Below are 115,343 nucleotides of genomic sequence, written 5' to 3' on the forward strand. Positions count from 1 at the left end.
GAAGAATGGTTAAAGATAGGTTTAAAACCATGGGGAATTTCTCGAGATGCACCATATTTTGGATTTAAAATTCCCAAATTTTCTGATAAATATTTTTATGTCTGGCTTGATGCTCCTATCGGTTATATAAGTGCTTTTAAAAATCTTTGCTTTAAAAATAAAAAATTAAATTTTCATGAATTTTGGAATGAAAAATCGAATTATGAGTTATACCATTTTATTGGTAAAGATATTATTTATTTTCATACTTTATTTTGGCCCTCAATATTAGAAGCTGTTTCTTTAAGAAAACCTAATGGTATATTTGTACACGGTTATCTTACAATGAATGGATTGAAATTATCAAAATCACGTGGCTCTTTAATTACAGCTAGTGATTGGATCAAGCATCTTGATTCAGATAGTTTACGTTATTATTATGCTAGTAAATTATCTAATAATATTAATGATATTGAAATGAATTTAGAAGATTTTCTTTATAAAATTAATAGTGATATTGTAAATAAATTAGTAAATTTAGCATCAAGAAATGCTAGTTTTATTAATAAATATTTTAATGGATATTTATCTAATGAATTGCATAATAATAAATTATATCAGTATTTTATTGACGTTAGTGGTAAAATAGAAAATTTTTTAGAAAATCGTGAATTTAGTTGTGTAATAAGAGAATCTATGAAATTAATAGATATGGCTAATCAATACATTAATGAAAAAAAACCATGGAAAATTGAAATAAAAGAAAAAAATATGAAGGAATTACAAAACATTTGTACTATGGGAATTAATTTATTTAGATTGGTCATGATTTTTTTAAAACCTATATTACCTGATTTAGCGATCAAAACAGAATCGTTTTTAATGTCTGATTTAACCTGGAAAAATATTAAAAATCCTCTTTTATCTCATAAAATAAATAAATTTACACAACTATACAAACGTATTAGTTCTGAGAAAATTTCTCAATTAATGAATTTGTATAAATAAAAAAGATATTTTTTTGTATTTAATATAGTAAGAATTATATATTTATTTTTTGAATAAAAATATTTTAATAGAACGAAAATGAACAGTTTTCTTTTGAAAAAAAATCATTTTTCCATGTAATCGTCCATGTTTCTTTGTGTATATTATTCATATTGACAACAAAGACTCCTAATGCACTAACAAAAATATTATTGTAAAATAATAGCGGAATTTGATTACGTAACCAAGGAGGAATATTTTTTTCTTGCCAAATTTTTTTTATTTTTCTTTTTTTATTTCTTCCTAAAATTAATATATTATCTTCATATTGAAAGCGAATATTAATTAATTGATTATTTTTAGGTTTCGGAAGAGCAACTCCATTCTTATCTTGTACTAAATAGCCTAAAGTATTAGGAAGAGTTAGACGATAATTAACATCATGCCAGAATAAAAATTGATTTTTAAGACTTGGTTGTGTTTTAATAAAATAAAGTGAATCCTTATAGCGTCTAATTTCATTTGTTTTTAAAATTATTTTAGGATTTGCATCTTTTCGACTAAAAAGCATTTGGTAATAAATACATTGAATGTTCTTATATGATGGCATTTTTATTGTTTTTAAGGAAATCCAATGTCTAATTAGAGCCGTAGCAAGTTCTTTTTGCATGTTTTTTAATGTTTTAACATTTAATGAGCCATCAAATTTTATATAATTATTGATTTTTTCATGAAGTAAGTTTTTTAAAAGTGCTGTTTCTTCTTGACATATATTCATAGCACGTAAACAATTATTTAGAAAAAAAGGCCATTTTTTTTCTAAGACAGGAATAATTTTTTTTCTTATAAAATTGCGATCATAATTAATATTTGAATTGCTAAAATCTTCAATCCATTTTAAGTTTTTATGATAAGCCCACGATGATAAAGTTTTTTTTGTTGTATTTAAAAATGGTCGTATTATTGTTTTAGAACCTAATATGGTCTTAAAAGACATACCAGAAAGTCCAGTAGGGCCGCTACCTCTTTTCAAAGATAAAAAAAATGTTTCACATTGATCATTCATGTGATGACCTGTAAGTAGTATTTCATTCAAAAATAAGTGTTTATAAATAATAGTATACCGTTTTATTCTTAATTTTTCTTCAAGATTTTTTTCATTTTTATCAACGTGAATATTTTCAATAATGAGTGGAATTTTATGTATTAAACAAGTATTTTTACAATGTTGTACCCATTCCTTTGAATGAAAAGTAAGATTATGATTAATATGAATAGCACGTATTTTAATTTGAGGTACTTTTTTTTTTATTTTTAAAAATTGATGAAGCAGTACTGTGGAGTCTAATCCTCCACTATAAGATATTAAAAATGATTTGTTTTTATATTTATTAATAATTGTTTCAATCAAATAAAAGCACCTATTATAAAAATTATGTTTTAATTTTTTTATACGTTCGAGTGGACTTGAACCACTAACTTCTACCATGTCATGGTAGTGCTCTAACCAATTGAGCTACGAACGTAAACAATTTAAAAAAAGAATATTATTATATGTATATTTTTATAATTTAAATTATATATTATTATTGATATAATATACAAATTTTTTTATTTATAACAAAATAAAATTTATTTTCCATATTTTTATTAATATATATATAGATTAAATTAATTTAATAATATTATTTTAAGGAAATATTATGTTTACAGGTATTGTAAATGGAATTGGTACTGTTCTATCTATAAAAAAGAAAAAAAAAAGTAATAGTTACATGGTTCAAATCCCGTTTAATTTATCTAAAGATTTAAAAATAGGTGCTTCAGTAGCTCATAATGGATGTTGTTTAACCATAAGATTAATTGATAATAATTATATAGTATGTGATGCAATAGAAGAAACTTTAAAAAATACTAATTTAGCAATATTAAATGTTGGAGATAAGGTTAATATTGAAAGATCTGTAAAATATGGGGATGAAATTGGTGGACATATAATATCTGGTCACATTATTAATACAATTCAGGTTTCTAAAGTATTAAATTTTGATAATAATTATGTTTTATGGTTAAAAGTTAATAATATGAAATTAATGAAATATATTTTTTATAAAGGATTTATTTGCATTGATGGAATAAGCTTAACTGTTGGAGACATTATTAAGGATGAATTCTCTGTTCACATTATACCTCAAACTTTATTATCTACTACAATAAAAGACAAAAAAAATGGTAGTATACTGAATCTAGAGATTGATTTTTATACAAAAACAATCGTAGATACAACAGAACGTTTAATTCAAAAAAGAATATAAAATATACTATTTGTTTTTTAAAAATTTAATTTTTTAAAAGTTTTTTATAACAAAATTATATAAAAATACTTGATTCTAGGCATTGCAATGAAACATTATTTTTTATTTTTTATTTCTAATATATTAATTGAAAATTTTATTTTAGTAAAATTTTTAGGTTTATGTCCTTTTTTAGGGGCTTCGAGTAAAATAGAAACAGCTATTGGTATAAGTTTTTCAACTACTTTTGTTGTGGTAGTATCATCAGTATTATTATGGTTTGTTAATTTTTTTATTTTATTACCTCTCAATTTGGTTTATTTGAGAATCATTGCTTATATGTTAATTATTTCAGTGAGTGTGCAGTTTTTAGAAATAATATTGCGCAGCACCAGTCCTATTTTATACCGTTTACTAGGAATTTTTCTTCCTTTAATTACCACTAATTGTACGGTTTTGGCCATTCCACTATTTAGTTTATATTTAAATTATACGCTTATAGAATCTATTCTATATAGTATAAGTGCATCATGTGGATTTACTTTAGTAATGATTATTTTTTCTTGTATTCGCGAGCGTGTGGTATTATCTGATATTCCTCGTTCTTTTCAAGGTGCTCCTATTATTTTAATCACTGTGAGTCTAATTTCTGTTGGATTTATGGGATTTAAAGGTTTAGTGAGATTTTAATGATATTTACAATTCTTATTTTTAGTATATTATCTTTTTTTCTAGGAATAATATTAGGTTTTACTAGTTATAAGTTTCAATCAAAAAAAGACCCTGTTGTAGAAATAATTAATGAATTGCTACCTCAAAGTCAGTGCGCACAATGTGGATATTCTGGTTGTTATCCTTATGCTGAAGCAATAGTTTGTCATTCTGAAAAAATTAATAAATGTATTCCAGGTGGAACTGATCTTATATATAAGATTTCTCGAATATTAAACGTTGAAACGTCTTCAAACGATTCATTAATTAAAAAAAAAACATTTAATACTACTGTATTGATTGATGAAGAAAACTGTGTTGGATGTTCAAAATGTGCTATTTTTTGTCCAGTAGATGCAATAGTTGGTGCTCCTAACTTTATGCATACAGTTTTACAAGAATTTTGTACTGGTTGCAATATTTGTTTATCACATTGCCCAACTAATTGTATTAAAATAAAAAAAAGAGATATATGAAAAATATAATTTTAATAAAATTAAAAATGTTTTGTATAAAATTTTGGAAAAATACTGTTGTTAATTTTTTTAATATAAAAAAAAATATGATTTTAAAGGTGGTTTAAAATGTTTGATTATAAATCAAAAATCTAGTAATTATTTTCCGACATCTTTGCCGCTTCCTAAAAGATTTTTTATTTTTATTGATAGTAATATTTATAATACAAAATTACGTATTAAGATAAATGAAAAGGTATTACGTGGACAACCTTTAGTTTTTGGCGATCTTTTTAATGTTCCTATTCATTCACCTACTTCAGGCTATATAGAAGATATTTTTCTTTATTCAAGTCCTCTTAACAAGAATAAAAAAAATATTAAAATTGTGATTTTATCTGATTATTTAGATCAATGGATAAAATTAAAACCTATTAAAAATTATAAAAAATATACTTCTGAACAATTAATTAAAATTATTTATCAATCGGGTGTGGTTGGTCTTGGAGGTAGTCAGTTTTCATCTTCTAGAAAGTTGATATTAAGTATAAATAAAGTACATACTTTAGTGGTGAATGCAGTTGAAAGCGAACCGTATATAACAGCAGATAACTGTTTAATAAATAATTACATGCATGAAGTTTTAAAGGGTTGTGAAATTATATCTTGGATATCTAATATTAAAATAGTTTTAATTGCTATTCAAGAAGATAAATCTGAAGCAATCGCAAAAATTCATAACTTAATCAAAAATAAATCATTATTTAAAATTTGTATTCTTAAAACAAAATATCCTGGAGGTAGTAGTAAAGTACTTATCAAATCTTTAATAGGAAAAGAAATTCCTTATAATAAACATTCTATAGATCTAGGGTATCTTGTTTTTAATGTTGCAACAATATATGCAATAAAAAGAGCAATTATAAATGGAGAGCCGTTAACTGAGCGTATTATTACTTTTTTAGGTGATGCAAATTTTTTATCTGGAAATTTTTGGACTAGAATTGGTACTCCGATTAAACATTTTTTAACTGATTATAAAAATAAAATGTATATTGATGCTCATGTGCGTTTTGGTGGTTTGTTTATGGGAAAAACAATTAACGATTTAAATTTTTCTATATTAAAGAGCACAAATTGTATTTCAATTCAGTTTAAAACAAAAGAAGATAAAAATCTTATTGAACAGAGTTGTATTCGATGTGGCAGTTGCTCTGATGTCTGCCCAGTAAATTTACTTCCTCAGCAACTGTATTGGTATAGTAAAAACAATGATCATGAAAAAACAAAAAAACATCATATATTAGACTGTATAGAATGCAAAGCATGTGAAAAAGTATGTCCTAGTTATATTCCTTTAGTTAAGTATTTCAAAAAAGAAAAAAATATTGTAAAAAATATTCAATTAGAAGACGTTCGTAAAAAAATATCATTTTTACGTTTTAAACGACGAGAAAAAAGATTATTGAATCGTAAAATTATGATTGATTTAAAAGATGTGAAAAGTACTAATATGATTAGTATTAAAGATAAAAAAATAAATAATATTAAAAAAAATATAAGAAAAGAAAAAGTACAAGCAGCAATAGAACGAATGAAGTTTAAAAAGTAAATTTTTTTATCAAAAAAGTATTTTAATCATATGTTAAATAAGAAAAAAAAATGAATTTTCCTTATATATACCATGTTTATAGTGTTAGAAAAATAATGTTTTTAGTTATTATTGCTTGTATTCCAGGAATTTTAGCTAAATGTTATTTTTTTGGTGTTGGTACATTAATACAAATTATCTTTTCTATAATAGTTGCTGTAGTTTTAGAAATGATTGTTTTAAAGATCCGTTTAAAAAAAATAAAAATGCATTTGTTGGATAATTCAGTAATTTTAACTTCAATTTTGTTTGGAGTGAGTGTACCTTCTTTATTACCTTGGTGGATTACTGTTTTTGGAATATTTTTTTCTGTTCTTGTTGGTAAACATTTATATGGTGGACTTGGTCAAAATATATTCAATCCAGCTATGGTTGGTTATGCAGTATTGTTAATATCTTTTCCTATTCATATGAATAATTGGAATGAAATGAGTTCGGATATATCTTATGTAAAAGACATGAAGCAATCTTTCAATGTTATTTTTTCTAATAAAAGTACACTGAATAATTCAAATATTTTTATTGATAATTTTACAGAAGCTACTCCTTTAAACAATTTTAAGATTAAATCTCATTTTCAAAATAATGATTATACAGAAGAAAAGATAGTACATCATAAGAAAATTTCTTTTCGAAAAAGTTCAATATATATTAATATAAGTTTTTTTCTAGGTGGAATATTTTTATTATTTCAAAGAATTATTTGTTGGCGTATTTCTATAGTATTTTTGTTTTTTTTAGGTTTTTTATCGAGTGTTACTTATTTTTATTCACAAGATTTGTTTATGTCGCCATTGATTCATCTTTTTTCTGGAGGGACGATGATATGTGCTTTTTTTATTTCTACAGATCCAGTTACTACTGCTTGTACTAATTTGGGCAAAATAATATTTAGTGTTATTATGAGTTTTTTAGTTTGGATTATTCGTAATTATAGCGAATATCCAGATGGAATCGCTTTTGCAGTATTATTATCAAATATGTTAGTACCATTAATTGATCATTATATAAAAACATCTGGATACGGTCATAATAATACATGAAAACAAGAAAAAAAATATTAAAAAATGCTTTCTTGATTAGTCTATTTTCTACGGTATGTGTAGCTGGCACAGTATTAATAAATAGTATAACAAAAAATAAAATAATTTACCAAAAAGAACAAGAAAAAAAAATTTTGTTACAACAAGTTATTCCTAAACAAATATGTCAGAGATTTACAAAAAAATTATACAAAATAAAAAACAAATTTTTAGGAAATAATAAAACACACAATTTATGGTTATTATTTAGTATTAAAAATAATAAACCAGAAGCAGCAATTGTTGAAACGACTGCTCCTGATGGTTACTCTGGTTCTATTAATATGTTGGTTGCTGCATATTTTGATGGAAAAATTATTGGTGTAAGAGTCATCTCGCATAAAGAAACTCCAGGAATTGGAGATAAAATTGAATTATCTGTGTCGAATTGGATTAAAATTTTTACTAATATGCGTGTATCTTCTATAGCAGATAAGAATTTTTTATTAAAGAAATATGGAGGAAAAATTGATCAATTTACAGGTGCTACAATAACGCCGCAATCTGTTACTAATTCTGTTAAAAGAACAGTAGTTTTTATTAAAACTATACCATCTATTTTTCATTTTTTTAATGAACACGTTTATGACAATTAAAAATTTTTTAAATAATAGACTATGGAAAAATAATTCTTCTTTAGTTCAATTATTAGGATTATGTCCGGTTTTGGCAATGACAACGAATGCTACTAATGCTATCGGTTTAGGAATTACAACTACTTTAGTGTTAACACTTACTAATACAGTTATTTCTATTTTTAAAAAAAATATACCTAAAGATATAAGAATTCCTATTTATATGATGATAGTTTCTTCTATTGTTACATCTATAGAAATGTTGATTCATGCTTATGCATTTGATTTATATCAGGCACTAGGTGTTTTCATTCCATTAATAGTAACTAATTGTATTATTATAGGTAGAGCTGATTGCATTGCATATAAAAATTCTATATTAGTATCTTTTTTAGATGGATTTTTAATTGGTTTAGGTTCAACGCTTTCTATGTTTTTAATCGGTTCTATAAGAGAAATATTAGGTAATGGAACATTATTTTTTGGTTTTAATAAAATAATTTATTGTATAGATAGTTCTTTTTTTATCAAAATTTTTGATAAAAATTTTACAACGTTTTTAGCTATTGCTCCTCCAGGTGGTTTTTTTATATTAGGATGTGTAATTGCTATTAAAAATTTTATAGATTTAAAAAATAAAAAAAGTACTATTTTAACTCATGTAAAATGTTCTTGCATAAATAAAATAAAAAAATAATTGAATTATGAACAAAGAAAAACGTTACAAAATTTTATCATTGTTTCACACTCATAATTCAAATCCGCAAATAGAATTAATTTTTTCTTCTGATTTTGAATTATTATTATCTGTAATTCTTTCGTCCAAGTCTACTGATGCGATTGTTAATAAAACTACTAAAAAATTATTTAAAATAGCAAACACTCCTGAACGTATTTTATGTTTAGGTTTAGCGAATCTTAAAAGTTATATTAAAAACATTGGATTGTATAATATTAAAGCATTAAATATTATTCGGACTTCTTTTTTAATTTTATATAAATACAATGGAAAAATTCCAAACAATCGAATCGAATTAGAGTCTTTACCAGGTGTAGGAAGAAAAACAGCTAACATTATTTTAAATGTATTATTTAATAAAAATACTATTGCTGTAGATACTCATGTATTTAGAGTTGCAAATCGCACTAATTTTGCTACAGGTAAAAATGTAAAAGAAGTGGAAAATAAATTAATGAAAGTAGTTCCTAATTTTTTTAAATTTAAAATTCATTCTTGGTTTGTATTACATGGTCGCTATGTTTGTACTGCACGTAAAGTAAAATGTAATATATGTTTAATAGCTCAGCTATGTGAATTTAATAAAAAAAATTTTTTATAGGTATATAAGTGATTATTGTAGAAGTAGTTTTACCGTTTTCTATTCGACAACGTTTTAAATATTTCATGTCTGATATAATGTATCCTATTATTGGTGGAAGAATAGTCGTTCCTTTTCGATCTAAAGATATTGTAGGTATTGTTGTTTCATTTTATGAGATAGAAGATATAAGACAATTAAATTTTAAATTTGTTAAATCATTAATTGATACTCAATCTTTGTATACTAATATTTTATTAGATATTATTTTTTGGATAAATAGGAATTATCAATGTTTTATTGGAAATTTATTTTTTTCTATTTTGCCAAGATTATTGCGTAATAAATATTTACCAAAAGATACATATATTTATGAGTGGATTATAACTAAAAAAGGTCAAGAAACAGATTGTAAGAGTGTTTTAAAAAAAACAAAAAAACTCAGCACTTTAATTTTTTTAAAACAGAAAAATATTTTAAGCTCTGAATTAAAAAGATACAACATATGTAAAAATATTTTAAAAAATTTAGAAATAGAGGGGCTATGTAGAAAAAGTCTTTATTTTAAACCTTTATTAAAACATACATATATTTGTAAAAGTAAAAAAAAATTTTTTTTAAATAAAAAAATTTTAGATTGTATTAATAATATTATGATAAAAAAACAATTTTCATCTTGGTTGTTAACTAAAATTAGCCTATACGAAAAAGTGAAATTTTATTTAGGATTAATTGATTTTGTATTAAATAATAATATGCAAATTTTAATTATAGTTCCTTATTTTAAGGATATAAAAATAATTTTTGTATTTTTAAATAAATTTTTTAATATTACTATTGATAGCATGCATTCAAAATTAACTAATATGCAATATTTAAATAATTGGATGCGAATAAAAAAAGGTGAAAATTCTATTGTCATAGGTACTAAAAAAAGTATATTTTTACCTTTTTTGAAGTTAGGATTGATCATTATTCTTGAAGAGCATGATTTAAATTATAAAAAAACAGATCACTGTAGATACAACGTGAGAGATATAGGAATACTAAGAGCATATAAGGAAAATATACCTGTTGTTTTAGATTCAGATACTCCTTCATTAAAAACATTACATAATATTTTTTTAAAAAAATGTTTTTATATAGAAATTAAGAAACGTAATAATATTAGGCATTTTAATGATGATATTATTGATTTAAAAAAAGAAAAAATAAAATTTAGTTTATCTAGTTCATTAATTCATGAAGTGAATAATAATTTTAAAAAAAAGCAGGTATTATTTATTTTAAATAATTTTAGTTTATCTTTTTTAGTATTAATTTGTAATTGTTGTAAATTTGTATTGACATGTGTTAATTGTAATAATTATTTTGAAGTTAACCAATATCATAATATTTTGTTTTGTAGATTTTGTTTAATTAAAATAAAACAACCATTATTTTGTTATCATTGTAAATCTTTATCTTTAATAATAAAAAATATAGGAATAGAGAACGTTAAAAACAAAATACAAGAAATTTTTCCTAAAAAACCATTGTTTTTTTTATTAAATAAAAAAAAAATTAATAAAAATGTAATTGATAAAAAATCTTTTGAATTTTTTAGTTCTAACCCATATATTATTTTTTCAACAGAAGATATTGTTCATAATTATTATTTTCCTTATGTTAAACTAATTAGTTTAACGTGTATTGATAATTATTTTTTTTCTTTTCAGTTTCGTGCTATAGAATATTTTGCTCAATTTTATATGAATTTAAGAAAATTATCTAAAAAGAATACAAAATCATTGAAGATATTGATACAAACATCATTTTCTAATGATTTAAATTTAAAAGAATTATATAATAATGGATATTTTTCTTTTGCTAATAAAATTTTATCAATTAGAAAAAAATTTTTATTACCTCCTTGGAGTGTTCAAAGTATAATTTATTCTGAAAGTATCGATCCTAAAAGAAATATGATTTTTTTGAATTTGATGTTCAGCATTTTAAAAAAAAAATCTAAAAAATATAATTGTTTTTTATGGTATGTAGGTCCTCATCCTTCTTGTTTTTTAAAAAATAAAAAACATGTTCATCAATTATTAATTCAATGTTCTTCACATATATATCTTAATAATTTATTAAATGAGTGCATTGATTTAATTAATTATTTTTCTATTGCTAAAAAAGTGAAATGGTTTATAGATATAGAGCCAATTTAAAAAAATTATATAGAATATATTATAAAAAATAATTCTATCTTTTCTGCATTGAAGTTCTTATAAAATTATCATAAAATACTTTAAAAATAAAATATAAAAAATAACACTACAAGAAAAACATTTTTTTTTAAATTAAAAAAAAAAATAAATATTAAAAATGAGGTTTTTAATGAGTAAATTTAATTTAATTAACGAATTACGAAATCGAGGTTTAATATCTCATGTTACAAATGAAGACAACTTAAATAAACTCATTAAAAATCATTCTATTGCCGTTTATTGCGGTTTTGATCCTACAGAAGAAAGTTTACATATCGGTCATCTTTTACCTTTAATTACTTTGAAAAGATTTCAGATGGCAGGTCATAAACCTATAGTATTAATAGGAGGAGCTACAAGTTTAATTGGAGATCCAAGTTTTAAAATAAAAGAAAGAGTATTTCATGATATTAATAATATTAATATATGGACAGATAAAATTAGTAATCAAATTTCCTATTTTTTAAATATTAAAGATCAAGAACATCCTGTTTTATTATTAAATAATAACACTTGGTTTTATAATATGAATATCTTATCGTTTTTACGCGATATAGGAAAATATTTTTCAATTAATGCTATGATAAATCGATCAGCAGTTAAACAGCGTATTAAGAGACCTGATCAAGGAATTTCATTTACAGAATTTTCTTATAATTTATTGCAAGCATATGATTTTTTTATTTTAAACAAAAATCACCAAGTACAATTGCAAATTGGGGGCTCTGATCAGTGGGGTAATATTTCTTCAGGAATGAATTTAATACATCGAAAATTAAAGAAAGAAGTATATGGTTTAACAGTACCTCTTCTTATCCAGTCTAATGGAATTAAATTTGGAAAAACAGAATCAGGTACTGTTTGGTTAGATGCGGATAAAACTAGTCCATATAAATTTTATCAATTTTGGATAAATATAGATGATTCTAATGTTTATAATTTTTTAAGAATGTTTACTTTTATTAGTTTAGCAGAAATAGAAAAAAGAGAAAAACAAAAAAATATTAATAATCAAATTATACATGATAAATCCTTTCTTGCTAAAAATATTACTCGTTTTGTACATGGAGAAGAAAAATTATTAGCAGTAGAAAGAATTACAGAATTTCTTTTTTTAAAAAATATTAATCATATTCAAGAATCTGATTTACAACAACTAAAACAAGATGGCATACCATCAATTCATATAGATCATATGCATGATTTACAAGAAGCACTAGTTTTATCTGCATTATCTAAATCTAAAACGCAGGCAAAATATATGATAACTTCTAATGCTATATCTATTAACACTAAAAAAATTAATAAAAATCATATATTTAATAACAATGATAAATTATTTGGAAAATTTACTTTATTATCTAGAGGGAAAAAAAAACACTGTCTGCTTTGTTGGTAGTCTAGTTGTTAATAGAAAAACTTTCACCACAACCACAAAATGTTTCTAATTTAGCGTTATAAAATTTGAATATTTTATTAATATTGTTTTCTATAAAATCTATTTTCAATCCTTCTAAAAATGATATTTCTTTAGAAGAAATATATATAAGAATACTTTTATAAAAGAATATTATTTCTTTTATATCGTTGTTTTTATTTAGATCTGAATGTTTAATTAATTTCATAGTGTATCGAAATCCTGCACATCCTGACTTTTTTATACCTAATTTTATGCCTTTGTTATTAGGATCTTTATTAATTAAAAACAAAATTTGTTTGACAGCGCTGTCAGTTATTGAAATTTTTTTCCATACATTTTTATTTGAAAAACAAGTATCGATATCAATTTTGTTCATGCCATTCTCTCTTTGAAAATATATGTATCATCATAAAAAATATTTGTTACATATTAAAGAATATTCTTTTTATTAATTATTTTTATAAATTTTAATGCTATAATTATTTCATATTTTAAAGAAATAAAAAATTTTTTTATAAAAATATTGAGGTAAAACAATTATATGCAAAATCCAAAAGAAAAAATGGATTTATCGCAGTCTATTTTATCACTGATATTTATTATTTCTATGGGTGTGATAAGTTTTTTAGTAATACATCCATTTATATTAGGATTTTCTTGGGCTAGTATGATTGTAATTGCGACTTGGCCTTTAATGTTAAAAATACAAAAATTTTTAGGTGGTAAACGTTGTTTTGCAGTGGCAATAATGATTATTATTTTGCTTCTTTTATTTATTATTCCAGTATTTTTTTTAGTTAATAGTTTAATTTCAACAAGTATTCCTCTTATTCATTGGTTTAGTTCAAATAATTTAGAATTTCCAGAATTAGTTTGGCTTCAAGATATTCCTCTTATTGGTAAAAAAATGTTTATAAGTTATCAAGATTTATTATCTGGTGATGGAGGCGAATTAATTCGTGAAGTGCGACCTTATATGGGACGTACAACTGAATTTATTATCCTTCAAGCTAAGAATTGTGGTCTTTTTGTTGTACATTTAATGTTAATGCTCTTATTTAGTATATTGTTGTACTGGAATGGTGAAAAAATCAGTAAATCCATTCGTCATTTTGCATGTCGTCTTAGTAAAAAAAATGGAGATCCAATTATTTTTTTAGCTGTTCAAGCTGTAAGAGCTGTCGCTTTAGGTGTAGCAGTCACTGCTCTAATTCAAGCTATATTGTCTGGTATAGGATTATTAATTTCTGGTGTTCCTTACTGGGGATTGTTAATGATAATAATTGTTTTTTCTTGTTTAGTGCAATTAGGACCACTACCTATTTTAATACCTTCTATTATATGGCTTTATTGGAATAATGATACTACTTGGGGGACAATATTATTAATTTGGAGTTGTCTTGTATTCGTACTAGATCATATACTTAGACCATTTTTTATACGAATGGGAGCAGATTTACCGATTTTATTAATTTTATCTGGAGTGATTGGTGGTTTATTAGCTTTTGGAATAATTGGTTTATTTATTGGTCCGGTTGTATTAGTAATATTTTATCGTTTAATAATATCATGGATGTACGGTACTTCTATTGCATCTATTTTAGAAAATACATCATTAAAATAAATTTTTGTTGATAGAAACATAATGCATAGAATAAATACTTTTAATTCAACATAATCTAAATTATGATAATATAAATATTATTTAATCATATTTAATAATTAATCAAAAAAAAATAATATTTCTTTTAAAAATTTAGTTTCCATTTTATTTCCTAGTTAAAATTTTATCATTTTATTTAAAGTATACTATTAAAATTTCTACTTTCAAACATTATGAAATTTTTTCTATATAGGTATTTTAAAAAATATTACAGAGAAACTTGTACCTAATTAGTTTTTTGTAATTGTTATCACATCTTGCCATTCTTTCCAGAACAAAAAATTCATTTAGAGAAAAAAATGAAAAAAACAGATGAACTACGTACAATACGAATTGATCCATTAGTAACTCCATTTGAATTAGCAAAGCAATATTCTATTACTTCAGATATCATGGATAATGTTATTACAACAAGACAAAATATTGCTCGTATTATGACTGGAGAAGATTTACGATTACTTGTTGTAATAGGACCATGTTCAGTTCATGATCCTATTGCTGCAGTAGAGTATGCACATCGATTATATGAACTACGTGTGAAATATAAAGATCGTCTTGAAATTATAATGCGTACATATTTTGAAAAACCAAGAACAGTTGTTGGTTGGAAAGGATTAATTTCAGATCCTGATTTAAATGGTAGTTTTCGAGTTAATCATGGATTAGCGGTTGCTCGTAAGTTATTATTAGATATAAATACATTAGGTATGCCTGCAGCAACAGAATTTCTTGATATGGTTATAGGCCAATTTATTGCGGATCTAATTAGTTGGGGAGCCATTGGAGCCAGAACAACTGAAAGTCAAATTCATAGAGAAATGGCATCTGCTCTTTCTTGTCCAGTCGGTTTTAAAAATGGTACTGATGGAAATATACGAATTGCAATTGATGCTATTCGTGCAGCACAAGTTAGACATTTATTTTTAGCGCCTAATAAAAATGGACAAATGACAATCAATCATACTAGTGGTAATCCTTATGGACATATTATTATGAGAGGTGGTCGTTCACCTAATTATCATGCAGACGATATTAATTCAGCAGTAAAACATTTACGTGAATTTGGTTTATCAGAATATTTAATGATTGATTTTAGTCATGGTAATTGTTTAAAAGAACATCTTCGTCAAAAGAATGTTGCTAAATCTGTTTCTAATCAAATTGCTAATGGTTCTCAAGCTATATTTGGTGTTATGATTGAAAGTTTTTTAGAAGAAGGTTTTCAACAAGTCATTAATAATAAACCATTAATATATGGAAAATCAATTACTGATGCTTGTTTAAATTGGAAAGATAGTACTTTGATTATTAAACAATTAGCAGATGCTGTAGACACTCGTTTTTAATTTATATGCTAGTCAAAAAAAATTTGGCTAGCACCTTTTGGTGAATATAAAACTTTTTATTATTTTAGATAAGATAATATCTTATCTAAAAGTTGACACTACGTACAATTATTTTTTTTTGAGATAATAAACAATTGATATTTTGAATTGAGGATTTAAAGAATGCCTCTAATAAGATTTTGTGATGGAAGTCAACAGGTGTACGAGCATTCTGTTCCATTGATAGAGATTATTAAACGTAAAAAACCTAGTATTATAAAATCTATTATTGCAATTTCTGTTGATAATCGTTTTTCAAATTTAAATACTTTAATCACCAAAGATTCTACTATAAAATTTATTAGTAGAAAAGATAATCAAGCATTAAACGTTATTCGATATTCTTGTGCACAACTTTTAAGTTATGCTATAAAAAATATATGGCCTCTTGCTCAAATTGCTGAAAGTAATATTTCAGGAAATGGATTTTATTGTGATTTAGATGCAGAAGAAAATATTTTAAAAAAAGATCTTTTATTATTAGAAAATAAGATGAATCAATTTATACAAAAAGAATATTATATTTTTAATAAAATAGTTTCTTTTTCTCAAGCACTTGAAATTTTTGAAAAATGTTCTGAAAAATATAAAATATCTTTAATTCATAAAATTTTTAGTCAAAAAAATAATGTTTCTTTATATTATCATGAAAATTATGTAGATATTGATATAGGAATGCAAGCTTTTAATATAAAATTTTGTAAATATTTTAAATTACAAAAAATTGGAGGAGTTTATTGGCAAGGTAATAAAAAAAATAAGATGCTACAGCGTGTTTATGGTACTGCTTGGTCTAATAAAATAGAATTAGAAAAACATTTAAATTATTTAAATGAATTAGAAAAAAGAGATCATAGAAAGATTGGAAAAATTCTTGAATTATATCATATGCAAGAAGAATCTCCAGGTATGATTTTTTGGCATCACAATGGTTGGATTTTATTTAATGAATTAGAAAATTTTGTTCGAGAAAAATTAAACGAATATAAATATAAAGAAGTTAAAACACCATTATTAATAGATAAATTAATATGGAGAGAAAGTGGGCATTGGGACAATTATAAAAATGCAATTTTTACAACATTATCAGAACATCGAGAATATTGTATCAAACCTATGAATTGTCCTGGACACGTTCAGATTTTTAACAATAAATTAAAATCTTATCGAGATTTACCTATTCGTATGGCAGAATTTGGAAGTTGTCATCGTAATGAACCATCAGGTGCTTTACACGGTCTTATGAGAGTACGAAATTTTACTCAAGATGATGCTCATATATTTTGTACTCCCGAACAAGTACGTCCTGAAATTAATAATTGTATTAAAATGATATATGATATGTATAGTATATTTAATTTTAAAAAAATATTAGTTAAACTTTCCACTCGTCCAGAAAAACGTATTGGATCTGACTCTATGTGGGATAAATCAGAAAAAGATTTGTCTGATATGCTAATAGAAAATCATTTATCATTTGAATATCAATTAGGTGAAGGTGCATTTTATGGACCTAAAATTGAGTTTATTTTACAAGATTCTTTAGATAGAAACTGGCAATGTGGGACTATTCAACTTGATTTTTATTTACCGTTACGTTTAAAATCATTTTATATTGATGAAAATAACGAACGTAAAGTGCCTATCATTATTCATCGAGCTATATTAGGTTCAATAGAGCGTTTTATTGGTATATTAATTGAAGAATCTTCAGGTAATTTACCAACATGGTTGTCTCCAATACAAGTAGTAATTATTAGTATTTCTGATAATAGTACAAATTATGTAAAACAATTATTTAAAAAAATTTCTGATGCTAATATTCGTGTAGAATCTGATTTAAGAAATGAAAAAATAGGTTTTAAAGTTCGGACACATATATTACGTCGAATTCCATACATATTAATTTGTGGTACACAAGAAATACAATCTAACAAAATTTCTGTTAGAAGTAGAAATGGTCATAATTTTGGAATGATTGACATTGATATTTTTATTAAAAAGTTACAAAAAGAAATTGTCGAGCGTAACTTTTATCAAATGGAGGAATAAAGTATTAAAGGTGGAAAACGAATTCAATTAACACGTCCTAATCGAATTAATGGCGAAATACGAGCTGTTAAAGTTCGTCTCACAGACGTTGAAGGTAATCAGATTGGTATAGTTCATTTAAGAGAAGCTTTAGAAAAATCTGAAGAATTAGGGTTAGATTTAGTAGAAATAAGTCCTAATGCTGAACCTCCAGTTTGTCGTATTATGGATTATGGAAAATTTCTTTATGAAAAAAGTAAATCTTCTAAAGAGCAGAAAAAAAAACAAAAAGTGATTCAGATAAAAGAAATAAAATTTCGGCCTGGAACAGACGAAGGCGATTATCAAGTTAAATTACGTAATTTAATACGATTTTTAGAAGACGGTGACAAAGCAAAAATCACTTTGCGATTTCGTGGTCGCGAAATGGCGCATCAAAAAATAGGTGTAGATGTTTTAAATCGAGTAAAAAATGATTTAATTGACTTGGCAGTTGTTGAATCATTTCCATCTAAAATTGAAGGTCGTCAAATGATTATGATTTTAGCACCAAAGAAAAAATAGTAATTTTTGACTAGATGTTTTAAATATAAATATATGATTTATTTTCAATAATTTCTTATATTTTTCTTTTTATAATTTAAATGAAATATTTTATGCTAAAAATTAAAACTTTAAAAAGTGCAGCTAAACGTTTTAAAAAAACTGCATCTGGTAAATTTAAGCGTAAACAAGCAAATTTACGTCATATTTTAACTAAAAAAACAACAAGTAAAAAACGTCATCTTCGTCCTAAGATTTTAGTATCGACAGGAGATATAGATAGAGTTAAATCTTTTTTACCGTATGCGTAAATTCATTTTATTAAGATTTTACGAACAGGAGAGCATCAATGGCTCGTGTAAAACGTGGTGTAGTCGCTCATGCTCGTCACAAAAAAATTTTAAAACAAGCAAAAGGTTATTATGGAGCGCGTTCTCGTATTTATAGAGTTGCGTATCAAGCAGTAATTAAAGCTGGTCAGTATGCTTATCGTGATAGACGTCAAAGAAAAAGACAATTCCGACAGTTATGGATTTCACGTATAAATGCTGCAGTTCGTCAAAGTCAAATGTCTTATAGTAATTTTATGTTTGGTTTAAAAAAAGCTTCAATTAACATTGATCGAAAAGTATTATCTGACATTGCTATATTTGATATATTTTCATTTAATGCATTAATTGAAAAGGCAAAGGAAGCTTTATTATAAATAATGTATTTTAATGATATTAAGAGGAGGAATTAGAATTTCCTCCTTTCTATTATTAATAATTATTAAAATAAATATTTTATAGTTTTACAAATTACTTAATGCATTTTATTTTAACCATATATTTTTAAAAAATGAGCTTCCTTTATGGGAGCTTTTTTAGTATTTTAAATATATAATTAAAAAATAAATTATATAAGAACATAAAATGTTAAATTTAAACAAATTATTTAGTACTATTACAACAGATATAAACAATACTAATACGTCTAATCAATTAAATGCAATTCGTATTAAGTATTTAGGTAAAAAAGGAATTTTAAACTCTTATATAAGAAACATAAAATATTTTTCTTTTGAAGAAAAAAAAAAATACAGTATGATGATTAATCATATAAAAAAAAACATTATTAGTGAAATTAATAAAAAAGATAAAGAATTAAATTTAATCATGTTAAATCAACGCATTCAAAAAGAAAAAATTGATATTTCTCTTCCTGGACGTCGTGTGCATCAGGGTTCTTTACATCCTATTACACATACTATTAATTCTGTTAATAATTTTTTTTTAAAGCTAGGTTTCCAAGCAATAAATAGTCCTGAAATAGAAGATGAATATCATAATTTTGATGCTTTAAATATTCCTAAAAATCATCCAGCACGTGATACTCATGATACTTTTTGGCTTGATAGCAATCGTTTATTAAGAACTCAAACTTCAAGTATGCAAATTAGAATTATGAAAAAAGAAAAGCCTCCAATTAGATTTATTTTTCCTGGAAAAGTTTATCGTAATGATTATGATGTTACACATACACCTATGTTTCATCAAATTGAAGGTTTAATAGTTGATAAAAATATTAACTTTTCACATTTAAAATGGATTATATATAATTTTTTATATGATTTTTTTGGTAAAAAAATTGTTATTAAATTTCGTCCATCATATTTTCCTTTTACTGTACCTTCTGCAGAAGTAGATATTATTAATGATGATGGAAAATCATTAGAAATATTAGGATGTGGAATGGTGCATCCTCAAGTTTTAAAAAACGTAAATATTGATTCTAGTTTATATTCTGCTTGTGCTTTTGGAATAGGTATTGAAAGAATTACTATGTTGCGTTATGGAGTTTCTGATCTTCGATCTTTTTTTGAAAATGATATAAGATTTTTAAAACAATTTAAATATAATTAGTGAGAAGATCAAATGAAATTTAGTGAAAAGTGGTTGCTTGAATGGATAAATCCAAAAGTAGATCGTAGTGTTTTATATGATCAAATTTCCAGTTCAGGTATAGAAGTAGAATCTATAGAAAAATTCCAACCTATATTTAGTGGTGTGGTGGTTGGTCAAATTGTACAATGTATTCTTCATCCTAAATTTAATAATTTAAAAATATTAAAAGTAGATATCGGTAATGAAAAATTATTAAATATTATATGTGGAGCATCTAACTGTCGTAATAATATTAAAGTTGCACTTGCTCTTGTTGGAGCGATTTTACCTCAAAATATTAAAATTGATCGAAAATTTTTTAAAGGAGAATTCTCAGAAGGAATGCTATGTTCTTTTTTTGAATTAGGTTTATTTGACAGTGTTAAAAGTAATAGAATTATTGAATTTTCTAAAGAAGTACCTTTAGGTGTTGATGTGAATGATTATTTAATATTAAAAGACAATATTGTTCAAGTATCTGTTACCTCAAATCGTCCAGATGGTTTAAGTATTTTAGGAATAGCACGTAATATTGCAGCTATAAATAACTTAAAAATAGCGCCTTTAAAAAATAAATTAATTTCTATAGATACACAAAAAAAGATTGATATTGATATTAAAAACAAAAAAATATCTATTGATTATATTGGAAGAATTATTCAAAATGTTAATGTAAATATTGATACTCCTTTTTGGATGAAAAAAAAATTATTTCTATCTAATAGTTTATCTGAAAATATTATTACAAATATTATACATTATGTATTGATTGAGCTTGGACAACCATTAAATGCATTAGATGCAGATGACATTAATGATCGTATTATTATAAGAATGGCAGATAATCAAGAAAAAATAATTTTAAAAGATAACATTCAAGTAAATTTAAATGAAGAAATATTAGTTTTTTCTGATAAATATAAAATATTGTCTATTCCTGGTAATATAAATTCTTATAGTTCGGAAATCAATAAAAATACTAAAAACATATTTTTGAGTACATTTTTAATTGATAAAAAAATGATTATTAATATACTTAAGAAAATAAATTCTAACAAGGTATTAGAATATTACAGATATGGTATTGATCCTTGCTTGCAAAATTATGCTGTTGAATATGCAACAGATTTAATTATAAAGATATGTGGTGGTAAACCCGGTCCTATTAGTAATAAAAAAAATAATGTTTCATTGTTATCGTCAATTAATAATTCAATACGATTACATCATGAGACATTGAATCAAATTACTGGTAAAATTATTCAAAAAGATTTTATTATGAATATTTTACATAATCTAGAATATAAATTAGTTTTTGAAAAAAAATATTGGGATGTGATTCCTCCTAGTTGGCGATTTGATATACTTATTGAAGAAGATGTAATAAGTGATATACTTAGAATATATGGTTATAACAATATTTCCTTAAGTCCTTTACAAGGATCAATAAATTTTACTAAAAAAAGTGAATTAACTAATTTGTTTTTAGATAAATCTGCTATTATATTAATTAATAAAGGTTATTATGAAGTTATAACTTATGGATTTGTTGATCCAATCATACAAGATATCATGTTTCCAAATAATAAAAAAATATTATTATCTAATCCTATTTCTCAAGATATGTCATGTATGCGCTCATCATTATGGCCTGGTTTACTTAAAACCGTTTCTTACAATAAAAATCGTCAACAAAAGAACGTTCGTTTTTTTGAAAGAGGTCTTTGTTTTTCAGTTGATAAAAAATCTAATCTTGGAGTTCAACAAAAGATGTTTTTATCAGGAGTAATTAGCGGTGATTATATTAAAGAAAATTGGTATTCTCATGAAATAAGAAAAGTAGATTTTTATGATTTAAAAGGTGACTTAGAATCTGTATTAGAACAAATATGTGGATTAGAAGACATAGATTTTAGACCTTCAAAGATTCATGGGCTACATCCAGAACAAAGTGCATCTATATATTTTAAGAATAATTTTATTGGTAGCATTGGTGCTGTAGACCCAAGATTAGAAAAGGAGTTAAACGTAAATAGTGCGACATTTTTATTCGAAATATTATTAAATCATTTTTCATATGTTAAGCCATCAAAAATTCAAGAAGTTTCAAAATTTCCTTCTATTAGAAGAGATATTGCAATATTAATATCAGACGATATTGCGGTATCTGATATTATTAATGCATGTAAAAAATTTTTTGTTAAAACAGTAGTAGAGATTAATATTTTTGATCTATATTCTTGTGAAGAATTTTTTAATAAAAAAAGTTTAGGTATTAGTTTTGTTTTTCAAAATAGAAAAAGAACTTTACAAGAAAATGAAATTAATTTAATGATGAATGATTGCATAGGAGCATTAAAGAAAATATTTCAAGTTATTTTAAGGAAATAAATTTATGGTGCTTACAAAAGCTGCAATTTCAGAAAATTTATTTGAAAAATTACAATTAACTAAAAAAGATTCAAAAAAATTTGTAGAATTTTTTTTTGAAGAAGTAAGAAAATCATTAGAAAAAGGAGAAAATGTTAAATTGTCTGGATTTGGAAATTTTGAATTAAAAGATAAAAAAGAACGTCCTGGCAGAAATCCCCGAACAGGAGAAGCTGTTCTTATAACAGCTAGACGAGTAGTCACTTTCAAAGCTGGTCAAAAATTAAAAAGTAGAATTAAGAGTTATTTGTCAAATAAAAAACAATAATATTTATTTTATGTTATAAAAATTTTTTTCTTTTTTTTGATAAGAAGTAAGATATGCAACTTTCTGATTTTTCTTTTGTTTTACCAAAATCACTTATATCTTTTTACCCTTGTTTTGTTCGAAGTCAATGTCGTTTAATGATGATAAATGGACAAAATGGAAAAATATCTCACAAACGTTTTTCTGATATTATTGATAAAATTGATTCTAATGATTTAATTATTTTAAACGATACTGAAGTTATCCCAGCTCGATTTTTTGGATATAACAAAAATGGTAGACAAATTGAATTTTTAGTTGAACGAATAATAGATTTTAACAGAATTTTAGTAAAAATTAAAAATTCTAAAAATATTAATATTGGCAGTGAGATTTTTTTTGGAAAAAATCACGAAATTAAAAGTTCTATAGTTAATTATAGAGATACTTTTTTTGAAATTTTATTCCATAGCAATATTACTTCCTCTATTGAAATTATTTATAAAATTGGACATATTCCTCTACCTCCTTATATTAAAAGATTTGCATCTGAATTAGATTCAGAATTATATCAAACTGTATATAAAAAGAAAATAGGTTCTATTGCAGCTCCTACTGCTGGATTGCATTTTGATTTGCCGTTATTAGATTGTCTTTATAAAAAAGGAGTAGATATAGATTATGTAACATTACATATAGGTTCTGGAACTTTTGAACCTATTAGAACGTCTAATATTAAAGAGCATATTATGCATTCTGAATTAGTTGAAGTTTCTTCTGTGTTAATTGAAAAAATTCAATTATGTAAAAAAAAAGGTGGGCGTGTTATTGCAGTTGGGACTAGTACGCTTCGTGCTTTAGAGAGTGTATATCATTCTTCTCAATGGCATGATAAAAAAAATTTTACAGGTAATACTGATATTTTTATATATCCTGGTTATAAACATAATGTTGTCGATGCATTAATTACTAATTTTCATGTACCTGAATCTACTCTGATTATGTTAGTATCTTCTTTTTTAGGATATAAAAATACTATGTATGCTTATGATGAAGCTATAAGAAACAAATATAATTTTTTTAGTTATGGTGATGCCATGTACATAACGTATAACACGCATGCACCATATGAAAAAGTTATAAAGTAATATTTGAAAAATAAAAATATTATGGAGAAAAAATGAATTTTCAAGTTTTTCATTACGATGGTAATGCTAGATATGGTGGATTTATTTTTGATAAGGATATAATAGAAACGCCTATTTTTATGCCAGTTGGTACTTATGGTACAGTAAAAAGCCTTAGTATAGAAGAAATTAAAGAAACAGGTAGTGAAATTATTTTAGCGAACGCTTTTCATTTACATTTGAGACCTGGACAAGAGATTATTAAATTACATGGAACTTTACATGATTTTATGAATTGGTCTGGACCTATTCTAACTGATTCTGGAGGATTTCAAGTTTTTAGTCTTTCAAAATTTTGCAAAGTTGATAAGGAAGGAGTTTTGTTTAAAAATCATATTAATGGTAAAAATTTTTTTTTAACTCCGGAAATTTCCATGAAAATTCAGTTAGATTTAGGTTCTAATATTGTTATGATCTTTGATCAATGTATTGCATATACTCGTCATTGGGAACAAACAAAAAATGCAATGGAAAGATCTTTGTATTGGGCAAAAAAAAGTCGTTTATATTTTGATTTATACAAAAACAAAAATTTATTATTTGGTATTGTTCATGGAGGAGTATATCCATCTTTACGAGACATCTCACTTCAAGAATTAATGAAAATAGATTTTGATGGATATGCATTAGGTGGTTTAGCTGTTGGAGAATCTAAAAAAGAATTACATAAAATGTTAGAACATATTTGTCCTCAAATGCCAAAAAATAAACCTAGATATTTAATGGGAGTAGGTAAACCAGAAGATTTAGTAGAAGGAGTAAGTCGTGGTATAGATATGTTTGATTGTGTAATGCCCACTAGGAATGCTAGAAATGGATATTTATTTGTTACTAATGGTGTAATTAAAATTAGAAACAAAAAATATCAAAAAGATTTGTCTGTATTAGATCAGACTTGTACTTGTTATACTTGTAAACATTATACAAGATCTTATTTACATCACTTAGATTCTTGTAATGAAATATTAGGAGCCCGTTTAAATACAATACATAATTTACATTATTACCAAAAGTTAATGTTTAATATAAGAAATGCAATAAAAAATAATACATTTGATCAATTTGTTTTGAATTTTTATAATCAAAAACAAACTATATAAAATATAAGGAAAATAATATATGAATTTTTTTATTCAAAGCGCTCATGCTGCAGTAAATCAGTCATCAGAAGGCAATTCATATTCTCTTATATTCATGCTTGTAATATTTTTATTAATTTTTTATTTTATGCTCTTTCGCCCTCAACAAAAGAAAGATAAAGAACATAAAAACCTTATGGATTCTCTAAGTCAAGGAGATGAAGTCATAACAACTAGCGGCTTATTAGGAAGAATAAATAAAATCACAAAAAATGGATATATTGCACTTCAATTAAATGATAATACAGAAGTATTTATAAAAAAAGATTTTATAGCATCATCATTACCAAAAGGTACTCTAAAATCTTTATAATTATTTCTTTTTTTTTAATATAAATAAGAAAAATTAGTAATTTTATAAAACATTTCTTCTAATTTTTTTAGTAAAATTAATCTATTTTTTCGTGTTTCTGAATTAATATCATATATTTGTACTTTACTGAAGAAGTTATTTATAGGTTGTTCAAATTCTTTTATTTCTAATAGAATTTCCTTATATTTTTTTTCTTTAAACAGTTTTTTTGTACATATATTAAAATTATTCATTTGATTTAATAACATTTTTTCTTCTATTTTTTTAATTAATTTTATATTGATATCTCCAGTAATTTTTACTTTTTCTTTTTTTAAAACATTAGATATTCTTTTTACAGATAATATTATTGATTGTGAATAATCTAATTTTTGAAAAAAAGCGATAGATTTTATTTTTTTATCAATATCTATTGGTTGCGTTGGTTTAAATGATAGTACTGATTTTATAATTTTTATATCATATCCTTTTTTTTCATACCAATGGATTAGTCTTGTAATAAAAAATTTGATTATTTTATCATATAAAAATAAATTATTAGTATGGTTTTTATTATATACGTCAAGACTTTTGTTAATTAAATCTTTTAAATCTAACGGTATATTTTTCATTATAATAATACGCAGAATTCCTATAGCTAATCGTCTTAAAGCAAACGGATCTTTTTCTGAGTTAGGTGTTTTACCAATAAAAAACATACCTGATAAAGTGTCTATTTTATCAGCAATAGATAATGAACAACCTATCATAGTAGATGGGATTTGATCACCTGAAAAAGATGGTAAATATTGTTCTTTAAGTGCAATAGCAATATCTTTTTTTTCTTTATCTGCTAAAGCATAATACATGCCTGCGATACCTTGTAATTCTGGAAATTCACAGACTATATTAGTTACTAGATCACATTTAGATAAATATGCTGCTCTAATTGAATTTTTTTTATCTATTAGACTATATTTTGCGATCCATTCTATTAAAACTTGAAGACGGAGTGTTTTTTCATATAACGAACCTAAGTTGTTTTGAAATAAAACTTTTTTTAGAGACAAAATATAATCTGCTAATTTTATTTTTTTATCATTTTGAAAAAAGAATGCAGCATCTGAAAGTCGTGCATGCATAACTTTTTCATATCCTATAACAATTTCATTGTACTTTTTTGAATTAATATTTGAAATAAAAATAAAATATGGAAGAAGCTCATTTTTTAAATTATATATTGGAAAACATTTTTGTTGATTTTCTATAACATATACTAGTATTTTTTTTGGTATTTTAAGAAATTGTTCTTCAAAATTAGCTAGAAGTGCTGTAGGAGACTCGACTAAAGCAGTGACTTCTTCAATTAAATGATTATTTTTTTTTATAAAACCATTTTTTTGCTCTGCAAGTATGTCGATTTGTTTAACAATTTCTTTTTTACGAATTTCATATTTTGCTATAATGTTATGTTTATATAAAAGAATGCAAGGGTATTGTTTGGCATGTCTAATTTTTATCTTATTTTCTTTTGAAGAAATATGATTGTGAAGGAAATTGTTGGAGAAGAGATTAAATATTTTTCCTTTTATTATTTGATTGTCTAATAAAATTAAAATATTACGAATAGGACGAGAAAATCTTTGATTTTCTGATTCCCATCTCATAGGTTTTTCTATGATAATTTTTTTAAGTGCTGTTTCAATGATTTTAGGTATTAATATCTCTATATTCTCTTGTTTTATTTTTTTTCGAAAATATAAAAATTCACCTTTTTTAGTCTTCATACGATCAGCTTGATCAAGATTAATTCCACAATGTTTTGCCCAGCCATGAGCAGCTTTTGTAGGTAAACCATTTTTATCATAAGAATCTATTATTAATGGACCTTTTTTATCTATTTCAATTGTCTTATCAGATGTATCGATATCTATAATTTTTAATGCTAGTCTTCTAGGAGTAGAAAAATGTTCAATATTTTTATATGAAATATTAAGTGATTTTAATTGTTTAGTAAAATTGTCATGAAAAGATAAAGATATTGTATTTAGAATTTTAGCAGGTAGTTCTTCAGTTCCAATTTCTACTAATAATATTTTTTTAGTCATGTCAGTCTCTTTTTTCTTGACATAGTGGAAAACCTATTTTTTTTCTTATATTAAAGTGTTTTTGAGCAATTTGCGTTGTTAGCTTACGTACACGTAAAATATAATTTTGACGTTCATTCAAAGATACTGCTTTTCTTGCATCTAATAAATTAAATATATGATTAGCTTGTAGTGTTTTTTCATATGCCACGAGCAATAGTGGTGGTTTTAAATTTATTAATTTTTGTGCTTCTAATTCGTATCTTTTAAAAGAATTGAATAAAAAATCAATATCAGCATATTGAAAATTATATTTTGATTGTTCTATTTCGTTTTGTTTAAAAATATCACCATAAGTTATGATTTTATTTTTGTTTTTATTCCAAATAAGATCATATACATTTATTTTTTTTTGTATATGCATAGCAATTCTTTCTAGTCCATATGTTATTTCAATAGTAACAGGATCACATTCTAATCCACCCACTTGTTGAAAATAAGTAAATTGAGTGATTTCCATCCCATTTAACCAAACTTCCCAACCAATTCCCCAAGCACCTAATGTAGGATTTTCCCAATTATCTTCTACAAAACGTATATCATGTACTGTTTTATCTATATTTAATAAATTTAATGAATTTAGATAGATTGTTTGGATGTTTTTTGGAGGAGGTTTTATAACAACTTGAAATTGATAATAGTGTTGTAAACGATTAGGGTTTTCTGCATATCTGCCATCGGCAGGACGACGACAAGGTTGTACATATGCTGCTCTTATTGGTTCAGGCCCAATAGTACCTAAAAAAGTTATATTATGAAATGTACCAGCGCCTATTGGAAGGTCTAGTGGTTGAAAAATAGTACATTCTTGTTGCATCCAGTATTGTTGTAAAATTTTAATTAGATTATAAAAAGTATTATGATAATTTTTCATTTCATATCCAGAAGGGGGGATAATAGAAGATATATTTTATGTTTGTTATAATTATATGTAATAATAAGTGTATGTATTTTTTGTATTAATGATTCGTTCATATTAATAATTTTTTATATATTTACGTTATTTAAATAATTAAAAAATAGATATAAAATCTTATTCATTGTAAAAAATAAAATAATTATGATAAAACTTAGTCAAGAAGCTTATTTAGCACATAGTGCATTGTTAGAAAAAAAAATAGAAAACTCTATTTTAAGAGAATACAATGATATAAATGAAAAAGAAAGAGAATTATTAATTGCTGAACATATATGTAAAATTATGCTTCTACTTAACTTGAATTTAAGCGATGATAGTTTAAAAGATACACCAGCTCGTATATCAAAAATGTATAGCTATGAAATTTTTTCAGGATTGGATTATAAAAATTTTCCAAAAATTACATTTATAGATAATAAAATGAAGATGAATGAAATAATTATAATTAAAAATATAGTATTGATTAGTACTTGCGAACATCATTTTATTACTATGAATGGACAAGCTACAGTTGCATATATTCCTAAAAATAAAATTATAGGATTATCTAAAATAAATAGAATTGTACAATTTTATGCTAAAAGACCTCAAATACAAGAGCGTTTAACGAAACAAATATTAACTGTATTACAAGTTTTATTAGAAACCAATGATGTTGCAGTTGTTGTTAGTATGGAGCATTTTTGTGTTAAAGCACGTGGAGTTTGTGATGTAAACAGTAGTACTATGACTTCTTGTTTAGAAGGTTTATTTAAATCTAATAAAAATATTCGCAATGAATTTTTTTATAAAAAAAATATTTGTGAATGAATTAAATATATTTCATTTATTTTTATTGATTAAAAAAGACTTTCTCAGTATTATATTGTTTTTAAGATTGATTTGAAATTATATTAAAAAAAATAAATTTTTTTAATATTTTATATATGCTTATTATATAATTCTTTTTTAGTTTTTTTATTTAGATCTATTCAAATATTTTTAATAACATTACAATAGAAAATCTTATTACAGGAAAAAATAAAAAAATGAAGTATATTGGTGCGCATATTAGTTCTTCTGGAGGCTTAGAAAAAGCAGTTTTTCGTGCTTTTCAAATAAAAGCAACAGCTTTTTCTTTTTTTACTAGAAATCAACGGCAATGGATTTCTCCTCCATTAGATCAAGAAACAATATATACTTTTAAACAAGCTTGCATTAAATATAAATTTAAACCTCATCAAATTTTACCTCATAGTAGTTATTTAATTAATTTAGGTCATCCTATTAATAATTTACTAGAAAAGTCACGAATTTCTTTTATTAATGAAATGCTGCGTTGCAGTGAATTAGGTTTAATGTTTTTAAATTTTCATCCTGGTAGTCATTTAAATAAAATCACTGAGCATGACTGTTTGTTAAGAATTTCTGAGTCTATTAATATAGCGTTAGATAAAACTAAAAACATAATTGCAGTAATAGAAAATACTGCAGGACAGGGAACAAATGTCGGATATTGCTTTGAACATTTATCTGAGATTATTAAACATATTAACGATAAATCTAGAGTAGGTGTATGTATTGATACATGTCATTTATTTGCTTCAGGATATGATTTACGAACTCAAAAAGATTGTGAAAATACCTTTGAGCAATTTAATAATATAATAGGGTTTAAATATCTAAGAGGTATGCATTTAAATGATTCTAAAAGAAAAATTAATAGCCGAGTTGATCGTCATGAAAATTTAGGATTAGGTGAAATAGGAAATTTATCTTTTAAATGGATCGTAAGAAATAATAATTTTTGTAATATTCCTATTATTTTAGAAACAGTTGATTCTACTCTGTGGGAAAAAGAAATTTCTTGGTTAAGATTACAACAACAATTGTGATTAAATAAATTCGTTTTTTATATAAAGAGAGAAAATTATGTTAATAGTTTATGCTGATTTAAGAAAAGAAAAAGGAAAAAGTATTAGTAGAAGATTACGTGTTAAAAATAAATTTCCAGGCGTTTTATATGGAGTCAATCAAGATAATACTTTACTTACGTTAGATCATAATTTTATTTTTAACTTACAGAAAAAAGTAGATTTTTATAAAAAATCTTTATTATTAGTCATTAAAGATCAAAAATATAAAGTAAAAGTTCAAGCTGTTCAACATCATTCATTTAAATTAAAATTATTACATATTGATTTTTTACATGTTGAGTAACTTAAACTAATATAATTTTTTAGTATTTAACATTGATTTAAAGCAATTTTTTTATTATATATTAAACAATATAGAAAATAATATTTTTTTGAAAACTAACATTGTAGGGTGAAACTGTATAGCAATTAAGCTTATGATGCCAGAAGAAACAGTTATTATAGCTAGCCATCCGGTATTTTTTTGATTTAAGATGAAAGAAGTGGGTACATGATTTTTCCTCATTTTCCACCATTTTGATACCAACCATATTCCCAGCCAGATTAAAATGGAAATTATTAATAAAAACCATTTAAAATAGTCATTTTCAGGGTTTTGAGGTATTTTTATAGTTATACCGGTAACTATTCCAGGAAAAAAATATACTGGAGGCCATAATATACATCCAATAATACTCGGGAAAAAAAACTTATTTAATGGTAATTTTAGCATTCCAGAAATCATAGGTATTAAAGGTCGTGTTGGGCCTATAAATCTTCCAATAATAATGGTAATAATACTATGTTTATGTAACAAAGATTTTGTTTTATTAAACAATTTTTGGTTTCGTTTTAAAAATTTAAAATTACATAGCCAATTTTTAAAATATAATCCAATATAGTATGAGATCCAATCCCCTAGTAAACATCCTATTGTACCGGATATCCAAGCGGGATAAAATGATAGTCTTCCATCACCTATAAATGTACCTAGTGTAGTCATTAAAATAATACCAGGCAATAATAATCCCACTAAGGCAAGAGATTCTAAAAAAGAAACTATACCTACTACTAACAGTGAATAAGTTAAAGATTGCGTAATGAAGCTTGTTAACCAAGATTCCATAAATTCTCATTATTTAGATTTTGTGATTTGAAAAAGTATTTTTTATAAATATTTTATACTTTATATAATTTTTAAAATAACCTCAAGAAAAATTTTTTAATTTTATTTAAAATAAAACAATCAATATTTTTTATTAAACATATAATAAAAAAATTAAACTAATTAACACTTAAAATAAAACAAAAAAAGAAGAATTACAATGAAAATATGGATTTTTATAATTTTATATATTTTTAGTAGTATATCTTATGTTTCATCTAAAGAATTAGAAATAGATAATATTTCAGCTGTTATAAATGATGAAATTATATTAAATAGTGATATTAATAAGATTCTTATTTTATTTAAAAAAGAAGGTGTAGATTCCAGAATACCACTAAAAATTAATTTTTTAAGAGAAAAAGTGATTCAAAAATTAATTTTAGATGAATTAATATTACAAGAAGCAAATAGAATGAACGTTATCGTTACTGAAGAACAAATCAATGACATGATTAAACAGATAGCTTTAAAAAAAAATATTACTATTGATGAATTAAAAAATAACATTTTGTTTCATAGTAATTTTACTTATAAAAATTACATCAATAATATTGAAAAAATTTTAAAAATTAGAATGGTTCAAGATTATGAATTAAATAAACGTATTAATATTTCTGAAAAAGAAATAAATGTTGTTTTTAACAAATTAGTTGATGATAATAAAAAATTAAAAAAGATAAATTTAAGTTATATTTTATTGCCTATTTTAAAAGAAAATTCTGATATTTTAATCAATAACAAAAAAAAAATAGCAGAGAGTATTATAAAAAAACTCACGAAAGGTTACAATTTTGAAAAAATGTATCAAGAATGTAAAAAAAATAATAGTTTGTTTTTAGTTAAAAAAATGTTTTGGATGAATTTGCAAGATATAAAAAATGTTTTTTCTGATTTTGTTGAAATTTCAGAAAAAGGACAAATTTTAGGGCCTTTTTTAAGTGATAAAGGATTTTATATTTTTAAAGTTAACGATATTCACAACAATAAAGAAAATATTATAACTGAATTTTATATACAGCATTGTTTAATAAAACCTTCGATTATTAAAACTGATTTAGAATCAAAAAATAATATTTTAGAAATATATAAAAATATTAAGAGTGGAGTTTATAGTTTTGATTATGCTGTTAAAAATTTATCTCAAGATGTTTATTCATCTAATAAGAATGGTGATATTGGATGGATTTCTAAAGAATTTTTTAATGATGATTTTAATAAAGTATTAATGTGTTTGAAAAAAAATGAAATAAGTAAGCCTATTAAATCTAATTCTGGATGGCATATAGTAAAATTGTTAGACAAACGTCAAATAGATACATTTTATCGTGTTAAAAAAAAAGAAGCGTATAATATTTTATTTCTTCAAAAAACGGCATTAGAAAAACAGCAGTGGATAAAAGATCTTAAAAATGTTTCTTATATAAAAATTATAAGACCATAGTATATATTTTTTTATTGATAAAAATTATAAAAATAATAAGTATTAATTTATGAATATAAAAATTTTAAAAAAATATTTTCCTTTAAAAAGATACGGACAGAATTTTCTCATCAATAACAGTATTATAAATAATATTATTGAAAAAATAAATCCAAATATAGAACAAACATTAGTAGAGATTGGTCCAGGATTGGCTGCTTTAACTAAACCAATGTGCCAAATTTTAGAAGAATTAATTGTTATTGAAATAGATTCAAATTTGTTATTTTTATTGAAACAAGAATTGTTTTATTCAAAATTAATAGTTTTTTTTCAAGATGCTTTAACTTTTGATTATACAAAACTATTTTATAAAAAAAATCAATTAATTCGTATTTTTGGGAATTTACCATATAACATTTCTACATCTTTGATTCTTTTTTTATTTAAGCATATTGCAGTGATTAAAGATATGAATTTTATGTTACAGAAAGAAGTTGCTGAAAGATTAACTGCTTCACCTGGAAGTAAATCTTATGGTCGTTTAAGTATTATAGCTCAATATTATTGTAGTATTAAAATATTGTTAAATGTTACACCTGAAAATTTTTGGCCAGTACCCAAAGTTCATTCTATGTTTGTTAATTTGACTCCTCATCATCATTATCCTTATTTTGTTTATGATGTCAATTTTTTAAGTCTTGTAACAAATAAAGCTTTTCAAAACAGAAGAAAAATATTACGACATAGTTTAAAAGATTTATTTTCCGAAATAATTTTAATAAAATTAGATATTAATCCTAGATTAAGAGCTGAAAATATTTCTATATTTCAATATTGTCAATTAGCTAACTATTTATATAAAAAAATTTTAAAAAAATAATTTAAATCGTTTTATAAAGTATTTAATTTTTATTTTAAGAGAAAAAATCTATATGAGTACTTATTTTATTAGTGATATTCATGGTTGCTATAAAGAACTTAAGCTTCTTTTAAAAAAATCAGGTTTTAATAGTCAAAAAGATTTTTTATGGATTGCAGGTGATCTGGTATCAAGAGGACCTGATTCTTTAAAAGTATTAAGATATCTTTATTCTTTTAAAAGTAGAGTAAAAATAGTACTTGGCAATCATGATATAAATTTAATTGCAATTTTTTCTGGTATAAAGAAAAACAAAAAAGAAAATTTTTTTGATGAATTACTTGTGTCTAAAGATAGTTCTGAATTAATCAATTGGTTAAGATGTCAATCTTTATTAAAAATTGATAAAAATCGTAAAATTATTATGGTACATGCGGGTATTAGTCCACAATTAGATATTGATACTTTACAAAATTATGCATTGAATATTGAAGAATTTTTATCTAATGATAATTATGCTTTATTTCTTGAAGCTATGTATAGTAATAGTATAGTTTTTTGGGAATCAAAATTAAATAGATTAGATCGATTAAGATATAGTATAAATGTACTGACAAGAATGAGGTATTGTTATCCTGATGGTCGATTAAATATGTTTTATAAACAATCTCCTAATTTTATTAAATATCCTTTGCAACCATGGTTTTTAAATCAACAAAAAAGTCCAAAAAATTACTCTATTTTTTTTGGACATTGGTCTTCTTTAAAAGGTACTCCTATTCCTCAAGAATTTTTTTCATTAGATGGTGGTTGCTGCTGGGGCGGAGAATTAAAAATGTTACGATGGGAAGATAAAAAATGGTTTGTGCAGTCTTTTCTCATTAAATAATATAATTTTTTTAAAATTTTTTCAATTTATCTAGATAAAATTTCAAAACAATAATTGTAAAGATGATAACGGTCTTTGCGAAATTTTTTTTTAAATAGTATTTTCCAATCGGGATATAATTGATAATTAGGAAAATAAGTATCACCAGAAATGTAAGCGTCTATATGAGTTAAATATAATTTATTAGCATAAAATAACATTTTTTTATATATTTTAGCTCCTCCAATAATCATAATTTCTTGATCATATCTTGAAGAGATAAGAGCATTAGATATAGAATTAGCCCAAATAACACCTTTATTTTTAATTTTATTATTGCTAATTACTATATTGGTACGCATGGGTAAAGGTTTTTTTAATATAGAATCCCAAGTTACACGACCCATAATAACATTTTTGTTGATTGTATTCTGTTTAAACCATTTTAAATCTTCTGGGAGATGCCAAGGTATTTTATTATTATGTCCAATAACTAAATTTTTAGAAAATGCGGCAATTAAGCTAATATTCATGTGAATAAAAATGTCCGTAATATGAATTATAAATATGTTTTACAACATATTTATAAATGTTGCATTTTATATAAAATATATATTTTTTTAAAATAAATTTATTTTTTTATGCATTTCTTGAATTGATTTTACATTTTTAGTTGGTTTTTCATTTAAAGCCATAACAGTTGCAAACGCACCGTTTAAAGTTGTATCATAGTGTACTTTATATTGAAGAGCACTACGACATATTAATTTAGAATCTTTAAAGCCTTGATTACATGAGGTCGTATTAACAATATAGGAATATTCTCCGTTTTTTAAACGATCTTGTATATGAGGACGTCCTTCATGCACTTTGTTTACAAGTCTAGATAAAATACCAGATTTTTTTAAAGCCATAGATGTTCCTTTTGTTGCATCTATTTCAAATCCCAATTTTTTTAATTTAACAGCTAAATTTATAATATTATTTTTGTCATCATCTCTTACTGAAAGAAGAATACGACCTGATTTTTTCATATTTGTATGTGCACCAAGCATGGCCTTAGAAAAGGCTTCTGAAAAGTTATTGCCAATACCCATAACTTCTCCTGTAGAACGCATTTCTGGACCTAATATCGGGTCAACACCTTGAAATTTATCAAAAGGAAGAATTGCTTCTTTTACTGAAAAGTATGGAGGAACGATTTCTTTTGTAAAACCTTGCTCTAATAGTGTTTTTCCATACATGACTCGTACAGCAATTTTTGCTAATGCAAGTCCTGTTGCTTTTGAAACAAATGGAACTGTTCTTGCTGCTCTTGGATTTACTTCAATAATGTATATTTTATTTTTTTTTATGGCAAATTGTACGTTCATTAATCCTTTTACAGATAATTCAAAAGCTAATTTTATTACTTGTTTTCTTATTTCATTTTGAATTTCATGAGTTAATGTATATGCTGGCAAAGAACATGCAGAATCGCCTGAATGAATTCCGGCTTGTTCGATATGTTCCATAATACCGCCAATTAGAACTGTTTTTCCGTCGCATATAGCATCAACATCTACTTCTGTGGCATAGTCTAAATATTGATCTAATAAAATAGGAGTAACATTGTTTTCTTTTAAAATTATTTTAAAATAATTTTCTAAACCATATATATCGTAAACTATTTCCATAGCTCTACCACCTAATACATAAGATGGTCTTACCATAATAGGATAACCAATTATTTTCGCTTTTTTAATAGCTTGATCTAAAGTTAAAACTGTTGCATTTAAAGGTTGTTTTAATTTTAATTTTTTTACGGTTTTTTGAAAACGATTTCGATCTTCTGCATTGTCAATAGAATCAGGACTAGTTCCAATAATAGGTATGCCTTCTTTTTCAAATTGACGAGCTAATTTCAGTGGTGTTTGTCCGCCATATTGAATAATAATACCTTTAGGTTTTTCTATTCTTACAATTTCTAAAACATTTTCTAACGTAATAGGTTCAAAATATAATCTATCTGATATATCATAGTCCGTAGATACTGTTTCAGGGTTGCAATTAATCATAATTGCTTCAAAACCATCTTCTCGTAAAGCTTGAGCTGCATGTACACAGCAATAATCAAATTCTATACCCTGTCCTATTCTATTAGGACCACCACCTAATATAATTATCTTTTTATCATTTTTATTTGGATAAGATTCACATTCATCTTCCCATGTTGAATACATATATGCTGTTTCTGTTGAAAACTCTGCAGAGCATGTATCAATTCTTTTATATACAGGATGCAAATTTAATGTATAACGTAGTTTTCTTATTTCACTTTCTGTTTTTTGAGTAAGTGTTGCAATACGTTGATCAGAAAAACCTTTTCTTTTAATAAAATAAAAGAAATCATATTTTAATCCAATAAATTTATTATCGATAATTTTATTTTCTAAGAATATAAGTTCTTGAATTTGAATAAGAAACCATGGATCAATAGATGTTAATTCAAAAACATCATCCACAGACATACCAGCACGAAATGCATCACCTATATACCAAAGACGTTCAGAACCTGCCTCTTTTAATTCATATTTAATTTTGATTAAATATTCTGGATCTGAAGAAGATATTTTTGAATCAAATCCACTAGAACCAACTTCTAATCCACGAATAGCTTTTTGTATAGATTCTTGAAAAGTACGACCTATTGCCATTACTTCTCCTACAGATTTCATCTGTGTAGTTAATCTATCGTTACATCCTGGAAATTTTTCAAAATTAAATCTAGGTATTTTTGTGACTATATAATCTATCGATGGTTCAAATGATGCGGTAGTATTTGTCCCTGTAATATCGTTGGCGAGTTCATCTAGTGTATATCCTACGGCTAATTTAGCAGCAATTTTAGCAATTGGGAATCCAGTTGCTTTAGATGCTAGTGCAGAAGAACGAGAAACTCTAGGATTCATTTCAATAACAATCATTCTACCGTCTTTTGGATTAATTGCGAATTGTACATTAGAACCACCAGTTTCTACACCTATTTCTCTTAAAATTGACATAGAAGCATTTCTCATAACTTGATATTCTTTATCAGTTAGAGTTTGCGCAGGGGCTACGGTAATAGAATCACCTGTATGAATACCCATAGGGTCTAAATTTTCGATTGAACAAACAATAATACAATTATTATTTTTATCCCGTACGACTTCCATTTCGTATTCTTTCCAACCTATTAGAGACTCATCAATTAAAAGTTCTGTATTAGGAGATAACTTTAGTCCTCGTTCACAAATTTCTTCGAATTCTTCATGATTATATGCGATTCCCCCTCCATTGCCGCCCATAGTAAAAGAAGGTCGAATAATACATGGAAATCCTACATTTTTTAATACTGAAAAAGCTTGTTTGATACTATGTGCAATACCACATTTTGCAGTTTCTAAACCTAATTTTTTCATGGATTTTTCAAATAACTTTCTATTTTCAGCTTTTTTAATAGCATCAACTGTAGCACCTATTATTTGAACATTAAATAATTTTAAAATACCTTTTTTATCTAATTCTAAAGCACAATTGAGAGCTGTTTGTCCCCCCATTGTTGGTAATAATGCATTTGGTTTTTCTTTTTTAATAATTTTTTCTACTATTTTCCAATGAATAGGCTCAATATATGTAGCATCAGCCATTCCGGGATCAGTCATAATTGTCGCAGGATTAGAATTAACAAGAATAATTCTATAACCCTCTTCTTTTAAAGCTTTACAAGCTTGTGCACCTGAATAATCAAATTCACATGCTTGTCCAATAACTATTGGTCCTGCTCCAAGAATTAAAATTGATTTTATATCAGTAGATTTAGGCATTTTTTTTCCCTAATTAATTACTGAGTTTTATTTTTTTGATGAATGATTAATTGAATAAAATGATCAAATAAAGAAGAAGCGTCATGTGGTCCTGGACTAGCTTCTGGATGTCCTTGAAAACTAAAAGCTAATTTATTTATTAAAGATAATCCTTGTAACGTACCATCAAAAAGAGAACTATGTGTAATTTTTATATTATTTGGCATGTTTTTATTGTCTACAGTAAAACTATGATTTTGAGATGTAATAATAACTCTATTAGTTTTTATTTCTTTTACTGGATGATTGCCTCCATGATGTCCAAATTTCATTTTTACGATTTTAGCTCCACTAGCTAAAGCAAGTAATTGATGTCCTAAACATATTCCAAAAATAGGAATATTAATTTTTAAAAAGTATTGAATAGCTTTAATGGCATAATGACAAGGCCTTGGATCGCCTGGTCCATTAGACAAAAAAATTCCATCTGGAAGTAGATTTAATACTGTTTTCGGATCAGTAGAAGCAGGAACAATTGTTAAATAACAGCCTCTATCTACCAGCATACGTAATATGTTTCTCTTAACACCAAAATCATATACAACAACGTGAAATAAAGATTTTTCTTTTTTAATAGAAAAGAATTTTTTTTTATTAAGCAGAAAACTGCCTTCGCTCCAATTATAAACAAATTTAGTAGATACTTTTTTTGCTAAATCTAATCCTTGTAAGCTTAAAAAATTTTTAGCATTTTTATGTGCGATAGAATAATTTTCTTCTTTATCTTCTATAATACATCCATTTTGAGAACCTTTTATACGCAAAATACGGGTCAGTTTTCTGGTATCAATATCAGATATTGCAACAATGTTATTTTCTTTTAAATAAGAAGAAAAATTCTTTTTATTTCGGTAATTGCTTGCAATTGGTGACAAATCACGAATAATAAGTCCTTTAGCATGAATTTTAGATGATTCTTCATCATTAGAATTAGTTCCAACGTTTCCAATATGGGGATGAGTTAATGTTATAATTTGATGTGAATAAGAAGGATCAGTGATTATTTCTTGATAACCAGTTATTGATGTATTAAATACAACTTCACCTACAGTTATTCCTTGTGCTCCAATAGCTCGTCCGTGAAATCTAGTCCCGTCTTCTAAAACTAGTACTGCTAATTGGCTCAAAACATCCTCCATTACAAAAGTATTTTTTTTAGTTTAACTAAAATTAATATTTTTGTCTATTATGATAATAAACATTTATACATTTTTGAATATTATATTATATTAATTTGTTACTTAAATGATAGTACATCTTTCATGTCAAATAAACCTATCTTTTTTTTATGTAGCCATATTGCAGATTGTATAGCACCTTTAGCAAAACAAATTCTATTTGATGCGGTATGAGTTATCTTTATTTCCTCACCAGAACTAGAAAACATTACAGTATGCTTTCCTACAATTTCACCTGCACGTACAATAGAAAAACCAATTTTTTTTGCTTCTCTAATTCCAGTTATTCCTTGTTTATAGTATATAGAATGTTTTTTTAAATTCCAATTCATAACTTTTGATATTACTTTTCCTATTGATAATGCTGTACCTGAAGGCGCGTCTATTTTGTTTCGATGATGAAAATCTATAATATCAATATCAGAATTTTCTCCTATAATCTTTGTGGTTTGTTCAACTAATTGAAATAGTAAATTTATTCCTATACTAAAATTTGATGACATAATTATACCAGTCTTTTTAGAATACATTTCTATAGTATGCATTTCTTCTTCTGAAAAACCAGTAGTACCAATAACAATGTTTTTTTTAAATTTACCACAATATTTTAAGTAATGTAATGTAGCATTAGGATTTGTAAAATCAATTAAAACGTCAAAATCTTTGTTTATTTTATTAGTTGCAAGAACACCTATTTTTCCTATTCCGAGAGAATCTCCAATATCTTGATTGATGAGTGGATGATTTTTTTCCACTAATGCTAGTGTTAAACATGTATGTTGATTTTTTTTTATTTCTTTAATAAGTGTTTGGCCCATTCTCCCCATAGGACCAGTAATAGCAATACGAGTGATTGTTTTATTCATTGTTTTTTTTCTCAGTTTTATCTAAAAATTTTTTTATAGATAATAGTTGTTTAGGTATTTTAAAAACTGTTGTTTCCTTAGTTCCTATCATTTCTATTGTTTGATTAGCGCCTAGTTTTTTTAAATATTGAATGACTTCTGTAACTAATATTTCTGGTGCAGAAGCACCAGCGGTAATACCGATATAATTAATATTTTTTAACCATTTTTTTTTAATGTCAATAAAAGAATCAATAAGTTTTGTAAATGTTCCATTTTCTCTTCCTAATTCTGCTAGTCTATTAGAATTAGAAGAATTTTTTGATCCTACTACTAATATCATATCAGTTATTTTTGATAATTGATTAACTGCTTTTTGACGATTAGTTGTTGCATAACATATATCTTCTTTAATAGGACCAGAAATGTTAGGAAATTTTTTCTTTAAAGCATAAATAATATTTTTGGTATATGAGATTGATAGAGTAGTTTGTGTAACAAAATTTAATTTTTGATGACTTTTAATAGATAATTGATTCACATCTTCTATAGATTGAATAAGATATATTTTTCCATTTTTATTATCGTATTGTCCTATTGTACCCTCTACTTCAGGGTGACCTTTATGACCAATAAGAATTGTTTTTATACCCATTGAGCTAGATTTTGATACTTCTTTGTGCACTTTTGTAACTAAAGGACAAGTAGCATTTAAAATTGTTAACTTTTTTTTAATAGCTTCTTTTTGAACTTGTTTTGAGACTCCATGTGCTGAAAAAACAATTATAGAATAATCTGGAATTTGTGAAATTTCTTCAACAAAAATAACTCCTTTTCGACATAATTGATTTACTACGTATTGATTATGTACGAGCTCGTGCTTAATATATATTGTTCTTTTATATATTTTTAATGCATTTTCAACTATTAAAATTGCTCTTTTAACACCCGCACAAAAACCTCTAGGATTGGCTAATATAATATTCACTTTATGTCTCCATAAATATTCATGTTAATAAGAATTGAATATTATGTAAAACTATTGAAGTCATTTAATTTTTTGTTCGTATTAATATAAGAATACCAAAAAAAATACTGCAATCAGCTATGTTAAATGTAGCAAAGTGCCAATTTTTAATATGTATATCAATAAAGTCTATGACAAAACCATAAAAAGTACGATCTATTAAATTTCCAATTGCTCCTGCAATAATAAAAGAATAAGCTTTTATTTTATTTGATTCTTTTTTTTTAGATTTTATGATTATTCTTGCAATAACTAATATAGTTAACGTACTAATAATTGATAGTAACCATCTTTTAGATTGTCCTTGAGTAGATAATAAACTAAATGCTACACCATAATTATGCGTATGAAATAAATTTAACATTGAAAAAATTTTTTGTGTATCATGTATTTTTGTATGATTTATAATCCACAATTTACTCATCATATCAATGATGACAACAATAATTATTATTATATAATTCCAGTGTTTATTCTCTTTTAAATGTTGTTTTTTCATTATACAAATATACGTTTTTCACCATTTCCGATTGTATTTAAAATACAGCGATTGCAGATATTACTATCGTGTATGTGATTTTTAATATCAATAGAATAATGCCAACATCGTAAGCATTTTTGTTTTTCTACTTTTTCTAAAGATATTTTCAAATAAGAAATAGTTTTGCTTTTTTTTGTATTTTCAGGAGCTTTATCATAAAGTTTGACTGTTGCATTAGATGTTAAAAATATAAATTTTAATTCTTTTCCTAATAATTTTAATTTTTTTAATAATTCAGGTAAGACATATAATGTTACAGAAGCTTCCAGTGAATTATTAATATTTTTGTTCTTAATCTCTATTTCTATAAATTTATTTATTTCATTTTTAATATTTATTATTTCATTCCAAAATTGATAATTAAACAAATCATCTTGTTCTAAATGGAATAGTTTATCAAACCATTCTTCTGTAAATACATATTGAGATTTTTTTTCTGGTAAATAATTCCAAATTTCATCCGCTGTAAAAGAGAGTATTGGTGCTATCCATCGTACCAATGAATTAATAATATAATACATAGCTGTTTGACAGCTACGTCTTTCTTTGCTATTTGTTTTTAGAGTGTATTGTCTATCTTTTATAATATCAAGATAAAAAGAACCCATTTCCATAGAGCAGAAATACATCAAACGTTGAACTACTCCATGAAAGTTATAATTATTATAAAATTTAATAATTTCTTCTTGAACTATTTTAGTTTGGCCGATAGCCCATTTGTCTAAAAAAATCATTTCATCTTTATTTATTATGTGTTTTTTAGGTTCAAAATCATTTATATTTGCAAGTAAAAATCGTGCTGTATTTCTAATTCTACGATATGCATCTGATGAATTTTTTAAAATTTCTTCAGAAATAGAAATATCATTACAATAATTAGAAGATGCAACCCATAATCTTAAAATATCAGCACCTAATTTGTTAATTATATTGTTAGGACTTATAGTATTTCCAATAGATTTAGACATTTTTTGTCCTTTTCCATCAACTACGAATCCATGAGTTAATACTTCAGAATAAGGTGCTTTTCCAGAAATTAATGTTGATATTATTAAAGAAGACATAAACCAACCTCTATGTTGATCTGAACCTTCTAAGTACATATCTGCATTATTTTTAGTATATTTTTTGTTTTTATAATTTATTGAAGTATGTGTATTTCCTGATTCAAACCATACATCTAATATGTCTAATATTTGAATATATGATTGATATTTTTGACCTAGTATTTTTTTTAAATCTAAATTCCAACATACTTGTATTCCTTCTAATTCTACTTTTTTTGCTATTTTTTCCATTAACAATGAGTTTTGAGGATGGATTTTTCCTGTTTCTTTATTTATAAAAATTGACATTGGTACACCCCATCTTCTTTGTCTTGAAATGCACCAATCAGGTCTTTTTTTAATCATTTCTTTTATTCTAGATTCACCCCATGTAGGTATCCAAAATACTTTTTTTATTTCTTGTAGAGATTGATTTCTTAATTTACATTGATCAATATTTATAAACCATTGAGGAGTAGCTCGATAGATAATTGGAGTTTTATGTCTCCAACAATGTGGATAATTATGATTTAAATTTTCATGATGTAATAAAAGATCTTTGTCAATTAATAATTTTATAATAATTGGATTGGCATTTAAAACATTTATACCATCTAACTTAGGGTGTGTATTAGAAACATAGTTACCATTAATATTTACTAAATGACTTGTTTTAATATTATATTTTTGGCTAACTATATAATCATCAGGTCCATGATCTGGTGCAGTGTGAACAGCTCCTGTACCAGATTCAAGATTAACGTGTTTTCCTAAAATTATAGGTAGATAGACATTTTTTAAAAATGGATGTAAAAAGTTTATTTTTTCTAAAAATTTTCCTTTTATAGAGTTAATTGCTAGCCATTTTTTTATTTTTAATTTATTTAATACATGAGGAACTAATGCCTCTGCTATAATAAAATATGATTTTTTAGTTTCTATTAATTGATATTGAAAATCTGGATGTATTGTAATTGCTTTACTAGATGGCAGTGTCCAAGGTGTTGTTGTCCATATAGGAAGATATATTTCTTTATTATTTAATTTAAAAGAATTAAATATTTTTTTTATAATTGAATTATTCTGACTTTTTAATGCCACTATAATTGAATCAGATTTTTTTTCAAAATATTCAATCTCTGCTTCAGATAATGAAGAAGAGCATTGTAGACACCAATATATAGGTTTAAAATCTTGATATAAGTATTTTTTTTCAATTATTTTTGATAGTGTTCTAATGATGTTTGCTTCATTTTTAAAATCCATTGTAAGATGAGGTTTTTCCCAATCACCTATGACTCCTAGTCTTATAAAATCTTTTTTTTGTGCTTTAATTTGACTTTGTGCATATTTTCTGCATTTTTTTTGAAATTCTAAAGTAGATATTTTTTCATTTTTACAGATAATTAATTCTTCTACTTTTTGCTCAATGGGAAGTCCATGACAATCCCATGATGGAATAAAGGGTGCGTCAAATCCTGATATGTTTTTAGATTTTATAATAATATCTTTTAAAATTTTATTAACTGCATGTCCAATATGAATATTACCGTTGGCATATGGTGGTCCATCATGAAGAAAGAAAATTTTTTTTCCTTCTTTTTTTTTCCTAATTAATTGATATAGATGATTTTCATTCCAATTTTTTAAAATTTTTGGTTCTTTTTGTGAAAGATTGCCTCTCATAGAAAATTTTGTGGTAGGTAAGTTTAAAGTTTTTTTATAATTATTCATTATTTTTTCTTTATTTTTTAATGTTAATGTTTATAAATTTTAAAATAGTTTTTAACTATTAAAATATCTTGAAAAATCTGATTTTTTAATAATTCTTTTGAAGTAAAAATTTTTTCATCACGTATTTTTTTGTATAAAATTACTTCTATGTGTTTTCCATATAAATCTATGTTTTTATCGAATAAATAAACTTCAAGTACTCTGTTTTTTTCACAATCCATAAAACTAGGCTTAATCCCAATATTACATATTCCTAAACATATTTTATTAGAAAAATAATGAACTTTTACCGCATATACTCCATGAGTAAATAAAGATTTTTTTTTTAGAGATATATTTGCTGTTGGATAACCTAAAGTTCTTCCTCTAGCATATCCATGAACTACTCGACCGGAAATACTTAATAGACGCCCAAGAAGAAGAGAAGCTAACTTTATGTTGTTTTTAGATAATGCAATTCTAATATTAGTACTACTAATTTTAATGTTGTTTTTATATAATGCTTTAATTTTTACAATCTGAAATTGATATTGATTTCTTAATTTTTCTAAAAGATTAATGTCTCCGCTTCTTTTCACGCCAAATTTAAAGTCATCTCCTATTACTATAAATTTCATGTGTAGTTTATTTATCAGTATATTTATGATAAAATCTTCTGGACTTAAAGATTGAAAAGAACGATTAAATTTAATGCATAAAATTTTATCAATATTATAAAGTGAAATATGTTTTATTTTTTCTCGAAATGTTGTAATCCGCATTGGAGCATCATTATATCTTAAAAATTCTAATGGTTGAGGTTCAAACAAAATTACTATAGTCGGTATATTGTATTTTTTACTTATTTGATGTGCACAAGAGAACAATTTTTGATGACCTAAATGTATTCCATCAAAATTACCAATAGTAACAACTGAATGCGAAATTATTTCTTTAATGTTATGAATACCTCGTATAATCTTCATTTTTTAATTAGCCTTATCAATTCAATGAAGAAAATTATATATAAAGATATTTATTATTAAAAATATTATATATAATATTTTTAGTTTTAGTAAAAACATATTTTTTAGTATATTCATTAATATTATCTTTTCAAATAAATGTTTATTTTTTTAACTTAGAGGTGACACTTGGCCAATATTAAATCTGCTAAAAAGGATGCGGTGACATCAGAAAAACGTCGGAAACAAAATACTAGTAGACGTTCCATGATTCGTACTTTTATTAAAAAAGTACGAATTGCTATTTTGTCTGGCAATATAAATACTGCACAGGATGCATTTAAGAAAATGCAACCTATTATTGATAGCCATGTAAATAAAGGGTTAATACATAAAAATAAAGCTGCGCGTTATAAATCTAATTTATTATTTCAAATTAATAAGATGTGTAAAGATTAACATTTTATTAAAATAGTATTGCCTCTAATTTAATTCAGAAGCAATACTTTATAATATCTTATCGTGTTAAATCATCGAAAAATCTTTTAACTCCATCAAAAAATCTTTTAGAACGAGGACTATTATTTTCTCCTCTAAAATCATTAAAACTTTTTCCTAATTCATGTAAAAGATTTTTTTGTTGTTCATTAAGATTAACCGGTGTTTCTACTACAACACGACATAATAAATCACCTTGATTTCTATTTTGCATTGATCTCACTCCTCGCCCACGAATGCGGAAGAGCTTTCCTGATTGTGTTTCACATGGTATTTTAAGTTTTACTCTTCCATCTAGTGTAGGTACTTCTATTTCACCACCTAATGCAGCCATAGTAAAATTTATTGGTACTTCACAATATAAATTATTTTCTTCTCTTTCAAAAATAGGATGTTTTTTTACTGAAATTTGAACATAAAGATCCCCAGATTGTGCGCCATTAGATCCAGCCTCTCCTTCGTTATTTAAACGTATTCTATCATTATCATCAATACCAGGTGGAATTTTGACTAACAGTGTTTTATAGGTTTCTACTCGTCCTTGTCCATGACATCCATTGCATGGATGTTTAATTATTGTCCCTCTCCCTTGGCATGTAGGACAAGATTGTTGTACAGTAAAAAATCCTTTTCGAATATGTATTTGACCTTTACTATTACAGGTAGAACATGAATAAGGTTTAGTGCCAATACTAGCACCACTTCCATGACATTTTTTACATTTTTGAAGAGTTGGAATATGGATTTCTTTTTTAGTTCCTTTTACTGCTTCTTCTAATAATATTTCCATTTTATAGCATAAATCAGATCCTTTTTTAGCTCTTTTAGTTCTATTTCCTCCAAAAATATCACCAAAAACGTCTCCAAAAATATCGCTAAAATCTGAAGAACTAGTAAATGTGCTATATGTATTATTAGAATGACCATTTTCAAAAGCGGCATGTCCGTATTGATCATATGCAGTTCGTTTTTCTTCATTAATTAAAATTTCATAAGCTTCTTTGATTTCTTTGAATTTGTTTTCAGCAGTTTTATCTCCTTGATTTCGATCAGGATGATATTTCATTGCTAATTTTTTGTATGCTTTTTTAATTTCACGTTCTTCAGCTGATTTTGTAATACCTAAAATTTGATAATAGTCTTTTTTTGCCATGCTTATGCACTCGTTATCATTTTAAAATAATTGCACGGGCGTAGATAAGTTTCTACGCCCGTGCTAGTTTAAAGTCTGTTGTAATTTTTTTTATTCTATTTTTGATTAAAAGTTATTATTTTTTAGGATCTTTAATTTCTTCAAATTCTGCATCTACGACATTTTCGTCTTTTTTATCCGGTGACGTATTTTCTTGTTTTGAGTTTTCTTCTGATTTTTTTTGATTAATTTCTGCTAGCTTTGATGATGCTTTTAACAGTGTTTGTATGTTGTTTTCAATTTCAGATTTATTTTCTCCTTTTAATGTTTTTTCTAATTTTTCTAGAGCTGATTCGATTTCTTTTCTATCGTTTTCTTGAATTAAATCTTTATTTTCATTTAATTGTTTTTTTGTACTATGAACTAATTGATCACCTTGATTTCTTGTTTGTACTAGTTCTTCAAATTTTTGATCAGCTTCAGAATTTGCTTCTGCATCATTTACCATTTTTTGAATTTCTTCTTCATTAAGCCCAGAAGATGCTTTAATTGTAATTTTTTGCTCTTTTCCTGTTTTTTTATCTTTTGCAGATACATGTAGTATTCCATCAGAGTCAATATCAAATGTAACTTCAATTTGTGCTGTTCCTCTAGGTGCAGGTTGAATGCCATCCAGATTGAATTGTCCTAAAGATTTATTATCTGATGATTTTTTACGCTCACCTTGTAGTACATGTATAGTTACTGCTGATTGATTGTCTTCTGCTGTTGAAAATACTTGACTGTGTTTAGTTGGAATTGTAGTGTTTTTATTTATGAGTGAAGTCATTATACCACCCATTGTTTCAATTCCAAGTGATAAAGGAGTTACATCAAGTAATAAGACATCTTTAACATCACCAGAGAGAACTCCTCCTTGTACTGCAGCACCAACTGCTACGGCTTCATCTGGATTCACATCTTTTCTAGGTTCTTTGCCAAAAAAATCTGCCACTTTTTTTTGTACCATAGGCATTCTTGTTTGACCGCCTACTAAGATTACATCATTTATATCTGAAACTGATAATCCTGCATCTTTTAATGCTACTTTTAATGGCTCAATAGATCGTATAACTAAATCTTCTACTAAAGATTCTAATTTTGAACGAGTTACTTTGATATTTAGATGTTTAGGTCCATGAGAATCTGCTGTAATATATGGAAGATTTACATCTGTTTGCTGTGCAGATGATAATTCTATTTTTGCTTTTTCTGCAGATTCTTTTAAACGTTGCATAGATAATGGATCATTTCTTAAATCTATTCCTTGTTCTTTCTTAAATTCTTGGACTAAATAGTTAATTAATCTGCTATCAAAATCTTCTCCCCCAAGATGGGTATCTCCGTTTGTTGCTAGAACTTCAAAAGTTTTTTCTTTATCTACATCATCAATTTCAATAATAGATATATCAAAAGTTCCACCTCCTAAATCATATACAGCTATGGTTCTATTTCCTTGCCCTTTATCTAAACCGTAAGCAAGCGCTGCTGCAGTCGGTTCATTAATAATTCTTTTAACTTCTAGTCCGGCTATTCTTCCAGCATCTTTAGTTGCTTGACGTTGGGCATCGTTAAAATAAGCAGGAACTGTGATTACAGCTTCTGTTATTGATTCTCCTAAATAATCTTCGGCAGTTTTTTTCATCTTTTTTAATACTTCTGCAGAAATTTGAGGAGGTGCCATTTTTTGTTTTTTTATATCAATCCATGCATCACCATTATCAGAATTAATAATTTTGTAAGGCATTATTTTTATGTCGCGTTGTACTTCATCATCTTTAAATTTTCTACCAATTAAGCGTTTTATTGCAAAGAGTGTATTTTGTGGATTAGTTATAGCTTGACGTTTAGCTGGTTGTCCTACTAAAATCTCTCCTTCTTGAGTATATGCAATAATTGAAGGTGTAGTACGATCACCTTCAGAATTTTCTAAAACACGTGGTTTGTTGCCATCCATAATGGCAACACAAGAGTTGGTTGTTCCCAAGTCAATACCAATAATTTTACCCATTAAAATCTCTCCTTATTTAATATCTTGATCAATTGGGTTTTCAAACTTTATGCGGCCATTTTTTTTGGCTTTTAATAAGCTAAATAGGATTTTATTGTTCTTCATGTGCAATGTTGAATGATTATTAGATGGGGTCGCTTTTTCGATCATCAAGGGTCAAGGACAAAAAAAATGAAGTGAAACCAAGAGATTATCTAAAATGAAGTTTTTTTTGAAGACATATAAAATAGAGATGATATATTTATTAATGTATATAATATAGTAAGTTCTATCTTTGTATCATATGATGTAAATACATAAAATAATTTCCATATTTTTTTAAATATATTTTAATTTTTTTAGGATAGTATATGTTAAGAAATACAGAAACAATTAGTGAATGTTTATCTTTTTTTATTTTTATAGCTTTTTCCTTCGGTCTGTGTTTTTTTATGCTTTTTTTGAGTGCATTGTTAGGGGGTAAATCTTTATCTAGATATAAGAATACACCATTTGAATCAGGCATTGTATCAGTTGGAAATACTTATCTTCATTTTTCTGTAAAATTTTATTTGATCGCGATGTTTTTTGTAGTTTTTGACGTTGAAGCACTTTATTTATATGCATGGTCTATTAGTGTATGTGAATCGGGATGGACTGGATTTATTGAAGCAACTATGTTTATCATATCTCTTTTATTATCATTATTTTATTTAATTCGTATTAAGGCCTTAAATTGGTCATCCTAATATTTACCATTGTATTCAAAGCTTAAGATTATTATAAATTTACATCAATGAGATACAAAAAATGAGTTATAAAATGAATTATACTTTAACAAGAGCAGATACTGAAAAAAATAATAATAAGTATCCTAAAAGGATAATTGAATCTGCCAAAGATCCTGTGAAGGAATATTTAAAAAAAAATATTTTTATGGGTAAAATTAATGAATTAATACATAAATTGGTGAATTGGGGAAGAAGCAATTCTCTTTGGCCTTACAACTTTGGACTGTCGTGTTGTTATGTTGAAATGGTTTCTTCCTTTACTTCTGTACACGATGTTTCACGTTTTGGATCTGAAGTATTACGGGCATCTCCTAGACAGGCTGATGTTATGGTAATTGCTGGTACACCGTTTATCAAAATGGCTCCTGTTATTCAAAGATTATATGATCAAATGTTAGAGCCAAAATGGGTGATTTCTATGGGTGCATGTGCTAATTCTGGTGGTATGTATGATATTTATTCTGTTGTACAAGGAGTAGATAAATTTTTACCAGTAGATATTTATATTCCTGGTTGTCCACCTCGTCCTGAATCATATATACAAGCTTTAATGTTGTTGCAGAGATTAATAAAAGAAGAAAGAAGACCATTGTCTTGGATTGTTGGAGAACAAGGTATATATAATAAAAAAATGTTATCTGAAAGAATAAGAAAAAGAAACAAGCGAATTAATGTAGTAAATCTTCCAATTTCATAAAATTTTAGATGATATAAAAAAGTGAAGAAATACGAATTTTTTTAATATTAATAATATTTTTCTAGATAATTATATTAATAATAATATAATATTTTTTAAATTAAGTGAAATGAGAAATTTATGTCAGATTCAATGAAAAAAGATCATGATTTTTTTTTGAAACAAAATTCTGAAGAAAACTTAAATAATTCAGTAATAAAAAATTTATATGATTTTTTTGGTGAAGATTTTTGCTTTCATCAAATCACTTTAACCGGTTTTCCTATAATTTGGATCAATAAAACATTATTAATAGAAGTAGGAAAATTTTTATGTAATTTATCTCGTCCTTATATCATGCTTTATGATTTACATGGTGTAGATGAACGTATTAGATTACATCGTAATAATTTGCCTAAAGCTGACTTTTCAGTTTTTTATCATTTAATATCTATTGAACGCAATTCAGATATTATGATTAAGGTTCCATTATTCGAACAAGATTTAAGTGTACCAACATTGACTAGTTTGTTTTCTAATGCCAATTGGTATGAACGTGAAACATGGGATATGTTTGGTATCGTATTTGACAAACATCCCAACTTAACTCGTATTATTATGCCTAGTACCTGGATAGGGCATCCATTAAGAAAGAATTATGCTTCTAGAGCAACTGAGAATGAACCCTTCTATTTAAATGAACAAAAAGAAGATTTTCAAATGGAAGGACTAAAATTTAAACCTGAGTTATGGGGTATGACTCGTAAAAATGAAAATGTAGAATTTATGTTTTTAAATTTAGGGCCAAATCATCCTTCTGCTCATGGTGCTTTTAGAATTGTTTTACAATTAGATGGTGAAAATATTGTAGATTGTGTTCCAGACATCGGGTATCACCATCGTGGAGCTGAAAAAATGGCAGAGCGTCAGTCATGGCATAGTTATATACCATATACTGATCGAATTGAATATCTTGGGGGTTGTGTTAATGAAATGCCTTATGTTTTATCTGTAGAGAAATTAGCTAATATCTCGGTACCAGAAAAAGCAGAAGTAATTCGTGTAATGATGTCTGAATTATTTCGAATAAACAGTCATTTGTTATATATTTCTACTTTTATTCAAGATGTTGGTTGCATGACTCCTGTATTTTTAGCATTTACAGATCGTCAAAAAATATATGATTTAATTGAAGCAATTACCGGTGCTCGTATGCATCCTGCTTGGTTTAGAATTGGTGGGGTAGCTAATGATTTACCAAAAGGTTGGGATCGTTTGTTAAAAGAATTTTTAATGTGGATGCCAAAAAGATTAAAATATTATGTAAAAACTGCTTTAGAAAATAGCATTTTAATCAATCGATCAAAAGGCATTGCTAAATATAATAAAAAAGAAGCACTTCAATGGGGAGTTACAGGAGCAGGTTTGCGTGCTACCGGATTAAACTTTGATGTAAGAAAATGGCGACCATATTCTGGGTATGAAAATTATACTTTTGAAGTTCCAATAGGAGGAGGAATCAGTGATTGTTATTCAAGAGTAATGATTAAAGTAGAAGAAATTTATCAAAGTCTTATTATTTTAAAACAATGTTTAGATAATATGCCAGCAGGTCCTTTTAAATCAGATCACGTTTTGACGACACCTCCTGATAAAGAATCTGTTTTACAAAATATTGACACTATGATCTCTCATTTTTTACAAGTATCTTGGGGTCCAGTTATTCCAGAAAATGAAAGCTTTCAAATGATTGAAGCCACTAAAGGAATTAATAGTTATTACTTAATTAGTGATGGTGGTACGATGAGTTATCGTACTAGAATACGAACACCTAGTTTTCCACATTTACAACAAATACCTTCAGTAATTCGTGGAAGTTTAATATCAGATTTAATTGTATACTTAGGTAGTATAGATTTTGTAATGTCTGACGTGGATAGATAATTATGTATAAAAAAAAAATGAATTTCGAGAAATTTCTATAAAATTTATATTAACGAATGAAGAAATTAAGAAAATTGAAAATGAAAAAAAGTTTTATGAAAATGCTAGAGCTGTTTCTATAGAAGCATTAAAAATTGTTCAAAAAAAACGAGGTTGGATATCTGATCAAGCTATTTATGCAATTTCTGAAGTACTTCAAATTAATCCTAGTGAACTTGAAGAAGTAGCTACTTTTTATAGTCAGATTTTTCGTCAACCTGTAGGTCGTAATATTATTCGTTATTGCGATAGCGTAGTTTGTTTTATAACAGGTTATCAACAATTAAAAATTACTTTAGAGAATTATTTGAATATAAAAATAGGAGAAACTACTCAAGATAAACGATTTACTTTATTACCAGTCTGTTGTTTAGGAAATTGTGATAAAGGTCCAACTATTATGATAAATGAAGATACGCATTCCTTTTTAACTCCAGAATCTATACCGCATTTACTGGAATCATATAAATGAAAAAAATTTTGCGTCTTGAAGAAACTCATCCTTTAACTTGGAGGTTAAGAGATGATAAAAAAACTATTTATATTAAAGAATATTGTGAGAAAAATGGTTATTTAGCTTTAAAAAAAGCATTAAAAAATATGCTTCCAGAAGATATTATTAAAACAATACAAGAATCAGGTTTAAAAGGAAGGGGGGGCGCTGGATTTTTAACCGGTTTAAAATGGAGTTTGGTATCTCAAAGTAAATTTTCTACAGACTGTCGCTATTTAGTATGTAATGCAGATGAAATGGAACCAGGTACATATAAAGATAGACTTTTGATCGAAAATATTCCTCATCAATTAATTGAAGGAATGATATTAAGTGCATATGCTTTAAACGTTTCTCGTGGTTACATTTTTTTAAGAGGAGAATACGTTCAAGCTGAATATATTTTAAAAAGATCTATACAAGAAGCCATAAAATTAGGTTATATTGGTTCTAATATTTTAGGGAGTGATTTTAATTTTGAATTAATTATACATACTGGAGCTGGTCGATACATTTGTGGAGAAGAAACAGCTTTACTAAATTCTTTAGAAGGTCGGAGAGCAAATCCTAGATTTAAACCACCGTTTCCAGGAGTGTTTGGTTTATGGGGAAAACCAACATGCGTTAATAATGTTGAAACATTATCAAACATTCCATGTATTATATTAAATGGTATTAATTGGTATAAAAGTTTATCGAATAGTATTGATACGGGTACTAAACTAATGGGATTTTCAGGAAAAGTAAACAATCCAGGTGTTTGGGAGCTACCTTTTGGTACTACTGCTCGTGAAATTTTAGAAGACTATGCTTGTGGAATGCAGTCGGGTTTATCTTTGAAAGCTTGGCAGCCTGGTGGTGCCGGTACAGATTTTCTAACTGAAATGCATTTAGATTTACCAATGGATTTTAATCATATTAGAAACGCCGGTAGTCGATTAGGAACAGCTCTTGCTATGGCTGTTGACCATAAAATAAACATGGTATCTCTAGTATATAATTTAGAAAAATTTTTTGCTCGTGAATCATGTGGTTTATGTACTCCATGTAGAGATGGACTTCCATGGATTGTTAAAATATTAAAAAGTTTAAAAGACAACCAAGGACAAAACAATGATATAAAAACTTTAGAACAATTATGTCTTCATTTAGGTCCAGGAAAAACATTTTGCGCTCATGCACCCGGGGCAATAGAACCTTTACAAAGTGCCATAAAATATTTTCGTCATGAGTTTGAAGCTGGAATTAATACAAAAAAAACAGATTTAAATAAAAAAATTATTGGAATTCAATCTAACCATTTTAGTTGAAATGTTTAAATTTTTATATACATTTATCTAAATAAAAGTTTTTGGAATTATTTTATCATGGCTATCATTTATGTAGATAAAAAAATATATGATGTTGATCCATCAGATAATTTGCTTCAAGCATGTTTATCAGTAGGTATCAACATTCCTTATTTTTGCTGGCATCCTTTATTAGGTAGTGTTGGAGCATGTCGTCAATGTGCTATAACACAGTATAATAATTTTGAAGATAATACAGGTCGCTTAGTTATGTCTTGTATGACTCCTGTTACAAATGGAGCTATCTTGTCTATTAATAATAGTGAATCAGAATTGTTTAGAAGTGCTATAATAGAACTATTGTTGACTAATCATCCACATGATTGTCCAGTATGTGAAGAAGGTGGCCATTGTCATTTACAGGATATGACTGTAATGAACAAACACAGTATACGTCATTATAGATTTAAAAAAAGAACACATAAAAATCAATATTTAGGATCTTTTATTAAGCATGAAATGAATCGCTGTATTACATGTTATCGTTGTGTTAGATACTATAATGATTATGCTGATGGTATAGATTTTGGTGTATATGGGGCTAATAATAATATTTATTTTGGACGTATAGAAGATGGTGCTTTAGAAAATGAACACTCAGGTAATTTAATAGAATTATGTCCTACTGGTGTATTTACTGATAAAACTCATTCTAAAAGATATAATCGTAAATGGGATATGCAATACGCTCCAGGAATATGTAATAATTGCAGTGTTGGTTGTAACATTAGTATCGGAGAACGTTATGGTGAAATACGTCGAATAGAAAATAGGTATCATGAAAATATAAACCATTATTTAATTTGTGATCTCGGTCGTTTTGGATATTTACACTATAATTTAAATACTCGTCCGAAACAACCTGTTCATCATGATAAAGAATCAACCATATTAAACTTTAAACAGGCTATAGAACTCGGGGTGACTTTTTTAAAACGGTATAAACGAATAATTGGTATTGGTTCTACTAGGTCAAGTATAGAAAATAATTTTGCTTTACAAGAACTAGTAGGAGAAGAAAATTTTTCTAATGGAATGTGCGAAAAAGAACAAAATTGTAGTAGATTGATTTTAAACGTTTTAAAAAATAATGATATATATATACCATCTTTAAAAGAAATTGAAAGTTATGATGTAATTTTAATTTTAGGAGAAGATTTAACACAAACATCTCCTCGTGTTGCTTTAGCAGTACGCCAAGCAGTTAAGAAAAAAGCACAAGATATTGCAAGTTTATATGGAATACCTAAATGGAATGTTTCTCCTCTTAAGCAAGTTGTAGAAGATCACAAAAATTCTTTGTATATTATGCATACGCATGAAAATAAATTAGATGATGTTTCTGAATGGTCTTATTTTGCATCAATTCATGAACAAATAAATTTAGCATCTGCTATTGCTTATGAATTAGATAATACTTTACCCCCAGTTTTAAACTTAAATGTTTTTTTAAAAAATCAAGCATTATTAATTGCTAATCGTTTAATTTCATCTAAAAAAGCATTAATTATTTCAGGTTCACATTCCTTTAGTAGTTCTATTATACAAGCATCTATAAATATAGCTAAAGCTATTAAAATGCATACTTTGAATCATCATGTTGGTCTTACTTTTTTAACGCCTTCATCAAATACTTTAGGAGCAGCAGTCATTGGAGGTATGTCTATAGAATCTGCGTTAGAAAAATTCAAACAAGAAAAAGCAGATGCCATAATTTTTATGGAATACGATATATATCGTTTTATCTCGGAATATGAATGTAATTTTTTTCTAAAAAATAAAGAAAAAATCATGACTTTAGATCATCAAAGTACTGACACTTATAAAAGATCTGGATTAACTTTTCCTGTATCTAATTTTACAGAAAGCTCTGGTACTATAATAAATTTTGAAGGAAGAGCACAACGTTTCTTTCAAGTGTATGATCCTAGTTTTTATGATAAAAATAATTCTTTATTTGATAGTTGGAAGTGGTTGCACTTTATTAAATCAAAAACTAATAATGTAGAAGTATCTTGGTCTATTTTAGATGATGTGATAAATGCATATACCAAGAAATATACAATATTAAAAAAAATTCAAAAGAAAGAATTAGATTCTAATTTTCGTATTCACGGTCAAAAAATTGCCCGTTCTCCTATTCGTTCTAGTGGTAGAACAGCTTTGCGTGCTAATATTGATATTCATGAATCTTCTCAACCAAAAGATTTAAATACTATATTTTCGTTTTCTATGGAAGGATATAATCAACCTAATAAATCTGTATCTCATATTCCATTTGCTTGGTTTCCCGGATGGAATTCTCCTCAAGCATTGAATAAATTTCAAAAAAAAGTAGGTGAGAGTTTAATATCTGGAGACTCAGGAACACATATTTTTAAAAATAATGAAAAAATAATAGAAACTTATTCTAAGTTGATTCCAAGAGATTTTATAGAAGAAAAATACTGGTATATAATTCCTTACTATCATATTTTCGGAAATGAAGAATTAACTCAATATTCATCTACAATACAAGAAAACATTCCTTTAGAATATGCTTTAATTGGTCTACTAGATGGAATTGAACTAGGTTTAAAAAAAGATTCTATAGTAGAATTTAATTGTTTAAATAAAGACTATCGTTTATCAGTACGATTTTCTAAACATTTAAATAAAAAACAGATAGGTTTACCTATAGGAAGAAAGGGATTTCCTATCTCTCTTGTTGGTAAAAAAATTAAATTTTTACAGGAATTTATTAGATGATTTTTTTAGAAGCACATGCATTAAGAATAATTTTTTGTTTTTTAAAAGTTATTTTTATTTTATTTTTAACAGTATTTTTTGGTGCTGTTTTAAGTATTGTTGAGCGTAGATTATTAGCAGTATTTCAGAATAGAAATGGACCTAATCGAGTAGGTTGGATGGGAAGCTTACAATTGTGTGCTGATATGATCAAAATTTTATTTAAAGAAGATTGGGTTCCTCCATTTAGTAAAAAATTTATTTTTATTTTATCACCTATTATTGCGTTTGTTTCTTTGCTATGTGTTATTCCAATAATTCCATTTACTTCTAATTTTGTTATTATTGATTTAAATATAGGAATTTTATTTTTTTTAATGATGGCTGGGTTGTCTGTTTATTCTGTATTATTTGCAGGTTGGTCTAGTAATAATAAGTATGCATTATTAGGAGCTATGCGTGCTTGTGTTCAAACTTTAAGTTATGAAGTTTTTTTAGGATTATCATTAATGGGTGTGGTAGTTCAGTCTGGATCTTTTAAAATAATAGATATCATTAATAGTCAAAAAGAAGTTTGGAATGTTTTTCCACAATTCTTTGGTTTTTTAGCTTTTTTTATAGCAGGTTTAGCTGTATGTCATAGACATCCTTTTGATCAGCCTGAATCTGAACAGGAATTAGCGGATGGTTATCATATTGAATATTCTGGTATGAAGTTTGGTTTATTTTTTATTGGAGAATACATTTCTATTATTATAATTTCATTATTGATTGTAACAGTTTTTTTTGGTGGCTGGTTTGGGCCATGGTTGCCTAGTTTTATTTGGTTTTTCTTTAAAACCTTGTTTTTTATTTTTTTATTTATTTTAATTCGTGCTTCTTTGCCCCGACCAAGATATGATCAAATGCTATCATTCGGATGGAAGATTTGTTTACCATTAACATTATTTAATTTGTTGCTAACTGCTTTTTTTATATTGTTGTAAATTTTAAAAGAGACTTTTTTATTTATGATTTTAAAAAACATTATTATCGGATTTTTAACGCAAATAAGAAGTATTTTAATGATTGGTTTAAATATTTTTTCAAAATCTGAAACTCAATCATATCCAGAAGAAAAGGTAAATTTATCTTCGCGTTATCGAGGCCGTATTATATTAACACGTAATTTAGATGGAAATGAACGTTGTGTTGCTTGTAATTTATGTGCAGCAGTTTGTCCTGTAGATTGTATTTCTCTTCAAAAATCTGAAAAAACTGGCGGTCGTTGGTATCCAGAATTTTTTAGAATTAATTTTTCTCGTTGTATTTTTTGTGGTTTGTGTGAGGAAGCGTGTCCAACGGCTGCAATTCAATTAACTCCAGATTTTGAATTATCTGACTTCCAAAGAAAAGATTTAATATATGAAAAAGAGGATTTGTTAATTTCTGGTCCAGGAAAGTATCCGGATTATAATTTTTATGATTTTTCTGGTGTTTCTATAAAAGGAAAAAATATAGGTGTATTAAATAGTGAATCTAAACCTGTTAACGTAAAGGATTTATTGCCATAAGGAGATTTTATGGAATTTGTTTTTTATATATGTTCATTTGTAGCAGTTATTTCTACTTTTTGTGTAATTATTCAAAAAAATGCAGTGTATTCTCTATTATATTTAATAATTTCACTTTTATCAATATCTGGTGTTTTTTTTTCACTTGGCGCTTTTTTTGCAGGTGCTTTAGAAGTTATTATTTATGCTGGAGCTATTATAGTATTATTTGTTTTTGTTGTTATGATGCTTAATCTCGGTGACAAATATGATATAAAAGAAGCAAAATATTTAAAGCCTCATTTTTGGATCGGACCTAGTTTATTATCATTAATATTATTTTTATCAATGACTTATACGATATTTTTTTTAAAAGAAAAAAAAATAGTAGGAATTTTAATTGATTCTAAAGCAGTAGGTATTAGTTTATTTGGTCCTTATGTATTATTAGTTGAATTATCTTCAATTCTTTTATTATCTGCTTTAGTTGTTGTATTTCATATTGGTATAGAAAAAAAATCAATCAAACATAAATCATCATAATTAATGTTTATAAGGATTATCATTAATGATTTCTTTATTTCACGGGTTATTTTTATCATTAATATTATTTATTTTAGGTTTAACATCTTTAATTGTACGACGCAATATATTATTTATGTTAATTAGTTTAGAAATAATGATGAATGCTGCTGGATTAGCATTAATAGTAGTAGGTAGTTATTGGCAACAAGTAGATGGTCAAATAATGTATATATTTGCTATTACTTTAGCTGCATCAGAAGCAAGCATAGCTTTAGCATTATTGCTTCAAATTTATAGACGTTGGAAAACATTAAATATTGATATTTTAAGTGAGATGCATGGATGAATATTATTTTCTTCATAGTTTTGTTTCCACTAATTGGATTTTTATTTTTATCTTTCAATCAAGGCTTAATATCTAAAAAAAAAGCATCAAAAATAGGTATTTATTCAGTATTTATATCATTTTTAATTACTTTTTTCTATATTTTTATCTTTATTAAAAACACGGACAAAGTTATTGTTCAAAAATTATGGCAATGGATATCTATTTATAATTTTAAGATTGATTTTTCCTTTCTATTAGATGGATTATCTTTAAGTATGTTATCTGTAATTACAGGTGTAGGTTTATTAATACATATTTTTTCTTCTTGGTATATGGAGAAAAAAGAAGGTTGTTCACGTTTTTTTGCATATACTAATTTATTTATAGCAAGTATGTCCGTTTTAGTATTATCAGATAATTTTTTATTTATGTATTTAGGATGGGAAGGAGTTAGTGTATGCTCTTATCTATTAATTGGTTTTTATTACACAGATTTCAACAATAATTATTGTGCTCTTAAAGCTTTTATTTTAACTAGAATTTCTGATGTTTTTTTAATGATAGCAATGTTTTTAATATATCAAGAATATGGTACTTTTAATTTTCAAGAAATTAAATTTTTATCAACTTTTTTAAATATAGAAAATTGCCATATTTTAAATTGGATTACATTTTGTTTATTAATAGGTGTCTTGGGGAAATCAGCACAGTTACCATTACACACTTGGTTATCGGATGCAATGGTTGGGCCTACTCCTGTTTCAGCTTTGATTCATGCAGCTACTATGGTTACAGCTGGGGTTTATTTAATAGCTAGAACTCATTTTTTATTTTTATTAACTCCAGATATATTATATCTTGTAAGTTTAGTTGGTACACTAACAATATTAGTTTCTAGTATATCTGCTTTATTTCAGAGTGATATAAAACGTATTTTGGCTTATTCTACGATGAGTCAAATAGGGTATATGTTTTTAGCACTTGGAGTTCAGGCGTGGAGCGCGGCAATAACGCATTTAATTATGCATGCTATTTTTAAAGCGTTATTATTTTTATCTGCAGGTTCATTAATTCTATCTTGTAACAATGAAAAAAATATATTTAATTTAGGAGGTTTACGTAAAAAATTACCTTTTTTATATATTAATTTTATAGTTGGAGGTGCTTCTTTAGTTTCTTTTCCCTTAGTTACAGCTGGTTTTTATAGTAAAGGTAACATTTTATTTAGTGTGTTACAAAGTGGTCATATTAATTTATTTTTAATTTCTTTATTTTGTTCTTTTTTGACCGCTATTTACACATTTAGAATGATTTTTGTTGTTTTTCATGGAAAATCTATTTGTACGGCTACTTCCTATTCTAGTTTTGGACACAATATACCATTATTAATTCTTTTATTTTTTTCTACAATTTTTGGATCATATATTGTTCCGCCATTATCTTATGTACTTCCTCCATATAATTTATTCATAGATAATAAATTTTTGTTTGAAATAATATGTAGTATATTGTCTATTTCTGGAATATATTTTTCTTATTATTTTTGGATTAAAAATACATATTGGATTGATAAATGTTTGCAATTTAATTTAATAAGATATATTTCTTCTTTTTTTTTAAAAGGTTGGGGATTTGATTTTTTTTATAATAGATTTTTTTTAAATTTTTATTTATATATAGCACAACTACTATCTCTTGATCCATTTAATAAAGTTATGTATTTTTTTATAAAAATAGTAGATATATTTAATTTTTATTTACTAAAGATAAGTAATGGTTATATAAGATGGTATATAACTTCAATGGCATTAGGTGTAAATTTAATTTTTATATTAATTTTACTTTTTTAGTTTATTGTAAAATAAATTATTTTATAACAATAAAAAATTATTAATTAAATAGTTATAGTGAATATATAGGAATATACTTGTAATGTTACTTTCTTTGTTAATTATCATTCCATTTTTTAGTAGTTTTTTTTCTTTTTTTTCTTATAATTTGAATAAAAATGCTCCTCGTTGGATTGCACTAATAGGAATTATACTAACTCTATTAGTAATTATTAAAATATCAATGCAGGAAAATGATTATTTTTTCCAAGTAACACATTATCCTAATTGGAATTGTCAATTCATTATACCGTGGATACCAAAATTTGGTATTTCATTTAACATTGCAACTGATGGTTTGTCTATTGTTATGCTTGTTTTTGCTTCTTTATTATCAATTATATCTATTGTATGTTCGTGGAATGAAATTAAAATAAAAGAAGGTTTTTTTTATTTTAATTTTATGCTTGTGTTTACTGGGATAATTGGTATTTTTATTGCTGTAGATCTGTTTTTATTTTTCTTTTTTTGGGAAATTATTTTAATTCCTATGTATTTTTTAATTGCATTGTGGAGTGATAAAGAAAAAAAAGAAAATAGCTATTTTGCTGCGAACAAGTTTTTTATATATGGACAAATTTCTGGATTAATATTGTTATCATCTATTTTATTATTAGTTCTTAACTATTATAAAATTACTCATATTTTAACTTTCGATTATAACTTACTGTTAAATCAATCAATAAATCAATATGTAGAATATATTATAATGTTAGGATTTTTTTTCGCATTTGCTATAAAAATGCCTATTATTCCCTTTCATGGATGGTTAGCAGATACGCATGTTCAATGTCCATCTTGTGGTGCAGTAGAGATTATTGGCATTTTATTAAAAACTGCTCCTTATGCATTTTTGAGATATAATTTAGTACTTGTTCCTCATGCAACAGAAAAATTTGCTTCCATTGCAATGTTTTTAGGTCTTATCAGTATATTTTATGGTGCTTTTATTGCTTTTTCTCAAACAAACATTAAACGTTTAATTGCTTATTCTTCAATTTCTCATATGGGATTAATTTTAATTGCTATTTATAGTAATAATGAGATATCTCTACAGGGTGTAGTAATTCAAATGTTATCAAATAGTGTTTCTACTGCTGCTTTATGTATTTTGTCTGGTCAACTTTATCAACGCTTAAAAACTCAAGATATGCGTCTAATGGGAGGTTTATGGTCTTATGTTTACTGGATTCCAGGTTTTACTTTGTTTTTTTCTCTTGCAAATTTAGGAATACCTGGAACAGGAAATTTTATTGGTGAATTTTTAATTTTGTCTGGTCTTTTTCAATTTTTTCCACTTACATCTATATTAGCTACTATTGGTATAGTTTTTTCTTCTATTTATTCTTTAAATATGATACATAAAATATTTTATGGTTCATCTAAAAAAGTTTTACCGATGTTTTTTTTAAACAAGAAAGAATTATGGACGATAATAGTGTTAATTATTACATTAGTTTTTTTAGGTATCAATCCTCAAAAAATTATAGATGCTTCATATAATTCTATACATAACATTTAGTAAGAATTTAATTATTCTATTTTAAAGATAAGGTTGTGATTGGCAATGACAATAAATTTACAACAACTAATAGCATTGTTGCCTTTTTTAATTGTATTATTCACTTTAGTAACAGTTGTATTATCTATTTCTTATAATAGAAATTATTTATTTATTTCTATTCTTAGTATAATGGGTTTATTATCTGCATTATCTTCATTGTATTTTTCAAGTAAAATTGTTCCAATAGATATAACTTTTTTGTTTCATATTAATAGTTATTCTATTTTTTATATCGGTATGATTATAATTGCAAGTATTAGCACATGCATTTTTGCGTATCCATCGCTATTAAGATATCCATTTAATAAAGAAGAATTTTATTTATTGATACTGATTTCTACTTTGGGCGCCATGTCATTAATTATTTCGAACCACATGTCGTCTTTTTTTATCAATATTGAACTAACATCTTTACCAATATTTGGTTTAATTGGGTATTCTAGTTATAAAAAAAAGTCTTTAGAAGCTTCATTTAAATACGTTATTTTATCTGGTGTTGCATCTAGTTTTTTATTGCTTGGTATTGCCTGGGTGTATTCTGTTTGCGGTGATTTAAGTTTTATGTCTATAAATAGTATTTTGAATGCAGTATCTTTAAATGAAAAAGTAGTTTTATTGTTTGGTTTTAGTATGATACTTTTATCTTTATTCTTTAAATTATCAATTGTGCCGTTTCATTTATGGACTCCTGATATTTATCAAGGTACTCCTGCCTTAGTATTATCTTTTTTTTCTACTGTTGGGAAAATTTCTATTTTTTCTGTGTTATTACATTTATTATCGCATGTTTCTTTTTCAAATTATAACCAGTTATACCTTGTAATATCATTATTTACTATTTCTTCTATGTTGTTTGGTAATATTATGGCTCTTTTCCAAAAAAATTTTAAGAGGTTTTTAGGATATACATCAATATCGCAAATGGGATATCTTTTTGTAGTATTGCTGGTATTAGATAATAATTATGTATTTTCTTTAGAAGCTAGTAGTATATATTTGTTTTCTTATTTATTCAGTAATATAGCATGTTTTGGTATTATCGATTTTATTTCTAGTTTAGATCAAAAAAATAATTCTAATTTAATATCTTCATATCGAGGATTTTTTTGGTCATATCCAGTTTTATGTAGTATTTTAACGCTTGTTCTACTTTCTTTAGCTGGACTTCCAATGACTTTAGGATTTATAGGAAAATTTTATATATTATCAATTATTATTAAAGAAGATTTATGGATAGTGGGATGTACATTTTTAGTATCTACGTTGTTAGGTATTTATTGTTACTTGAGAGTGATTATTAATTTATACTTAAGTTCTTCACAAGTATTAGAGAAAAAAGATTCAAACAATTTAGCATATGTTTCTTCTAAAATAGTAATAATTTTTACGGGAACAATATTATTAATATTAGGAATATATCCGAATCCATTAATTAGTTTACTTAAAATATGCTCATTATTTTGATATTAAAAATTTTTTTATAAAAATAGGATTAAGATTAGTGATTTATATTCCTTTTACCCCATTACTTTGGAGTATTTTTTTTTTCTTGATTGTAATTATATTTGCAATAGATAATTACATATACAAAGATAATAAAATACAGGAAAAGTCTTTAAAACATTCTTTTTTTTGTTATTCTTATTGGTTTTTTTTATCTTTGTTTTTTATTTTATTTTTTTGGTTTGTAACGTATAAGAATGAAAGTAGTACAGTTGCTAATAAAAACGTTATATTATTTTTTACTGGATATTTATTGGAAGTGTTACTTTCAATTGATAATGTTTTTGTTTGGTTTCTTGTTTTTAAATCATTAAAAATTCCAATTATTTTTCAAAAGAAAGTATTATTGTATGGTATATGGAGTGCGGTAATCTTACGTTTTGTTATAATTTTTTATGGACAAATATTATTTTCTAAATATCATTGGATATTGTATTTTTTTGCTATGTTTTTTTTAGCAACTAGCTTAAAAATTATTTTTTTTAACAGTAAAAACAACAGTCAAAATGATTCACAAGAAAAAAATATTGGAATGTTTTGGATTTCTAATTTTTTTAGAGTTTCTCAAGATGTTCATGATAAAAAATTTTTTTTTGTATTAAATAAAAAATTATTTATTACTCCTTTATTATTATCTTTAATTATAATAGAGTTAAGTGATATTATTTTCTCAATAGATAGTATTCCTGCTATTTTTTCTATTACTGATAATTTTTTTATTATAGTGACTTCAAATATTTTTGCAGTTTTAGGTTTAAGATCTATGTATTTTTTTATATCGACTATAGTGGAAAAATATCCTGAAATTGAATATGGATTATCAGGCGTATTAATTTTTATTGCATTAAAAATATTACTCGAAAAATTTGTTGTTATATCAACAATGATTACATTATTGATAATATTAATAATAATAATGCTTACGTTAATCATTAACAAATTTTTAAAATTTAAAAAACATTAATTTTTTTATAAAATGTATTATAAATATTCATGATACTTTTCATTAAAGAATTATTCGAATAATGTACATATTTTTATAAGTCAATTAAATGTACAACATACTTAAAATATGATTTTTTTAGTATTTTTAAAAAATTTTTTTTTATATTTTTTATTCCATTTTTTGTATAAAATAATTATAAGACTAATATGCGAAAAAACAACTCCTTGTCCATTTGGTTGAAATATTTAGAAAAAATAGATAAAAAGGTAGTATTTAATCTTAGTAAATTAAAATTTATCGCAAAAAAATTAAACTTATTAAATTCAAAAGCATTTATTTTTACTGTTGCAGGTACTAATGGTAAAGGTACAACTTGTGCAATGTTAGAAACATTACTGTTAAATTCAGGTTATCAAGTAGGATTATATACTTCGCCTCATCTTATTAATTATTTAGAGCGAGTTCGTATTAATGGTTCTATTCTTGATGCAGAAGAGCATATTTCTTCTTTTAAATATATAGAGTTAGTAAGATGTTCCTATTTATTAAGTTATTTTGAATTTATTACACTTGCAGCATTGTTTTTATTTCAAAAAAAATCATTAGATATTATAATATTAGAAGTAGGTGTAGGTGGACGTTTAGATGCTACTAATATTATTGATTCTGATTTATCTATTATCACTAATATAGGAATAGATCATACTTCTGTATTAGGGTATAATCGTTTAAGCATTGCTCGTGAAAAATCTGGTATTTTTAGAAAAAATAAAATTTCTGTAATTGGAGAAATAGATATTCCAGACTCTATGAAAAATATAGCTAAAGAAAAAAAAACTATACTAAAAAAAATTAATAAAGATTGGTTTTGGAATAAAAAAAATCATTATTGGAATTTTATACATCCTGACATTGAATTATTTAGTTTGCCATTGACTCATATACCACTTTCTAATACAGCTCTTGCTTTATCTGCATTATATTATGCTGGTTTTAAAATTACTGAAGAAGTTATAAGAGCATCTATTTCTAGAGTAAAATTACCAGGTAGATTTCAAATTATTTCTAGTTTTCCTTTCATTATTGTTGATGTAGCACATAATCCTGACGCTGCTTTATATTTATTTAAAAAGATAAATGATTTAGATATTAAAGGAAAAATATATGCATTGATAGGTATGTTAGAAGATAAAGACATTTCAGGAATAGTTCATCCTTTTAAAAAAATAATTAATTATTGGTATGCTGCACCTTTAAAAACAAGTCGTACTGCCACTTCAGAAAAATTAAAAAAAAATTTACCTTCTGGTAACACTATAGTATTAAATAGCATTCATGAAGCCTATAAAATAGTAAAGCTATCATTAAAAAAACAAGATGCTATTTTAGTTTTTGGTTCTTTTTTAACTGTATCAGAATTTATTTCTGCAAAAAACATAGAAGATAAAACAGATATATCAAAAATTTAATTTTGGAAATTTTATGTTTTTATTGGATTATATTATTATTGCTACTATTTTTATTTCAGTATTTTTAGGTTTATTACGTGGTTTTTTACAAGAATTCATCTCTTCTTGTTTTTGGTTTTTTACTTTTTATTTTTTTTATAAATATTATTATTTTAGTTCTTTTTATACAAATGCTTTACAAAATATTTTTTTTAAAAAAAATATTTTAATACTTAATGTAATTTTTTTTTTATTTTAAAAAAAATGTTAAATTATTCTTTAAAAAAAATCATACATAAAATAAATATTTTTTATTTAAATGTTTTTTTAGGAGGTGTTTTTGGCATATTTCGTAGTGTGCTATTAGTTTTTGCGTTTCTTTTAATTTTTAAACATTTAAGTATAATAAGTTATAATTTTTATATAGACCATTCTTTTTTAATTAATATATTTTTTAAAATTGTAAAATTATTTTTGATATTTTTCAAACAACTAAGCACATTATTAATATAAAAATATAAAGCATGATAGTGTGCTTAGCATTTGATATATTAAGTTAATATAAAAATATATTAATGTTCAAACATAGCAGAAATAGATTCTTCATTACTAATTCTTCGTATTGCTTCAGCTAACATACCTGCTAAAGTAAGTGTGCGTACATTTGGTAGTGATTCAATTTTTTCTGATAATGGAATTGTATCACATACAACAACTTCATCGATCATAGAATTTTTTAAGTTAGTAGAAGCATTTCCAGAAAAAATAGGATGTGTTGCGTATGCAAAAACTCTTTTTGCTCCTCTTTCTTTTAACGCTTCTGCAGCTTTACAAAGAGTACCTCCTGTATCAATCATATCATCTACTAAAATACAATCTCTATTTGCTACATCACCAATAATATGCATAATTTGAGATATGTTAGCACGAGGTCTTCTTTTATCAATTATTGCCATGTCTGTATCATAAAGCAGCTTAGCTATTGCTCGAGCTCTTACTACTCCACCAATATCAGGGGAAACTACAATCGGATTTTTGAGTTCTCTTTGGAGCATGTCTTCTAAAAGAATTAAACTTCCAAATACATTATCTACAGGAACATCAAAAAAACCTTGTATTTGTTCTGCATGAAGATCTACTGTTAGTACGCGATCTACTCCAATACTAGATAAAAAATCTGCAACTACTTTTGCTGTTATAGGAACTCTTGCTGATCTTACTCGACGATCTTGACGAGCGTATCCAAAATATGGTATTACTGCAGTAATTCTACCAGCAGAAGCTCTTCTTAAAGCATCTACCATTACAACTAGTTCCATGATATTGTCATTAGTTGGCGCGCAAGTAGATTGAATAATAAAAACATCACCACCTCGTACATTTTCATTTATTTGTACACTAATTTCACCATCGCTAAATCTACCTACAGCTGCATTCCCTAAATTAATATATAATCTATTCGCAATAAATTTTGCTAATTTGGGAATAGAATTCCCAGCAAAAAGTTTCATATCAGGCATAAAAAACCTTATTTTTTATCGTCTATTTTTGATTAGTAAACAATATCTTTTTTATAAAGCATTTTGTGTAATGGTGAAATATTAACACTTTTTGAGATAAATCCTTTCATATTTTTAGGAATTAAAGCAAGAATTTTTTGTGCAGATTTCTTATCATTGAATTCAGAAAAGATACAAGATCCGGTGCCTGTCATACGTGATGGTGCATGTTCAGACAACATTGAAAGTAATTTTTTTATATGAGTAAATTTTTGTGTTACTATATTTTGAAAATCATTACTGAAAGGTTCTTTTAATAATATTTTAATAGATTTTTTAGGAGTATTTTTTTTTAAAAAAGGGCTTGAAAACATATTTTTTGTTAATATCTGAGTATTAGGATATATAATTAAATACCACTTTTCTTTTTGTTTAAATGGATATAATATTTCTCCTATACCTTCAATAATTGCTGTATTTCCCATAATGAATCCAGGTACATCTGTTCCTATTTTTAAACCTAATATAGATAGTTCTTCTAATGTAAATTTTATATTCCATAATTTATTTAAAACAATTAAAGTAGTTGCGGCATTAGAAGATGCTCCTCCTAATCCGCTTCCTATAGGTATTCTTTTTTTTAAAAATATTTTAGCTCCAATATTAATATTATTTATTTTTTCGTAAAATAATCCTTGCTCTCTTAATAATTTAGCCGCATTTATAATACTATTTTGAATATTGATCAGAGATTTTTTGTGAGTAAATAGTTTGATATTACCGGTTTTATTAGGAATTATTTTTAATGTATCTCCATAATTAAGTAATTGAAATAAAGTCTGTATATAATGATATCCATCTATACGTGTTCCGGTTACGTATAAAAATAGATTTATTTTTGCAGGAGATGGCCATGTATATATCATTTTAAGATTCATCGGTTCATTAAAATGTTTGTTTAATGTCAGTTTTTAAAATTACAATAAAAAGATTAAAACATGATATATATTATAATATATATATTAATTTTAAAAAAATTTTTTTTATATATGTTACATTAACTTTATAAAAAAAGTTTTTTATCAATTAATAATTATTTTTAAAAAGATACTAATAGATGGAAGAATGTTATGAATAATTCTATTTTTAATAAATTACAATTTTTACGAAATCGTTATCAAGAAATTGAAATCATGCTCACTCAAAAAAATATTATATCAAATCGCGAACGTTTAAAAACTTTATCTCAAGAATATTTAAAACTTGCTGAAATTATTAAATATTTTATCCAGTGGGAACAAGTAGAAGTTGATATTAAAAATATTAATTCTTTATTTGAAGATGTAGAAATGCAAGATATGGCAGCAGAAGAACTATTTTTATTTAAAGAAAAAAAGAAAATATTAGAAGATAAAATTCATAAATTGTTGCTACCTGAAGATCCTAATGATAAAAATAGTTGTTTTATTGAGATTAGAGCTGCGACAGGTGGAGATGAATCTTCTATTTTTGCTGGTGAATTGTTTAGAATGTATACACGATATGCTGAATCTTATTCATGGAAAATAGAAATTATGAGTGTTAGTGAAAGTGAAAAAGGAGGTTTTAAAGAAATTATTGCAAAAATTACGGGGAAAGGTGCATGTGGTCGTTTAAAGTTTGAATCTGGTGGTCATCGTGTACAAAGAGTCCCAGAAACAGAATCGCAAGGAAGGGTTCATACATCAACTTGTACTGTTGCTGTTATGCCTGTCACTCCCAAAGCAGAAAAAGAAGAAATTAATATTTCAGATTTAAAAATAGATACTTTTCGTTCTTCTGGTGCTGGAGGACAACATGTTAATACTACTGATTCTGCAATTCGAATTACTCACATTCCTACTGGAAATGTAGTAGAATGTCAAGATGAACGATCACAACATAAAAATAAAGCAAAAGCATTATCTATTTTATCAGCTCGTGTTTATGCTGCTAAATTAGAAAAAAATCATGAAGAAAATTCTTCTATGAGACGTATTTTATTAGGTAGTGGTGAACGTTCTGATAGAAATAGAACATATAATTTTCCTCAGAATAGAATTACAGATCATAGAATTAATCTTACTATATATAAACTGGATGAAGTATTACAAGGAAAATTAGATTTTCTAATTGAACCAATAATTCAAGAACATCAAGCAGATATGCTTTCTTCTTTATCTTAATTAAAAAATATGAATATTTTAAAGTGGTTAAAAAAATCTATTAAGATTTTATCTTATGTTGATAATCCTAAATACGAAGCTGAATTTTTATTAAGCTATGTTTCGAAACATAATCGTAGTTTTATTATAACTTCTGATACAATTAAACTGACTCAAAAACAATATCAATATTTAAATTATTTAGTTTATCGTAGATCTTTAGGAGAGCCTATAGCTTATATAATAGGAGAAAAAGAATTTTGGTCTTTGTCTTTATGTGTTTCATATGATACTCTTATTCCAAGGCCTGATACAGAAATTTTAGTAGAACAAGTGTTATTTAAAATTCAAAGTAAATTTACTTTAATTCTTGATTTAGGTACTGGATGTGGAGCTATTTCCCTGGCTTTAGCGAAATCTTGTTCTCATTGTCACGTTATTGGTGTTGATAAATCAAAAAAAGCTCTTGATATCGCTCGCATTAATGCATGTAAATTAAATATAAAAAATGTTTCTTTTTTATTTAGTAATTGGTTTTCGCATATAAACGAAAAATTTGATATTATTGTAAGTAATCCACCATATGTTAGTAAAAAAGAAATTAAGTTTTTTAAAAAAGATATTTTTTTTGAACCATTTAATGCTCTTATATCAGATAAAAATGGACTTTTAGATATTGAATATATTATAAAACAAGCAAAAAAATATTTATTTATTGGAGGATGGTTGTTAATCGAGCATGGATGGCAACAAAAAATAAAAGTACAATCTTTATTTAAGCAATATAATTTTTTTGAAGTGCAATCTTATAAAGATTATGGAGGTAATGATCGTGTGACGATTGGAAAAAAATATAATGAATAAAAATTAATTGCTTTTTTAAAAAAAAGTTTTTAAAAATATGTTGTATTAACAACAATAAAAAATGTTATATTTTAATATCAATTGTATATTGATCATATAATTATACTTATTGTTAATTAAATTTTTAATTATTTAAAAAATATTAATATTGCTAATAATATGAAAGTTTCTTCTAATATTGACTTTTCTACATTATCACTTTTTGAATCTATGATTAAAGCTTCTCAAGTCATTCGAGAAGATTTTCCTACAATTTTTGTTCGATCTGAATTAAAACATAGAATACAAGAAGCTAAATCTTACGTATCATCTGAATATGAACCAAATCGAAAATTAGAAAAATTACTAGAGTTGTTTTATGTTCATTGGAATTTTGGTGGTGCAAGTGGCATTTATCAAGTTTCAGATACATTATGGATTGATAACGTATTGAAAACACGTAAAGGTACTGCAGTGTCCTTAGGAATTTTATTCCTGCATATTGCTCAAGAATTAAAATTACCATTGAATCCTGTTATATTTCCTACACAGCTTATTTTAAGAGCTGATTGGATTAATAAAAAAAAATGGTTAATTAATCCTTTTAATGGAGATATATTAGATCAGCATACATTAGAAGTGTGGCTAAAAGGTAATATCAGTCCAACAGCAGAATTATATGAAAATGATTTATATAAATCTGAGTCTATTACTGTTATTCGAAAAATGCTAGATATTTTAAAATCTGCGCTAATGGAAGAAAAAAAAATGGAGTTAGCATTAAATGTAACTAATTTGTTACTGCATATTGATCCTAATAATCCATATGAAATTCGTGACAGAGGATTAATATATGCACAATTAGAATGCAATCATGTTGCTTTAACAGATTTAATTTATTTTGTAGAACATTGTCCTGAAGATCCAATTAGCGAGATTATTAAAGTACAAATTCATTCTATTGAACAAAAAAAAGTAATATTACATTAATATTAATCTTATTTATTGTGTAATTGGTCCATTACGCTTATGTGATGAATTTAAGTATAATTTTTCAATTATTTTTTTGCTAATGGCATCTATTTTTTTTCCTTCTAAATAAGAATCAATTGTGTTATATGTCACACCTAAAACAGACTCATCGTCTTTCTGTGGATAGTTTTCTTCTAGATCTGCCGTAGGTTTTTTTAGATATAAATGTTTAGGACAATTTAATTTTTGTAATAGTAGTCGACCTTGTTTTTTATTTAATTTAGAGATAGGATTAATATCTGTTCCATTATCTCCATATTTTGTAAAAAATCCAGTAATAGTTTCTGCTGCATGTCCTGTTCCTACCACAAGACCTTTTTTTACTGCAGCAATACTATATTGTACTTTCATCCTTTCTCTAGCTTTTTCGTTTCCTTTAATATAATCTGAAATAATAATACCTGATTTTTTTAACGATTTTTCACTATTTAAAACTGCGTTTTTGATGTTTATATTGAAAATGCAATCTGGATATATAAAGTTAAGTGCATCTTGACAATCTTTTTCATCACGTTGAATTCCATATGGTAATCTTAACGCAATAAATTGATAAGTCATATCTTTTGTTTCAGATCTTATTTTTTCAATAGTCATTTGACATAATTTTCCTGTTAATGTAGAGTCTTGCCCCCCACTAATACCAACTATTAAAGATTTTAAATAAAGATGTTGCAATAAATATTGTTTTAAAAAATTCACACAATTTTTAATTTCTACTTCGGGTATAATTATTGGTTTTACTCCTAGTAGTTTAATAATTTTTTTTTGAAGATTCATATCTTTCTCATATTTTGTAGATCTTTTATTAGTGATATATTAAAGATCAAATACTTTTTTAAACTATTTTAATTATATATTATAAAAAATGGATGAAAAATTGAAAAATTTAATTTTTGTACTAAATTGTGGTAGTTCTTCTATAAAATTTGCAATATTAAACCCATATAATAAAAGAAAATATTTATCTGGTATAGTAGAACGTTTATTTTTACCAGAAACATATATTACATGGCAATGTTCGGGAACAAAATATAAAAAAATAATAGGTTCAAATATTACTCATGAATATGCCTTAAATTTTATTTTAGATCAAGTATTATTAGCAGAAAAAGATGTTTTTAAGAAATTGATAGGTATTGGACATAGAGTCGTGCATGGAGGAACTAAAATAAAAAAATCAATCTTAATTGATGATAATATTATTCAGTGTATTCAAGATGCAGTTTCTTTTGCTCCATTACACAATCCAGCAAATTTAATTGGTATCAAAACAATTATACAAAAGTACCCGGCATTATCAAAAAAAAATGTAGCTGTTTTTGACACATCTTTTTATCAAGATATGCCTAAATCTTCTTTTTTATATGCTATTCCTTATAATTTTTATAAAGAATATGGTATTAGACGCTATGGTGCACACGGTACTAGTCATTATTATGTAGCCCGAAAAATTTCTCTTATTTTAAATAAAAATTTTAACTCTTTAAATGTTATAACGTGTCATTTAGGTAACGGTGCTTCTGTTTCTGCTATTTGTAATGGTGTATGTGTAGACACTTCTATGGGATTGACTCCTTTAGAAGGATTAGTGATGGGCACAAGGAGTGGGGACATAGATCCTTCAATTATTTTTTTTATGAACAAAAATTTAAATATTAGCATTAACGATATTGAAACTATTTTAACTAAGAAATCAGGATTATTAGGTTTAAGTGGTGTTAGTAGCGATTTTCGTTATTTTGAAAAAAATTATTATTTAAAAAAAGAAGCTAAGAGATCTGTAGATATTTTTTGCCATAGATTATCTAAGTATATTGCAGCTTATACAACTTTGATGGACAATCGTTTAGATGCTGTAATTTTTACAGGAGGTATTGGTGAAAATGTGCCTTTGATAAGAGAACTTACTCTTTCTAAACTATCTTTATTAGATTTTAAAATTGATATAGAAAGAAATTTATCTACTGTAAACGGCGCGTCTGGATTGATTACTGAATATAATTCACGTCCGGTATTTGTTATTTTAACAGATGAAGAATTAGCTATAGCTGAAGAAACAATTAGCATTATCAATAAAAAATAATTTTTTTAATAATTTATGTTAATCTAAAATAATAGGATAATTATGTCACGTATTATAATGTTAATTCCTATAGATAAAGATGTAGGTCTGACTACAATTAGTCTTAGTATGATTAATTTTTTAAATCAAAGTGCATTAAATAAAAAATCTTATAAATCTATATTATATTTCTCTTGTATAAATGATTTAGTAGATGATACAGCTTTAATTATTAATAAATATTTTAAAAAATCTATACATCTATTAAAAAATATAGATTTTTCTAAACATGATTTTTTTTCTAATAAATATTTTTCATGTCTAAATAAAGTTATTGAAGAATGTTATAATAAAAAAAAATTATATGAAATACTTTTAATTGAAGGTATTGGTCATAATCGTAGTATTCATGCTGAAAAAATTAATTATGACATTTCTCAAAATTTAAGTGCAGAAGTCATTTTAGTAGCCAACTTAAAAAGTATTTCTTTAGAATACCTTCGAAAAAGAGAAGAAGAAATTGAATTATTTTTAAAAAAACAAAAATATAAAAATTTTTTAGGTGTTATTTTTAATAAAATTCATTCTCCTTTTTTGGAAAAAAAATATGATTTTATAAAAAAATTAAATATTTTAAAAAAAATAAAAGTAAGTAAACAAGAATTAGCAATTACACAAGAGTTGTTTAAAAATAGTTATTTTCCAATTATAGCTTGTATTCCTTGGAATAAAAAAATCATAAAAACATATTTAATAGATATTTGTAATTTTTTAGATGTAAATTACATTAATTTATTTAAAATTAAGAATAATATTATCGAAAATATAATAATATTTGATGAAACTTATATGAATATGTTGAAAAAAAAATATTTAAATACTTTAATAATAGTTTCTTATAGTCGTATAAATACTTTAATTCAAATGTGTAATTTAAATATTAACAGTAATAAAATTAGCGGTATTATTTTGACCGGAATATTTGAATCAAAAAAAAAGATTATCTCTATATGTGATATTTTAATACATCGAGGAATTTCTATTTTTTTTACAAAAAAAAATACGATTGAAATATTATCTCGATTGCATCTTTTTAATTTTAATATTAGTTTAAAAAATAAAACATATATAAGAAAATTACAAAAATATGTCTCTAGTTTTTTTTGTCGTAATATTATAATTTCAGGAAAAAAAAATAACAATTTTTATATAAAATATTCTCCTAAAGAATTTTGTTATTACTTAAAATTATTGTCAAAAACTAGTAATAAGCGTATTATTTTACCTGAATCATATGAGATTCGAATATTACAAGCTGTTTCTATATGTCAAAAATATAATATTGCTAATTGTATATTATTAGGAGATCCTAAAAAAATATATAGTATATCTTATGAAAAAGGTATCAATCTAAGTAAAAACACTGAAATAATAAATCCTATTTTAGTCCGAAATAAATATATTTCTCGTTTTATTGAACTGCGAAAACATAAAGGTATAAATAGATTTTATGCTAAAAAAAAATTAGAAGAAAATATTTTTTTAGCAACTTTAATGCTTGAATCTAATGAAGTAGATGGATTAGTTTCTGGATCAATCAATACTACGGCTAATACTATACGTCCAGCACTTCAACTTATTAAAACTAGTTCTAATACTTCATTGGTTTCATCTATTTTTTTTATGTTATTTCCTAATGAAGTTATAATTTATGCTGATTGCGCTATCAATATCAATCCTACTGCAGAAGAATTAGCAGAAATTGCTATTCAATCTGCAGACTCATCAAAAATTTTTGGAATTGAACCGCGCATAGCTATGTTATCTTATTCTACTGGTTATTCAGGATTTGGATGTCAGGTAGAAAAAGTTAAAAATGCCACTTTTATTGTTAAAAAAAGAAGACCTGATTTAATTATTGATGGTCCTATTCAATATGATGCAGCAATTTCAGAAACAGTTTCTAAATTAAAATCACCATGTTCTCCTATTTTAGGAAAAGCAACTATATTTATTTTTCCTGATTTAAATTCTGGGAATATAGCTTATAAAGCAGTTCAAAGATCTGCAAATCTAATTTCTATTGGTCCAATATTGCAAGGATTAAGAAAACCAGTTAATGATTTGTCTCGAGGAGCTTCAATAGAAGATATCATTTATACTATTGCATCAACTTCCATTCAATCTACACAAAAAATATAGATTTTATAATGCATAAAATATTTTTTTTTAAATTTTAATTGTGATATTTCCATCAGGTTGACAACAACATGGAAAAATCTCTTGTTTTTTAAATAAAGCAGCCATGGGCTGTTTTATCACATAGTGTACTCGTCCTTTAATTAATTCAATACGGCACATGCCACAATAACCAGATCGGCACTGGTATTGAATATTAATATTATTTACTTCTAATATAAATAATAATAAAATATTTTTTTTACATACTATCTTCTTTTTAGTATTTATTATTTTAATTATAGAATAATTCATATTATAGTTTAAATTTTTTAAATTCATTATCGGATACTTCTGAATCAATCTGTCCTACTAAATAAGCACTAATTTCTGTTTCTTGAGGAGCTGTTTGAATATTATCTGAAGTTAACCAAGAGTTTATCCAAGGAATTGGATTAGATCGTTTTCTAAAAGGCATTTTGAGTCCAATGGCATTCATGCGAATATTAGTAATATATTCTATGTATTGACAAAGTATGTCTTTATTTAAACCAAGCATTGATCCATTTTGAAATAAATATTCAGCCCATTTTTTTTCTTGTTCTGCAGCTAATATAAATATATTAATAGCTTCTTCTTTGCATTCTAAAACGATATGTTTCATTTCTTCATTACTGTTTGTATCATTAAAAAGATTTAAAATATGTTGAGTACCGGTTAAATGTAAAGCTTCGTCTCGTGCTATTAATCTAATAATTTTTGCATTTCCTTCCATTATTTCTCTTTCTGCAAATGCAAAAGAACATGCAAAACTCACATAAAATCTAATAGCTTCTAGTACGTTGACGCTGATTAAACATAGATATAGTTTTTTTTTAATTAAGTTTAAATCAACAAAAATTTTTTTTCCTTTTATTAAATGTACTCCTTCTCCTAATAAATGCCAATAACTAGTTATTTTTATTAATTCATCGTAGTATATAGAAATATTTTGAGTTCGATCATTAATATTTTTGTTTGAAACAATATCATCAAATATTAAAGATGGTGAATTAACAATGTTTCTGATTATATGAGTATAAGAACGTGAATGAATAGTTTCTGAAAAAGACCATGTTTCAATCCACGTTTCTAATTCAGGAATAGAAATAATCGGTAAAAAAGCGATATTAGGGCTTCTTCCTTGTATTGAATCAAGCAATGTTTGATATTTTAAATTGCTAATAAAAATATGTTTTTCATGTTCAGGTAAATTTTGAAAATCTATTCTATCTCGAGAAAGATCTATTTCTTCAGGTCTCCAAAAAAATGATAATTGCTTTTCAATTAATTTTTCAAAAATATTATATTTTTGTTGATCGTATCGTGCAATATTTACAGGTTGTCCAAAAAACATTGGTTCTTTAAGTTGATTATTTTTTTTTTTCGAAAAAATTGTATAAGACATTGTATTACACCTAATAATTAATTGAATATTTTAGTTTATATAGTACATGAACCACTTTCACAAATTTCGTCTACTATTTCAGATGTAATATTTTGATTTTCTTTAACACCATCTCGTGTATTTTGATAATATAATGTTTTTAAGCCGAGTTTGTATGACAATAATAAATCATATATAAGTTGTTTCATGGGAATTTTATCATTTAAAAATCTTCTGGGATCATAATGTGTATTTACTGAAATAGATTGATCAATAAATTTTTGCATTATCCCTGCTAGTTCTAGATATCCAAGATTGTTTGGTATATTCCAAAGTAACTCATATTGTAATTTCAATTTTTTATAATCTGGAACTACTTGACGTAATATTCCATCTTTAGATACTTTAATACTAATAAAACCTCGCGGTGGTTCAATGCCATTAGTTGCATTAGATATTTGAGAAGATGTTTCTGAAGGCATTAAAGCAGATAATGCTGAATTCCTTAATCCATATTTTTTGATTTTAGAACGTAATACATTCCAATCTAAATGTAAAGGTTCATTACATATTTTATCAATATCTTTTTTATATGTATCTATTGGTAATTTCCCCAAATAGTAATTAGTTTGATCAAATGCAGAACATGCTCCTTTTTCTTTTGCTAAGTCACAAGATGCATCTAACAAATAATATTGTATTGCTTCAAAAGTTTTATGTGTTAAATTTTTTGCACTACCATCTGAATAGCGTACTTTATTTTTAGCTAAGTAATATGCAAAATTAATAACTCCAATGCCTAAAGAACGTCTAGAAATAGCTGATTTTTTTGCTGCTAATATCGGATAATTTTGATATTCTAATATTTCATCAAGTGCACGAACTGATAATATAGATAACTCTTTAAAATCGTTAAGATTATTAATAGTTCCCAGATTAAATGCCGATAATGTACAAAGTGCAATTTCTCCACTTTTATCATGAATATGTTTTAATGGTTTAGTAGGTAATGTAATTTCTAAACATAAATTAGATTGTCTAATTGGAGACAATTTAGGATTAAATGCACTATGTGAATTACAGTGATCTACGTTTTGTATATAGATACGTCCAGTAGATGTTCTTTCTTGCATGACCAATGAAAATAAATCTAATGCTTTAATACTTTTTTTTCTTATATTATTATTATTTTCGTATTCAACATAAATTTCTTCAAATTTTTTTTGGTCAGAAAAAAAGGATTCATATAATTGAGGGACATCAGAAGGGCTAAACAATGTAATTTTTTTCCCTAAGAGCATTCTTTGATACATGAGTTTATTAATTTGAATTGCATAATCAACATGACGTACTCTATTTTCTTCAATTCCTCTATTATTTTTTAATACTAATAAACTTTCAACTTCAAAATGCCATATTGGATAAAATATTGTCGCCGCTCCACCTCGTACACCTCCTTGAGAACAAGATTTTACAGCACTTTGAAAATGTTTATAGAAAGGAATACAACCTGTATGAAAAGCTTCTCCATTTCGAATAGGGCTGCCTACTGCACGAATCTGTCCAGCATTAATACCAATTCCCGCACGCTGAGAAACATACTTTACAATAGAACTAGTAGTAGCATTAATAGAGTCTAGACTATCAGCGCATTCAATTAAAACACAAGAACTAAATTGACGAGTAGGAGTTCGTACTCCTGACATAATTGGCGTGGGCAAAGAAATTTTAAAAGTTGAAATAGCATGATAAAATCGCTCAACATAATTCATTCTAATATTTTTTGGATATTGAGAAAATAAACATGCAGATATTAAAATATATAAAAATTGTGCACTTTCATATATTTTCCCGCTAATGCGATTTTGTATTAAATATTTTCCTTCTAGTTGTTTAACGGCTGCATATGAAAAATTCATATCACGCCAATGATCAATGAAAGAGTTCATTTTTACGTATTCTTCATGGGAATAATATTTTAATAAATTTTCATCATATTTTCCTAAAAGTACCATTTTTTTTACATGTTCATACAATAGAGGTGGTTCAAATTGACCATAAGCTTTTTTCCTAAGGTGAAAAATAGCCAATCTTGCTGCCATATACTGATAATCTGGTGTGTCTTGCGAAATTAAATCAGCTGCAGCTTTAATAATAGTTTCATGAATGTTAATTGTAGTAATATTATTATAGAATTGAATTCTAGAGCATAATTCTACTTGAGATACAGATATATCATCAAGACCTTCTGCCGCCCAATTTAATACTTTATGAATTTTATCTAAATTGATTTTTTCTTTTTTTCCATTTCTTTTTGTAACAAATAGACTGTTTTTCATGTTTAATTTGACTTATTATCAAGAGTATATAAGATATATTTTCATTATTTTTTTATATAGGTTCTACAATTTTTTGCAAAGCAACAACTTTTTCATTTTTTGATGTTCTTATTAATATTACACCTTGCGTGTTTCTTCCGAGTACACCTACTTCAGAAACCCGAATTCTAACTAGTGTTCCTGCATTGGTAATCATCATAATTTGGTTTTTTTCTGAAACTTGTATTGCTCCGATAATTTTTCCATTTTTATCAGTAATTTTTGTTGAAATAACGCCTTGAGTAGCACGTGATTTTATAGGAAAATCAGTTATTTTAGTTCTTTTTCCATAACCATTTTTTGTTGCTATTAAAATACTGCCTTTGTTTTTGGGAACAATTAAAGAAACAACTTTATCACTTTTTTTAATTTTTATACCTTTTACTCCTGATGCAGTCCTACCCATTGTTCTAACATTATTTTCTAAAAATTGTACCACTTTACCATTTTGTGTAAATAGCATAATATTATTATTACCATTAGTTAAAGCAACACCGATTAGTTCATCATGAGCGTGTAAATTAATAGCAATAATTCCGGATAATCTAGGTTTTTTAAATTGACTTAAGGAGCTTTTTTTTACTATTCCATGAGCAGTAGCCATAAAAATGTTTAGATTATCTTTATATTCATGTACTGGTAATATAGCAGTAATTCTTTCTTTTGAATTTAAGGGTAATAAATTTACTATAGGTCTACCTCTTGCATGTCTACTCGATTCGGGTAGCTGATAAACTTTCATCCAATATAAAATTCCACGGCTGGAAAAACATAATATAGTATCATGTGTATTTGCAATTACTAAACTTTCTATAAAATCTTCTTCTTTTGTTTTTGCAGCTGATTTTCCTTTTCCTCCACGTCTTTGAGCATTATAATCAGATAGAGGTTGGTATTTTACGTACCCTGAATGGGAAAGTGTTACTACAACGTCTTCTTGATTTATTAAATCTTCAATATTAATATCTGAATGATTTTCAGTAATTTTCGTCCGTCTTTTATCATGAAAAATATTTTGTATACTTAAAAGTTCTTCTTTAATTACATTAAACATAATATTTGGATTTTCTAAAATATTTGTTAAATCTTCTATTTTCTTTTTTAGTTCATTGTATTCTAAAAGAATTTTTGTTTGTTCTAAATTAGTTAATTTATGTAAGCGTAAATCTAAAATAGCTTCTACTTGTTTTTCAGTAAAAAAATATTTTATTTTATTTTTTTCTTCAAAAACATTAGATGTTTCTTTATTATCAGATTTCCAATTGTGTTTTTTGATTAAATTTTTTGCATCAGATAAGTTTTTTGAATTTTTTATTATCTTAATGATGCTATTAATATTTATTAGAGCAATGTTTAATGCTTCAAGAATATGTATTCGATTACGTGTTTTGTTTAATTCAAATAAACTACGTCGTATAATTATTTCTTGTCTGTGAGATATAAAATTTTTTAATATTTCTTTTAATGATAAAGTTTTTGGTTGTCCTTGGCATAGAGCAACCATATTAATTCCAAAAGAAATTTGTAATTGTGTTAAAGAATATAATTGATTTAAAATAATTTCAGGTATTGTTTCTTTTTTTATTTCAATAACAATTCTCATTCCATCTTTGTCTGATTCATCACGTAAAGCAGTAATGCCATCAATTCTTTTATCTTTTACTAGTTCTGCTATTTTTTCAATTAAACGTGATTTATTTACTTGATAAGGGATTTCATCAAATATAATAGATTCTTTTTTATTTTTTTTATTTATTTCAATAGTATGATGTGCTCGAATAAAGATTTTACCTTTTCCTGTTCGGTACGCTTCTTCAATTCCTGATTTTCCATTAATGATTCCAGCTGTTGGAAAATCTGGTCCTGGAATATATTTAATTAATTCTTCTAACGTAATATCATTATTATCAATATATGCTAAACATCCATTAATGACTTCATGTAAATTGTGTGGAGGTATATTTGTTGCCATGCCTACAGCTATTCCTGATGATCCATTAATTAATAGATTAGGTATTCTTGCGGGAAGGATTTCTGGAATGTTTTCAGTTCCATCATAGTTTGGTAAGAATTCAACTGTATTTTTTTCTAAATCAATTAAGAGCTCATGAGCTATTTTAGACATGCGCACTTCTGTATATCTCATGGCTGCAGCAGAATCTCCATCTACTGATCCAAAATTTCCTTGACCATCTATGAGCATATATCGTAATGAAAATTTTTGAGCCATACGCACTATGGCATCATATACTGCTGAGTCACCATGTGGATGATATTTTCCTATAACATCACCTACTACTCGAGCAGATTTTTTATATGCTTTGTTCCAATCGTTATTTAATATATACATTGCAAAAAGTATTCTTCGATGAACAGGTTTTAAACCGTCTCGAACATCAGGTAAGGCTCGGCCAACTATTACAGACATAGCATAGTCTAAGTAAGAGCTTTTTAACTCTTCTTCAATATTGACCTGTGTGATTTCTTGTGCCGGGTCTTTCATAAAACTATTATCTCTTTAATTAAAGTGCTAAAATTAAGTACAAAAGTATAACATAATTAAACTATTAGATGCATTGAAAGAAAATCATTCGTGTTATCATATAAATTTAATTTTCTGATAAAAAATATTTTTTATATTGTTTATTTTAAATGAAAGTATTAATATTAAAAATAATTATAATTTTATTTAAAAAAATATTAATAATTAATTGTTAAAAATATATTAATTTATTAATTCGACTTTAAAATGAGATCTTATATGAAAGATGAAGAAAAAAATCTTATAGAAAATTTATTTAATCGTTTAAAAACTACTGAATTGAATTCTTCTGAAAGAGATCAATCAGCAGATGATTTAATTCAAAAATTAGTAAAAAAACAACCTGCTTCTTCTTATTACATGGCTCAAACCATATTAATTCAAGAAACAGCTATAAAAAAAATGAGTATTACAATCGAAGAATTAAAAAAAAGAATTGAAACACTAAATAATATGGAAAAATCAATTAAAAAGCCGAGTTTCTTGTCTAATTTTTTTAAAACTAGTCCGATTACTCAAAACACATCTCATAATGATAATATATGGAAAGAAAAAGAAAATATTTCACCGTTACAACACTCTAATACCACTATGTCTTCTCCAACAACACAAACAATACCTACAGTAACAACAACAAGAAATAGTGGATTTCTTAGTAATGCATTACAAACAGCTACAGGTGTTGCAGGCGGCATGATTTTAGGCAATATGTTGATGAATGTTTTTAATCACACTAAACCAGAAGAAGAAATATTTGATACTATTAATCAATCTTCTTTAGATCATCATATAGATGAACGTGTAGATGAACGTATAGATGAACATTTAATTAATAATAGTAGTCATGATCATTTAGTAAATTATGCAGAAAATGATTTAGAAATTCATAAAAATGAATCAAGTTTCGATTTTGTTGACAATAAAGATGAATTTAATTATGTAGATCATTTAGATGATACTGATGTTAATGATGATAATTTTATTTAAAAGTGTTGTTTATTATTAATATAAATAATTTTCGATACTTAATAAGTATATTATTAAAATTAGTTAAATAATAAAGCCAGCATAAATTTTTTTGCTGACTTTAAATTTTTTTAAGAATGAGTGCTTAGATATTCAGCAACTCCTTCTGAAGATGCTTGCATTCCTTTTTTTCCTTTTTCCCAATTAGCAGGGCAAACTTCGCCATGTTTATTGTGAAAATCTATAGCGTCTACCATTCTTATCATTTCTTTAATATTACGACCAAAAGGAAGATCATTTACAACTTGATGACGTACAATCCAATTTGAGTCAATTAAAAAAGAAGCTCTTAGAGCCACACCTAATATTGGGTGTTCAATACCGTAAGATTTTTGAATATCGTGTTTTATATCTGATACCATAGGAAAATTTATTTGACCAATTCCACCGTTTTTAGGTAGTGTTTTTTGCCATGCTTGATGAACAAAAACACTATCAATTGAAACACCTACAATTTTAACATTTCTTTTTTTAAAATCAGTATAAAGTTTATTAAATTCTATAATTTCAGATGGACATACAAAAGTAAAGTCCATAGGCCAAAAAAATAGTATAATTGGTTGACCATTAGAATATTTTTTAAAATCAAATTTTTCAATAATTTCATTGTTTGATAAAAGTGCTGGAGCTATAAAATTAGGTGCGTGTTTTGTAACTAAAACCATTTTTTTTTCCTATATTTTTTATATTAACAAATGAAGAAATATATTTTTAAAAAACTATTTTTATTATGTTTATTTATTTTTTAAATCATGAACATTTTGAAATAAATAATTTTTTTTAATTTTCATAAGAAAATTATTAAGAGCGAAAAAATGAATATGAACACAATTTTGTCTTGGAAAGATGTTTTGTCTCAAGAAAAAAAAAAGATATTTTATTGATATAATAAAATTTCTTAAAAAAGAACGTTTAAAAAAAATAATTTATCCCGATCAAAAAGATATATTTAATGCTTTTATACACACTGATTTCAGTGATATAAAAGTTGTAATTCTCGGACAAGATCCATATTTTTCTAGAAAACAAGCAGACGGATTGTCATTTTCTGTTCCTAAGAATTGTACTATACCACCTTCTTTAAAGAATATATACAAAGAGTTAAATAACGATTTTCAAAAAAAACATTTTTTTAATCATGGATGTCTTCAAAAATGGGCTAATCAAGGAGTTTTTTTATTAAATACAATTTTAACGGTAGAATCAGGAAAACCAAAATCGCATAGTAGCATAGGATGGAATATTTTTACTGATAAGGTAATTTCTGTTATTAATTTATACAGAAAGAATGTTGTTTTTTTGCTTTGGGGTAATGACGCACAAAAAAAATCTAGTTTAATTAATATAGATAATCATTATATTTTAAAATCTTCTCATCCATCTCCCTTATCAGCATATAGGGGATTTTTCGGTTGTAAACATTTTTCTAAAACTAATAAAATATTAGTTAATAATAAAAAAACACCAATTAATTGGTTTATAAATTAAAATAGAAAAAACTTTCAAAATTTTTTCTATCTTAATATTATATACAATTGTTAATAGAATAAGATTTTTATAAAGATTATTTTTTTGAAATTGTCACTATTGCTTTTCTTAATATTATTTTGTCAAGAGTGAGTCCTTTTTTATGAACTAGCACAATATGATTATTTTCTATATCATCAAATGTTTTTGTTTCAAAAATATCATGAATATCAGAATTAAAAATTTCGTTTTTTTTACCTTCTGTTTTAACACCTAATTTAAATAATATATTCAATAAAGATTGTAGTGTTAATTCAATTCCTTTTATTAAAGGTTTATCTTTTATATCTAACGTTTCAGATAGTGCTAATATATCTTCTAAAGAATTAATTACTGGAATAATTTTTTTTAAACATTTTTGAGTTTCTGTATTTTTTATTTTATTTATTTTTTCTTTAGTGTTTTTGTTTATATTTTCTATATTAGCTAATTTACGCAATTCTATATCATCTATTTTTCTTTTATTTTCTAGCAATCGATTCTTTAAATCGTAAATTTTTTTGTTTTGAAGTGCATCTATATCATTTATATTTTCTTGTGTACCGTTTTTGTTATCAGATTGTTTCTTTTCAGAATTCATGATTATCACCATTTTGAATATTAATCAATGAGTTATTATAAATCTTGTAAGTAATATTTCAAGTTGATTTGCTGTTATAATAAATATTATTTTTTATTAGGATTTTTTGTGTAATGAAGCAAAATTTCACTTATATTGGCATTGTTGGACATCCGCGTCATGCGAGTGCATTAATCACACATAAAATACTTTATAAATGGTTGATCAAAAACGGTTATAAGGTTTTTATTGAACGTACTGTTTCTAGATCATTAAAGCTCGAAAGTGCTAACACTGCTACATTAATAGAAATTGGTCAAACCTGTGATTTAGCAGTGGTCATAGGAGGAGATGGAAATTTATTATGTGCAGCTCGTGTTTTATCATTTTATAATATTAAAATTATTGGTATTAATCGTGGTAATTTAGGTTTTCTTACTGATTTAAATCCTGATACTGGATTACAGAAATTGTCAGAAGTGTTATCTGGTAATTATTTATTAGAAAATAGGTTTTTATTAGATGCGCAGGTATGTCAAGAAAAAATAATTTCTAGATCTAGTATAGCTATTAATGAAGTAGTTTTACATACAACACATTTAGCTCATATGATAGAATTTGAAGTGTATATAAATAATCAATTTTCTTTTTCTCAACGAGCAGATGGATTAATTGTTTCTACTCCAACTGGTTCTACTGGTTATTCATTATCAGCTGGTGGACCTATTATATCAACGTCTTTAAACGCTATTGTATTAGTACCTATGTTTCCACATACTTTATCTTCTCGTCCTTTAGTAATTGATAGTGATAGTATTATTTGTTTGAAATTTTCTAATATTGAAACAAACTTAAAAATAAGTTGTGATAGTCAAATTGTTTTAACAATTGAAAAAGATGAATGTGTGCTGATTCGTCGTAGTAATTATTATTTAAATCTTGTTCATCCTACGAGTTATAATTATTTTCAGACTTTAACTTCTAAATTAAATTGGTCTAAAAAGTTTTTTTAAAAATAAAATTTTAATAAAAAACAGTTTTTTATAAACATAATAAATACATGATGAAAAAAAATTTATCATTTTTTTATATAAACTATAGTAGAAAACTATAATGAAAAATTATATCGGAATACTATTAATAATAGTATTTTTTTCTAGTTGCTCATGTTTAGATAAAAAAAAATATCATTTTAATGATATTTTAGAGAAAAGAGATTTTGATCAAAAATTCTTCAATAGAAGTTATATTGGTATGACGAGAGAACAGATAATTTATATTTTTGGTATGCCAATTATTTCTGATGCTTTTAATGATGCATATCATTACCATATATATACTAAAAAAGAAAAAAATAGTTTTCATAAAAAAATTTTAAATTTTTATTTTAAAAACGATAAAGTATCGAGTTGTGATATTCAGTAGTTTTTTAAAATAATAATTTTAAAAATTTTTTTGGAGCTGGCGGGATTTGAACCCGCGTCCAAAATTTCTACGAATAAAGCACTACATGCTTAGTTTTTTCTTTTTAAAATTCATATCCTAATTTGGAAAAAACTCATTTTAGGTATATAGCTTGAAAATTTTTACGTGTTATCGTCAAGCTTGATACGCACGTTTTTCTCTTTTTTTTGACCTTCCTTTATTTCTCGTCCTAAGAGAGGAGGCTGAGAAGGAAGGGCTTTATGCAGTTTTTTAAGCTGCTAAAGCGTAGTTTTGTTTATTATTTGCAGATATTTTTTTACGGCTTTTTATCGAGGCAAACCGTTCCTCGGCATGCACTTTACTTTGTTGATAATTTTGTCAAATCCAAAAACAGCCCCTAATTATTTATAATATTAGTATTGCAAAAAAAAATACACTTGTCTATTAATTATTTGTAGGTATTATTTAAAAATAACTGTTGAAATAGGAATTAATATGAACATCATTCAAAAAATAGAGCAACAAATTAAAGACAATGTTATTTTGATTTATATGAAAGGAACCCCTAAAGCTCCTAGTTGTGGTTTTTCTGCACAAGCAGTACAAGCTTTATCAGTTTGTGGGGAAAAATTTGCTTATGTAGATGTTTTAGAAAATACAGATATTAGAAATGAACTGCCAAAATATGCAAATTGGCCTACATTTCCTCAATTGTGGGTAGATGGTGAGTTAATTGGTGGATGTAGTATTATACTGGAAATGTTAGAAAATGGTGATTTAAAAAAAATAATATCAGATGCAGTAAAAAAATATAAAGTTTAATTTTTTTTTCAAAATTTATTAATCTAAATAAGATATCTAAAATAATTAGATATGACATTATAAAAAGAATATTAATCTAATTAATGTTAATAATGTCATATCTTTTTTACTAAAAAAATATTTTTAAAAATATACATAGAATAGTTATATTTTATTTTTTTTTTTTGATATTTAAAGGCCATCCACCTAAACGCTTCCAACGATTTACTAATTCACAAAAAAGATTAGCAGTTTGTAAAGTATCATAAAGCGCAGAATGAGCTTGATGATTATCAAATGATAAACCAATTGCTTTACATGCTTTCGCCAAAACGGTTTGTCCAACTACTAATCCGCTTAACGCTGCGGTATCAAATGTAACAAATGGATGAAAAGGATTATTTTTTATTTTTGCTCGTTCAATTGCTGCCATTAAAAAATTATGATCAAAATTAGCGTTATGTGCAACAACAATTCCTCGACTGCAACCTTGCATTTTAATTCCTTCACGTACTATATTTAATATAGATTCAATGGCTTTTTTTTCACTAATAGCACCACGTAGTGGATTAAAAGGATCAATTTTATTAAATGCTATTGCATCAGAATTGATTACAGAGCCTTTAAAAGGTTTTATATGGAAGTGTACTGTGTTTTCTTTATGTAGCCATCCTAATTCATCCATTTTTAATGTTATCATAGCAATTTCTAATAATGCATCAGTTTTTGAGTTAAATCCAGCTGTTTCAATATCTATAACAACAGGATAAAACGTACGGAACCGATCACTTAATAAATTGAATTCTTGAGTTGTAGACATCAAAATCTCATTTTTTTAAAACACTTTGTGTTTAATGTAGTTAATATTTGATTTTTTTTGACTGTTAATTTTTTTATCAAACATTAAAAATAACTAATATATAAATATTCGATAAGAATTTTATTTTATAATAATAAAAAATTAATAAAAATAAATTCTTTAATAGTAAAAAAGAAAAAATTTTTGCATTTTTTTGATTTTAATTTTGGATACTTTTTTGAATATATATTATGATTATTAAATATTTAATAAGTGTACTATAATTTATAAAAATATTTAAGATTAAATTATTAATTTAATATTTTTATAAAAATTTTTTTAGCGAATTTATTATAACTATATTAGGAGAAAAAATGAGTTATATCCTTCCTTCTTTACCTTATGCATATAATGCTTTAGAACCTTTTTTTGATGAAAAAACTATGCAAATTCATCATACTAAACATCATCAAAATTACGTGAATAATACTAATTCTATTTTAGAAAATACTCCTTTTTCAGCATTATCTATTGATGAATTATTATCCATTTTTAATGAAATTACTTTAGAAAATAAAAATGCATTACGTAATAATGCAGGAGGACATATTAATCATAGCTTTTTTTGGCAAACTTTAAAATTAGGTACTATTTTAAATAGTGATTTAAAAACAGAAATAGAAAAAAATTTTGGTGCTGTTGAATTATTTAAAAATAAGTTTGAAGAAATAGCTCTTAATCATTTTGGTTCTGGTTGGATATGGTTGGTAAAGCAAGATAAATCTTTATCTATTGTTTCTACTATTAATCAAGATAATCCTCTAATGGGAACATTAATATCTAATGTATCCGGATATCCAATCATTGGTTTAGACGTTTGGGAGCATGCATATTATTTAAAATATCAAAATAGACGACTAGATTACATTAAAGCTTTTTGGAGTGTTGTTAATTGGGATGAAGCGTCTAATCGTTTACAAAAGTAATTTATTTATAAGATAGATCTAATTATTTTTTTAATAGATTAAAAAAATTTTGTACATAATTTTAAAAACATATAATGTTAACATTATATGTTTTTAACGTATTTTATAAAAATATTATATAATCTATTAAGATTAAAGGATTGTTTTTGAATATCATAAAAATGATAGTAGGATTATCAAATCCAAAACTTGAATATCATAATACACGTCATAATGTAGGTTCTTGGTATGTTTACGCTTTAGCTGAAAGTTTTTGTAATATTTTACAAGAAGATAAAAAATTTTTTGGTTTTACTTCTTCTTTTATTATGGAATCAAAATATATTAGATTACTTATACCGAATATATTTATGAACATAAACGGTCAATCAATATTTAAAATGGCATCATTTTATAATATTAGTTTAAATGAAATACTAGTAGTACATGATGATTTAGAACTGAAGCCTGGAATTATAAAATTAAAATATAGCTATGGACATAATGGACATAATGGATTAAGAAATATTATTAGTGTATTTAATAAAAAAATTAATTTTTATCGATTAAGAATTGGTATTGGTCGTCCAAAAAATAAAGATCAAATATCTTCTTATGTACTGTCAAATCCTAATGGTGAAGAGAAAATTTTAATTCAAAAATCTATTAAAGAATCTATAAAGGAGAATAGTTATTTTATTTTTTCAAAATAATTTAGAAATACTTTCTATTTTAAGGTGTATTAAATATGGGTTTTAAATGTGGTATTATAGGATTGCCTAATGTTGGTAAATCTACTTTATTTAATATTTTGACTAAAGGAAATTCAGCAGTTGCTAATTTTCCATTTTGTACTATTAAACCTAATGTAGGTATTGTTCCCGTTTTTGACCAACGGTTAAATAATCTTGCTAAAATTATTTCTCCTAAAAAAATAATACATGCATTTATAGAGTTTATAGATATTGCAGGTTTAGTGAAAGGAGCTTCTAAAGGTGAAGGATTAGGAAATCAATTTTTAAGTAATATACGCGAGGCAGATGCTATAGTACATGTTGTTCGTTGTTTTAAAGATGATAACATTACTCATGTTTATAATGATATTAGACCTGATAAAGATGTAGAAATTATTAATACTGAACTTATTTTATCTGATTTTGATACTTGTGAAAAAAATATATTACAATTACAAAAAAAAACAATAATAAAAAATCATGAAATAGAAAAAAAAATAAATGTTTTAAACAAATGTATGAGTCATTTAAAAAAATGTTTAATGTTAAAGGTTCTTAATTTAAACATTGAAGAAAAAAAAATAATCAGTGATTTACGTTTTTTAACTTTAAAACCGACTATGTATGTTGCTAATATTAATGACGAAAAAGAATCTTATTATTTTTTAGAAGAATTAAAGCGATTGTCTAGTAAAGAAGGTTCTGTAGTTATTCCAATTTCTTCTAATTTAGAATTAGAGTTGGTTAATATGAATTCTCAAGAACAAAAATCTTTTATGGAAGCATTTAATATAAAAAATTTAGGTTTAAACAATATTGTTCAAACTGGCTATAAATTACTAAATTTGATAACTTTTTTTACTGCGGGTGCAAAAGAAATTCGTGCTTGGGAAATTTTAGATGGTAGTACTAGTCTGCAAGCTGCACATAAAATACACACTGATTTTAGTAAAGGTTTTATTAGAGCGCAAATTATTAAATATTTAGATTTTATAAAATATAAAAGTGAATCTAAAATTAGAGAAATAGGGAAATGTCGGACAGAAGGAAAACATTACAAAATGCAAGATGGTGATATTGTGCATTTTTTATTTAATATTTAAAGGAAATATTTTTTTAATAGTAATTTTTTCATATTTTTTTAGAGAGGAGAATAAAATTTATCCTCTCTATTTATTTTATTTTTCTATTAAAAATTCTTTTAATTTATCAAAATTAGGATTAATATTATAAGATAATAATGGCAAATTTATTCTATTTTTTAGTTCATATGGCAGTGAAATATTATTTTTTAATATTTTTTCGACAGTTTTTTTAAATTTAGCCGGATGCGCTGTACCTAAAAATAGACCAAATTCATCTTTTTTTAATTGATCTTGTAATAATCGATATGCTATTGCAGCATGAGGTTCAGAGACATAGCCTAATTGAAGTAGTTCTTTCAATGTTTCTTCAGTTACACTATCTGATACACTACCAAATCTAAGTTCTTTTAAGTTCCAGTTATTTCTATTAAATAATTCTTCAATTCTAGGCCAATTATTTGGTTGACTAATATCCATAGCATTAGAGATTGTAGATACAGTTTTTTTAGGATGCCACCTTCCATTTTGAAGAAAACGGGGGACTGTATCATTAGCATTCGTACAGGCAATAAATGATTTAATTGGTAAACCAATAGATTTAGCTAATAATCCAGCTGTTAAGTTACCAAAATTACCACATGGAACTGCGATGACTAATTTTTTTCTTTCTTGTTCAGAAATTAAAGAAAAAGCTTCAAAATAATAACATATTTGCGCTAGTAATCTGCTAATATTAATAGAATTAGCTGAATTTAATCCTATTGATTCTTTTAATTTTTTATCATTAAAAGCTTCTTTTACTAGTTTTTGACAATCATCAAAACTACCATTAATTGATATAGTTTTTATGTTTTCCCCTAATGTACAAAATAATTTTTCTTGTAATTCACTAATTTTTCCTTTTGGATATAAAATAATCACTCGAACATTTTTCATTTTATAAAAAGCATGTGCTACTGCTGCACCAGTATCTCCTGATGTTGCAGTTAAGATAGTAACGGATTCATTTTTTTTATTTAATGAAAAAATCATTTGAGCCATAAAACGTGCTCCAAAATCTTTAAATGCTAATGTTGGACCATGAAATAGTTCAAAGCAATTAATTTTTTCTGTAATTTTTATTTTTAATGGATGTTTAAATGAAAAAGCTTGTTTAACATGTTTGTATAGTTGATCTTTAGATATTTCGTTATAAATAAATTTAGAAAGTATTTCAGTACTGCGAGTAATAAAATCTAATTTTAATATTTCTGATAATTCAACAGGTGTAATAGTTGGTAACTTTACTGGAAAAAACAATCCTTGTTGTTGTCCTAATCCTAATTTTACGGCTGTTGCAAAGTTTACTGTTTCATTGTGGTTTTTTAAGTTATAAAGTTTCATATTTTTATCCTATTTTACGTACACCTTGTGTATCTAAAAAACAAATATGAACAAATCCTCTTTTATTTTGTAAATAGTTTTGTTCTAACCATAATGATATTTTTTCTGCTGTATATATATCGTCAGAAACGGCAAAAAGAGCAGGTCCTGAACCTGATATACCGCAACTGATGGCTCCAATTTTTGTAATTATTTTTTTAGCTTTTAAAAAATTAGGTAATAATTGAATGCGATATGGTTCTGCTATAAAATCTTGCATTAATCGTGCTGCTAAATGAGGTTGTTGGGTATATGAAGCATGAATAAAACCAGCTAAATGACGATTATTTTTAATACAAATATCTTTTTCATATTTTTTAGGTAATATATCTCTTGCTGCTGCGGTAGAAACATTAATTCCTGGCCAAGCTATTATCCAAAACCAATTTTTAAAATTTGGAATTTTTTGACTGATTACTTTAGAATCTTCTAGTATTAGTTGTAAACCTCCTAAATATGATGGAGCAACATTATCATAGTGTATGCTTCCTGATATTTCACCTTCTATTTCTCCCATAAGTAATAATAGTTCTTTTGAATTTAAAGGTTTATTGCAGAACTCATTCATAGCAACTAAAGTCGCTACTACAGAACAAGCGCTAGAACCTAATCCTGATCCAATAGGCATGTTTTTTTCAAGAATAATAGAAACTGGAATATTTTTTTTTATAACTTGACAAAATTTCCACCAGCATTTCCAAACAATATTTTGATTAGTATTGTTTGGTAACTGATTAGAAAAAATACCTTTATTAATTAATTTAAAATGAGTTGATAACTTCACTGTGACAAAATCACCTAATAAAGTTCCATTTATAGGTATAATTGCTGCACCTAAAATATCAAATCCCACTCCAACATTACCAATAGAAGCTGGTGCATAAATTTTAATCATTGCTATGCTCCTGACGTTTATGATAGTGTACGCAGTAAGTCGGAAAATACTCCAGACGCTGTAACTTTATTACCAGCACCATAACCTCTTAATACAAGGGGTATTGGTTGATAATAATTTGTATAAAATGCTAATGCATTTTCACCGTTTTTTACTTTGTATAATGGATCATTAATATTAATTTCTTCAATTTTGACATAACATTCTCCTTTGTTTTCTATTGTTCCGACAAATCGTAATACATTACCTATATTATGTGCTTTATTAATACGATTTAAAAAAAATGTATCCAGTTTTTTTAATTGTAAAAAGAATTCATTAACACTATTACATTTTTTAAAATCAATAGGTAATATAGGTTCAATTTTTATGTCTTTTAATTCTATTTCATATCCGACTTCACGTGCTAAAATAAGCAATTTTCTAGCAACATCTATACCTGATAGATCATCATATGGATTTGGTTCAGTGAAACCTAATTCTTTAGCTTCTCTAGTAGCTTGTGATAGTAAAACACCTTCTTCTAATTTTCCAAAAATAAAAGATAAAGAACCAGATAATATACCTTTAAAACGAATGAGATTATCGCCTGTTTGAAATAATTTTTGAAGTGTTTCTATTACTGGTAATCCAGCTCCTACATTAGTTTCATATAAAAATTTTTTATTGTTTTTATAAGCTGTATGTCTGATGTTTTTATAGTAACTAAATTTGCTAGTATTAGCTTTTTTATTTGAAGTTACTACATGAAAGTTATTTTCGAGGAAATTGACGTATTGTTCAGACAAGTATTGATCAGATGTACAATCAATAATTACTGAATTTGAAAAGTGATTTTTTTTTATAAACTTATTTAAAAATTTTAAATTAAATGTTTCATTTGATTGTTTGAAATCATTTTTCCAATTACATAATTTTGTCGTATTTTCTAATATTAATATTTTTTTAGAATTGGCAATTGCTAAAAATTTAATTATTATATTTTTTTCATCGAGATATTGTTTTTGTTTTAATATTTGTGCTAATAGCTCACTGCCAATACCACCTATTCCAATTAAAAATGCATAAATAATTTTTTTATTATAAAAAAATGCATCATGAACTTTTTGCACTGCTTTTAAAATATATTTTTTTTCAATAACCAATGAAATAGAATGTTCAGAAGAGCCTTGTGCAACTGCAAGAATGTTAATATTACCTTCACCTAGAGAAGAAAAAATTTTAGAGGCAACGTTATGTTTTTGATAAATATTAGAACCAATTACAGAAAGAATAGATAAATTATTGGTTATTTGAAAACTATTTAATAGTTTATCTTTTAACTCTAATTGAAATTCTTTATTTAATGAGGATAATACTTTATCCATTTCATTATTCATAATACAAAAAATAATTTTATTTTCTGATGATGATTGAGTAAAAAGTATAATTTTAATATTATTTCTTGATAGTGTAGTAAATATACGTGGAATAATATTTCCTACATATTTTATAGAGGTTCCAGATACATTAAACATAACTATATTGTCAAGATGTGTCACGCCTTTTAAAAAATTTTTTTCAGAGTTGTTTTTTTCACAAATTAAAGTTCCATCAGATTCAACATTATTAGTATTTTTAATAAAACATGGAATTTTAAATTGAGAAATTGGTTCTATAGTACGGGGATGTAATACTTTAGCCCCAAAATACGATAGTTCCATAGCTTCTTGATATGATATTGATTTTAATAAACGAGCATTTGATACTATTCTTGGATCAGCAGTAAAGACTCCATCAACATCAGTCCAAATTTCACAACTATGAGCATTTAAACAAGAAGCTAAAACCGCTGCAGAATAATCTGAACCATTACGCCCTAAAACCACTAATTCTTTTTCTTCATTACCTGCAATAAATCCTGGCATTAAAATAATATCATTTTTATCTATTTTTATTTTATTAATACGTTTCTTAGATTCAGGTATATCAACAGTAGAATCTAAATAGTTACCTATAGATAAAAAATTTTCAATAGGATCAATAAGAGTAACACTATGATTTTTGCATTCTAATATACTTTTCATTATAAAAACTGAAAGTATTTCTCCACGAGAAATAATAATTGCTCGAATACTATCTGGACATTGTTTTAATAATACAACACCATGAATTATACTTTTTAATTCATCAAACTCTTTTTTTATAATAGTTTCTATTTTTTGATAATTAAAATCAGATTGTATTTTTAAAATATTATTAATAAGCTCAACAAATATATTTTCCACAAGATTTATTGTTTCTAATATTTTATTATTTTGAATTTTTTTTTCTATAATTGTAACTAAATAATTAGTCACATTAGCAGGTGCTGAAAGTACAACAGCAATTTGTTCAACATCTTTTTTTTGTTTTATAATATTAGCTACACATAAAAATTTTTCTGCATTAGCCAATGAAGTACCACCAAATTTTAATAATTTCATATTTTATGATTCCTTAGATTTATGTCATAAAAAACCCGCCTTAAGTATGAGCGGGTTTTTTTAAAATATATGGTCTTAGCCCACATCATGACTAGTTATAATAATTAGAATAGCTATTCCAGTGAAGAGGCTATAAATAGATATTAAGATTTTTTATGAATATATACGTTAATTTATTAGGTAATATTTTTTTCTATGAAATTTGAATCTTTTATTAAAAATTCTTCTTTAGTTCAAATTATTATAAAGTATTAGTATGATTGATGTTATATATTAAATATATTTATGTTTGATTAAAAACTTTTATATATGTGAAAAAAAGAATTTTTATTTGTTTTTAAATTTAATGCTATATTTTATTTTAAATATAAAATATAACATAAATCACATTGTGATATAGACACAATATATATTTTTGTAATTATTTTAATAGTTTAAATAATTTCTTATTTATAGTTTTTTTATTTAATTAATTTTTATAACATAATGATCATTATTAGCGCAATAGTTAAAAAAATAAAAATTTTATTTTACTATTGAATAGTATCAACTTAATTATTATACATACTGTATGTTTTAAATAAAAAAAAATCAGTATATAATTTTAACTCACATTAAGAATTTATTTAATATTATGAATCACATTATTAAAGTTATTATTTCTGAAAAAGAACTTGATATACGTGTTCGAGAATTAGGTCAAGAAATTACTAGAAAATATCGTAATAGTAAAAATAAAATGATATTAATTGCTTTATTACGTGGTTCTTTTGTATTTATAGCAGATTTATGTCGTAGAATTGATATTAAACATGAAGTAGATTTTATGACAACTTCAAGCTATGGTCGGGGAATATTATCCAGTGGTGACGTAAAAATTATAAAAGATTTAGACGAAGACATTTATAATAAAAATGTTTTAATTGTAGAAGATATTATCGATTCAGGGAAAACTTTAAGTAAAGTATCAGATATACTAAAACTTAGAAATCCAAAATCTTTATCAATTTGTACTCTTTTAGATAAACCAGAATGTCGAGAGGTTAATATTAATGTTGATTTTATAGGGTTTTCTATTCCAGATGATTTTATTGTCGGTTATGGTATTGATTATGCTCAATCTTATCGTTATTTACCATACATAGGAAAAGTAATTTTTAAAAAATAAAATATTAATTTTAACTAAAAAATATTTTTTTATTATCAATAAGACGAGTGTTACCTAACCAAACAGATGCTAAAATAATCATTTTTTGTGTTTTTTTATCTGGAATGTCTAATGTTTTATATTTATATATATTAAATATGTCGATGGAAAATCCTTTTTTTAATAATAATATCTTAGATTCATTTATAACATTTTCAATAATATTAATATTACCTTCTTGTATAATTTTTTCAGAAGTTCTTTCTATTATTTCATATAAATAAGGAGCTATTTTTATTTCTTGAGAATTTAAGTTATTATTTCTAGAGCTGAGTGCAAGTCCATTTTTTGATCGTACTATAGGTAAACTAATAATTTTTATTGCATAATTTAGTTCTTTTACAAGTGTTTGTATTATTAATAATTGTTGATAATCTTTTTCTCCGAAAAAAGAAAAATCTGGTTGTATTATATTAAATAATTTAGTGATGATTGTTGTAACGCCTTTAAAATGTCCAGGTCTAGATTGTCCTTCTACAATATCAGATAGTTTTGGTACTTGAACAAATGTTTGATTCTTTATACCATTAGGATACATTTCATGTATGTCAGGGAAAAAAAGAATATCTACATTATTGTTTTTTAAAATTGTATAATCTCTTTCGAAGGTTCTAGGATAATTTTTTAAGTCTAATAGATTATTAAATTGCATTGGATTAATAAAAATACTTACAATAACAATATCTGCGTATTTTTTTGATAATAAAATTAATTGTATATGACCATTATGTAAGTTACCCATCGTAGGGACTAGCCCTATTTTTTTATTTATTATTTTAAAATATTTGATTTTTTTACGTAAATTTTCTACATCTTTAATGATGTACATTTTTACTCCTTTTTTAAAAACTATATTTTTTATTAGGGAACATACCTGTTTTAACTTCGTGAATATATTTACTAATAGCTTCTGGAATATTTTTACTTTCAGATAAAAAATTTTTTGCAAACTTTGGTATTTTTCCTACAGTTATTCCTAATACATCTTGCATTACAAGAATTTGTCCATCAGTATGTTTACCTGCTCCTATTCCAATAACTGGAATAGATAAATTTTTAGTTATTTTTTTTGCTAATAGCTCTGGAATACACTCTAATACCAGCATTTTAATACCTGCTTCTTCCAATAAGAATGCTTCATCTATTAATCGATTTTCATCTTTTTTTTCTTTTCCTTGAATTTTATACCCACTTAAATAATTAAAGGATTGAGGTGTTAAACCTATGTGACCACAAACTAATATTGATCTACTAGATAATTCTTTAATAATTTCTATTAACCATTTTCCACCTTCTATTTTAATCATATTTGCTCCAGATTGTATTACTTTTTTTGTGTTTTTGAGAGCTTGTTTGGTATTATTATAAGACATAAAAGGTAAATCAGATAATAAGAAAGTATGAGAAGTTCCGTTTCTAACTGCTTTAGTATGATATTGAATATCTTTAATTGTTACAGGTAATGTAGAAGTATGTCCTTGTATAGTCATACCAAGAGAATCACCTACCAATATTATTGGTACGCCTTGATTAGCAAATAGTTTTGAAAAGCTAGAATCATAAGCAGTAATGGCTGCAAATTTTTTTTTGTTTTTTTTCCAATTATTTATATGCGAAATAGTAATACATTCCATATTTATCTCATTCTGTTTGAAAAATATAAAAGAAACACGAAGGATATTCGAGATTATTTGATTAATTGATCGAATATCCTTATTAAAGGATAATTTTTTTAACTAACCAGTCATTTGTTTTTCTCTAATTTCCGCTAATGTTTTGCAATCGATGCAAAGATTTGCAGTGGGTCTAGCTTCTAAACGACGAATTCCGATTTCAATACCGCAAGAGTTACAGTAACCAAAATCTTTTTCTTTTATTTTTTTTAAAGTTATCTCAATTTTTTTAATTAGTTTACGACTGCGATCTCTATTTCTTAATTCTAAACTAAATTCTTCTTCTTGTGCTGCGCGATCAATAGGATCAGGAAAATTAGTGGCTTTATCTTGCATATAGAGTAGAGTATTTTTAATTTCATCTTGTAATTGGTTCTTCCATGTTTCAAGAATTTTATAAAAGTGTAATATTTGATCTTCATTCATGTATTGTTCATCTATTTTTTTTTGATATGGTTTTAAACCTGCAATAGAAAGAACATTTAAAGATGATGTTTTTTTGTTTTTGTTTTTTTCCATAGTCCTCTCCGAAATAATTTATTTAATAAAATTAAACATTAAAGAATGTTTTCAATAAAAAATGTTTTACTTAGAACAGCATTTTAATTTATGTTTTTTGAATAGTGTATTTTGAATAAAAATTTAAACAAAATGATTTATATATTTTAGATATATAAGATGTGTACTTAATTGTTATGTCTATAAAAATTATTATAATAAATAATTTTAACATAAACTATAACTAAATATATTTTTTGTATTATTTAATATTTTGAGAAAATTTTTTTTATATATAAAATCTTTATTATTTTATAATCATTTTAAAAATAGGAATACCTATAGACATGATAAATAATAATTTTAAAAAATTTGCTTTAGGAATTGAATACGATGGAAGTTTTTATCATGGATGGCAACGTCAAAAAACAGTATCTAGTATTCAAGAAGAAGTAGAAAAAGCTTTATCTATCATAGCGAATCACAAGATAGACATTATATGCGCAGGTCGAACTGATGCTGGAGTTCATAGTGTAGGGCAAGTAGTTCATTTCAGTACTACTGCTATTAGGAAAAAATCATCTTGGACAATAGGAGCTAATAGTTATTTATCTAAACACATCTCTATTATATGGGCAAAAGAAGTTCCAGAAGATTTTCATGCACGTTATAGTGCGATTGCACGTTCGTATCGTTACATAATATATAATTATCCTTTTCGTTCTGCTATTTTTCATAATAGATTAAATCATGTGTATAAAAGTCTTAATGTAAATAAAATGCATTTTGAAGCGCAGTTTTTATTAGGAGAACATGATTTTACATCTTTTCGAGCAATTAATTGTCAGTCACATTCTTCTTGGAGAAAAATTTTAAAATTACATGTTTGGCGTTATGAGGATTGGGTCATAATTGATATTATAGCTAATTCTTTTTTATATCATATGGTTCGCAATATTGTTGGTTCTTTAATTGAAATTGGTATTTCTAAAAAAAAGTTTTGGATGAAAGAATTATTACAAAAAAAAAATAGAGCGTATGCAGGCCCTATGGCACCAGCTAAAGGTTTATATCTATCATTTGTAGAGTATCCTATACGTTTTAATTTACCAAAGAAAACATACAATCCTTTTTTTTAGATAAAAACAATATTATAATAATTTTTAAATTCTGATAATTTTTTTATGATATCTATCATTCTATGTATTAAAAAATATCATTGTTATATATCAATGGAGTAAACTTGTTTTATGTATATAAATGTAAAAAAAAAAATATTTTGATAAAAATATTTATTTTAATATTTATTTTAATTATATGTTATGGGTTTTATTTGTATAAAAAAATAGGGCAATCAATTCAAGGTAAAGTATGGAACTTTCCCGCATCAATATATGGACGTATAGTTAATTTAGAACCTGGTAATTCATATTCTCAAAAAGAAATATTAAGTCTTTTAAAAAGTACTATGTATAGAAAAGTACACACTGTGATGTTGCCAGGCGAATATAGTGTAAAAGATAATACTATAGAGTTTATAAGAAGATCTTTTGATTTCCCAGATATTAAAGAAGGTGAATTTCACACACGATTATCTTTTAAAGAAAATATTTTAACAGAAATCAAAAATATTGAAAATGATCGATGTTTTAGTTTTTTTCGTTTAGAACCTAAATTAATTACCATGTTAAAATCTCCTGAAGGAAAAAAACGTATATTTATTCCTCGTGATAAATATCCAGAAATTTTAGTTAAAACATTATTAGCTATTGAGGACAGATATTTTTATAAACATGATGGTATTAATATATCTTCTATAGGTCGAGCTTTTTTAGTAAATGCTATAGCAGGTCGTGCAATTCAAGGTGGTAGCACTCTTACCCAACAACTAGTAAAAAATCTTTTTTTAACTAATACACGTACTATTTTAAGAAAAATAAATGAAATGTATATGGCATTAATTTTAGATTGTTTTTATACAAAAGATAGAATATTAGAGCTATATTTGAATGAAGTTTATTTAGGTCAAGATGGAGATGAACAAATTAGAGGGTTTCCACTTGCAAGTATTTATTATTTTGGTCGACCGATAGATGAATTAAGCTTAGAACAGTATGCTTTATTAGTTGGAATGGTAAAGGGGGCTTCTTTATACAGTCCTTGGACTAATCCAATTTCTGCATTAAAAAGAAGAAATTTAGTGCTATTTTCATTATATCGTCAAGAATATATTACAAAAAAAATATATAAAAAATTATCTAAAAGAGCTTTGAATGTTCAATCTAAAGGAAATACTATTGCACCTCATCCTGCTTTTATACAACTTGTACGAACTGAATTAGAAAAAAAAATTACTACTCCAATAGAAAATTTTTCAGGCATAAAAATATTCACTACTCTAGATTCTATATCACAAAATGCAGTAGAGAAAGCTGTAAAAATAGAAATTCCTATTTTAAAAAAACAAAAAAAATTAAAAGATTTAGAAGTAGCTATGATAGTAGTAGATAGGTTTACTGGAGAAGTTCAAGCATTAATTGGAAGTGCTCAACCAAAATTTAATGGTTACAATCGTGCTTTGAGAGCCAGGCGTTCAATAGGTTCATTATCTAAACCCATAACGTATTTAACTGCTTTATTAGAACCAAAAAAATATCGTTTAAATACTTGGATTTCTGATCATCCTATTTCTATTAAGTTAGATAATGGTGAATACTGGATACCGCAAAACAATAATTATCATTTTAGTGGAAAAATGATGTTATTAGATGCTTTAATTAATTCAGTAAATATTCCAACAGTTAATTTAAGTATAGATATAGGTTTAAAAAAAATAGTTAATAATTGGTTGCATTTAGGTGTTGCTAAAAATCAACTTGCTCCTTTTCCATCTATATCTTTGGGAGCTATTAATTTAACACCTATTGAAATTGCACAAGTGTTTCAAATTATTGCTAATTATGGTTATAAAGCAGTATTATCTTCAGTTAGATCTGTTATATCTGACGATAATAAAATATTATATCAAAGTTTACCTCAATCAAAAAATATAGTTTCTTCTGAAGCTTCTTATTTAACATTATATGCTATGCAGCAGGTAGTAAAACATGGAACAGCTAAATTATTAGGCCAAAATTTTAATAAATTTTCTTTAGCGGGAAAAACTGGTACTACAAATAATTTAGTAGATAATTGGTTTGTAGGTATTGATGGGAAAAAAATTGTAATCACTTGGATAGGAAGAGATAATAATAAAACGACAAGATTATATAGTTCTTCTGGAGCTATGAAAATTTATCAGAAATATCTTCATTATCAAAATCCTATACCATTAATATTGAACCCTCCAAAAAATATTAACATATTTTATACAAATAAATCAGGAAAATTATTTTGTAGTAAAAACGAGCAGCATAATCGAGTATTACCTGTATGGTCTATAAACACTAAAACAATTTGTAATAATGGTGAAGTATTAGAATACTATAGTAGTGGAATAAAAAATAAAAAACCTTTTTTATTTTGGTTGAAAAATTTATTTTTATAAGAAATTAATTTAAATAGAAATTTAATATATTATTTTAAATTATATATTATATAATTTTTTGACTTTGTCTTTTTTACATTTTTTGAAGTATTTTAAAAAAATAAAATCATATTTTTTTTTAAATTAATTTAATAAAAAAATATTAATAAATATTGTAAATTCAGTAAAATATATATTGTTTTAAAGTAGTTGATTAGTTAACTTAAAAAAATAATAAAAATTTTTTAAATGTTATTTAATTTAAAAAAATTAAATATGAGAATTATAGTATGTTAATTAAATTTTTTACTAAAATATTTGGTAACCGTAACAATCGTATTCTAAAAAAATTAAAAAAAATTGTATATTCTATTAATGAATTAGAAAAAAATTTTGAAAAATTGTCAGATAAAAAATTGAAAGAACATACAAAATTATTTCGATTGCGATTAAATCAGGGTGAAACTATAGATGATATATTACCAGAAGCTTTTGCTACAGTTAGAGAAGCAAGTAAACGCGTTTTTAATATGCGTCATTTTGATGTACAAATTCTCGGAGGAATAGTTTTAAACAAAAGATGTGTTGCAGAAATGCGCACAGGTGAAGGTAAAACTTTAACTTCTACTTTACCAGCTTATTTAAATGCATTAAGTGGAAAAGGTGTTCATATAGTTACTATGAATGATTACCTAGCTCGTAGAGATGCTGAAAAAAACACTCCATTATTTCAGTTTCTTGGTTTAAAAGTAGGTTTAAATTTGTCTGAAATGTCTTTTTTCTCTAAACGAGAAGCTTATTTATCTGATATCACTTATGGTACAAATAACGAATATGGATTTGATTATTTACGTGATAATATGATTTTTTCTCCTGAAGAGAGAGTACAAAGAGAACTAAATTATGCATTAGTAGATGAAGTAGATTCAATTCTAATAGATGAAGCTAGAACACCTTTAATTATTTCAGGACCATCAGAAGATAGCTCTGAACTATATAAAGAAATTAATGCAATTGTTCCTTTTTTAATTTCTCAACAAAAAGAAGATTCAGATATTTTTCGTGGTACAGGTCATTTTTCTATTGATGAAAAAGCAAAACAAGTACATTTAACGGAAAGAGGATTAATTGAAATTGAAAAAATATTGTTTGATAAAAAATTAATGAATGCAGGTGAATCTTTATATTCTTCTAATAATATAATATTAATGCATCATGTTTTATCTGCATTGCGTGCTCATACATTATTTGTTCGAGATGTTGATTATCTTGTAAAAGATAATAACGTTATTATCGTAGATGAACATACCGGACGTAGTATGCCAGGAAGAAGATGGTCAGATGGATTACATCAGGCAATAGAGGCAAAAGAAAACGTACCAATAAAGAATGAAAATCAAACACTAGCTTCTATCACTTTTCAAAATTATTTTCGTTTGTATAAAAAAATATCAGGCATGACAGGTACTGCTTTGACTGAATCTTTTGAGTTTAGTTTAATTTATAATCTTGAAACTATTGTAATACCTACAAATAAACCTATGATACGTAAAGATATGTCTGATTTAGTATATATTACTCAAGAAGAAAAAATTAATGCGATTATTAACGATATACAAGCCTGCATCAAATTAAATAGACCAGTTCTAGTAGGTACAGTTTCTATTGAAAAATCAGAAATTATTTCTCAAGTACTAACAAGATTAAATATTAATCATAGTGTTTTAAATGCTAAGTTTCATGCAAAAGAAGCTGAAATTATAGCACAAGCAGGTAAACCTAAAGCAATTACAATTGCTACAAATATGGCTGGACGTGGTACAGATATAGTTCTTGGTGGAAACTTAGAAGTTGAATTAAATCGACATTCTAACTTAAATTTAGAAGATATAGAAAAAATTAAAAAAAAATGGCAAAAAGAACATGACTTAGTTGTTTCTGTAGGTGGATTACACATAATTGGTACTGAGCGTCATGAGTCACGTCGTATTGATAATCAATTGATAGGTCGTTCTGGTCGTCAAGGAGATAGTGGTTCTTCACGTTTTTATCTTTCAATGGAAGATCCATTAATGAGAATTTTTGCATCTGAAAAAATTGTTCAAATGATGCGAAAGTTAGGCGTATCTTTAAATGAAGCAATTGAACATCCTTGGGTAACAAAAGCAATAGAAAATGCTCAAAAAAAAGTAGAAAATCGTAATTTTGATATTAGAAAACAATTATTAGAATATGATGATATTGTTAATGAACAACGTCGTACAATTTATTTTCAACGTAATAAAATAATTGATGCAAAAGATATAAAAATAATTATTAACGATATTTTTAAAGATGTATTAACTAAGATTGTTCTTATATACATACCTCATAGTATTAAGCAAGATCAATCAAATATTTCTAATTTAGAAAAAAAAATAAATATTGATTTTCATTTAAATATTCCAATTACATACTGGTTAAAAGTACAACCTTCTTTAAAAAATAAAGATTTGATAAAAAAAATTATTAATTTTTCAAATATGAATTATCAAAACAAAGAAAAATTAATTGGTGTAAATAATATGCGAAAAATAGAAAAATCTATTATGTTGCAAACTTTAGATTCTCTTTGGAAAGAACATTTATCATCTATAGAATATTTAAGACAAGGCATTCATTTACGTGGTTACGCTCAAAAAGATCCTAAACAAGAGTATAAACGAGAATCTTTTAATATGTTTTCTGACATGTTAGAATTATTAAAATATGAAGTAGTATCATTTCTTAGCAAAATTAATTTATCTTATTCAAAAAAATATATGGATTTAAATACAATTTCAATTGTACATTCTCATAATAACATTAATCGTAATGCGCTTTGTGTGTGCGGTTCAGGAAAAAAATATAAGTATTGTCATGGTAGTTTTTAAATAATTACTTTCAAAAAAATGTTTGTCCTAATGAGAATATGTTTAATGAATTATACAAAAGTAGCTATTGGTATTATTTTAAAAAAAAATAAAGTGTATGTTACTAAAGGAAAATATAAAGAAAATATATGGGAATTTCCTGGTGGAAAAGTTAAACAAAAAGAAGATATAATTCATGCTTTAAAAAGAGAAATATTGGAAGAAGTTGGAATTAAAATATTAAAATTTTATTTTTTTAAATATATTAAACATATTTGTTTAAAAAAAAAAGAAAAGCTAAAATTATATTTTTTTTGTATTAATCAATGGAAGGGTCGACCACATAGTAGAGAAGGCTATTGTTATACTTGGATGTTTTTTGACAACCTTAAATCTTCTAATTTTCCACTTGCAAATTGCAGTGTTATAAATTCTCTAAAAAAAAATATAAATATTTTAAAATAAAAAAATGCGTTAAATATTTTTTATAAATAGTACTTAGACAACAAACAATTAAATATAAAAAATAATATTTTAATAAAATTTTGTTAAATGATTTTTTTTTATATCTATTTTATTTTTTTGATAATGTTTATGTGCTAAATATGAATAAAAATAGTTTAAATAATAAATATATTGATTTATTTTTTCTATTTTCTTTTTATTAAAAATAATATCATCTGATGCAGAAATTCTTTCTCGTCTAGTAGCTTGCTGTGAAATAATTTTTTTTGCATCTTGTATGCTAATTTTGTCTCTTTTAATTATACGTTGAATTTGATGTTTTATAGGTAAGTCTATTAAGAGTATGCGATGTACTTTTTTTTCTAATTTTTTTTCAATTAGTAATGGTACAACCCATAGGCACCAACTTGATTTTGTCAGTTTGATCTGTCTTTTACTTTCTTGAAGAATATTCGGATATAATAAATTTTCTAACCATAATCTATTATTCTGATTGTTAAATATATGTTTTCGAAGTAAAAAACGATTAATTGAGTTGTTTATATTTAATATTTTTTTCCCAAATTTTTTTTTAATAATATCAGATATTTGAGAATTATATTCAACTATATTTTTTGCAATTATATCTGTATCAATAATATTGATACCTATTTCTCTAAAACTATTAGAGATAGTAGTTTTTCCGCTACCAATGCCTCCAGTAAGTGCTACAATATAAGTCATATTTTTTAATTTTTTTATAAATAAAGATAATATATCTTATTTAAGATAAAATAAAAATGTTATTTTTATTAAATTTTATATATTTAAAATAGGATGTTGATGTTATGCGTATTGAAGAAGACATTAAATTAGGTTTTAAAGATGTTTTAATTAGACCAAAGCGTTCTACATTAAAAAGTCGTTCTCAAGTGGATCTTATTCGTAGTTTTTCTTTTAAATATTCGTCTTTTGTATGGTCTGGAATTCCTATTATTGCAGCAAATATGGATACAATAGGAACTTTTAATATGGCAAAATCTTTATCAAATTTTAATATACTTACTGCAGTTCATAAATATTATTCTCTTGAAGATTGGACACAGTTTATTCATTTATCATCTAATGATGTATTAAACCATGTTATTGTATCAATTGGAACTTCTAATTCTGATTTTATAAAAATCAAAAAAATTTTTTTATTATCTTCTGAATTAAAATATATTTGTATTGATGTTGCAAATGGTTATTCTGAGCATGTAGTATCTTTTTTAAAGTTAATAAGGGATTTTTTCCCTGATAAAATTATTTGTGCTGGAAATGTTGTAACAGGAGAAATGGTCGAAGAATTAATACTTTCTGGAGCAGACATTGTTAAAGTTGGTATTGGACCAGGATCAGTATGTACTACAAGAGTCAAAACTGGGGTTGGTTTTCCTCAATTGTCGGCAATTATAGAATGTGCTGATGCAGCACATGGATTAGGTGGACACATTATTAGTGATGGGGGGTGCACTGTTTCAGGGGATATTGCAAAAGCTTTTGGAGGAGGAGCTGATTTTGTCATGTTAGGGGGTATGTTGTCAGGTCATAAAGAATGTTCAGGTGATATCTTGGAAGAAGATTCAAAAAAATACATGTTATTTTATGGGATGAGTTCTATTTCTGCAATGAAGCGTTATACAGGTAAAATTGCAGGATATCGTGCATCCGAAGGAAAAACAGTTAAAATACCTTTTCGTGGAAATGTGAATGTTACAATACGCGATATTTTAGGAGGATTACGTTCTTCTTGTACTTATGTAGGTGCAGAAAAATTAAAAGAGTTAACAAAAAGAACTACATTTATACGAGTAACTGAACAGGAAAATTGTATTTTTAATATTTTTAAAGAATAAATTATATTTGTATAAAATTTTTATGTTTTTTAATTTTAAAAAATCAATAAAATTAACTATATTTGCATATACTTAATTTTATTGATTTTTTTTAGAGATTTATAATTAATGTTTAATCACGACAATAGTATATAAAAATTTTATTTTTTTATTATAATTTTTTTTAGATTAAATGTTAATTTAATCATTAAGTATATAATGTATAAGGAATTTATACTATGTCAGAACGTTTATATGATGATATCGATCCAATTGAAACTAGTGATTGGGTAGAGGCTATTGAATCTGTTATTCGTGAAGAAGGTCGTGAAAGAGCTCATTTTTTAATTGAACAAATTGTAAAAAAATCTAAAATAAATAGAGTAGAATTTTTTAGATCTTTTTTTACTAGTGATTACGTCAATACTATCAGTAATGAAGATGAAGTTGAATACCCAGGAAATCTAATTTTAGAAAAACGTATTTGCTCAGCTATACGTTGGAATGCCATAATGATGGTATTGCGTGCTTCGAAAAAAAATTTAGAATTAGGTGGTCATTTGTCTTCTTTTCAATCGTCTGCAACTATATATGAGGTATGTTTTAATCATTTTTTTCGAGCTAGAAATCATAAAGATGGAGGAGATTTAGTTTATTTTCAGGGTCATATTTCTCCTGGTATTTATGCTCGTTCTTTTTTAGAAGGGCGTTTGTCGGAAGAACAAATTAATAATTTTAGACAAGAAGTTGATGGAAAAGGTTTGTCTTCTTATCCCCATCCTAAATTGATGCCAGATTTTTGGCAATTTCCAACTGTATCTATGGGTTTAGGTCCGCTTTGTTCTATTTATCAAGCGAAATTTTTAAAATATCTACAAAATCGAGAATTAAAAAACACCTCGAAACAAATAGTATATGCTTTTTTAGGTGATGGTGAAATGGATGAACCAGAATCTAAAGGTGCTATTTCTATAGCTGTTCGTGAAAAACTAGACAATTTAATATTTATAATAAACTGTAATTTACAAAGATTAGATGGTCCAGTTGTAGGTAATGGAAAAATTGTCAATGAATTAGAAAGTTTTTTTTATGGAGCAGGATGGAAAGTTATAAAAGTCATATGGGGCACTAGATGGGATCCTTTATTAAAAAAAGATAAGACTGGAAAATTAATTCAATTAATGAACGAAACAATTGATGGTGATTATCAGACGCTAAAATCTAAAGATGGAGCATATGTTCGTAAATATTTTTTTGGAAAATATACAGAAACATTAAAATTAGTAGAGAACATGACTGATGAAGAAATATGGCAATTAAATAGAGGAGGACACGATTCAAAAAAAATGTTTAATGCTTTAAAAAAAGCAAAAGAAACCAAAGATAAACCAACAGTGATTTTGGCTCATACTGTGAAAGGATATGGTATGGGAGTTATTGCTGAGGGTAAAAACATTGCTCATCAAATAAAAAAAATAAATATTAATGGAATTATGCATATTCGAGATCGTTTTAATATTCCAGTATCTAATGAAGAAATAAATAATTTACCTTATGTTGTTTTTGAAAAAAATTCTCAAGAATATTGTTACATACACTCACAACGTAAAAAATTAGGTGGTTATATTCCTTTTCGTTTATCTAAGTTTACTAATGAGCTAAATTTACCAGATTTGAAAGATTTTAAATCATTGTTAGAAGAACAAAAAAAAGAGATTTCTACTACAATAGCTTTTGTACGTGTTTTAAACATAATTTTAAAAAATAATTTTATAAAAGATTTAATAGTTCCAATTATTGCAGATGAAGCACGAACTTTTGGTATGGAAGGATTATTCAGGAAAATTGGCATTTATAGTTCTAGTGGTCAAAAATATATTCCTCAAGATCGAGAACAATTAGCTTACTATAAGGAAGAAAAAAAAGGTCAAATATTACAAGAAGGGATAAATGAGCTAGGTGCTGCTGCTTCTTGGTTAGCTGCAGCTACATCTTATAGTACTAATAATTTTCCAATGATTCCATTTTATATTTATTATTCAATATTTGGTTTTCAAAGAATAGGAGATTTATTTTGGGCGGCAGGTGATCAACAAGCAAGAGGTTTTCTAATTGGTGGAACTTCAGGAAGAACTACTTTAAATGGTGAAGGTTTGCAACATGAGGATGGACATAGTCATATACAATCTTTAACTATTCCTAATTGTATATCTTATGATCCTGCTTTTGCCTATGAGGTTGCTGTAATTATACAAGATGGATTAAGGCGTATGTATGGTCCTTTACAAGAGAACATATACTATTATATTACTACAATTAATGAAAATTATTATATGCCAGCCATGCCTAAAAATGCAGAAAAAGGTATTTGTAAAGGTATTTATAAATTGAAAACTTTATATGGCACTAGTTCAAAAATACAGTTAATGGGGTCTGGTGCTATCTTACGTTCTATTTGTGAAGCTGCAGAAATTTTATTGAGAGATTATTCAATTACAACAGATATATATAGTGTTACTTCTTTTACAGAGCTAGCTAGAAATGGAGAAGATTGTGAAAGATGGAATATGTTACATCCGAATAAAAAAAATAAAATAGCATATATTAAACAAGTTATGAATAATAATCCTGCTGTTGCTGCTACTGATTATATGAAATTATTTGCTGAACAAATTCGTAATTATATTCCAACAAAACAATATTATGTATTAGGAACTGATGGTTTTGGCCGCTCAGACAGTCGTGATAAATTACGTAATCACTTTGAAGTAAATGCTCATTATATCGTAATTGCTTCTTTAAATTTATTATATAAATTAAATAATGTTAAATTAAAAACATTAGAAGATGCTATTGTTAAATTTAATATTAATCCTGATAAAATTAATCCGCGTTTAGCTTAAGAGGTAAAAACAGTGGATATTGAAGTAAAAATGCCTGATATTGGTGTAGATGAAGTAGAAGTTATAGAAATATTAGTTGAATTAAATGAAAAAGTACAAATAGAACAAGGATTAATAGCTGTAGAAGGAGAAAAGACTTCTATGGAAATACCTTCACCTATATCCGGTGTTGTAAAAAAAATTTATATAGAAATTGGTGATAAAATTCAAACTTCTTCTATTATAATGCTTTTTGATGCGCATGATAATAGTGTTAATATTAATAAAAATATTCAAGATGTACCTAAATTAGAAAAAAAAATATTAAAACAAGATATTTTTTTGAAGTCTAAAAAAAATATTCCTATACACGCGACTCCAGTAGTAAGAAGACTAGCACGAAATTTAAATATTGAATTGTGTGATATTATTGGTACTGGTCCTAAAAATCGTATTTTAAAAGAAGACATAGAATTATATAAAAAGAATCTTAAAATTAATACAATACTAGAAAGTAATAACATTGATTTAAACCACGATATTTCATTCGAAATAGAAGAAATAGAATTGAGTTATCTTCAAAAAGCCATAGGTAATAATTTACATAAAAATTGGAATGATATACCTCATGTTACCCAATTTGATGAAGTTGACATTACGATATTAGAAAAATTTCGTCAAAAATATAATTGTGAAAAAAGAAATGAAAAGAATGAAATTTCCAAAATTACAATATTAGTTTTTATAATAAAAATTGTTGCATATGCGTTAGAAAAATTCCCTATTTTTAATAGTTCTCTTAATAAAAATAATACAAAAATTATTTTAAAAAAATATATTAATATTGGTGTTGCAATAGATGTTAATAATGAATTGTTTGTACCTGTATTAAAAGATGTAAATAAAAAAAATATTCAACAATTATCTGATGAATTGATATTCATATCAGAAAAAACACGAAAAAAAAACTTAAATACATCTGATATGACAAAGGGATGTTTTACAATATCTAATTTAGGTGGAATAGGAGGTGGTTGGTTTTCTCCAATTATTAATGCACCTGAGGTGGCTATTCTTGGTATTTCAAAATCTAATATTAAACCATTATGGAATGGTAAAGAATTTTCTCCATCTTTAATGTTACCATTATCTTTATCTTATGATCATCGTGTTATAAATGGTGCTTATGCGGCACGTTTTATTACGTTTATTGGTAAATTACTTTCTGATATACATTTTTTAGTTATGTAATTTTTATTTTAATAAATGTTAAGAGGTTATAATGGATCAAAAAATTTATGTACAGGTTGTAGTGATTGGTTCAGGTCCATCTGGTTATTCTGCAGCTTTTCGTTGTGCAGATTTAGGATTAGATGTTTTGTTAATAGAAAAATATAGTACATTAGGAGGTGTTTGTTTAAACGTTGGATGCATACCTTCAAAATCATTATTGCATATAGCTAAGGTTATTCAGGAAGCAAAAGAACTGTCTAGTACCGGTGTTTCTTTTAGCGAACCAGTTCTTAACATAAAAAAAATTAAACTTTGGAAAGAAAGTGTTATAAAAAAACTTACTGATGGTCTTTCTTATATGAGGAAGCAAAGAAAAATAAGAATTATTCAAGGAAAAGCTGTTTTTAATACTGATACAAGCCTTCTAGTTGAAGAGAAAGAAAAAAAATTTACTGTTCTTTTTGAACATGCAATTATTGCAACAGGTTCTCAACCTATTAAAATTCCTTCAGTATCTTATAATAATGAAAGTATATGGGATTCAACTGATGCTTTATCATTAAAAAAAATACCCAATCGTTTTTTAATTATAGGCAGTGGAATTATTGGGTTAGAAATGGCTACAATATATAGTGCATTAGGTTCGAAAGTTGATGTGATTGATCGTTTTAAAGATTTTCTACCTTCATTAGATAGAGATATTGCTGATGTATATATAAAGTCTATTAATAAAAAATTTAATTTAATGTTAAATACTCATCTTGATAAAATTAAAGAAAGAAAAAATGAATTAATAGTTGAAATGATACAAGATAATTCTAATAAAAAAGATATATGTTATGATGCTATATTAATAGCAATAGGAAGAACTCCTAATATTCATGGTTTAGGACTAGAAAAAATAGGATTAAAAATAAATGATTTTGGTTTTATTCAAGTTGATAAACAATTAAAGACAAATATATCTCATATTTATGCTGTTGGTGATGTTACCGGTTTTCCTATGTTAGCTCATAAAGGCACACATGAAGGGCATATTGCAGCAGAAGTAATTGCTGGAAAAAATCATTTTTTTGAACCTGCAGTGATTCCTTCTATTGCGTATACTGAACCAGAAATTGCATGGGTAGGATTGAATGAAAAAGAAGCTAAAAAAGAAAATATAGATTATGAAGTTGCCTCTTTTCCTTGGAGTGCATCAGGCAGGGCTATTGCTTCTAATTGTAGTGTAGGTATAACAAAGTTAATTTTTAATAAAAATAGCAACAAAATTATTGGTGGTGCTATAGTAGGTACGAATGCTGGCGAATTAATCGGCGAAGTAAGTTTAGGAATTGAAATGGGATGTGATGCTGAAGATCTTGCATTAACAATACATGCTCATCCTACTCTGTATGAATCAATAGGGTTGTCTGCAGAAATTTTTCAAGGCACTATAACAGATTTATTTAATGTGAAATGCAAAAAATAATTACCATTCAAAATATGAATGAATAGAATATTTTTTTTAGAAAAGGAAAAGATTATAGAAATTAAATTTCTATAATCTTTTCTTTTTCTAAAAAAAATATTCTATTGATGAATTTAGATCAATCATGATCTATACTACGTCCTACAAGTTTTTTTATTTTATTTGTTAGTATCATTTTCAATATAAAAAATATATAACTTTTTTATATCCTATAATTATATACCTTATTAAAGTATATTATTTTCAATATTTATATCACTATAAATTAAATTCTTAGATAGATATATTTCTACCATAGTATATTTCTCTCATTTCTTTCCATAATAAATTTATAATA

General features: G+C 25.5%; 98 protein-coding genes, 1 tRNA gene, 1 other RNA gene and 2 pseudogenes (2 of these 102 cut by a window edge). 67 read left to right on the forward strand and 35 right to left on the reverse strand.

Translation table 11 applies throughout. The features are described from left to right. Nucleotides 1–987 carry the 3' portion of a methionine--tRNA ligase gene (gene metG / locus AB4W64_RS00565; RefSeq protein WP_367678119.1) on the forward strand. Its footprint begins 657 nt before the window's first position, so only the last 987 of its 1,644 coding nucleotides appear in the window; the start codon falls outside the window, past its left edge; it ends in the stop codon at nucleotides 985–987. 64 nt (nucleotides 988–1,051) lie between these two features. Here metG and tilS read toward each other — a convergent pair whose 3' ends face one another. Continuing rightward, on the reverse strand, nucleotides 1,052–2,377 hold the full coding sequence (gene tilS, locus AB4W64_RS00570; RefSeq protein WP_367678120.1) for a tRNA lysidine(34) synthetase TilS: 1,326 nt from the start codon (nucleotides 2,375–2,377) through the stop codon (nucleotides 1,052–1,054). Between the two features lie 41 nt (nucleotides 2,378–2,418). After that, nucleotides 2,419–2,492: transfer RNA gene (locus tag AB4W64_RS00575), tRNA-Val, on the reverse strand. A 177-nt stretch (nucleotides 2,493–2,669) separates the two neighbouring features. Here AB4W64_RS00575 and AB4W64_RS00580 point away from each other — a divergent pair. The 10 genes and pseudogenes from AB4W64_RS00580 (at nucleotide 2,670) to tyrS (ending at nucleotide 12,701) form a co-directional block, all read left to right on the forward strand. Then, nucleotides 2,670–3,281, forward strand: a complete 612-nt coding sequence (locus AB4W64_RS00580) for a riboflavin synthase subunit alpha (protein WP_367678121.1) — start codon at nucleotides 2,670–2,672, stop codon at nucleotides 3,279–3,281. 87 nt (nucleotides 3,282–3,368) lie between these two features. Then, nucleotides 3,369–3,950 (forward strand): electron transport complex subunit RsxA, encoded by a 582-nt coding sequence (rsxA, locus tag AB4W64_RS00585; RefSeq protein ID WP_367678122.1) that lies wholly within the window; start codon nucleotides 3,369–3,371, stop codon nucleotides 3,948–3,950. 2 nt (nucleotides 3,951–3,952) lie between these two features. Next, the gene (gene rsxB, locus AB4W64_RS00590) at nucleotides 3,953–4,447 is read left to right on the forward strand and encodes an electron transport complex subunit RsxB (RefSeq protein ID WP_367678285.1); all 495 of its coding nucleotides are present in this window, start codon (nucleotides 3,953–3,955) and stop codon (nucleotides 4,445–4,447) included. Between the two features lie 94 nt (nucleotides 4,448–4,541). Next, a pseudogene (gene rsxC, locus AB4W64_RS00595) lies at nucleotides 4,542–6,038 on the forward strand (electron transport complex subunit RsxC); the annotation flags it as partial. 50 nt (nucleotides 6,039–6,088) lie between these two features. Then, nucleotides 6,089–7,120 (forward strand): RnfABCDGE type electron transport complex subunit D, encoded by a 1,032-nt coding sequence (locus AB4W64_RS00600; protein WP_367678123.1) that lies wholly within the window; start codon nucleotides 6,089–6,091, stop codon nucleotides 7,118–7,120. Beyond that, a complete protein-coding gene (gene rsxG, locus AB4W64_RS00605) occupies nucleotides 7,117–7,755 on the forward strand; it encodes an electron transport complex subunit RsxG (protein ID WP_367678124.1) in 639 nt (212 codons plus the stop codon). The genes AB4W64_RS00600 and rsxG overlap by 4 nt, the downstream gene beginning before the upstream one ends. Then, the gene (locus AB4W64_RS00610) at nucleotides 7,745–8,431 is read left to right on the forward strand and encodes an electron transport complex subunit E (protein WP_367678125.1); all 687 of its coding nucleotides are present in this window, start codon (nucleotides 7,745–7,747) and stop codon (nucleotides 8,429–8,431) included. Before rsxG ends, AB4W64_RS00610 begins: the two co-directional genes overlap by 11 nt. A 7-nt stretch (nucleotides 8,432–8,438) precedes the next feature. Then, on the forward strand, nucleotides 8,439–9,074 hold the full coding sequence (gene nth / locus AB4W64_RS00615) for an endonuclease III (RefSeq protein WP_367678126.1): 636 nt from the start codon (nucleotides 8,439–8,441) through the stop codon (nucleotides 9,072–9,074). Nucleotides 9,075–9,082: 8 nt separating this feature from the next. Beyond that, nucleotides 9,083–11,263: a primosomal protein N' gene (gene priA, locus AB4W64_RS00620; protein ID WP_367678127.1), complete on the forward strand. Its 2,181-nt coding sequence runs from the start codon at nucleotides 9,083–9,085 to the stop codon at nucleotides 11,261–11,263. A 169-nt stretch (nucleotides 11,264–11,432) separates the two neighbouring features. After that, nucleotides 11,433–12,701 carry a tyrosine--tRNA ligase gene (tyrS, locus tag AB4W64_RS00625; protein ID WP_367678128.1) on the forward strand — a complete coding sequence of 423 codons (1,269 nt, stop codon included), beginning with the start codon at nucleotides 11,433–11,435 and terminating at the stop codon, nucleotides 12,699–12,701. A 1-nt stretch (nucleotide 12,702) separates the two neighbouring features. Here tyrS and AB4W64_RS00630 read toward each other — a convergent pair whose 3' ends face one another. Then, nucleotides 12,703–13,098, reverse strand: a complete 396-nt coding sequence (locus tag AB4W64_RS00630; RefSeq protein WP_367678129.1) for an iron-sulfur cluster assembly accessory protein — start codon at nucleotides 13,096–13,098, stop codon at nucleotides 12,703–12,705. A gap of 165 nt (nucleotides 13,099–13,263) precedes the next feature. On the opposite strand from AB4W64_RS00630, the gene ydiK reads away from it, so the two are divergent. From ydiK to yajC, 12 genes are all read left to right on the forward strand, one after another. Further along, nucleotides 13,264–14,346 carry an AI-2E family transporter YdiK gene (gene ydiK / locus AB4W64_RS00635; RefSeq protein ID WP_367678130.1) on the forward strand — a complete coding sequence of 361 codons (1,083 nt, stop codon included), beginning with the start codon at nucleotides 13,264–13,266 and terminating at the stop codon, nucleotides 14,344–14,346. Nucleotides 14,347–14,684: 338 nt separating this feature from the next. After that, nucleotides 14,685–15,731: a 3-deoxy-7-phosphoheptulonate synthase gene (locus AB4W64_RS00640; RefSeq protein WP_367678131.1), complete on the forward strand. Its 1,047-nt coding sequence runs from the start codon at nucleotides 14,685–14,687 to the stop codon at nucleotides 15,729–15,731. 162 nt (nucleotides 15,732–15,893) lie between these two features. Then, complete coding sequence (gene thrS, locus AB4W64_RS00645; RefSeq protein ID WP_367678132.1) at nucleotides 15,894–17,822, forward strand: threonine--tRNA ligase; 1,929 nt, start codon at nucleotides 15,894–15,896, stop codon at nucleotides 17,820–17,822. A gap of 3 nt (nucleotides 17,823–17,825) precedes the next feature. After that, a complete protein-coding gene (infC, locus tag AB4W64_RS00650) occupies nucleotides 17,826–18,365 on the forward strand; it encodes a translation initiation factor IF-3 (RefSeq protein WP_367678286.1) in 540 nt (179 codons plus the stop codon). 92 nt (nucleotides 18,366–18,457) lie between these two features. Next, nucleotides 18,458–18,655 carry a 50S ribosomal protein L35 gene (gene rpmI, locus AB4W64_RS00655; RefSeq protein WP_367678133.1) on the forward strand — a complete coding sequence of 66 codons (198 nt, stop codon included), beginning with the start codon at nucleotides 18,458–18,460 and terminating at the stop codon, nucleotides 18,653–18,655. Between the two features lie 38 nt (nucleotides 18,656–18,693). Beyond that, entirely contained in the window at nucleotides 18,694–19,050 is a 357-nt protein-coding gene (gene rplT / locus AB4W64_RS00660) for a 50S ribosomal protein L20 (protein WP_367678134.1), read from the forward strand. 208 nt (nucleotides 19,051–19,258) lie between these two features. Then, entirely contained in the window at nucleotides 19,259–20,248 is a 990-nt protein-coding gene (pheS, locus tag AB4W64_RS00665) for a phenylalanine--tRNA ligase subunit alpha (RefSeq protein ID WP_367678135.1), read from the forward strand. Nucleotides 20,249–20,260: 12 nt separating this feature from the next. Next, nucleotides 20,261–22,660, forward strand: coding sequence for a phenylalanine--tRNA ligase subunit beta (gene pheT, locus AB4W64_RS00670; protein ID WP_367678136.1), 2,400 nt, complete (start codon nucleotides 20,261–20,263; stop codon nucleotides 22,658–22,660). Between the two features lie 4 nt (nucleotides 22,661–22,664). After that, nucleotides 22,665–22,967: an integration host factor subunit alpha gene (locus AB4W64_RS00675; RefSeq protein WP_367678137.1), complete on the forward strand. Its 303-nt coding sequence runs from the start codon at nucleotides 22,665–22,667 to the stop codon at nucleotides 22,965–22,967. A 53-nt stretch (nucleotides 22,968–23,020) separates the two neighbouring features. Beyond that, nucleotides 23,021–24,094: a tRNA preQ1(34) S-adenosylmethionine ribosyltransferase-isomerase QueA gene (gene queA / locus AB4W64_RS00680; RefSeq protein WP_367678138.1), complete on the forward strand. Its 1,074-nt coding sequence runs from the start codon at nucleotides 23,021–23,023 to the stop codon at nucleotides 24,092–24,094. A 32-nt stretch (nucleotides 24,095–24,126) separates the two neighbouring features. Continuing rightward, on the forward strand, nucleotides 24,127–25,233 hold the full coding sequence (tgt, locus tag AB4W64_RS00685; RefSeq protein ID WP_367678139.1) for a tRNA guanosine(34) transglycosylase Tgt: 1,107 nt from the start codon (nucleotides 24,127–24,129) through the stop codon (nucleotides 25,231–25,233). A gap of 19 nt (nucleotides 25,234–25,252) precedes the next feature. Beyond that, on the forward strand, nucleotides 25,253–25,585 hold the full coding sequence (gene yajC / locus AB4W64_RS00690) for a preprotein translocase subunit YajC (protein ID WP_367678140.1): 333 nt from the start codon (nucleotides 25,253–25,255) through the stop codon (nucleotides 25,583–25,585). A gap of 14 nt (nucleotides 25,586–25,599) precedes the next feature. Here yajC and glyS read toward each other — a convergent pair whose 3' ends face one another. Next, nucleotides 25,600–27,672 (reverse strand): glycine--tRNA ligase subunit beta, encoded by a 2,073-nt coding sequence (gene glyS / locus AB4W64_RS00695; RefSeq protein ID WP_367678141.1) that lies wholly within the window; start codon nucleotides 27,670–27,672, stop codon nucleotides 25,600–25,602. 1 nt (nucleotide 27,673) lies between these two features. Continuing rightward, nucleotides 27,674–28,585, reverse strand: a complete 912-nt coding sequence (glyQ, locus tag AB4W64_RS00700) for a glycine--tRNA ligase subunit alpha (protein ID WP_367678142.1) — start codon at nucleotides 28,583–28,585, stop codon at nucleotides 27,674–27,676. Nucleotides 28,586–28,771: 186 nt separating this feature from the next. On the opposite strand from glyQ, the gene folE reads away from it, so the two are divergent. The 3 genes from folE to rplY all read left to right on the forward strand — a co-directional run bounded on the left by folE (nucleotide 28,772) and on the right by rplY (nucleotide 30,829). Beyond that, on the forward strand, nucleotides 28,772–29,440 hold the full coding sequence (folE, locus tag AB4W64_RS00705; protein WP_367678143.1) for a GTP cyclohydrolase I FolE: 669 nt from the start codon (nucleotides 28,772–28,774) through the stop codon (nucleotides 29,438–29,440). A 218-nt stretch (nucleotides 29,441–29,658) separates the two neighbouring features. After that, a complete protein-coding gene (gene nfo / locus AB4W64_RS00710) occupies nucleotides 29,659–30,504 on the forward strand; it encodes a deoxyribonuclease IV (RefSeq protein WP_367678144.1) in 846 nt (281 codons plus the stop codon). 37 nt (nucleotides 30,505–30,541) lie between these two features. Next, on the forward strand, nucleotides 30,542–30,829 hold the full coding sequence (rplY, locus tag AB4W64_RS00715) for a 50S ribosomal protein L25 (RefSeq protein WP_367678145.1): 288 nt from the start codon (nucleotides 30,542–30,544) through the stop codon (nucleotides 30,827–30,829). A 54-nt stretch (nucleotides 30,830–30,883) separates the two neighbouring features. On the opposite strand, the gene AB4W64_RS00720 is transcribed toward rplY, so the two are convergent. Continuing rightward, on the reverse strand, nucleotides 30,884–31,651 hold the full coding sequence (locus tag AB4W64_RS00720) for a DedA family protein (protein ID WP_367678146.1): 768 nt from the start codon (nucleotides 31,649–31,651) through the stop codon (nucleotides 30,884–30,886). Between the two features lie 193 nt (nucleotides 31,652–31,844). On the opposite strand from AB4W64_RS00720, the gene AB4W64_RS00725 reads away from it, so the two are divergent. Genes AB4W64_RS00725 through AB4W64_RS00735 form a run of 3 tightly spaced genes read left to right on the forward strand, consistent with a single transcriptional unit; the run spans nucleotide 31,845 to nucleotide 34,864 of the window. Then, nucleotides 31,845–33,134, forward strand: a complete 1,290-nt coding sequence (locus AB4W64_RS00725) for a peptidylprolyl isomerase (RefSeq protein ID WP_367678287.1) — start codon at nucleotides 31,845–31,847, stop codon at nucleotides 33,132–33,134. A gap of 49 nt (nucleotides 33,135–33,183) precedes the next feature. Then, nucleotides 33,184–33,996: a 16S rRNA (adenine(1518)-N(6)/adenine(1519)-N(6))-dimethyltransferase RsmA gene (rsmA, locus tag AB4W64_RS00730; protein WP_367678147.1), complete on the forward strand. Its 813-nt coding sequence runs from the start codon at nucleotides 33,184–33,186 to the stop codon at nucleotides 33,994–33,996. A 52-nt stretch (nucleotides 33,997–34,048) separates the two neighbouring features. Beyond that, nucleotides 34,049–34,864, forward strand: a complete 816-nt coding sequence (locus tag AB4W64_RS00735; protein ID WP_367678148.1) for a symmetrical bis(5'-nucleosyl)-tetraphosphatase — start codon at nucleotides 34,049–34,051, stop codon at nucleotides 34,862–34,864. A gap of 26 nt (nucleotides 34,865–34,890) precedes the next feature. Here AB4W64_RS00735 and folA read toward each other — a convergent pair whose 3' ends face one another. The 8 genes from folA to ribF all read right to left on the reverse strand — a co-directional run bounded on the left by folA (nucleotide 34,891) and on the right by ribF (nucleotide 46,066). Beyond that, nucleotides 34,891–35,376 (reverse strand): type 3 dihydrofolate reductase, encoded by a 486-nt coding sequence (gene folA / locus AB4W64_RS00740; RefSeq protein WP_367678149.1) that lies wholly within the window; start codon nucleotides 35,374–35,376, stop codon nucleotides 34,891–34,893. Between the two features lie 87 nt (nucleotides 35,377–35,463). Continuing rightward, the gene (gene carB / locus AB4W64_RS00745) at nucleotides 35,464–38,691 is read right to left on the reverse strand and encodes a carbamoyl-phosphate synthase large subunit (protein ID WP_367678150.1); all 3,228 of its coding nucleotides are present in this window, start codon (nucleotides 38,689–38,691) and stop codon (nucleotides 35,464–35,466) included. Nucleotides 38,692–38,708: 17 nt separating this feature from the next. Next, complete coding sequence (carA, locus tag AB4W64_RS00750; RefSeq protein ID WP_367678151.1) at nucleotides 38,709–39,869, reverse strand: glutamine-hydrolyzing carbamoyl-phosphate synthase small subunit; 1,161 nt, start codon at nucleotides 39,867–39,869, stop codon at nucleotides 38,709–38,711. 98 nt (nucleotides 39,870–39,967) lie between these two features. Continuing rightward, nucleotides 39,968–40,774 carry a 4-hydroxy-tetrahydrodipicolinate reductase gene (gene dapB, locus AB4W64_RS00755; RefSeq protein WP_367678152.1) on the reverse strand — a complete coding sequence of 269 codons (807 nt, stop codon included), beginning with the start codon at nucleotides 40,772–40,774 and terminating at the stop codon, nucleotides 39,968–39,970. Next, complete coding sequence (gene ispH, locus AB4W64_RS00760) at nucleotides 40,767–41,741, reverse strand: 4-hydroxy-3-methylbut-2-enyl diphosphate reductase (RefSeq protein WP_367678153.1); 975 nt, start codon at nucleotides 41,739–41,741, stop codon at nucleotides 40,767–40,769. Before ispH ends, dapB begins: the two co-directional genes overlap by 8 nt. Before the next feature lie 64 nt (nucleotides 41,742–41,805). Then, the gene (gene lspA, locus AB4W64_RS00765) at nucleotides 41,806–42,279 is read right to left on the reverse strand and encodes a signal peptidase II (protein WP_367678154.1); all 474 of its coding nucleotides are present in this window, start codon (nucleotides 42,277–42,279) and stop codon (nucleotides 41,806–41,808) included. Then, the gene (gene ileS / locus AB4W64_RS00770; RefSeq protein WP_367678155.1) at nucleotides 42,279–45,101 is read right to left on the reverse strand and encodes an isoleucine--tRNA ligase; all 2,823 of its coding nucleotides are present in this window, start codon (nucleotides 45,099–45,101) and stop codon (nucleotides 42,279–42,281) included. The genes lspA and ileS overlap by 1 nt, the downstream gene beginning before the upstream one ends. A gap of 23 nt (nucleotides 45,102–45,124) precedes the next feature. After that, nucleotides 45,125–46,066, reverse strand: a complete 942-nt coding sequence (gene ribF / locus AB4W64_RS00775) for a bifunctional riboflavin kinase/FAD synthetase (protein WP_367678156.1) — start codon at nucleotides 46,064–46,066, stop codon at nucleotides 45,125–45,127. Nucleotides 46,067–46,234: 168 nt separating this feature from the next. On the opposite strand from ribF, the gene rpsT reads away from it, so the two are divergent. Continuing rightward, nucleotides 46,235–46,504: a 30S ribosomal protein S20 gene (rpsT, locus tag AB4W64_RS00780; RefSeq protein ID WP_367678157.1), complete on the forward strand. Its 270-nt coding sequence runs from the start codon at nucleotides 46,235–46,237 to the stop codon at nucleotides 46,502–46,504. Nucleotides 46,505–46,562: 58 nt separating this feature from the next. Here the strand turns inward: rpsT and dnaJ are convergent, their stop codons facing one another. Continuing rightward, on the reverse strand, nucleotides 46,563–47,696 hold the full coding sequence (gene dnaJ / locus AB4W64_RS00785) for a molecular chaperone DnaJ (RefSeq protein ID WP_367678158.1): 1,134 nt from the start codon (nucleotides 47,694–47,696) through the stop codon (nucleotides 46,563–46,565). A 115-nt stretch (nucleotides 47,697–47,811) separates the two neighbouring features. Then, a complete protein-coding gene (gene dnaK, locus AB4W64_RS00790; protein WP_367678159.1) occupies nucleotides 47,812–49,725 on the reverse strand; it encodes a molecular chaperone DnaK in 1,914 nt (637 codons plus the stop codon). A 350-nt stretch (nucleotides 49,726–50,075) separates the two neighbouring features. Here dnaK and ndhC point away from each other — a divergent pair, with 350 nt between their 5' ends. The 15 genes from ndhC to folC all read left to right on the forward strand — a co-directional run bounded on the left by ndhC (nucleotide 50,076) and on the right by folC (nucleotide 67,479). Then, nucleotides 50,076–50,453, forward strand: a complete 378-nt coding sequence (gene ndhC, locus AB4W64_RS00795; RefSeq protein ID WP_367678160.1) for an NADH-quinone oxidoreductase subunit A — start codon at nucleotides 50,076–50,078, stop codon at nucleotides 50,451–50,453. 73 nt (nucleotides 50,454–50,526) lie between these two features. Then, on the forward strand, nucleotides 50,527–51,192 hold the full coding sequence (locus tag AB4W64_RS00800; RefSeq protein ID WP_367678161.1) for an NADH-quinone oxidoreductase subunit B family protein: 666 nt from the start codon (nucleotides 50,527–50,529) through the stop codon (nucleotides 51,190–51,192). Nucleotides 51,193–51,312: 120 nt separating this feature from the next. Continuing rightward, nucleotides 51,313–53,115 carry an NADH-quinone oxidoreductase subunit C/D gene (gene nuoC, locus AB4W64_RS00805; protein ID WP_367678162.1) on the forward strand — a complete coding sequence of 601 codons (1,803 nt, stop codon included), beginning with the start codon at nucleotides 51,313–51,315 and terminating at the stop codon, nucleotides 53,113–53,115. A gap of 31 nt (nucleotides 53,116–53,146) precedes the next feature. Then, a complete protein-coding gene (gene nuoE / locus AB4W64_RS00810) occupies nucleotides 53,147–53,626 on the forward strand; it encodes an NADH-quinone oxidoreductase subunit NuoE (RefSeq protein ID WP_367678288.1) in 480 nt (159 codons plus the stop codon). Beyond that, entirely contained in the window at nucleotides 53,623–54,957 is a 1,335-nt protein-coding gene (gene nuoF, locus AB4W64_RS00815; RefSeq protein WP_367678163.1) for an NADH-quinone oxidoreductase subunit NuoF, read from the forward strand. The genes nuoE and nuoF overlap by 4 nt, the downstream gene beginning before the upstream one ends. Before the next feature lie 57 nt (nucleotides 54,958–55,014). After that, a complete protein-coding gene (nuoG, locus tag AB4W64_RS00820; RefSeq protein WP_367678164.1) occupies nucleotides 55,015–57,744 on the forward strand; it encodes an NADH-quinone oxidoreductase subunit NuoG in 2,730 nt (909 codons plus the stop codon). Continuing rightward, the gene (nuoH, locus tag AB4W64_RS00825) at nucleotides 57,741–58,709 is read left to right on the forward strand and encodes an NADH-quinone oxidoreductase subunit NuoH (RefSeq protein ID WP_367678165.1); all 969 of its coding nucleotides are present in this window, start codon (nucleotides 57,741–57,743) and stop codon (nucleotides 58,707–58,709) included. The genes nuoG and nuoH overlap by 4 nt, the downstream gene beginning before the upstream one ends. Before the next feature lie 24 nt (nucleotides 58,710–58,733). Further along, on the forward strand, nucleotides 58,734–59,276 hold the full coding sequence (gene nuoI, locus AB4W64_RS00830; protein WP_367678166.1) for an NADH-quinone oxidoreductase subunit NuoI: 543 nt from the start codon (nucleotides 58,734–58,736) through the stop codon (nucleotides 59,274–59,276). 9 nt (nucleotides 59,277–59,285) lie between these two features. Beyond that, nucleotides 59,286–59,798 (forward strand): NADH-quinone oxidoreductase subunit J, encoded by a 513-nt coding sequence (gene nuoJ / locus AB4W64_RS00835; RefSeq protein ID WP_367678167.1) that lies wholly within the window; start codon nucleotides 59,286–59,288, stop codon nucleotides 59,796–59,798. Between the two features lie 25 nt (nucleotides 59,799–59,823). Further along, nucleotides 59,824–60,126 (forward strand): NADH-quinone oxidoreductase subunit NuoK, encoded by a 303-nt coding sequence (gene nuoK, locus AB4W64_RS00840; RefSeq protein WP_367678168.1) that lies wholly within the window; start codon nucleotides 59,824–59,826, stop codon nucleotides 60,124–60,126. Next, a complete protein-coding gene (gene nuoL, locus AB4W64_RS00845; protein ID WP_367678169.1) occupies nucleotides 60,123–61,958 on the forward strand; it encodes an NADH-quinone oxidoreductase subunit L in 1,836 nt (611 codons plus the stop codon). The genes nuoK and nuoL overlap by 4 nt, the downstream gene beginning before the upstream one ends. Nucleotides 61,959–62,040: 82 nt before the next feature. Further along, nucleotides 62,041–63,519, forward strand: coding sequence for an NADH-quinone oxidoreductase subunit M (locus tag AB4W64_RS00850; protein WP_367678170.1), 1,479 nt, complete (start codon nucleotides 62,041–62,043; stop codon nucleotides 63,517–63,519). 45 nt (nucleotides 63,520–63,564) lie between these two features. Continuing rightward, complete coding sequence (locus AB4W64_RS00855; protein ID WP_367678171.1) at nucleotides 63,565–65,025, forward strand: NADH-quinone oxidoreductase subunit N; 1,461 nt, start codon at nucleotides 63,565–63,567, stop codon at nucleotides 65,023–65,025. 37 nt (nucleotides 65,026–65,062) lie between these two features. Beyond that, entirely contained in the window at nucleotides 65,063–66,028 is a 966-nt protein-coding gene (locus AB4W64_RS00860) for a TerC/Alx family metal homeostasis membrane protein (RefSeq protein WP_367678172.1), read from the forward strand. A gap of 188 nt (nucleotides 66,029–66,216) precedes the next feature. Next, nucleotides 66,217–67,479, forward strand: coding sequence for a bifunctional tetrahydrofolate synthase/dihydrofolate synthase (gene folC / locus AB4W64_RS00865; protein WP_367678173.1), 1,263 nt, complete (start codon nucleotides 66,217–66,219; stop codon nucleotides 67,477–67,479). A gap of 551 nt (nucleotides 67,480–68,030) precedes the next feature. Here folC and AB4W64_RS00870 read toward each other — a convergent pair. Together AB4W64_RS00870 and ispE are read right to left on the reverse strand one after the other, a co-directional pair. Further along, nucleotides 68,031–68,978: a ribose-phosphate pyrophosphokinase gene (locus tag AB4W64_RS00870; protein WP_367678174.1), complete on the reverse strand. Its 948-nt coding sequence runs from the start codon at nucleotides 68,976–68,978 to the stop codon at nucleotides 68,031–68,033. A gap of 32 nt (nucleotides 68,979–69,010) precedes the next feature. After that, nucleotides 69,011–69,895: a 4-(cytidine 5'-diphospho)-2-C-methyl-D-erythritol kinase gene (ispE, locus tag AB4W64_RS00875; RefSeq protein ID WP_367678175.1), complete on the reverse strand. Its 885-nt coding sequence runs from the start codon at nucleotides 69,893–69,895 to the stop codon at nucleotides 69,011–69,013. A 192-nt stretch (nucleotides 69,896–70,087) separates the two neighbouring features. On the opposite strand from ispE, the gene prfA reads away from it, so the two are divergent. The 3 genes from prfA to sirB1 all read left to right on the forward strand — a co-directional run bounded on the left by prfA (nucleotide 70,088) and on the right by sirB1 (nucleotide 72,973). Beyond that, a complete protein-coding gene (gene prfA / locus AB4W64_RS00880; protein WP_367678176.1) occupies nucleotides 70,088–71,161 on the forward strand; it encodes a peptide chain release factor 1 in 1,074 nt (357 codons plus the stop codon). A 9-nt stretch (nucleotides 71,162–71,170) separates the two neighbouring features. Next, complete coding sequence (prmC, locus tag AB4W64_RS00885) at nucleotides 71,171–72,004, forward strand: peptide chain release factor N(5)-glutamine methyltransferase (protein WP_367678177.1); 834 nt, start codon at nucleotides 71,171–71,173, stop codon at nucleotides 72,002–72,004. A gap of 159 nt (nucleotides 72,005–72,163) precedes the next feature. Continuing rightward, the gene (sirB1, locus tag AB4W64_RS00890; protein WP_367678178.1) at nucleotides 72,164–72,973 is read left to right on the forward strand and encodes an invasion regulator SirB1; all 810 of its coding nucleotides are present in this window, start codon (nucleotides 72,164–72,166) and stop codon (nucleotides 72,971–72,973) included. A gap of 12 nt (nucleotides 72,974–72,985) precedes the next feature. Here the strand turns inward: sirB1 and nadE are convergent, their stop codons facing one another. Continuing rightward, a complete protein-coding gene (gene nadE, locus AB4W64_RS00895) occupies nucleotides 72,986–73,792 on the reverse strand; it encodes an ammonia-dependent NAD(+) synthetase (RefSeq protein ID WP_367678179.1) in 807 nt (268 codons plus the stop codon). An 88-nt stretch (nucleotides 73,793–73,880) separates the two neighbouring features. Between nadE and AB4W64_RS00900 the strand changes: the two genes are divergently transcribed. After that, the gene (locus AB4W64_RS00900) at nucleotides 73,881–75,098 is read left to right on the forward strand and encodes an acetate kinase (protein ID WP_367678180.1); all 1,218 of its coding nucleotides are present in this window, start codon (nucleotides 73,881–73,883) and stop codon (nucleotides 75,096–75,098) included. Nucleotides 75,099–75,140: 42 nt separating this feature from the next. Then, nucleotides 75,141–77,279: a phosphate acetyltransferase gene (pta, locus tag AB4W64_RS00905; protein WP_367678181.1), complete on the forward strand. Its 2,139-nt coding sequence runs from the start codon at nucleotides 75,141–75,143 to the stop codon at nucleotides 77,277–77,279. A gap of 27 nt (nucleotides 77,280–77,306) precedes the next feature. Here the strand turns inward: pta and yfaE are convergent, their stop codons facing one another. The 4 genes from yfaE to gyrA are packed head-to-tail and all read right to left on the reverse strand — an operon-like array spanning nucleotide 77,307 to nucleotide 83,562. Next, a complete protein-coding gene (gene yfaE, locus AB4W64_RS00910; RefSeq protein WP_367678289.1) occupies nucleotides 77,307–77,570 on the reverse strand; it encodes a class I ribonucleotide reductase maintenance protein YfaE in 264 nt (87 codons plus the stop codon). A 1-nt stretch (nucleotide 77,571) separates the two neighbouring features. Further along, nucleotides 77,572–78,702: a class Ia ribonucleoside-diphosphate reductase subunit beta gene (gene nrdB / locus AB4W64_RS00915; protein WP_367678182.1), complete on the reverse strand. Its 1,131-nt coding sequence runs from the start codon at nucleotides 78,700–78,702 to the stop codon at nucleotides 77,572–77,574. A gap of 35 nt (nucleotides 78,703–78,737) precedes the next feature. Then, complete coding sequence (nrdA, locus tag AB4W64_RS00920) at nucleotides 78,738–81,020, reverse strand: class 1a ribonucleoside-diphosphate reductase subunit alpha (RefSeq protein ID WP_367678183.1); 2,283 nt, start codon at nucleotides 81,018–81,020, stop codon at nucleotides 78,738–78,740. Nucleotides 81,021–81,072: 52 nt separating this feature from the next. Next, nucleotides 81,073–83,562, reverse strand: coding sequence for a DNA topoisomerase (ATP-hydrolyzing) subunit A (gene gyrA, locus AB4W64_RS00925; RefSeq protein WP_367678184.1), 2,490 nt, complete (start codon nucleotides 83,560–83,562; stop codon nucleotides 81,073–81,075). A gap of 258 nt (nucleotides 83,563–83,820) precedes the next feature. Here gyrA and AB4W64_RS00930 point away from each other — a divergent pair, with 258 nt between their 5' ends. Then, complete coding sequence (locus AB4W64_RS00930) at nucleotides 83,821–84,588, forward strand: DUF2076 domain-containing protein (RefSeq protein WP_367678185.1); 768 nt, start codon at nucleotides 83,821–83,823, stop codon at nucleotides 84,586–84,588. Nucleotides 84,589–84,698: 110 nt separating this feature from the next. On the opposite strand, the gene AB4W64_RS00935 is transcribed toward AB4W64_RS00930, so the two are convergent. Further along, complete coding sequence (locus tag AB4W64_RS00935; protein ID WP_367678186.1) at nucleotides 84,699–85,292, reverse strand: peroxiredoxin C; 594 nt, start codon at nucleotides 85,290–85,292, stop codon at nucleotides 84,699–84,701. A gap of 156 nt (nucleotides 85,293–85,448) precedes the next feature. Between AB4W64_RS00935 and ung the strand changes: the two are divergent. Continuing rightward, nucleotides 85,449–86,115: pseudogene (ung, locus tag AB4W64_RS00940) on the forward strand (uracil-DNA glycosylase). Nucleotides 86,116–86,191: 76 nt separating this feature from the next. On the opposite strand, the gene AB4W64_RS00945 reads toward ung, so the two are convergent. After that, the gene (locus AB4W64_RS00945; protein WP_367678187.1) at nucleotides 86,192–86,734 is read right to left on the reverse strand and encodes a nucleotide exchange factor GrpE; all 543 of its coding nucleotides are present in this window, start codon (nucleotides 86,732–86,734) and stop codon (nucleotides 86,192–86,194) included. Nucleotides 86,735–86,847: 113 nt separating this feature from the next. Between AB4W64_RS00945 and nadK the strand changes: the two genes are divergently transcribed. Together nadK and AB4W64_RS00955 are read left to right on the forward strand one after the other, a co-directional pair. After that, a complete protein-coding gene (gene nadK / locus AB4W64_RS00950; protein WP_367678188.1) occupies nucleotides 86,848–87,726 on the forward strand; it encodes an NAD(+) kinase in 879 nt (292 codons plus the stop codon). A 100-nt stretch (nucleotides 87,727–87,826) separates the two neighbouring features. Further along, nucleotides 87,827–88,138, forward strand: a complete 312-nt coding sequence (locus AB4W64_RS00955; protein ID WP_367678189.1) for an outer membrane protein assembly factor BamE — start codon at nucleotides 87,827–87,829, stop codon at nucleotides 88,136–88,138. A gap of 30 nt (nucleotides 88,139–88,168) precedes the next feature. Here AB4W64_RS00955 and ssrA read toward each other — a convergent pair. Next, nucleotides 88,169–88,536: a transfer-messenger RNA gene (gene ssrA / locus AB4W64_RS00960) on the reverse strand. Nucleotides 88,537–88,633: 97 nt separating this feature from the next. On the opposite strand from ssrA, the gene grxD reads away from it, so the two are divergent. Then, nucleotides 88,634–88,960, forward strand: coding sequence for a Grx4 family monothiol glutaredoxin (gene grxD, locus AB4W64_RS00965; protein WP_367678190.1), 327 nt, complete (start codon nucleotides 88,634–88,636; stop codon nucleotides 88,958–88,960). 151 nt (nucleotides 88,961–89,111) lie between these two features. Here the strand turns inward: grxD and rnt are convergent, their stop codons facing one another. Next, nucleotides 89,112–89,759 (reverse strand): ribonuclease T, encoded by a 648-nt coding sequence (gene rnt / locus AB4W64_RS00970; RefSeq protein ID WP_367678191.1) that lies wholly within the window; start codon nucleotides 89,757–89,759, stop codon nucleotides 89,112–89,114. A gap of 353 nt (nucleotides 89,760–90,112) precedes the next feature. Here rnt and AB4W64_RS00975 point away from each other — a divergent pair, with 353 nt between their 5' ends. From AB4W64_RS00975 to ychF, 3 genes are all read left to right on the forward strand, one after another. Then, nucleotides 90,113–90,724 carry a Fe-Mn family superoxide dismutase gene (locus tag AB4W64_RS00975; protein ID WP_367678192.1) on the forward strand — a complete coding sequence of 204 codons (612 nt, stop codon included), beginning with the start codon at nucleotides 90,113–90,115 and terminating at the stop codon, nucleotides 90,722–90,724. A 161-nt stretch (nucleotides 90,725–90,885) separates the two neighbouring features. Beyond that, nucleotides 90,886–91,416, forward strand: a complete 531-nt coding sequence (gene pth, locus AB4W64_RS00980) for an aminoacyl-tRNA hydrolase (RefSeq protein ID WP_367678290.1) — start codon at nucleotides 90,886–90,888, stop codon at nucleotides 91,414–91,416. A 35-nt stretch (nucleotides 91,417–91,451) separates the two neighbouring features. Beyond that, nucleotides 91,452–92,540, forward strand: coding sequence for a redox-regulated ATPase YchF (gene ychF / locus AB4W64_RS00985; protein WP_367678193.1), 1,089 nt, complete (start codon nucleotides 91,452–91,454; stop codon nucleotides 92,538–92,540). 75 nt (nucleotides 92,541–92,615) lie between these two features. Here the strand turns inward: ychF and thrC are convergent, their stop codons facing one another. Genes thrC through thrA form a run of 3 tightly spaced genes read right to left on the reverse strand, consistent with a single transcriptional unit; the run spans nucleotide 92,616 to nucleotide 97,304 of the window. Next, nucleotides 92,616–93,905, reverse strand: coding sequence for a threonine synthase (gene thrC, locus AB4W64_RS00990; RefSeq protein WP_367678194.1), 1,290 nt, complete (start codon nucleotides 93,903–93,905; stop codon nucleotides 92,616–92,618). Nucleotides 93,906–93,909: 4 nt separating this feature from the next. Then, nucleotides 93,910–94,839: a homoserine kinase gene (gene thrB, locus AB4W64_RS00995; protein ID WP_367678195.1), complete on the reverse strand. Its 930-nt coding sequence runs from the start codon at nucleotides 94,837–94,839 to the stop codon at nucleotides 93,910–93,912. A 17-nt stretch (nucleotides 94,840–94,856) separates the two neighbouring features. Next, nucleotides 94,857–97,304, reverse strand: coding sequence for a bifunctional aspartate kinase/homoserine dehydrogenase I (gene thrA, locus AB4W64_RS01000; RefSeq protein WP_367678196.1), 2,448 nt, complete (start codon nucleotides 97,302–97,304; stop codon nucleotides 94,857–94,859). Between the two features lie 634 nt (nucleotides 97,305–97,938). Here thrA and hpt point away from each other — a divergent pair. Continuing rightward, on the forward strand, nucleotides 97,939–98,472 hold the full coding sequence (gene hpt, locus AB4W64_RS01005) for a hypoxanthine phosphoribosyltransferase (protein ID WP_367678197.1): 534 nt from the start codon (nucleotides 97,939–97,941) through the stop codon (nucleotides 98,470–98,472). A gap of 10 nt (nucleotides 98,473–98,482) precedes the next feature. Here the strand turns inward: hpt and panC are convergent, their stop codons facing one another. The 3 genes from panC to dksA form a co-directional block, all read right to left on the reverse strand. Further along, nucleotides 98,483–99,340: a pantoate--beta-alanine ligase gene (gene panC / locus AB4W64_RS01010; protein WP_367678198.1), complete on the reverse strand. Its 858-nt coding sequence runs from the start codon at nucleotides 99,338–99,340 to the stop codon at nucleotides 98,483–98,485. 13 nt (nucleotides 99,341–99,353) lie between these two features. Next, the gene (panB, locus tag AB4W64_RS01015) at nucleotides 99,354–100,145 is read right to left on the reverse strand and encodes a 3-methyl-2-oxobutanoate hydroxymethyltransferase (protein ID WP_367678199.1); all 792 of its coding nucleotides are present in this window, start codon (nucleotides 100,143–100,145) and stop codon (nucleotides 99,354–99,356) included. Between the two features lie 102 nt (nucleotides 100,146–100,247). Next, a complete protein-coding gene (gene dksA, locus AB4W64_RS01020) occupies nucleotides 100,248–100,703 on the reverse strand; it encodes an RNA polymerase-binding protein DksA (RefSeq protein ID WP_367678200.1) in 456 nt (151 codons plus the stop codon). A gap of 326 nt (nucleotides 100,704–101,029) precedes the next feature. Here dksA and truA point away from each other — a divergent pair, with 326 nt between their 5' ends. From truA to AB4W64_RS01040, 4 genes are all read left to right on the forward strand, one after another. Next, nucleotides 101,030–101,821 (forward strand): tRNA pseudouridine(38-40) synthase TruA, encoded by a 792-nt coding sequence (gene truA, locus AB4W64_RS01025; RefSeq protein ID WP_367678201.1) that lies wholly within the window; start codon nucleotides 101,030–101,032, stop codon nucleotides 101,819–101,821. Between the two features lie 104 nt (nucleotides 101,822–101,925). Then, nucleotides 101,926–104,229 (forward strand): bifunctional glycosyl transferase/transpeptidase, encoded by a 2,304-nt coding sequence (gene mrcB / locus AB4W64_RS01030; RefSeq protein WP_367678202.1) that lies wholly within the window; start codon nucleotides 101,926–101,928, stop codon nucleotides 104,227–104,229. Between the two features lie 269 nt (nucleotides 104,230–104,498). Continuing rightward, nucleotides 104,499–107,120 (forward strand): preprotein translocase subunit SecA, encoded by a 2,622-nt coding sequence (gene secA / locus AB4W64_RS01035; RefSeq protein ID WP_367678203.1) that lies wholly within the window; start codon nucleotides 104,499–104,501, stop codon nucleotides 107,118–107,120. A gap of 45 nt (nucleotides 107,121–107,165) precedes the next feature. After that, on the forward strand, nucleotides 107,166–107,564 hold the full coding sequence (locus AB4W64_RS01040) for an NUDIX domain-containing protein (protein ID WP_367678204.1): 399 nt from the start codon (nucleotides 107,166–107,168) through the stop codon (nucleotides 107,562–107,564). Nucleotides 107,565–107,633: 69 nt separating this feature from the next. On the opposite strand, the gene coaE is transcribed toward AB4W64_RS01040, so the two are convergent. Then, nucleotides 107,634–108,287 (reverse strand): dephospho-CoA kinase, encoded by a 654-nt coding sequence (gene coaE, locus AB4W64_RS01045; RefSeq protein WP_367678205.1) that lies wholly within the window; start codon nucleotides 108,285–108,287, stop codon nucleotides 107,634–107,636. A gap of 104 nt (nucleotides 108,288–108,391) precedes the next feature. Between coaE and AB4W64_RS01050 the strand changes: the two genes are divergently transcribed. The 4 genes from AB4W64_RS01050 to lpdA all read left to right on the forward strand — a co-directional run bounded on the left by AB4W64_RS01050 (nucleotide 108,392) and on the right by lpdA (nucleotide 115,006). Beyond that, nucleotides 108,392–109,441 (forward strand): GMP reductase, encoded by a 1,050-nt coding sequence (locus AB4W64_RS01050; RefSeq protein WP_367678206.1) that lies wholly within the window; start codon nucleotides 108,392–108,394, stop codon nucleotides 109,439–109,441. A gap of 218 nt (nucleotides 109,442–109,659) precedes the next feature. Further along, nucleotides 109,660–112,323, forward strand: coding sequence for a pyruvate dehydrogenase (acetyl-transferring), homodimeric type (aceE, locus tag AB4W64_RS01055; RefSeq protein WP_367678207.1), 2,664 nt, complete (start codon nucleotides 109,660–109,662; stop codon nucleotides 112,321–112,323). 12 nt (nucleotides 112,324–112,335) lie between these two features. Further along, entirely contained in the window at nucleotides 112,336–113,553 is a 1,218-nt protein-coding gene (locus tag AB4W64_RS01060) for a 2-oxo acid dehydrogenase subunit E2 (protein ID WP_367678208.1), read from the forward strand. Nucleotides 113,554–113,584: 31 nt separating this feature from the next. Beyond that, the gene (gene lpdA / locus AB4W64_RS01065; protein ID WP_367678209.1) at nucleotides 113,585–115,006 is read left to right on the forward strand and encodes a dihydrolipoyl dehydrogenase; all 1,422 of its coding nucleotides are present in this window, start codon (nucleotides 113,585–113,587) and stop codon (nucleotides 115,004–115,006) included. A 273-nt stretch (nucleotides 115,007–115,279) separates the two neighbouring features. Here lpdA and speD read toward each other — a convergent pair whose 3' ends face one another. After that, nucleotides 115,280–115,343, reverse strand: partial view of an adenosylmethionine decarboxylase gene (gene speD, locus AB4W64_RS01070; RefSeq protein WP_367678210.1) — the final stretch only. Its footprint extends 725 nt past the window's final position; 64 of the gene's 789 nt are visible here — the last part of the coding sequence; its start codon lies off the right edge, out of view; its stop codon occupies nucleotides 115,280–115,282.

It is taken from the genome of Buchnera aphidicola (Brachycaudus tragopogonis) (assembly GCF_964059175.1).
In the GTDB taxonomy this organism is placed as follows: Bacteria; Pseudomonadota; Gammaproteobacteria; order Enterobacterales; family Enterobacteriaceae; genus Buchnera; species Buchnera aphidicola_BM.

Excerpts from the sequence above, each read along its gene's own strand:
- AB4W64_RS00580 (WP_367678121.1), top strand. The coding sequence starts at position 2,670 with ATGTTTACAGGTATTGTAAATGGAATTGGTACTGTTCTATCTATAAAA.
- rsxA (WP_367678122.1), top strand. The coding sequence starts at position 3,369 with ATGAAACATTATTTTTTATTTTTTATTTCTAATATATTAATTGAAAAT.
- AB4W64_RS00600 (WP_367678123.1), top strand. The coding sequence starts at position 6,089 with ATGAATTTTCCTTATATATACCATGTTTATAGTGTTAGAAAAATAATG.
- rsxG (WP_367678124.1), top strand. The coding sequence starts at position 7,117 with ATGAAAACAAGAAAAAAAATATTAAAAAATGCTTTCTTGATTAGTCTA.
- AB4W64_RS00610 (WP_367678125.1), top strand. The coding sequence starts at position 7,745 with ATGACAATTAAAAATTTTTTAAATAATAGACTATGGAAAAATAATTCT.
- nth (WP_367678126.1), top strand. The coding sequence starts at position 8,439 with ATGAACAAAGAAAAACGTTACAAAATTTTATCATTGTTTCACACTCAT.
- tyrS (WP_367678128.1), top strand. The coding sequence starts at position 11,433 with ATGAGTAAATTTAATTTAATTAACGAATTACGAAATCGAGGTTTAATA.
- AB4W64_RS00630 (WP_367678129.1), bottom strand. The coding sequence starts at position 13,098 with ATGAACAAAATTGATATCGATACTTGTTTTTCAAATAAAAATGTATGG.
- ydiK (WP_367678130.1), top strand. The coding sequence starts at position 13,264 with ATGCAAAATCCAAAAGAAAAAATGGATTTATCGCAGTCTATTTTATCA.
- AB4W64_RS00640 (WP_367678131.1), top strand. The coding sequence starts at position 14,685 with ATGAAAAAAACAGATGAACTACGTACAATACGAATTGATCCATTAGTA.
- thrS (WP_367678132.1), top strand. The coding sequence starts at position 15,894 with ATGCCTCTAATAAGATTTTGTGATGGAAGTCAACAGGTGTACGAGCAT.
- rpmI (WP_367678133.1), top strand. The coding sequence starts at position 18,458 with ATGCTAAAAATTAAAACTTTAAAAAGTGCAGCTAAACGTTTTAAAAAA.
- rplT (WP_367678134.1), top strand. The coding sequence starts at position 18,694 with ATGGCTCGTGTAAAACGTGGTGTAGTCGCTCATGCTCGTCACAAAAAA.
- pheS (WP_367678135.1), top strand. The coding sequence starts at position 19,259 with ATGTTAAATTTAAACAAATTATTTAGTACTATTACAACAGATATAAAC.
- pheT (WP_367678136.1), top strand. The coding sequence starts at position 20,261 with ATGAAATTTAGTGAAAAGTGGTTGCTTGAATGGATAAATCCAAAAGTA.
- AB4W64_RS00675 (WP_367678137.1), top strand. The coding sequence starts at position 22,665 with ATGGTGCTTACAAAAGCTGCAATTTCAGAAAATTTATTTGAAAAATTA.
- queA (WP_367678138.1), top strand. The coding sequence starts at position 23,021 with ATGCAACTTTCTGATTTTTCTTTTGTTTTACCAAAATCACTTATATCT.
- tgt (WP_367678139.1), top strand. The coding sequence starts at position 24,127 with ATGAATTTTCAAGTTTTTCATTACGATGGTAATGCTAGATATGGTGGA.
- yajC (WP_367678140.1), top strand. The coding sequence starts at position 25,253 with ATGAATTTTTTTATTCAAAGCGCTCATGCTGCAGTAAATCAGTCATCA.
- glyS (WP_367678141.1), bottom strand. The coding sequence starts at position 27,672 with ATGACTAAAAAAATATTATTAGTAGAAATTGGAACTGAAGAACTACCT.
- glyQ (WP_367678142.1), bottom strand. The coding sequence starts at position 28,585 with ATGAAAAATTATCATAATACTTTTTATAATCTAATTAAAATTTTACAA.
- folE (WP_367678143.1), top strand. The coding sequence starts at position 28,772 with ATGATAAAACTTAGTCAAGAAGCTTATTTAGCACATAGTGCATTGTTA.
- nfo (WP_367678144.1), top strand. The coding sequence starts at position 29,659 with ATGAAGTATATTGGTGCGCATATTAGTTCTTCTGGAGGCTTAGAAAAA.
- rplY (WP_367678145.1), top strand. The coding sequence starts at position 30,542 with ATGTTAATAGTTTATGCTGATTTAAGAAAAGAAAAAGGAAAAAGTATT.
- AB4W64_RS00720 (WP_367678146.1), bottom strand. The coding sequence starts at position 31,651 with ATGGAATCTTGGTTAACAAGCTTCATTACGCAATCTTTAACTTATTCA.
- rsmA (WP_367678147.1), top strand. The coding sequence starts at position 33,184 with ATGAATATAAAAATTTTAAAAAAATATTTTCCTTTAAAAAGATACGGA.
- AB4W64_RS00735 (WP_367678148.1), top strand. The coding sequence starts at position 34,049 with ATGAGTACTTATTTTATTAGTGATATTCATGGTTGCTATAAAGAACTT.
- folA (WP_367678149.1), bottom strand. The coding sequence starts at position 35,376 with ATGAATATTAGCTTAATTGCCGCATTTTCTAAAAATTTAGTTATTGGA.
- carB (WP_367678150.1), bottom strand. The coding sequence starts at position 38,691 with ATGCCTAAATCTACTGATATAAAATCAATTTTAATTCTTGGAGCAGGA.
- carA (WP_367678151.1), bottom strand. The coding sequence starts at position 39,869 with ATGGAGGATGTTTTGAGCCAATTAGCAGTACTAGTTTTAGAAGACGGG.
- dapB (WP_367678152.1), bottom strand. The coding sequence starts at position 40,774 with ATGAATAAAACAATCACTCGTATTGCTATTACTGGTCCTATGGGGAGA.
- lspA (WP_367678154.1), bottom strand. The coding sequence starts at position 42,279 with ATGAAAAAACAACATTTAAAAGAGAATAAACACTGGAATTATATAATA.
- ileS (WP_367678155.1), bottom strand. The coding sequence starts at position 45,101 with ATGAATAATTATAAAAAAACTTTAAACTTACCTACCACAAAATTTTCT.
- ribF (WP_367678156.1), bottom strand. The coding sequence starts at position 46,066 with ATGAAGATTATACGAGGTATTCATAACATTAAAGAAATAATTTCGCAT.
- dnaJ (WP_367678158.1), bottom strand. The coding sequence starts at position 47,696 with ATGGCAAAAAAAGACTATTATCAAATTTTAGGTATTACAAAATCAGCT.
- dnaK (WP_367678159.1), bottom strand. The coding sequence starts at position 49,725 with ATGGGTAAAATTATTGGTATTGACTTGGGAACAACCAACTCTTGTGTT.
- ndhC (WP_367678160.1), top strand. The coding sequence starts at position 50,076 with ATGTTAAGAAATACAGAAACAATTAGTGAATGTTTATCTTTTTTTATT.
- AB4W64_RS00800 (WP_367678161.1), top strand. The coding sequence starts at position 50,527 with ATGAATTATACTTTAACAAGAGCAGATACTGAAAAAAATAATAATAAG.
- nuoC (WP_367678162.1), top strand. The coding sequence starts at position 51,313 with ATGTCAGATTCAATGAAAAAAGATCATGATTTTTTTTTGAAACAAAAT.
- nuoF (WP_367678163.1), top strand. The coding sequence starts at position 53,623 with ATGAAAAAAATTTTGCGTCTTGAAGAAACTCATCCTTTAACTTGGAGG.
- nuoG (WP_367678164.1), top strand. The coding sequence starts at position 55,015 with ATGGCTATCATTTATGTAGATAAAAAAATATATGATGTTGATCCATCA.
- nuoH (WP_367678165.1), top strand. The coding sequence starts at position 57,741 with ATGATTTTTTTAGAAGCACATGCATTAAGAATAATTTTTTGTTTTTTA.
- nuoI (WP_367678166.1), top strand. The coding sequence starts at position 58,734 with ATGATTTTAAAAAACATTATTATCGGATTTTTAACGCAAATAAGAAGT.
- nuoJ (WP_367678167.1), top strand. The coding sequence starts at position 59,286 with ATGGAATTTGTTTTTTATATATGTTCATTTGTAGCAGTTATTTCTACT.
- nuoK (WP_367678168.1), top strand. The coding sequence starts at position 59,824 with ATGATTTCTTTATTTCACGGGTTATTTTTATCATTAATATTATTTATT.
- nuoL (WP_367678169.1), top strand. The coding sequence starts at position 60,123 with ATGAATATTATTTTCTTCATAGTTTTGTTTCCACTAATTGGATTTTTA.
- AB4W64_RS00850 (WP_367678170.1), top strand. The coding sequence starts at position 62,041 with ATGTTACTTTCTTTGTTAATTATCATTCCATTTTTTAGTAGTTTTTTT.
- AB4W64_RS00855 (WP_367678171.1), top strand. The coding sequence starts at position 63,565 with ATGACAATAAATTTACAACAACTAATAGCATTGTTGCCTTTTTTAATT.
- folC (WP_367678173.1), top strand. The coding sequence starts at position 66,217 with ATGCGAAAAAACAACTCCTTGTCCATTTGGTTGAAATATTTAGAAAAA.
- AB4W64_RS00870 (WP_367678174.1), bottom strand. The coding sequence starts at position 68,978 with ATGCCTGATATGAAACTTTTTGCTGGGAATTCTATTCCCAAATTAGCA.
- ispE (WP_367678175.1), bottom strand. The coding sequence starts at position 69,895 with ATGAATCTTAAAATGATATATACATGGCCATCTCCTGCAAAAATAAAT.
- prfA (WP_367678176.1), top strand. The coding sequence starts at position 70,088 with ATGAATAATTCTATTTTTAATAAATTACAATTTTTACGAAATCGTTAT.
- prmC (WP_367678177.1), top strand. The coding sequence starts at position 71,171 with ATGAATATTTTAAAGTGGTTAAAAAAATCTATTAAGATTTTATCTTAT.
- sirB1 (WP_367678178.1), top strand. The coding sequence starts at position 72,164 with ATGAAAGTTTCTTCTAATATTGACTTTTCTACATTATCACTTTTTGAA.
- nadE (WP_367678179.1), bottom strand. The coding sequence starts at position 73,792 with ATGAATCTTCAAAAAAAAATTATTAAACTACTAGGAGTAAAACCAATA.
- AB4W64_RS00900 (WP_367678180.1), top strand. The coding sequence starts at position 73,881 with ATGGATGAAAAATTGAAAAATTTAATTTTTGTACTAAATTGTGGTAGT.
- pta (WP_367678181.1), top strand. The coding sequence starts at position 75,141 with ATGTCACGTATTATAATGTTAATTCCTATAGATAAAGATGTAGGTCTG.
- yfaE (WP_367678289.1), bottom strand. The coding sequence starts at position 77,570 with ATGAATTATTCTATAATTAAAATAATAAATACTAAAAAGAAGATAGTA.
- nrdB (WP_367678182.1), bottom strand. The coding sequence starts at position 78,702 with ATGTCTTATACAATTTTTTCGAAAAAAAAAAATAATCAACTTAAAGAA.
- nrdA (WP_367678183.1), bottom strand. The coding sequence starts at position 81,020 with ATGAAAAACAGTCTATTTGTTACAAAAAGAAATGGAAAAAAAGAAAAA.
- gyrA (WP_367678184.1), bottom strand. The coding sequence starts at position 83,562 with ATGAAAGACCCGGCACAAGAAATCACACAGGTCAATATTGAAGAAGAG.
- AB4W64_RS00930 (WP_367678185.1), top strand. The coding sequence starts at position 83,821 with ATGAAAGATGAAGAAAAAAATCTTATAGAAAATTTATTTAATCGTTTA.
- AB4W64_RS00935 (WP_367678186.1), bottom strand. The coding sequence starts at position 85,292 with ATGGTTTTAGTTACAAAACACGCACCTAATTTTATAGCTCCAGCACTT.
- AB4W64_RS00945 (WP_367678187.1), bottom strand. The coding sequence starts at position 86,734 with ATGAATTCTGAAAAGAAACAATCTGATAACAAAAACGGTACACAAGAA.
- nadK (WP_367678188.1), top strand. The coding sequence starts at position 86,848 with ATGAAGCAAAATTTCACTTATATTGGCATTGTTGGACATCCGCGTCAT.
- AB4W64_RS00955 (WP_367678189.1), top strand. The coding sequence starts at position 87,827 with ATGAAAAATTATATCGGAATACTATTAATAATAGTATTTTTTTCTAGT.
- grxD (WP_367678190.1), top strand. The coding sequence starts at position 88,634 with ATGAACATCATTCAAAAAATAGAGCAACAAATTAAAGACAATGTTATT.
- rnt (WP_367678191.1), bottom strand. The coding sequence starts at position 89,759 with ATGTCTACAACTCAAGAATTCAATTTATTAAGTGATCGGTTCCGTACG.
- AB4W64_RS00975 (WP_367678192.1), top strand. The coding sequence starts at position 90,113 with ATGAGTTATATCCTTCCTTCTTTACCTTATGCATATAATGCTTTAGAA.
- pth (WP_367678290.1), top strand. The coding sequence starts at position 90,886 with ATGATAGTAGGATTATCAAATCCAAAACTTGAATATCATAATACACGT.
- ychF (WP_367678193.1), top strand. The coding sequence starts at position 91,452 with ATGGGTTTTAAATGTGGTATTATAGGATTGCCTAATGTTGGTAAATCT.
- thrC (WP_367678194.1), bottom strand. The coding sequence starts at position 93,905 with ATGAAACTTTATAACTTAAAAAACCACAATGAAACAGTAAACTTTGCA.
- thrB (WP_367678195.1), bottom strand. The coding sequence starts at position 94,839 with ATGATTAAAATTTATGCACCAGCTTCTATTGGTAATGTTGGAGTGGGA.
- thrA (WP_367678196.1), bottom strand. The coding sequence starts at position 97,304 with ATGAAATTATTAAAATTTGGTGGTACTTCATTGGCTAATGCAGAAAAA.
- hpt (WP_367678197.1), top strand. The coding sequence starts at position 97,939 with ATGAATCACATTATTAAAGTTATTATTTCTGAAAAAGAACTTGATATA.
- panC (WP_367678198.1), bottom strand. The coding sequence starts at position 99,340 with ATGTACATCATTAAAGATGTAGAAAATTTACGTAAAAAAATCAAATAT.
- panB (WP_367678199.1), bottom strand. The coding sequence starts at position 100,145 with ATGGAATGTATTACTATTTCGCATATAAATAATTGGAAAAAAAACAAA.
- dksA (WP_367678200.1), bottom strand. The coding sequence starts at position 100,703 with ATGGAAAAAAACAAAAACAAAAAAACATCATCTTTAAATGTTCTTTCT.
- truA (WP_367678201.1), top strand. The coding sequence starts at position 101,030 with ATGATAAATAATAATTTTAAAAAATTTGCTTTAGGAATTGAATACGAT.
- secA (WP_367678203.1), top strand. The coding sequence starts at position 104,499 with ATGTTAATTAAATTTTTTACTAAAATATTTGGTAACCGTAACAATCGT.
- AB4W64_RS01040 (WP_367678204.1), top strand. The coding sequence starts at position 107,166 with ATGAATTATACAAAAGTAGCTATTGGTATTATTTTAAAAAAAAATAAA.
- coaE (WP_367678205.1), bottom strand. The coding sequence starts at position 108,287 with ATGACTTATATTGTAGCACTTACTGGAGGCATTGGTAGCGGAAAAACT.
- AB4W64_RS01050 (WP_367678206.1), top strand. The coding sequence starts at position 108,392 with ATGCGTATTGAAGAAGACATTAAATTAGGTTTTAAAGATGTTTTAATT.
- aceE (WP_367678207.1), top strand. The coding sequence starts at position 109,660 with ATGTCAGAACGTTTATATGATGATATCGATCCAATTGAAACTAGTGAT.
- lpdA (WP_367678209.1), top strand. The coding sequence starts at position 113,585 with ATGGATCAAAAAATTTATGTACAGGTTGTAGTGATTGGTTCAGGTCCA.